The organism is Isoptericola haloaureus, assembly GCF_036689775.1.
In the GTDB taxonomy this organism is placed as follows: Bacteria; Actinomycetota; Actinomycetes; order Actinomycetales; family Cellulomonadaceae; genus Isoptericola; species Isoptericola haloaureus.
Genome location: NZ_JBAGLP010000118.1, coordinates 740,490 through 854,073, shown reverse-complemented (window position 1 = coordinate 854,073; position 113,584 = coordinate 740,490). Strand labels below are relative to the sequence as shown.

The window sequence follows — 113,584 nt, the reverse complement described above, 5'->3', positions numbered from 1 at the left end:
AGGTCAACCGGTGGCGCCGGTGCGCCTATTCCGGATGCGCGAACGGGATCGTGCGGCGACCATCACTGCGGGACGAGAGGGAGGGACGATGGTCGACGAACGTGGCCTGAGGGTCGCCCGTGCCCTGTACAGCGCGTGGCTGAGATATCCGCGGCTGTCGATGGCGGTCCGCGGCGGCATCGCGGCCGGGCTGGCATGGCTCGTGGGGATCTACGTGCCCCATCCGCTGGGGGACTTCCCCTACTACGCCCCGCTCGGGGCGGTCATCGCGACGACGAGCACCGTCGTGCGGTCCGTCCAGGACTCGGTCCGCGTCACCGTCGCGGTGCTGCTCGGCGCGGGGATCGCGCGGCTGGCCGACTGGCTCCTGCCGGTCGGTCCGGTCTCGATCGCGCTCGTCGTCGCCGTCGCGCTGCTGTGCTCGAGCTGGCGGCTCTTCCGCGAGATGGGCAGCTGGGTGGCGACGTCCGCGCTGTTCGTCCTCATCCTCGGCAACGCCGACGCGTTGTCGTTCGTCGGTTCCTTCGCGGGGCTGGTCGCCATCGGTGCCCTCGTAGGGATCGGCGTGAACTTCGCGCTGCCGCCGCTGCAGCTCACCCCCGCGGAGAACGCCCTCGACGGCCTGAGCACGCTGCTCGCCCGCGAGGCCGAGGACCTGGCCGACGCGCTGGAGGAGTCCGGCGAGATCCCCGCCGAGGACTGGGAGAGCCGCCGTGCCGCGCTGCAGCCGGTGCTGGAGAGGACGCGGGAGTCGGTGCGCCACAGCCGCGAGGCCGCCCGCGTGAACCCGCGGGTCCGACGCTACCGCCGGTGGACCCGGGGGCAGGACGCGCGTGCGCGGGAGCTGGAGACCGTCGCCGCGTCCATCGACGTCGTCGTCACGCTGCTGGTCGACACCGGTGAGCCGGTGCGCCTGCCCGACGGCCTGCGCGATCCGCTCGCCGGGTCGTTGCGGTCGTTGTCCGAGGCGCTGCACGCCGACGCCTGGGGCGAGGACCGGGACGAGCTCGTCGACTCGCTGCAGGGTCAGGTCCGCGCGTTCCGGGCTCGGCTGCTGGAGCTGGACACCCCGCCCGGTGAGGGGCTGGTGGCGGGATCGGTCGCCGTCGCGCTCCGCCGCGCGTCCGACGCCTTCACGCGGGTGCGTCCGGACGATGCCGACGAGGAGGTCGTCCAGGGGGACCCGCAGTAACCGTCAGGTCGCGGCCGTCGTCGTCGCCGCGCCGGAGGCCAGTGCGGTCAGGGCCGACCCGTCGACGCGGTGCGTGGTCCACTCGTCCTGCGGGGTGGACCCGAGCGACCGGTAGAAGGCGATCGCCGGCTCGTTCCAGTTCAGGACGCACCACTCGAGCCGGCGCCAGCCGCGCTCGACGCAGATCTCGGCCAGGCGGGTCAGCAGGGCCCGTCCGGCGCCGGCACCCCGGTGGGCGGGGTCGACGAACAGGTCCTCGAGCCAGATCCCGCTCTTGCCGGTCCAGGTCGAGAACGTGGTGAACCAGATCGCGATGCCGACGACCTCGCCGTCGACCTCGGCGACGAGCCCGTGCGTGGTCGGGGTGCCCGACGTCGGGAACAGTGCCGCCGAGAAGTCGTCCTCGGTGGCCTCGACGGCGTCGGGTTCGCGCTCGTAGGTGGCAAGCGCATGGACCAGTCGCAGGATCGCGGGGACGTCGTCAGGGGTGGCGGTGCGGATCGTCAGGCTCACGGCCGGGAGTCTACGGCGCGGCGCGCTCAGGCCCGCAGCGCCTGGGAGACGTCCTCGACGATGTCCAGCGGGTCCTCGAGGCCGACCGACAGGCGCACCGTCGTGGGGGTGATCCCGACGGCGGCTCGCCCCGCGGCGCCGAGCTTGCGGTGCGTCGTGGTGGCCGGGTGGGTCATGATCGACTTGGCGTCGCCCAGGTTGTTGGACAGGTCGACGATCCGCAGCGCGTCCAGGAACCGGAACGTGCGTCGCTTGGCCTCGTCCGGGTCCGCACCGTCGCCGGTCGCCAGCTCGAAGGTGACCACGGTGCCGCCGCCGGTCTGCTGCTCCAGCGCGAGGGCGTGCTGGGGGTGGGACGACAGGAACGGGTAGAGCACCCGGCTGATGCCGTCGAGACCTTCGAGCGCCGTGGCGACCTGCAGGGCGGCCGCGTTCTGCGCCCGCACGCGGACGTCGAGGGTCTCCAGACCCTTGAGCAGCACCCAGGCGTTGAACGGGCTCAGGGACGGCCCGGTGTGGCGCAGGAAGGTCTGGACCGGCCCGGACAGGAACTCCTCCGGGCCGAGGATCGCCCCGCCGAGCACCCGGCCCTGGCCGTCGATGTGCTTGGTCGCGGAGTACACCACGACGTCGGCGCCGAGCTCGAGCGGCTTCTGCAGGATCGGGGTGGCGAACACGTTGTCGACGACGACGGTCGCGCCCGCGGCGTGGGCGAGCTGGCACACGCGGCGCACGTCGACGAGGTCCTGCATGGGGTTCGACGGCGTCTCGAAGAACACGACGTCGGCGGGCGTGGCCAGCGCCTCGGCCCACTGGTCGATCTCGTGGCCGTCGACCAGGTCGACCTGCACCCCCCACTTGGCGAGGATCTCGTCGTAGATGACGTTGGTGGAGCCGAACAGCGCGCGCGCCGAGACGATGCGGGACCCGGCGGACACCAGGGCCGCCAGGGTGGTGAACACGGCGGACATGCCGGTCGCGGTGGCGTAGCAGGCCTCGGCGCCCTCGACGAGGCGCAGCCGCTCCTCGAAGGTGTGCACGGTCGGGTTGCCGTAGCGCGAGTACATGAACCGCGAGGTCTCGCCGGCGAACGCGGCCTCCGCGTCGGCGGCGGAGCCGTAGGTGTACCCCTGGGTGAGGAAGAGCCCCTCGGACATCTCCTCGAAGTCGCTGCGCCGGTGCCCGCCACGGACGGCGAGCGTGGCCGGGCGGACGCCGTCGGGCAGGGGGCCGCGGCCCGAGCCGCCGTGGGCGACCGGGTTGGCACCGGGGCCGGTGGGGATCTCGGTGCGGCTCACCGGCTCTGCCCCGTGAAGGTGGTGTGCGGCAGCTCGCGGACCTTCCAGCCGGCCTGGTCGCGGGCGCCGAGCGGGCCGACGGGCCCCTCGAAGCCCTCCAGCACGTTGTAGGCGGGGCCGTACCCGGCCGACGTCACCAGGCGGGCCGCGCCGATCGAGCGCTGGCCGGAGCGGCACAGGAACATCACGGCCCGGTCGGTCGTCACGCCGGCGGTCTCGAGCTCGGCCAGGAAGGCGGGGTTGGGCCGGCCGTCGCCGGTGACCCACTGGCTGAACACGACCTGCTTGTCCAGGGAGCCGACGTCGGGCACGCCGATCAGGCGCCACTCGCCCTCGGTGCGCACGTCCACCAGGACGGCGCCGGGGTCGTCGGCGAGCAGGTCCCACGCCTGCTGCGGGGTCAGGTCCCCGGCGTAGCCCTCGGCGGGTCGGGGTTCGATCGGTGCGTTCATGGCACTCCTCCCATCGGTCGTGGCGGTAGCACCGTGTCCGGGGGCTGCGCGCCCCCGCGGGTTGCTGCGGCGTCGACGTGCCACGTCACTCGGCCGCTCGGGATGGTCACCGCGATCGTACGACACGACGTCCAGCCGTCGGGACGGGCGTCTCGTCACGTGGTCATGTTCGTTCCGGGGCCATCTCCTGGGTGCCGAGAACTCTCAGCAGGTCGAGGCGTTCGGCGGCCTCGCTCCCCGGTGCGGCCGTGCACGCGACCAGACGCAGGTCGCTCCCGGGGGCGGCGAGCACGTCGTAGTCCAGCTCCAGCAGGCCGACGACGGGGTGGTGGACCGCCTTGGTGTGCGACGCGTGGACGCCGACGACGCCGCTGTCCCAGAGGTGCGCGAACCGGCGGCGGTCGCGGCGCAGGTCGTCGACCATCGAACGCAGGGCGCCGTCGGCGGGGTAGCGGACCATGGCGGCGCGCAGGTCGGAGACCAGTGCCGCGGCCGTCGCGTCGTCCTGTTCCGGGTGTCGCCGGACCCGTGACGGCAGCCCGACGAAGTGCCTCCAGGCGAGGTTGCGCTCGCGGCCCGGCCCTCCGACGGCCTCCCCGAGGAGCGCGGCCCACAACGGGTTCCACAGCACCAGGTTCCAGGCGGCGTCGTACACGCTCAGCGGTGCCGCGTGCAGCTGGTCGACCAGTCGGCGCACGCCCGGCGGGACCTGGTCCGACACGTGGCCCGGACCAGGTGGCTGATGGCCCGCCAGAAGGTAGAGGTGGTCGCGTTCGGCGGTCGTCAGGCGCAGCGCCCGGGCCAGCGCCGACAGCACCCGGGTCGAGGGGGACGTGGCCCGACCCTGCTCGAGCCGGACCACGTAGTCCACGGACAGGCCGGCAAGCCGGGCCAGCTCCTCACGGCGCAGCCCTGGCGCCCGACGCACACCGACGGCGGGCACACCCGCGGCGGCAGGATCCGTCCGGTCCCGCCAGGCGTGCAGCGAACGCCCCAGCTCCGTCTGCCGGCTCACCGCTCCAGTATGCGCACCCTGGCGTCCCGCAGCCTGGTACCCGCTGTCCACCGGCTCGGCGAGGTACTGCCTGTGCGGCCTCGCCGGCCGGAGGCTGGACCCGACGGCACGACCTCACCACGACCATCGGGAGCCACCATGTCCATCGCCCTCGTCACCGGAGCCAACAAGGGTCTCGGGCTCGAGACCACCCGCAGCCTCCTCCGCGACGGCCACACCGTCTACCTCGCCGCCCGGGACGTCGGGCGCGGGACGGACGCCGCGCACGAGACCGGTGCGCGTTTCGTCCGGCTCGACGTCACCGACGACGACTCCGTCCGGGCCGCCGCCGAGCACGTCCGTGCGGAGGAGGGGCGCCTCGACGTCCTGGTGAACAACGCCGGGGTGCGCGGCGCCGCCAAGCTCGGCCGCATCGACGAGGTGACCGGCGACGACATGCTGCACACGTTCGACACGAACGTGTTCGGCCCCGTGCGTGTCACCGGAGCCTTCCTGCCGCTGCTGCGGTGCAGCGAGGCCCCGGTGGTCGTCAACGTGAGCAGCGGCATGGGCTCGCTGGCGGCGACGCGGGACCCCGGACGTCCGGAGTCCGCGTTCCCGCTCCTGGACTACAACGCCTCGAAGACCGCGCTCGTCATGGTCACGTCGCAGTACGCGGCGGCGTTCCCCGACATCCGGTTCAACGCCGTCGACCCCGGGGCGACGCCCACCGACCTCACCGAGCACCGCGGGGAGCAGACCGTCGAGGAGGGTGCGGAGGTGATCGTGCGCCTCGCGTCCATCGGCGCCGACGGGCCGACCGGCGGGTTCTTCGACCGCGAGGGTCCGGCCGTCTGGTAGGCCCCGGCGGACCCCCGCGTCCCAGATCCTGAGAAGGCTCGCCCATTGGTTGACACGGAATCCCCGATCGGTGAACCTGACGGCAGGTCAAGAGCGCCAGCGCCAAGCCCCGGCTCGCTGGCCGGCAACCCTCCCCTCGCGGCGGGGTGCCCCGGGTGACGACCAGGCACGACGCCGACCGGCGTCGGGCAAGCGCGGGGAGGCAGCTCCCCGGAACGCAGAGGGAGGACGCCATGACCGCGATCGCCGAGACCCCCGCCTGTCCGGGGACCCCCACCGTGGGCGACCTGGCCCCGGTGCTGCCCGTCGTCGGGCACGACACCCCCGCACCGCTGGTGGACGGCCGCCGGGTGCCCTACGCCAACCTCGACGTCGCCGCGTCCGCCCCGGCGCTGCAGGACGTCGCCGACCGCATCACGCAGACGCTGCCGCTCTACGCCTCCGTGCACCGCGGTGCCGGATACCTCTCCCAGGTGTCCACCACCCTGTACGAGCAGTCCCGGCGCGTGATCGGCGAGTTCGTCGGCGCGCGGGACGACGACGTCACGCTGCTCGTGCGCAACACGACCGACGCGCTCAACCTGCTCGCCGGGTGCGTGCCCGCGTCCGACGACGGCACGCCCGGCCGGGTGCTCGTCCTCGACGTCGAGCACCATGCGAACTTCCTGCCCTGGCAGCGCTCTGCCGACGCCACCGTCGTCACCGGGCGGGACACCGTCGCCGAGACCGTGGCGGCGATCCGCGACGAGCTCGCCGCCGGCCTCGCCGCGGGCCGCGGGTACGCCCTGCTCGCGGTCACCGGTGCCTCCAACGTGACCGGGGAGACGCTGCCCGTGGCCGACGTCGTCGCCACCGCCCACGCGGCCGGCGCGCGGGTGCTGCTCGACGGCGCCCAGCTCGTGCCGCACCGCCGCTTCTCCCTGGCCGAGACCGGTGTCGACTACCTCGCCTTCTCCGGGCACAAGACCTACGCACCGTTCGGCGCCGGCGTGCTCGTCGGCCGCCGCGACTGGCTCGACACCGGCACGCCCTACCTCGCCGGCGGCGGGGCCGTGCGCAGCGTGCGGGTGGAGCGGACCGACTGGCACGACGGGCCCGCCCGCCACGAGGCCGGGTCGCCCAACGTGCTGGGCGCGGTGGCGCTCGCCGCCGCGTGCGAGTCGCTGGCCGCCCTCGACGCCGACGCGCTGCGCGCCCACGAGAACGCGCTGCGGGCCCGGCTCGTCGACGGGCTGGAGAGCATCGCCGGGGTCGAGGTCGTGCGGCTGTGGTCCGACGCCCCTGACACCGTCGGTGTCGTGACCTTCACGGTCGCCGGGTACGAGCCCGGCCAGGTCGCCGCCTACCTCTCGGCCGAGCACGGCATCGGCGTGCGCGACGGCCGGTTCTGCGCCCACCCGCTGCTGTCCCGCCTCGGCTACGGCGCGGGAGCGGTGCGCTCCTCGGTCGGCGTCGGCACCGCCGGCGAGGAGGTGGAGCGGCTCGTCGCCGCCGTCGCCGCCCTCGTGGCCGACGGCCCGCAGGCCCGCTACGACGTCGTCGACGGCCTGTGGATCGTCGTCGACGACCCGCGTCCCGTCCCCGAGGGGTCGGGGCTGGCCGGCCTGCTCGCCACCGCGGGTCCCGGCGGCGACGAGGCGTTCGGCTGCCTGCCCGAGGACGCCTGACCCGACCTCCTCACCTCTCGACCGCCGAGATCGACTCACCCGGACCGAGATCGACGCACGGTACGTCGATCTCGGTCCGGGTGAGTCGATCTCGGCGGTCGCGTGCCGGTCACCAGACCGGCGGGTGCCTCTCCGGCCAGCGCAGCACGTCCTCGAGCTGACCGGCCAGCGCCAGCAGCGTCAGCTCCCCACCCGGGCGTCCGATGATCTGCACGCCCATGGGCAGCCCGTCGTCGGTCCAGTGCGTCGGCACGGTGATCGCCGGCAGCCCCGCCACGTTCAACCACGACGTGAACGGCGTGTACTGGCACTGCTGGACGAAGTTGCGGTCCGCGTCCTCGGGGTCGAACCAGCCGACGGGCCGCGGCGTCATGGCCAGGGCCGGGGTGATCACGGCGTCCAGCTCGCCCAGGCCCGCGATGAGTCGACGCTCGAACTGCGTCAGCGTCGCCAGCGCCTCGGCGAGCTCGCGGGCACCCACCTGCCGTCCACGGCGGACGAGCCACGACGTCAGCGGTTCGAGCCGGTCCAGCACGGCGTCGTCGTCGATCGGCACCGCCGACGCGCCGCCCATCCACAGGCTGCGGAAGGCGTCGCCGAACTCGGGCACCGGCTCCCAGGTGTGCTCCTCGACGCCGTGACCCAGACCCGCCAGCGCGTCGACCCCGGCGTCCAGCGCGGCGCGCGCCTCCGGGTCGACGGTGACGTCGTAGTAGTACTGCCAGGCGTTCCAGGTGGTGACGCCGACGCGGAACCGGCTGCCGTGGCCGCCGACCACCCCGCCGTGCTCACGCGCCACCCCCGTGCGTGCCGCCTCCAGGTACGCCCCGGCGTGCGCCGCCGGGGTGCGCAGCGTGAACCGGTGGTCGACGTGCCCGTCCGGCGTGCGGCGCAGCATCCCCTCCAGCAGCAGCGCCGCGTCCGCCGTCGTGCGGGCGATCGGCCCGTTGACCACGAGCCCGCCGAGCCCCTCGATGCCGGAACCCGCCGGCAGCAGGCCGCGCGAGGGCTTGAGGCCGACCACCCCGCAGGCCGCGGCCGGGATGCGGACGGACCCTCCGCCGTCGGACCCGGGGGCGAACGGCAGCAGCCCGGCGGCCACGGCGACGGCCGCCCCGCCGCTGGAGCCGCCGGCGCCCCGCGTCAGGTCCCACGGGTTGCGCGCCACGGGGCCGGCCACCGGTTCGGTGTACGCCGGGAAGCCGAGCTCGGGGGTGGCGGTCTTGCCCAGGCTGACGATCCCGGCGGCGTCGAGGTCGCGCACGACGTCGTCGGACTCCTCGGGGACGAAGCCGGCCATCGCGCGCGACCCGAACCCGCTCGGGACCCCCGCCCGGTTCCACAGGTCCTTGTCGCCCGTGGGCAGGCCCCACAGGGTGCCCGACGGCGGCGCCGCGTCGGACGCGAGCTCCTCCGCACGCTCGCGGGCGGCGTCCGGGGTGACGTGGGCGAACGCACCGAGCTCGGCGTTGCGTGCCGCGATGCGCTCCAGGAAGTGGTCGGTCACCTCGCCCGGGGTGAGGTCACCGGCGCGCAGCCGGTCACGGAGCTCCAGGGCGGTCTGCTCGTGCAGGGCGTCCATGCGCCCGACCCTACGCCGGTGATTCACCGGACGCCCGACCGGTGCTGGTTGTCCGGTATGTTCCGCGCATGAGACCGCTGCTGCTCGTGCTCTGGGGCCTGCTCGTCGTCGCCGTGGACCTGAAGATCGAGGGGTTCGACCTCGTGGTGGACCTGGTCGGCTGGGCGCTGGTCGCCCGTGGCCTGGGGACACTGGCTCCCCGCGGCACCGGGTTCGCCGTCGGAGCGTGGGCAGGGGTGCTCGGTGGCCTCGCCTCGGTCGCCGAACTGGTCCCCGGAGCGGTGCCCGACACCACGACCCAGGTGCTGGGCGGGCTGGTACTGGTGGCGCAGACCGTCGTCGTGGTCGCCACCTGCACCGGGATCGCCCGGGTGCTGGAGCACGACGCGCCGGTGGCCCGGCGGGCCCGCCGGGTGCGGACGGCGGAGATCGTGGTCACCGTGGCCGTGAGCGGTGTGGCGGCCGTGGCCGCCCTGGCATCGGTGGGGTCGGCGCTGCTGGCACCGGCGGACCTGGCTTCGTGGGGCCTGCTCGGGGGCGGTGTGCTCGTGGCCGTGGGCCTGGTGGCGACGTTCGCGGTCCTGATCTGGTTCCTGGTGCTGCTGTGGTCGGTCCGTGACCGGCCGGAGCTCCAGCCCGCCACGCCCGGGCTGTCCGTGTCGGTTCCGCCTGACCGGACCGACCCGCCTACAGCCGGGTGACCCCGCCGGAGAGGTGCCGCAGTCCCTTGCGGGCGTTCCAGCCCACGTACGAGTACCCGGACCCGTCCTTCTCGCCGGGTGTGATCGCCACGTCCACCGTGCCGGGCAGCAGCACGGGCTTGCCGAACTCCACCGTCCACCGGTAGGCGTCCCCGCGTCCGGGGCCGACGTCGGCCAGCGCCCGCGCCGCGGTGTACATCCCGTGCGCGATGGCCCGCGGGAACCCGAAGGCCTTGGCCGAGAGCGCCGACATGTGGATGGGGTTGCGGTCCCCGGACAGGGCCGCGTACGCACGGCCCGTCTCCGGCCCCAGCGTCCACCGGCCGGTGGGCAGCGGCGGGGTCCACTCGTCGGACGACCCGGAGCCGGACGACGCCGAACCGGACGACCCGGGCGGGCCCTCCGCGGGCAGCTCGAACCCCTTGGCGAGGTAGGTCGACACCCCGCGCCACACCGGCGGGGTCGAGGCGTCCGCGCCGTCGTGGCGCACCTCCGCCACCAGGTCGAGCTGCACCCCGCGGCGGTGCGGACGCAGGTTCTCCGCCCAGGCCCGCACGTCCAGGACGTCGCCCAGGACGACCGGCCCCCGCACGTCGACCCGGTTGGCCACGTGGACCATGCCGAGCAGCGGCAGCGGGAAGTCGCCGCGCACCATGACCGCGGTGCCCAGCGGGAAGGCGAGCACGTGCAGGTACCCGGCGGGCAGCGTGCTGCTCACCGGCTCGTGCAGCAGCCGCTGGTAGTCGTGCAGGTGCCGCTCCAGGTCGTCGGTGCCCACCCCGGAGACCCGGTAGGCGACGTCGGGCAGCGACAGGTCGGACCCGGCGGTCCCCGGCTGCCCGTCCGGGGAGCGGCCCTCGCCGACGACCGGCAGGGACGGCAGCGCGCGGCCCGCGGCGATCCGGCCCGACGCCGCCGCGCCGCGCGCGTAGAGACCGCCCAGCCCGGGCAGCCCGGGCTGGGTCTCCACGCGCAGCTCGCGGCCGTCGGCCGTGCGCGGCGGCGCCGCCGTCACTGGCCCACCATGTGCTGACCGCAGACCCGCAGCACCTGGCCGTTGACGCCGGCCGCGGCCGGCGAGGCGAGGAACGCGATGGCCTCGGCGACGTCGACCGGCTCGCCGCCCTGGGAGAGGGTCGGCAGCAGCCGTGCCACCGACCGGGTGGCGAACGGGATCGACGCCGTCATGTCCGTCTCGATGAACCCCGGGGCGACCGCGTTGGCGGTCCCGCCGCGGGCGCCGAGCAGCGGGGCCGTGGCCCGCGTGTGCCCGATGACGCCCGCCTTGGAGAAGGCGTAGTTGGTCTGCCCCTTGTTCCCGGCGATGCCGGAGGTCGAGGCCAGCGAGACCACGTGCAGCCCGTCCAGGCCGGCGTCGAGGAGTGCCTCGTTGATCCGCAGCTGGGCGGCGAGGTTCACCGCGATCACGGCGTCCCACTGGGCGGGCTTCATGTTGGCGAGCAGCTTGTCGCGCAGGATGCCCGCGTTGTGCACGACGACGTCGAGGCCCCCGTGGCGCTCGCGGGCGTGCTGCAGGATCCGCTGCCCGGCGTCCTCGGCCGTGACGTCGAGCTGCAGGGCCGTCCCGCCGACCGCGTTGGCGGTCCGGGCCAGTCCCTCCCCGGCGGCGGGGACGTCGACGCAGACCACGGTGGCGCCGTCGCGGGCCAGCGTGCGGGCGATGGCCGCGCCGATGCCACGGGCCGCGCCGGTGACGACGGCGACCTTCCCCTCGAGCGGGCGGTCCCACGACGTCGGGGCCTCGGCGTCGGCCGGGCCGACCGGCAGGAGCTGTCCGTCGACGTAGGCGCTCTTCGCGGACAGGAAGAACCGCAGCGTGGCCCGCACGGAGGTCTGGTCGACGGCCGCGCCGCCGGTCAGGACGATCCCGTTGCCGGTGGCACCGCCGCGCAGCTCCTTGGCGAGCGAGCGCAGGAACCCGTCGACGGCGTTCCGTGCCGCGGCGAGCTCCGGGGCGTCGCCGTCGGCGGGAGCGCGCGAGACGGTGACGACGCGGCCGTTGCCCGCCAGCCGTCGCAGCACGGACCCGACGGACAGCACCGCCTCGGAGGCGTCGGCGGGCCGGGCGGTCTCGGTCAGCACGAGGACGACGGCACCCCAGCGGACGTCGTCGGTCGGGTCGCGGCGCACGTCGAGGTCCCAGCCGAGCAGCGTCTGGGCGACGGCGTCGGCGTCGGCCTTGGAGGCGCCGTCGGACACCACCAGGACGGGGCCCACGGTCAGCGGGTCGCCGGCGCGGTAGCGGCGCAGGATCGCGGGGCGGGGCAGGCCGAGCCTCTTCGCGAGGGTCTTCGTGAACCCGGAGTTGACGGCCTTCGTGTAGCGGTCGGTCATGGGTGCTCCTTCCGGGCTCAGACGGACTCGAGGACGGCGGTGGCACCGAGGCCGCCGGCGGCGCACACGGAGACCAGCGCGCGGGCCGGCTTGCCGGTCTCGGCGGCCTTCGTCGCCACCAGTTTCGCGGCGGTGGCGACGATTCGCCCGCCGGTCGCGGCGAAGGGGTGCCCGGCGGCGAGCGAGGAGCCGTGGACGTTGATCCTGCTGCGGTCCAGGGAGCCGAACGCGCCGGGCAGGCCGAGCTCGTTCTTGCCGTAGTCGGCGTCCTCCCAGGCGGCCAGCGTCGTGAGGACGGTGGAGGCGAACGCCTCGTGGATCTCGAAGAAGTCGAAGTCCTCCAGGCTCAGGCCGTTGCGGGCCAGCAGTCGCGGCACGGCGTGCACCGGGGCCATGAGCAGGCCCTCGCGGCCGTGCACGAAGTCCACGGCGGCCGTCTCGGCGTCGACGAAGCGGGCCAGCACGGGCAGGTCGTGGGCCTCGGCCCACTCGCGCGACCCGAGCAGCACCGTGGAGGCACCGTCGGTCAGCGGCGTGGAGTTGCCGGCGGTCATGGTCGCCGGCGTCTCGAGCGACCGGCCGAAGACCGGCTTGAGGCCGGCGAGCTTCTCGGCCGAGGTGTCGGGGCGCATGTTGTCGTCCCGCGTCAGGCCCCGGAACGGGGTGACGAGGTCGTCGAAGAAGCCCGACTCCCAGGCCTCGGCGAGGTGCTGGTGGCTGGCGAGGGCGATCTCGTCCTGCGCCTCGCGGGTGATGCCCCACCGGGCGGTGGTGACGGCCTGGTGCTCGCCCATCGACAGGCCGGTGCGCGGCTCGTCGGTGGCGGGGCTGAGCGGCTTGAGGTCCGCGGGGCGGATCCGGGCGAGCGCCTTGGCGCGGTCCTGCCAGGTCTTGGCGTGACCGGCGTCCAGCAGCGCGCGGCGCATGCCCTCGCTGACGGCGATCGGCGCGTCGGAGACGGTGTCGGTGCCGCCGGAGACGCCGGACTCGATCTGGCCGAGGCGGATCTTGTTGGCGATGGTGATGGTGGCCTCGAGGCCGGTGGCGCAGGCCTGCTGGAGGTCGAACGCGGGGGTCTGCGGCGACAGCGACGAGCCCAGCACGGACTCGCGCACGAGGTTGAAGTCGCGCGAGTGCTTCAGCACGGCACCGCCGACGACCTCGCCGAGGCGCTCGCCCTGCAGCCCGTACCGGGCGACGAGTCCCTCGAGGGCGGCGGTGAACATCTCCTGGTTGGAGGCGTCGGCGTACCTCTTCCCGGCGCGGGCGAAGGGGATGCGGTTGCCGCCGACGACGACGGCGTCGCGCGGGCCCTGTGCCGCGCCGGCGGTCTGGGCACGGGAGGTCTGGCGAGTGGCCACGGGTGCTTCCTCACACTCATCGGGTACAGGTAGTACTCACAGTACCTGATACTCTCAGTCTCGTGAGACGAGTCACAGGGGGTGACCGATGACGGTCGCAGCACACGGGACGAACCGGGCCGCCCGCACGCGGCCCGACGGACGCTCGACCCGGTGGGACGACCACCGTGCCCAGCGGCGTGCCTCGCTCGTGCGCGACGCCCGGCGGGCGATCCACGAGATCGGCCCGGGGGCGTCCATGGACGAGATCGCCGCCATGGCCGGGACGTCGAAGTCGATCTACTACCGCTACTTCGACGACAAGGCCGGACTGCGTCTGGCCGTGGCCGAGTCCGTGGTCCGCGGCATGCACCGCCGGCTGGCGGAGGCCGCCGAGGAGGCGCCGACGCCGCACTCCGCCCTGCGCGCCATGGTCCGCACGTACCTGCAGACCATCGAGAGCTCGCCCCCGGTCTACTGGTTCGTCACCCGCACGGCGCTCGGCGGCAACGAGCCGGACGACGGCACCAGCCGCGTCGAGGCGCTCGGCGCCTACCTGGACTCGGTCATCACCCTGGTCGCCGAGCCGTTCGCCCGCGCCGTCCACGTCCCGCCGACGACGGCGGCCGCCTGGGCCGCCGGTGCCGTCGGCTTCGTCCGCGGCGCGGGGGAGTGGTGGCTCGGCCACACCCGCGCCGAGGGCCTGACCCGCGACGACCTCACCGACCAGGTGACCACCTGGCTCTGGAACGGTCCCGTCGGTGTGCTCCACCACGACGCACCGGACGGGTCCGCGCCGTCCCGCCCCACCGAGAAGCAGGAGTGACCATGACGACGACGTCCGCACCGCACACGGCCACCACCACCGACCGCGACAGCGCCGCCTCGGCGCCTCGCGACGAGGACGTGCGCCTCGACGTCGAGTCGGTGTCCGAGCTGCTCCTGGGACGCTGGCCCGAGTACCGCCGTGCGGCCCGCGAGCGCGCCGGCGACACCCGGTTCCACAAGGACGAGTCCCTCACCCCGGCCGAGCACCGCGAGCGCGTGCTGGAGCAGATGCGCCTGATGGTGGGCGACGGCACGAAGCTGTCCTGGCTCGCGTTCCCCGAGCGGATGGGCGGCCTGGACGAGCCCGGCGCGAACCTGGCCTGCTTCTCCGAGCTCGTGGCCGCCGACCCGTCCCTGCAGATCAAGTCGGGTGTGCAGTGGGGCCTCTTCTCCGCCGCCATCCTGCACCTGGGCACCCCCGAGCAGCAGGACCGGCTGCTGCCGGCCGCGATGGACCTGTCCGTGCCCGGGGCCTTCGCGATGACCGAGACCGGCCACGGCTCGGACGTCGCCGCCATCGGCACGACGGCCACGTACGACCCGGAGACCGAGGAGTTCGTCCTGGACACCCCGTTCCGCGGGGCGTGGAAGGACTACCTCGGCAACGCCGCCCTGCACGCCACGGCGGCGACGGTGTTCGCCCAGCTCATCACGAACGGCGTCAACCACGGCGTGCACTGCTTCTACGTCCCGATCCGGGACGCGGAGACGATGGAGTTCCTGCCCGGTGTCGGCGGCGAGGACGACGGCCTCAAGGGCGGGCTGCGCGGCATCGACAACGGCCGCCTGCACTTCACCGGTGTCCGGGTGCCGCGGACGGACCTGCTCGCCCGCTACGGCACGGTCGCCGCCGACGGCACCTACAGCTCGCCGATCGAGAGCCCGGGCCGCCGCTTCTTCACCATGCTGGGCTCGCTGGTCCAGGGTCGTGTCTCGCTGGACGGCTCGGCGGTGAACGCCGCCAAGATCGGCCTGGCCATCGCCGTGCGGTACGCCGCCGAGCGGCGCCAGTTCGCCGGCGGGGGCACCGAGGAGACCGTGCTGCTGGACTACGCGACGCACCGGCGTCGGCTCTTCCCGGCGATCGCCGAGGCGTACGCGGGCCACTTCGCCAACGAGCGGCTGCTGGACCTGTTCGACGACGTCTTCTCCGGCGAGCACGACACCCCGGAGCGGCGCGAGGACCTCGAGACGACGGCGGCCGCCCTGAAGTCCACCTCCACGCGGTTCGCGCTCGACACGCTCCAGGAGTGCCGCGAGGCCTGCGGCGGCGCCGGGTTCCTCACCGAGAACCGCATCACGTCGTTGCACGCGGACCTCGACGTCTACGCGACCTTCGAGGGCGACAACACCGTGCTGCAGCAGCTCGTCGCCCGTCGGCTGGTGGCCGACTACGGCCGCGAGGTCAAGGGCGCGACGAAGACCCCCGCCGGCATGGCACGGTTCGTCGTCGAGCGGGCCACCAGCGCGGCCCTGGACCGTACCGGGCTGCGGCGTGTCTCCCAGGCCATCGCCGACGTCGGCGACCCGCGCCGGGCCGCCGGGCACCTGCGCGACCCGGAGACCCAGCGCGAGCTGCTCGCGGACCGCGTGGCCACGATGGTCGAGGACGTGGCCATGGCGCTGCGGCCCGCCCAGAAGGCGGAGCCCGCCGAGGCGGCCCGGATCGTCGACGAGAACCAGACGGCGCTCGTCGAGGCGGCGAAGGCGCACGCCGACCTGCTGCGCTGGGAGGCCTTCACCGCGGCGCTGCCGACGTTCGAGGACCCGGGCACCCGCCGGATCATGACCTGGGTGCGTGACGTCTACGGTCTGACCGTCATCGAGCGCCACCTGACCTGGTACCTGCTCAACGGGCGGCTGTCGGACCAGCGGGCGCGCACCGTGACCGGGTACGTCGACCGCCTGCTGCGGCGGCTGCGTCCGCACGCGGTCGACCTGGTCGACGGGTTCGGCTACGGCCAGGAGCACCTGCGGGCCGCGATCTCCTCGGGCGCCGAGGCGGAGCGCCAGGCGGAGGCCCGTGCCTACTACGCCGCGCTGCGGGCGAGCGGCGAGGCCCCCGTCAGCGAGAAGGCATTGCGCAAGTCCTCGCGCTGAGGTCCCCCGCACGCGACGGCGCCCCCGGTCACCAGGTGACCGGGGGCGCCGTCGTGCGGGCTCAGGCCGCGACCGGGGCCGCGTCGCCGACGTGCGGCTCGGCCGTCCCGTCGTCCTGCTCGATCGTCGGTACGGGTTCGTCGGCGCTCTCCGCGGCGGTTTCGCGCAGCGGGAGGCCGAGGGTGACGGTCGCCGCGCGGGCAGGAGCCCGCGGCGCCGGGGTCGCCACCGCGACCATCGTGGCGCCGGCGACGCCGACACCCACGAGGAGGATCGCCGCCACGGTCCAGCCGAGCGCGATCGTCGTGCCGAGCAGCAGCCCGTCGCCCAGGGCGACGGCTCCGCCCGTGAGGAGCACCTTCTTCATCAGTTTCCGACCCTTCTCCACGGTCCGCCTCATCCGTGTTGCTTCCAGCACACGTCATCGGGGCGGATGACGCATCCGCTAGAGGGGAGGGATCGGGTCACAAGTCGATACCGACTGGGGCGAACCTCAGGGACGGCTCAAGGTCGTCCCCCAGTCGGCGTGGGCGCCGAGGCTGTGGCCGAGCAGCAGCGGCGACGGCTCCGGGGCGGCCCGACGGCGGACCTGTCGGTGCACCTCGCCGCACATGCGCAGGGCCAGCTCGAGGCGCACGGGCACGGCGCACTCGGCGCTCAGCCGCCCGCCGAGGGCGGGGTGCGGCATGAACGTCAGGACCTCGTCGGCCTCGGGCACGACGCCGCGCTGCGCCGCCTCCATCACGAGGTCCTCCAGCAGGAGGTCCTGGCGACCCTCCGGGGAGTCGAGCTCGGCGGAGAGCTCGACCGCCGTCGGCCAGCGCAGCTCGAGGGTGCCCTCGACGGTGTCGAGGAACCACCAGCCCTCGAGCGACTCCAGCAGCACGTCGCCGAACACGGTGGCGAACCGCGGGTTCTTGCCGGGCAGGTCAAGCCACGACCACGCCGCCAAGCCGTACTCGAAGGCTCCTGGGGCAAAAGGTCGAAGGTGTTCCACGAGCGCATCAAAACATGGTGTGCGCCGACGGAAAAGGCGTCCACGATGTGAACAACCTGTGACCCGGTTCACGCCGGTGGGTCACCTGTGCCACAGCTTGTTCAAGGACCCGTGCGCGGTGGTCGGGCGGGAACGTCACGGCGTCGGCCGACGTTCTCCCAGCACGACCGCACCGCCGCCCCCGGAGGACCGATGCCGACCGACCGCCGCCGCACCCGACCCGACCTCGGGGCCGTCGCCGTCAGCGGACTGGCGACGTGCGCCTGGTACGCGGTGCCCGACGTCGTGCCCGGCCGCGGCCGGCGGGCCCTCGTCAAGACCGCCGTGCTGCTGACGGGGATCACGCTCGGGGTGGCCGTGACCCGCGAGGGCCGGCAGGCGCGCTCGGGCCTGCGGGCGGCGCAGCGGGACGACCCGGCGTCCCGGCACGACGCCGACGCACCGGCCGGCGTGCCCGACGAGGCGACGGACGTGCCGGCCGACGACGCCACGGCGGTCCCGCCGTCGGTCGCGGTGGCCGTCCTGGGCACCGGGCTCGTGCTCACCGGCGTGCTGACCGTGGCGGGGGAGCGGTGGCTCTACCGCCGGGCCGAGGCGATGCGCGCCCGCGGCGTGCGCGCCCCGCACACCCGGGTGGGGCTCGTCATGGGTGGCGTCGCCGCCGCGCTGGCCGCCCTCGACCCGCCGCTCGCGCAGAGCCCGGCCGCGCCGGCGCGCTGACCCCGCCTGCGGCGTCGGGCGCGACCGTCAGGCCGTCGACGGGAGCGCCTCCAGCGGCGCCGGCAGCGGTCGGGCCGAGGTGTCGCCACGGAGGCGCTTGACCACCAGCTCGGCGCTGATCAGGCACATCGGCAGGCCGATGCCGGGGATCGTCGTCCCCCCGGCGTGCAGCAGACCCGTCACCCGGCGCGACTGGTTGCCCGGTCGCAGCATGGCGCTCTGGGACAGCGTGTGCGCCGGGCCGAGCATGCTGCCCGACCAGGAGGCGAGGTCCGCCGCGAAGTCGCCGGGACCGACGGTGCGGCGCACCGCGATGCGGTCCCGCAGGTCCGGGATCCCGGCCCAGTCGGCGATCCGGTCGATCGCGGCGTCAGCGATCGCCTCGACCTGCGGATCGCCGGCGCCGTCCTCGCCGCCGCGTCCGATCGCCGGATCGGCGGGCACGGGCACGAGGAGGAACAGGTTCTCGTCGCCGGCCGGGGAGACCGTGTCGTCGGTGCGCGAGGGCGTGCACACGTACAGCGAGGCCGGGTCGGGGACCCGACCCTGCGCGATCGCGCCGAAGTTCTCGTGCCAGTCCGCCGTGAAGAACAGCGAGTGGTGCTCCAGCTCGGGGATCCGGCCGCGCACGCCGAGCATGACCAGCACGCCGCCCGGTCCCGGGTCACCCTTCTCCCACCGGCGGGCGGGCTGGGAGCGCAGCCGGGCGGGCAGCAGCTCGTGCTCGACGTGGTGCAGGTCCGCGGCCGTCACGACGACGTCCGCGGCGCTGTGGTGCTCCAGCCCGGCGCCGTCGCGCCAGCGCACCCCCGTGACGTGGGCGCGGGGGCGACGCGGGCCGGGCACGGGCGGCTGCTCCTCGCCCGCGTCGGGCCGGCCGCCGATGCCCGTGGTGATCGCCGTCGCGCGGGCCCCGGTGCGCACGGTCACGCCGGCGCGGCGGGACAGGTCGGCGATCGCCTCGATCAGCCGGGTGAACCCGCCGGCCGGGTAGCGGACGCCGCCGTCCAGGTCCAGGGCGCTCATCAGGTGGTACAGCGCCGGGGTGCGGTCCGGGGCCGAGCCCAGGAACACCGCCGGGTAGCCGAGGACCTGCCGCAGGCGCACGTCGTCGAAGCGGCGACCCACGTGCGACTCCAGCGACCGGGTCAGCAGCGGCAGCAGCCGGTGCGCCCGGGCCAGGACCCGGCGGTCGCCCAGCGAGCGCCACGACTCGAACGTCGTGTACAGGAAGTGGTCCAGCGCCATGTCGTAGGCCTCGTGGGCCTCGTCCAGGTAACGGTCCAGCCGCGCGCCGGCACCCGGCTCGACGGCGTCGAACGCGGCGACGTTGGCCGCGCGGTCGCGCCGCACGTCCAGGGGGTCGTCGTGCCCCTCGAAGAACACCCGGTAGGCGGGCTCCAGCGACCGCAGGTCGAGCTCGGCGTCGGTGGAGGACCCCATGAGCTCGAACCAGTGGTCGAACACCTCGGGCATCAGGTACCAGGACGGCCCGGTGTCGAACCGGAACCCGTCGCGGGCCCACGACCCGGCCCGGCCGCCGAGCGTGTCGTGCTGCTCGAGCAGCTCGACCACGTGCCCGTCGCGGGCGAGCAGCCCGGCGGTGGCGAGCCCGGCGATCCCGCCCCCGACGACGACGACCCTCACGCGGCGGCCGCCTTCCGGCGCTCGCGGACCATGGCGGCGAGCACCAGACGACCCTTGACGGCGTCGGGGACCCGGACGCGACGGGTGCGCAGCTCCTCCGCGGGGGTCGCCCGCAGGCGGCTGGAGAGCTCGGCGAAGAGGTCGTGGGCCACGCGCACGGCGACCCGGCTGGACCGCGGCAGCTCGGCGATCGCCGCCGACGCCGTGGCGAGGTCGGCGTCGATGTCGTCGAGCAGCCGGTCGCGGACCGCGTCGTCGAAGTCGTCGTCGTAGCCGGGGAAGTACGCCCGCCCCCGGTCGTCGAGGTCGTCGGCGAGGTCGCGCAGGAAGTTCACCTTCTGGAACGCCGCGCCGAGCCGGGCGGCGCCGGGGGCCAGGCGCGCGTAGGCGGCGTCGTCGCCCCCGGTGAAGACGCGCAGGCACATCAGCCCCACCACCTCCGCCGAGCCGTGCACGTACCGCGCGAAGCTGTCCGGGTCGTGCTCGGTCACGGTGAGGTCGGTGCGCATCGAGGCGAAGAAGGGGGCGGTCAGGTCCGCGCCGATCCCGTAGCGCCGCGCGGTGACCGCGAAGGCGTGCACCACCAGGTTCGTGCTGCGCCCGCGACGCACGGCGGCGTCGACCTCGCGCTCCAGGTCGTCGAGCAGGGCGGCCCGCTCGTCGACGGTCAGCGGGGCGGCCATGTCGTCGACGATCTCGTCCGCGACCCGTACCAGGGCGTACACGGCGCGCACGTGCTCGCGCACGTCCGGACCCAGGAGCCGGCAGGCCCAGCCGAAGGAGGTGGAGTAGCGCTCGATGACCACGCCCGCGCTGCGGTAGGCGACGTCGTCGTAGGCGGAGTCCACCGGGGCAGGCGGTGGGGAGGTGGTGGCGTCGTCGGCGTCCTCGGCGACGTCCGCCCGGTGCTCGGTCATCTCATGGCCTGGCATAAAACTAGCCTAGCAAGAATCTTTCTTTCCGAACTAGGTAGAGTGGAACGCGTGACCCGCCCACCCGAGCCCAGCTCCTCCACGTACTGGTACGGCGGCGACGACGACGCGGCGCGCGAGCTCCTGGAGGCCGTCCGGGTCTTCCGCCGCTCCGACGAGGTGATGCGCCAGCGGGCCAGCCGCGAGATGGACATGAACGTCACCGACCTGCGCGCCCTGCGCTACGTCATCGCGGCCCGGCTGCGGGGCGAGCCGGTCACCCCCCGCGACCTGACCGACTACCTCGAGATCTCCACGGCGTCCACGACCAAGCTGCTCGACCGGCTCGAGGCGACGGGACGACTGCACCGGCGGCCGCACCCGCACGACCGTCGGTCCGTGGTGGTCGAGGCCACCGACGAGGCGCACCGCGAGGTCCGCGACCGGCTCACGCGGGTGCACCACGAGATGTTCGAGGTCGCCCGGCGCGTGCCGGAGCACTGTCGCGGCGCGGTCCGCGACTTCCTCCTCGGGCTCGCGGCGCAGGTCGACGAGCCGGACGGCAGCGCCGCCGCCGTGGCGACCGGCGAGGCCCGCTCGCTCGACGAGGACGGGGCCGGAGGGCCGCCGGTGCGCCGGTAGACTGGCGGACGCTCGGCCCGAGCATCCCGTGCGACCCGAGGGAAGTTGATGACCGCCGCTGCCCAGGCTGCCGCCCCCCGTCCGACGCTCGACACCGTCGACAACGCTGCCGCCACCCCCGACGAGTCCTTGCCGTTCGGCGAGCTCGGCCTCAAGCCCGACGAGTACCAGCGCATCCGCGACATCCTCGGGCGCCGCCCGACGGCCGCGGAGCTGGCCATGTACTCGGTGATGTGGTCCGAGCACTGCTCGTACAAGTCGTCCAAGGTGCACCTGAAGAAGTTCGGCGACCGCGTCACCGAGGAGATGAAGCAGCACCTGCTCGTCGGCATCGGCGAGAACGCGGGCGTCGTCGACATCGGCGACGGCTGGGCCGTGACCTTCAAGGTCGAGTCGCACAACCACCCCTCGTTCGTCGAGCCCTACCAGGGCGCGGCCACGGGCGTGGGCGGCATCGTCCGCGACATCATCTCGATGGGCGCCCGCCCGGTCGCGGTGATGGACCAGCTCCGGTTCGGCGCGGTCGACCACCCCGACACGGCGCGCGTCGTGCACGGCGTCGTCTCCGGCGTCGGCGGCTACGGCAACTCCCTCGGCCTGCCGAACATCGGCGGCGAGCTCGTCTTCGACTCGTCCTACCAGGGCAACCCGCTGGTCAACGCCCTGTGCCTCGGGGTGCTGCGGCACGAGGACATCCACCTGGCCAACGCCTCCGGCGCGGGCAACAAGGTGATCCTCTTCGGTGCGCGCACCGGCGGCGACGGCATCGGCGGGGCCTCCATCCTGGCCTCGGAGACGTTCGAGGACGGTGTCCCGGCCAAGCGGCCCAGCGTCCAGGTCGGCGACCCCTTCATGGAGAAGGTGCTCATCGAGTGCTGCCTCGACCTGTACGCGGCGCACGTCGTCGAGGGCATCCAGGACCTCGGTGCCGCGGGTATCTCCTGCGCCACCTCCGAGCTCGCGTCCAACGGTGACGGCGGCATGCACGTCGACCTGGACGACGTGCTGCTGCGCGACCCCACGCTGAACGCCGGCGAGATCCTCATGTCGGAGTCGCAGGAGCGGATGATGGCCGTCGTGCGGCCGGAGAAGCTCGAGGAGTTCCTCGCGATCACCGACCGCTGGGACGTGGAGACCTCCGTCATCGGCGAGGTCAACGACTCCGGCCGGCTGACGATCGACCACCACGGTCAGCGCATCGTCGACGTCGACCCGACCACCGTCGCGCACGAGGGCCCCGTCTACGAGCGCCCCTACGCCCGGCCGGCCTGGCAGGACGACCTGCAGGCGGCCTCCGTCGCCGGTCTCGGCCTGGAGCGGCCGTCGACGGGGACCGAGCTGCGCGCCTCGGCGCTGCGGCTCCTGGCCTCGCCGAACCTCGCCTCGCCGGCGTGGGTGACGGACCAGTACGACCGGTTCGTGCAGGGCAACACCGCGCTCGCCCAGCCCGACGACGGCGGTGTCGTCCGCGTGGACGAGGGCACCGGGCTGGGGGTCGCCCTGGCCACGGACGCCAACGGCCGGTACGGCAAGCTCGACCCGCGCACCGGTGCGCAGCTCGCCCTGGCCGAGGCGTACCGCAACGTCGCGACCACGGGCGCGACGCCGCTCGCGGTCACCGACTGCCTGAACTTCGGCTCCCCGGAGCACCCGGACTCCATGTGGCAGCTCGTCGAGGCGATCGAGGGGCTGGCCGACGCCTGCCAGGAGCTGGGCGTGCCCGTGACCGGCGGCAACGTGTCGCTGTACAACGGCACCGGTGAGCCCGGCCAGATCGACTCCGCGATCCACCCGACCCCCGTCGTCGGTGTGCTCGGTGTCCTGGACGACGTGCGCTCGGCGCTGCCTTCGGGATGGCGGGAGGTCGGCCAGTCGGTGCTGCTGCTCGGCGCCACCGCGGACGAGCTGGACGGCTCCGCGTGGGCCGAGGTGGAGCACCAGCACCTCGGCGGCCTGCCGCCGCGGGTGGACCTGGCCGCCGAGCGTTCCCTCGCCGAGGTCCTGGTGGCCGCCCGGCGCACCGGCGCCGCGGCCGCGGCCCACGACCTGTCCGAGGGCGGTCTGGTCCAGTCCCTGCTCGAGGCGTCGCTGCGCTACGGCGTGGGCGTCTCGGTCTCGCTCGACGAGCTCGGTGCGCGGGACGGCGTGACGCCCTTCGAGGCACTGTTCAGCGAGTCCACCGCCCGGGCGCTCGTCGCGGTCGCCCCGGATCGCGAGGCCGAGGTGCTCGCCCTGGCCGAGGAGGCCGGCGTGCCGGTGCTCCGTCTCGGCCGCACCGGGGGTGACGGCGTCGCCGTCACGTTCGGCGAGGACTCCTTCGCGATCGCGCTGGACGAGGCCCGCGAGGCCCACGAGGGGGCGCTCCCGCGCCTCTTCGGCTGACCCGCGCCGCCCACCGCTCGGTGTCGCCCACCTCCGTTGTGGGCATGAAAAATGCAGGTCCCCGAATCGGGGACCTGCATTTTTCATGCCCACAACGGGGCAGCGGACGGTGCGGGGGAGTCAGACCTCGTGGTTCTCCGAGGACATCATCCAGGCCTGCTTCTCCAGGTCGTGGATGATCTCGTGCAGCAGGTCGGCCGACGTCGGGTCGGCGGCGTCGACGTCGTCGTGCACCTCGCGCACGACCTCGGCGACCTGCGCGACGCGCTCGACGACCGCGTCGACGGTGTCCGTCACCGACACCAGGCCGGCGGGGTAGGGCGAGAGGTCGGTCGACGTGGCCACCGTCTCGGTGCGCCCGTCCGGCACGGCCTGCAGGGCCCGCAGCCGCTCGGCGACCGTGTCGCTGTGCTCGCGGGCGACGTCGACGAGCTCGTCGAGCTGCAGGTGCAGGTCGCGGAAGCCGCGTCCCGTGACGTTCCAGTGCGCCTGCTTGCCCTGGACGTGCAGGTCGACGAGGGCCACGAGCACGCGCTGCAGGTGCTTGGTCAGGGTCTCGGAGGCCTCGGCGCGGTCCGTGGTGCGATGGATGGCGGGCGTGGTCATGGTGCTCCTCGCTCTCTCGGGGGTCTCCCGGTCGCGGTGGCCGCCGGCGATCGCCGGGGCGCTTTCCTGGAACAGTTCCAGAATAGGCCTGTGGACGAGGTCTCGCCAGCGGGGCGGGCCGCACCGTGCTCCGCGCCGGTCGGCGTCGGAGCGGTCGCCCGGGCGTGATCCAGGTCACTAGAATGGGTGCCCTGGAGGCGCACGATGACGTGGCTCGCGATGGCCCTGGTGGCGACCGGCGTGCTGGTCGCCGGACTCGCCGTGCGGTCGTGGCTGGGCTCGGACGCCCACCGCGACGGCGTGCTGCGACGTCGTCGTCGCCGGTCGGGTCCCGACCCGATGGTCACGCTGACGATCCAGGTGCGGCTCGGCGAGCTCGCCGCCGAGTTGCGGACCGTCAGCGAGGACCCCGGTCTCTACGCACGGGCCCACCACTACCGGGCCGTCCAGGACGCCTACGACGCCATGCTGCGCGACGCCTGCCGGATCGCGGGCCTCGCCGTCGTCGACGTGCCGCTGCGACCCCACGAGCGGCTCACCGAGGACGAGCGGCTGCGCGAGGAGCTGGAGCTCAGCTCCCGCGGCTGGTCCTGGTGACCCGCGAGGTAGGCAAATTTCTGCCGAGGTAGGCAACTTCTCCCCGAGGTAGGCGGGTTCTCCCCGAGGTAGGCAACATTCGGCCGAGGTAGGCAAACCCGCGTGGAGACGAGTGACGCCCCGGCGCGGAGGAGCGGAACCGCTCCACCGCACCAGGGCGTCGCCTGCCTCGGCAGGATGTTGCCTACCTCGCCGGGGTGTTGCCTATCTCGCCGGGGTGATGCCTACCTCGGCGGGGTGCTGCCTACCTCGGGGGCCTGCCGTGCTCGCGGGGCGATCAGAACGTGTCGATGGCCTCGTTGAGCGTCTTCGACGGGCGCATGACCTTCGCGGCCTTGTCGCCGTCCGGCCAGTAGTAGCCGCCGACGTCGGCCGGGTTGCCCTGGACCGCCAGCATCTCGTCGACGATCGTGGCCTCGGCCGCGGTGAGCCGCTCGGCGAGCGGCCCGAAGACCTCGGCCAGCTCGGCGTCCTCCGTCTGCTTCGCCAGCTCCTGGGCCCAGTACAGGCCGAGGTAGAAGTGCGAGCCGCGGTTGTCGATCCCGCCGATGCGGCGCGTCGGGCCCTTGTCCTCGTTGAGGAACGTCTCGGTGGCGCGGTCCAGGGTGTCGGCCAGCACGCGGGCGCGGGCGTTGTCGTCGACCTTGGCCAGGTGCTCGAACGAGGCGGCCAGCGCGAAGAACTCGCCCAGGGAGTCCCAGCGCAGGTAGTTCTCGGCCAGGAGCTGCTGGACGTGCTTGGGGGCCGAGCCGCCGGCGCCGGTCTCGAACAGGCCGCCACCGTTCATCAGCGGCACGATCGAGAGCATCTTCGCCGAGGTGCCGACCTCGAGGATCGGGAAGAGGTCCGTGTTGTAGTCGCGCAGCACGTTGCCGGTCACGGAGATCGTGTCCAGGCCCTCGCGCATGCGGTCCAGCGAGTACCGCGTGGCCTCGGCCGGGTTCATCACGAGGATCTCGAGGCCGTCGGTGTCGTGCTCCGGCAGGTACTGCTCGAGCTTGGCGATGAGGTTGGTGTCGTGCGCCCGGGTCTCGTCCAGCCAGAACACGGCCGGGACGCCGGACTCGCGGGCGCGGCGCACCGCCAGCCCCACCCAGTCGCGGATCGGGGCGTCCTTGGTCTGGCACGCACGCCAGATGTCCCCGGCCGCGACGTCGTGCGACGTCAGTACCTCGCCGGCGCTGTTCACGATCTCGACGGTGCCGTCGGCGGGGATCTCGAACGTCTTGTCGTGCGAGCCGTACTCCTCGGCCTTCTTCGCCATGAGGCCGACGTTCGGCACGGAACCCATGGTGGCGGGGTCCAGCGCCCCCTTGGCCTTGCAGTCGTCGATGACGGCCTGGTAGACGCCGGCGTAGGAGGAGTCGGGGATGACGGCGAGCGTGTCGTGCTCGGCGCCGTCGGGGCCCCACATGTGGCCGCCGATGCGGATCATGGCCGGCATGGAGGCGTCGATGATGACGTCGGAGGGCACGTGCAGGTTGGAGATGCCGCGGTCGGAGTCGACCATGGCCAGCGCGGGCCCGTCGGCGAGCCCCTTCTCGATGGCGGCCTTGACGTCGGCGCCGTGCTCCAGGGAGTCCAGGCCGGTGAGGATGCCGCCGAGGCCGTCGCGCGAGGACAGGCCCGCGGCCTTGAGCTCGGCGCCGTACTGCTCGAACACCTCGGGCAGGAACGCCTCGACGATGTGGCCGAAGATGATCGGGTCCGAGACCTTCATCATCGTGGCCTTGAGGTGCGCCGAGAAGAGCACGCCGGTGTCCTTGGCGCGCTGGATCTGCTCGGCGAGGAAGGCGTGCAGCGCCTCGACGGACAGGAACGTCGAGTCCACGACCTCGCCGGCCTCGACCGCGAGGCCGTCCTTGAGGACCTGGGTGCCGTCGGCGGTGCGCAGACGGATGGTCAGGGAGTCGGCCTCGGGGATGACGACGGACTGCTCGTTGGAGCGGAAGTCGTGGGCGCCCATCGTGGCGACCTCGGTCTTCGAGTCCGCGCTCCACTCGCCCATGCGGTGCGGGTGCGCCTTGGCGTAGTTCTTGACGGCCGAGGGTGCGCGGCGGTCGGAGTTGCCCTCGCGCAGCACCGGGTTCACGGCCGAGCCCTTGACCTTGTCGTACGCGGCGCGGGCCGTGCGCTCGGCGTCGGTGGTCGGCTCCTCGGGGTAGTCCGGGATGGCGTAGCCGGCGGCCTGCAGCTCGGCGATGGCGGCCTTGAGCTGGGGGACGGAGGCCGAGATGTTCGGCAGCTTGATGATGTTCGCCTCGGGCGTGGTGGCCATCTGGCCCAGCTCGGCCAGGGCGTCCTCGACCCGCTGGTCCTCGCCGAGCGTCTCGGGGAACTGGGCGAGGATGCGCCCGGCCAGGGAGATGTCGCGGGTCTCGACCGCGACGCCGGCCTTGGCGGCGTACGCCTGCACGATCGGCAGGAACGAGTAGGTGGCCAGCAGGGGCGCCTCGTCGGTGAAGGTGTAGATGATGGTGCCGGCCGCCGGCCGGGACTCGGTGTTCATGCGCAGGTGCTCCTGACGACGACGAGATGGTTTGATATCAAGATACTTGGCCGCCCACGGCCGTGTCGAAACCACGCGGCGCGTGCGCGGGCGACGGTGCCCGTGACGTCCCATGGTGTCCGACGGCGGAGCGCCTGTCTCCCCGCGCGCCGGGGCGCGGGCGCCACTACCGTCGTGACGTGCCCATCCGACAGCTGCGGATCGCCTCCGCCACCCCCGAGGACGTCGGCGGCGCGCTGGCGTCGCTGCGTGCGGAGGTCGGGCTGCCCGCGCTGTACCCGGCCGAGGCCCGGGCGGAGGCGGAGGTCGCCGCGCAGGGCGACCTGAAGGACTTCCGCCAGGACCGCCGGGACATCGACTTCGTGACGATCGACCCCGCCGGTGCGAAGGACCTCGACCAGGCGGTCCACGTGGCGAGCTCCGGGCACGGCTACATCGTGCGGTACGCGGTCGCCGACACGGCGGCGTTCGTGTCGCCGGGCGGTGCCCTCGACACCGAGGTGCACCGGCGCGGGGTGACGTACTACGGCCCGGACACCCGCTCCCTGCTCTACCCGGCCGTGCTCTCCGAGGGCGCCGCGAGCCTGCTGCCGGACCAGGACCGCCCGGCGGTGCTGTGGACCATCTCCCTGGACTCCCGCGGCGAGATCGGCAGCGTCGCCGTGACACGGGCCGTGGTCCGCTCGCGGGCCCGCCTGACCTACGGCGAGGCGCAGACCGCGCTCGACTCCGGCACGGCGCCGGAGCCGCTGGTCCACCTCGCCGACGTCGGGCGGCTGCGCCAGCAGCGCGAGCGCGAGCGGGGCGCCGTCTCCCTGCCGGTGCCCGAGCAGGAGGTCGTGCAGCGTCCGGACGGGTCGTTCGACCTGGAGCTGCGCCGGACGCTGCCGGTGGAGTCGTGGAACGCGCAGATCTCGTTGCTGACGGGCATCTCGGCCGCCCGGCTCATGCGTGACGCCGGCGTGGGGCTGCTGCGCACGCTGCCCCCGGCGCGGGTCGAGGACGTCATGCGGCTGCGCCGGACCGCCGCCGCGCTGGGCATCGACTGGCCCGACGAGGTGCCGTACGGCGAGCTGCTGTCGCGCGTCGAGTCCCGCCGGGCCGCCCATGCGGCCTTCCTGACCGAGGCGACGACCCTGTTCCGCGGTGCCGGCTACCTGGCGTTCGGGGTGCCCGGTCCGCAGGGTGGCGCCCGGGTGGGGCTGCCGGACGACGCGCGGCACGCCGCCGTCGGCGCCGAGTACGCCCACGTGACCGCACCGCTGCGGCGGGTGGCCGACCGGTACGCGACCGAGATCTGCCTGGCCCAGTCGGCCGGCCGCGACGTGCCCGGCTGGGTGCTCGAGGCGCTGCCGCGGCTGCCTGCCACGATGGCGGCGGCCACGGCGCGCGAGGCGGCCTTCGAGCGCTCGTGCATCGACATCGTCGAGGCGGCGCTGCTCGCGGCACGGGTCGGCCGCCGCTTCGAGGCCGTGGTCGTCGACGACGGCGACACGCCCGACGACGACGGCCTGCGCCACGGTGAGGTCATGCTGCGCGAACCGCCCGTGCGTGCCCGGGTCCGCGGCACGTCGCTGCCGCTGGGCGAGCGGATCAAGGTGACGCTCGCCGAGGCGTCCGTGGCGGACCGCCGGGTGCTCTTCACCGCACCCTGACCACCCGGCCGCCGGGCCTACAGTGTGGCCATGCCTGCACGACGACGGACCGACCCGGTGGTGGGTCGTGCGGCGGTGGCCGCGTGGCTCGCCGGGGACGCCGACCGCCGCACCACGACGACGGCCGTGCGGTTCACGCTCGAGGAGCTGGCCGCCGTCGCTCCCGGGAACGCCGTGGAGGTCCGGGTGCCGCCGGCCGGGGCCGTGCAGGCCGTCCCCGGTCCCCGGCACACCCGCGGCACACCGCCGAACGTCGTGGAGACCGACGTCGAGACCTGGCTGGGACTGGCCACCGGCCGGCGCACCTGGGCCGAGGTGTCCGACGAGGGGAGGGTCCGCGCCTCGGGGGAACGGGCCGACCTCAGCGCGTGGCTGCCGCTGCAGGCGGCGCGACTGCGGTGACCGCCCCGTCGCCGACATGCACGATCCACCCCCGTCTCCGACGATGGAGCGATGCTGTGGTTCGGGGGAGCGCTGGTCGTCGGTGGTGTGCTGCTCGCGGCGAGGGCGACGTGGGCGGCGCGGCGGGGTTGCGTCACCGGGACGCACGGCCTGCTGATCGCGGTCGGGGCGGGGAGCGCCGTGTGGGGCGCGGTGCTCCTGGGCGTCGCCGCGGGCTCCTCCTAGGTGACGCACGAGCGGCACGTCGCCGTGCGCTCGTCGGCACCTCCCGCTAGCGTCGCGCGCACCCGTCCCCTGTCGGCAGTGCGCCGGTGACCTGCGGTTCAAACGCAGTTCACACGGTCCTGCTTGGCTGTGGACACCTGTCATCACTGCTCCCAGGAGGGCCAGCGTGACCCGTAACCCCAGCCCACGGCACCGCCGTCGCACCGCGTACAGCGCGGTGCTGGCGACCGCTCTCGCCGTCCCGTCCGTCGCTGCGGTCGTCGTCCCGGCCGCCGCCGAGCCGTCGCTCGACGCCCCCGTCCTCATCGACGAGGTCTACGGCGGCGGCGGCAACAACGGCGGCGTCTACGACCGCGACTTCGTCGAGCTGTACAACCCCGGCGACGAGCCCGTCTCGCTCGACGGCTGGTCCGTCCAGTACGGCTCGGCCGGCGGGACCACGTGGTCCTCGCAGACCGACCTCACCGGGGAGATCCCGGCCGGCGCGTCGTTCCTCGTCGCGCAGGCGGCCGGCAACGACGACTCCCAGCCCGACCTGCCCACCCCCGACGTCGAGGGCGGCATCTACATGTCCGGCTCCGGTGCCGAGGTCGCGCTGGTCTCCTCGACCGACCGCCTGGACTGTTCCGGCGCCGCCTGCGCCGAGGTCGCGGACCTCGTCGACCTCGTCGGCTGGGGCTCGGCGAACACCTACCTCGGGTCGGCCCCCGCCCCGGGCACGAGCAACTCCGTCTCGGTGGCGCGCGTCGACCACGCGCACACCGTGGACAACGCGGCCGACTTCGTCACCGGGACCCCGACGCCGGAGAACAGCGGGTCGACCGGGGAGCCGACGCCGACGCCCTCGCCGTCGCAGGACCCCGCTCCCGAGCTCGTGACCATCGCCGAGATCCAGGGCACCGGCGACGCCTCGCCGCTCGACGGTCAGGACGTCACCACCCGGGGTGTCGTGACCGCGGCCTACCCGACCGGCGGGTTCAACGGCTTCACGCTGCAGACGGCCGGCACCGGCGGCGACCCGGCGGACGACGAGACGCCGGGCGCCTCGGACGCCGTCTTCGTCTACTCCTGGGCGGCCGCCCAGGAGGTCGAGGTCGGCGACCACGTCGAGGTCACCGGGGAGGCCACCGAGTACTACGACCTGACCCAGGTCGCCGCGGAGACGTGGACGGTGCTGGACGAGCCCGCCGAGCCCGTCGAGCCGACCGTCACCGGCTGGCCCGCCACCGAGGCCGAGCGCGAGGCGCTGGAGAACATGCTGCTCGCGCCGTCCGGCGAGTTCACCGTCACGGACAACTACTCGACGAACTACTACGGCACCGTCGGCCTGGCCGCCGGCGACGGCCCGCTCGTGCAGCCGACGACGGCGGGTCGCCCGGGGTCGGACGAGGCCGCCGCGCAGGTGGCCGAGAACGCCGCCCTGGCCGTGCAGCTCGACGACGGGTCGTCGTGGAACTACTCCAGCGCCTCGCGCGCCGACACCCCGCTGCCCTGGCTGAACGGTACCGACCCGGTGCGCGTCGGTGCCGCGGTGACGTTCACGGGCCCCGTCGTGCTCGACTACCGCTACAGCGCCTGGTCCTTCCAGCCGCAGCAGCAGCTCACCGGGGACAGCCCCGACGACGTGCAGCCCGCGACGTTCGAGAACACCCGGGAGTCCTCGCCGCAGGACGTGGGTGGTGACGTCCGGGTCGCGACGTTCAACGTGCTGAACTACTTCACCACCACCGGGGACCAGCTCGAGGGCTGCTCCTACTACACCGACCGCGCCGGCGACCCGATCAGCGTGCGTGGTGGGTGCCTGGCCCGCGGCGCGGCCGACGCCGAGAACCTGCAGCGGCAGCAGACCAAGATCGTCGCGGCGATCAGCGACCTGGGGGCCGACGTCGTCGCCCTCGAGGAGATCGAGAACTCGGCCGCGTTCGGGAAGGACCGCGACCAGGCGCTGTCCGACCTCGTCGACGCGCTCAACGCGGCCGACGGCGCCGGCACCTGGGCGTTCGTGCCCTCGCCGGCCGAGGTGCCCGCGGACGAGGACGTCATCCGCAACGCCTTCGTCTACCGGACGGCCGGTGCCGAGCCGGTCGGGGAGTCGCGGATCCTCACCGACGCCCCGGAGGCGTTCCAGAACGCCCGCGAGCCGCTGGCCCAGGTCTTCCAGCCCGCGGGCGGCAAGACCGCCGCGCCGGTGGACGACGTCGTGGTCATCACCAACCACTTCAAGTCCAAGGGGTCGCTCGGGCCGTGGCCCGGCGACGTCGACGCCGGTGACGGGCAGGGCCGGAACAACGAGTCCCGCGTCCGGCAGGCGACGGCGCTGGTGGAGTTCGCCGACGAGGTGGCCTCCGACGCGCGCACCGACCGCGTGCTGCTGGTGGGCGACTTCAACGCCTACGAGCAGGAGGACCCGATCGTCGTGCTCGCCGAGGCCGGCTACACCGACCTCGGGCCGACCACGGGCGAGTACACGTACAGCTACGACGGCCAGGTCGGGTCGCTGGACCACGTGCTCGCCTCCGAGGGGGCGATGGACGACGTGACCGGCGCGGACATCTGGAACATCAACGCCTACGAGCCCGTCGCGAACGAGTACAGCCGGTACAACTACAACGCGACGATCCTGTACGACACCTCGCCGTTCCGGTCCTCGGACCACGACCCGCTGCTGGTCGGGCTCGACCTGGCACCGGGCGCCCCGTCCTGGGCGAACGGCCACGGGCCGGGCGGGAACCCGAAGCACGACGACTGACCCTGCCCGACGGCTCCGGCCGACCGCTCCAGCTCCCGGGGGCCCGGCCGGACGCGTGCCCGACGCGTCCGGCCGGGCCTCCGGCGTCCTGTCGGGGCGATAGGCTCGGCGGGTGAGCAGCACCCCTCCCGAGCAGCCCGCCGAGACCCCCGACGCCGTCGAGGAGACGCCGTCGGAACCTGTCGATGAACCGGCGAGCACGGCGGCCGACGACGAGCACCTGCTCGTGGACCCGGCACGCGTGCGGCGTGCCCCGCGCTACCGGGCCTTCTTCACCGTCGGCGCCGTCGTCGGCCTGGTGGTCGGGCTCGTCGTCGGGACCTGGCTGACCGGGATCGCGGCGGACGACGAGGTCCTCCTGCTCAAGCCGGGCGTCTTCGTCTCGGTCGTCACGCTGGCCACGACGACCTTCTTCGTGCTGCTCGCCGGGGGCCTCGCGATCCTCGCCGACCGGCGCAGCCTGAGACGTCGCTGAGAGCCTTCCGCACGAGGCCGGCCGCGACGGCGCCGGACCGTCCCGCGGCGGGTCTGTGGGATACTCGACACATGCCCTTGCGCCCCGACGGCCGCCTGAACCACGACCTCATGCCCGGCGAGAAGGGCCCCCAGGACGCCTGCGGCGTCTTCGGAGTCTGGGCGCCCGGCGAGGAGGTCGCGAAGCTCACGTACTTCGGCCTGTACGCCCTGCAGCACCGCGGACAGGAGTCCGCCGGGATCGCCACCAGCAACGGTGAGCAGATCCTCGTCTACAAGGACATGGGACTGGTCTCCCAGGTCTTCGACGAGACCGCGCTGAACGCCCTGACCGGCCACATCGCCGTCGGGCACTGCCGCTACTCGACGACCGGCGGCGTCACCTGGGAGAACGCCCAGCCCACGCTCGGCGCGACGTCCTCCGGCACCGTGGCCCTCGGGCACAACGGCAACCTGACGAACTCCGCCGAGCTGGTCGACCTCGTGGCCGAGCGGTACGGCGCCCAGCGCCGCGGCGAGCTCGCCCGCGGCAACACGACCGACACCGCGCTGATCACCGCGCTCTTCGCGGGCGACGAGGACCACACCCTGGAGCAGACGGCCCTCGAGGTCCTGCCCCGCCTGCGCGGCGCCTTCTCGCTGGTCTTCATGGACGAGCACGCGCTGTACGCGGCCCGCGACCCGCAGGGCGTGCGCCCGCTCGTCCTGGGCCGCACCCAGCGCGGCTGGGTGGTCGCCTCGGAGACCCCGGCGCTGGACATCGTCGGTGCCTCCTACGTGCGCGAGGTCGAGCCCGGCGAGCTCATCTGCATCGACGACGACGGCCTGCGGTCCACCCGGTTCGCCCCCGTGGACCGGGCCGGCTGCGTGTTCGAGTACGTCTACCTGGCCCGCCCCGACACCAGCATCCAGGGCCGCCCGGTGCACGCCGCCCGGGTGGAGATGGGCCGCGTGCTGGCCCGCGAGCACCCCGTGGACGCCGACCTGGTCATGCCCGTGCCGGAGTCCGGCACGCCGGCGGCGACCGGGTACGCCGCCGAGTCCGGGATCCCGTTCGGGCAGGGCCTGATGAAGAACGCCTACGTCGGCCGGACGTTCATCCAGCCGTCGGACACGCTGCGCCAGCTCGGCATCCGGCTGAAGCTCAACCCGCTGCGCGAGGTCATCCGCGGCAAGCGGCTGGTCGTCGTGGACGACTCCATCGTGCGGGGCAACACCCAGCGCGCCCTGATCCGGATGCTGCGCGAGGCCGGTGCCGCCGAGGTGCACGTGCGGATCTCGTCCCCGCCGGTGAAGTGGCCGTGCTACTACGGCATCGACTTCGCGTCCCGCGCCGAGCTCATCGCCAACGGCCTGACGCCGCACGAGATCGGCCAGTCGCTCGGCGCCGACTCGCTGGGCTACATCTCCACCGAGGGGATGATCGCCGCGACCGAGCAGCCCGCGTCGCGCCTGTGCGCCGCCTGCTTCACCGGCGAGTACCCCATCGAGCTGCCCGAGGAGGAGCGGCTCGGCAAGCACCTGCTCGAGCAGCCCGCGCTGCCGCTCGGCGCGCCGGAGGACGGGCTGTCGCAGCTCTCCGTCGGCGTCGGCGGGCAGTCCGCGCTCGAGCACCCGTGACCCGGCCCTCCGCCCCCGTCCGACCAGGAGTTCCCACCCCGTGACCGAACGTCTCACCTATGCCGCCGCCGGCGTCGACACCGACGCCGGGGACCGCGCCGTCGAGCTGATGAAGGACGCGGTGCGCCGCACGCAGGGGCCCGAGGTCCTCGGTGGTGTCGGCGGGTTCGCCGGCCTCTACGACGCCTCGGCGCTGACGCGGTACCGCGCGCCGCTGCTGGCCACCTCGACCGACGGCGTCGGCACGAAGGTCGCGATCGCCCAGGCGATGGACGTCCACGACACCATCGGCTTCGACCTGGTGGGCATGGTCGTCGACGACATCGTCGTCGTCGGTGCCGAGCCGCTGTTCATGACCGACTACATCGCCACGGGCAAGGTCGTCCCGGAGCGGGTGGCGGACATCGTGCGGGGGATCGCCCAGGCCTGCGAGGTCGCGGGGACGGCGCTCGTCGGCGGCGAGACGGCGGAGCACCCGGGTCTGCTGGCCCCCGACGAGTACGACGTCGCGGGCGCGGCCACCGGTGTCGTCGAGGCCGACGGCGTGCTCGGGCCCGAGCGGGTGCGGGCCGGCGACGTGCTGATCGGCATGGCGTCCAGCGGTATCCACTCCAACGGCTACTCGCTGGTGCGCGCGGTGATCAAGCACGCCGGCTGGTCGCTGGACCGGCACGTCGAGGAGTTCGGCCGGACGCTGGGGGAGGAGCTGCTCGAGCCGACGCGCGTCTACGCCGCCGACTGCCTGGCGCTCGCCCGCGAGGAGTCCGCGCAGGTGCACGCTTTCACGCACGTCACCGGCGGCGGGCTGGCGGCGAACCTGGCCCGCGTGCTGCCGGCCGGGACGGTCGCGACCGTCGATCGCGCGAGCTGGGAGGTGCCGGCGGTCTTCCGCACGGTGCGCGACCTCGGCGACGTCCCGCGCGGCGACCTGGAGAACACGCTCAACCTGGGTGTCGGCATGGTCGCGATCGTGGGGGCCGAGGGCGCCGACGCGGCGCTCGCGACGCTGCGGGACCGCGGCGTGCCGGCCTGGACGCTGGGCACGGTCGCCGATCTGACGCCCTCGGACGCCGACGAGGACCTCGTCGCGGGCACGAAGGGCGTGCAGGCGGGCGCCGTCCGGCTCGTGGGCGATTACCGCTGAGGGCGCGCCGCCGGCCGAGTGCAGACGAGGGGCCGGACGGTGGTCACCGTCCGGCCCCTCGGGGGTCCTGCAGCGTGCTGCGGGCGCCGTGGAGCCTCAGTAGCGCCGGTCGTCCCAGTCCGCGTCGTTGTCGTACGCGGAGTCCGCGGCACTTCCCCAGCGGTCCTCGGTGACGACGTCGGTCTGGGACTCCTTCAGCTCTTGCTCCAGAGCGTGATAGTTCGTCTCAGGGCTGTAGTACTTCAGCGCGCGAGCGACCTTGGTCTGCTTAGCCTTCTGACGGCCGCGGCCCATGGCTCCGACCCCCTCAACGTAGGAGCGGGGCGGCGACGTCCCAGACGCGCGGCCCCGAGAGAAGATTTCGTCTGTTCAGGTTCCAACGGTACATGGTGCTGACGCATTCCCTCCACTCGGTGCGACATTCCGGTGTTGTCGTGTCCTGGGACGACGTGTCACGACCCGTGGCGGTGACGCATGTCACGTCGTCGGCGCCGACGGGGCGTTCGGTGCGTGCCCGACGTCGGGGACAGCCCGGACCAGCGGTGCGAGGCGGCCGGGACGGTTCAAGTCGCCTCAATCCCACTTTCTGCCCACAATGGCAAGAGACGGCCGTCGAGCTGTCCGGGCGCCGTCCGGACCGGTCGCATGCCAGGAGGTGCAGGGGATGTCGTTCCACGGTGACTCCGAGGTCCTGTTGACGCCCGCCGAGGTAGCGAGCCTCTTCCGCGTCGACCCGAAGACCGTGACGCGGTGGGCCAAGGCGGGCAAGCTCTCGTCGATCCGGACCTTGGGCGGGCACCGCCGCTACAAGGAGTCCGAGGTCCGTGCGCTGCTCGGCGCCGCGTCGGACGCGGCGGAGGCCGAGGCCGCGGCGAACGCGGGCGGGACGCCCGACAGCGCGGCGGACCACAGCAAGTAGCCGGTTCCCGGTCGTCCGGCCGCCCGACGAGGGGCCCGGACGGCCGGCCCGACGCGCGTTCGGGCGCACCGGGCCGGCGGCCCGCTCAGCGTCGAGCGACGGCCTTGACCACGAGTGCGGCCAGCGCGGCCGCACCGACGGCGGCGGCGCCCAGGAGGATCTTGACGTTGCGTGATCGCGGCGCGTCCTCGGGCAGGCCGGCGCCGGTGAACAGTCCCTTGGCGTCGTCGGCGGCCTGGCGGGTGCCGCGGGCCAGCTGGGAAGCCTGGTAGGCGGGCGAGAGCCGCGTGGTGAGCTGGTCGAGCGCGTCACCGAGCTCGCGACGGGCCTCCTGGACCTCGGACTCGAGCTCCTTGCGGGTCGGGGCGGGTGCCCCGTTCGGCAGGGCCGGGTCGGTGGTGGACTGCTGGCTCACCGCTTCATCCCCTCCTTGACGGTGGTGACGTCCTCCTTGACCCGGTCGATCGTCTCGGGCCGGCGGCTCGCCTGCTTGAGCTGGGCGACGGCGATCCCCGCGAACGCCCCGGCGAGCAACATCAGGGCCAGGCCGACCAGGAGGGCGGAGAGCCACGGATTGTCCAACGCCTCGTTGAGGCCGAGGATCGCGGTCGTGACGAAGACACCCAGCGCGTAGAGCACGACGACCAGGGCGCCGATGATCAGGCCGACGCCGATGCCCGACCGCTTCGCCTTCTCGGCCGCCTCCGCCTTCGCCAGCGCGATCTCGGCGCGCACCAGCCGTGTGGCCTGCTCCGAGATCTGTTCCACGAGCCGGCCCACGCTGGGGGGCCGCTCGGCGGGCGGTGCCTGCCCGTCGTCCCAGTCCGTCATCGACAGTTCCCCTCCTCGACGCGTTCGTGGGTACCACTCAACCGGTCCTGACCGGTCCAGGCAATTCCTGCGCCCCGGCGCGTCGCCCGGCGTGACCTCGTCGGGGACACGACAGGACCCCCCGGGACCCGAGGTCCGAGGGGTCGCGGGCGAGGTGTCTCCGACCGGCGTCGGGCCGGTGACCTCTCGACCGTCGGCCTCAGTCGGTGGCGCGCCCGGCGTCGGTGGCGGCGTCGACCTCGATCAGTCGGCCGGTGCGGACGTCGTAGAGGAACCCGTGGACGGGGATGCGGCCCGGCACGAGCGGGCTGTTCCTGATGCGCACGACGTCGTCGACGACGGCCTGGGTCCGGTCGGAGATCGTGAGCCAGTCCACGTCTGCGCCGGCGCTCGAGCCGGGACCCTCCCCGACGTCGCGGAACCCGTCGGGCCCGAGCTCGGCGGTCTCGAGGCTCTGCGCCAGCAGCCCGCTCATCACCTCGTCGGTGAAGAACTCCATGCCGCAGTCGGTGTGATGGATCACGAAGAACTCGCGCGTGCCGAGGAGCTTGTACGAGATCACCAGGGAGCGGATGGCGTCGTCGGACGCCCGCCCGCCGGCGTTGCGGATGACGTGTGCGTCGCCCTCGGCGAGGCCCGCGTACTTCGCCGGGTCGAGCCGGGCGTCCATACAGGTGAGGATCGTGAAGCCGCGTGCGGGCGGCAGCGCCAGCTCCGACCGGGCGCCGAACTCGGCGGCGTAGGCCCGGTTCGCGTCGAGGATCTCGTCGAGCACAGACATGTCGTCCTCCGGTGCGGCGCCGGGTCGGGAGCGGGACGGCGCTCGCTCCGCCCAGGCTACGTCGTGGCGGGGGACCGGCACGACGACGCGACGACAAGACCCCCCGGACCTGAGGTCCGGGGGGTCTTGTGCGAGGTGGCTCCGACCGGCGTCGATCCGGTGACCTTTCGATTTTCAGTCGAACGCTCTACCAACTGAGCTACAGAGCCATGACACGAAAGCCCGGGGCGCCGTGACCGACGAACCGGGCGCTCATGCGCGACCCTGACGGGACTTGAACCCGCGACCTCCGCCGTGACAGGGCGGCGCGCTAACCAACTGCGCTACAGGGCCATGATCGAGATGATCTCCCGATCGAGGTGCTCGTTTCGAGCCGAGAAGAAGCGTACCCCATGCTGACCCGGATCCGGAAATCGGATCCTGACCAGGCAAAACGCTCCTGATGCCGGTGCCGAAGGTGGCGCAGGCCACTCCGTCAGCCGACCCGTGCCGACGCCGGGGCGCCTGCTGAGTACCCCCAACGGGATTCGAACCCGTGCTACCGCCGTGAAAGGGCGGGGTCCTAGGCCGCTAGACGATGGGGGCCGGCCGGGTCAGCATACCGGTCACGCGCCGTCGTGGCCGCATCCGCGGGTGCGGGAGGATGGGCGCGTGGTGGAGATGTCGCGCGAGGAGTTCGAGGCCGCCGTCTCGGACGGACTCGACCAGGTGCCGGAGCAGCTGACCCGGTTGATGGACAACGTCGTGGTGCTCGTCGAGGACGACGCGCCGCCCGAGGACCCCGAGCTCCTCGGGCTGTACGAGGGGGTGCCGCTCACGGAACGCGACCAGGCGTGGGCCGCCGGGTCGCTGCCCGACCGCATCACGATCTACCGGCACCCGACCCTGTCCATCTGCTCCTCCCCGGACGAGGTCGCCGAGGAGGTCGCCGTCACGGTGGTGCACGAGATCGCCCACCACTTCGGCATCGACGACGACCGGCTGCACGAGCTCGGCTGGGGCTGAGCGGGCGCCGCTCAGCCGATGGGGGCGTACTCCCAGTGCCAGGCCTCCGGCTTGCGGCCGTCGGCCCGGGCCCAGGCCGGGTTGTCCCAGCCGAACTCGGGGGCGTGCTCGCGCATCCACTCGTACTCGGGGGTGCCGAAGGACTCGACCCCGTCCCCGAGGTCGACGGCCACGCCCCACCCGTGGTTCGAGTATCCCGGCACCGCGGCCATGTAGCCCTTGCTGGCGCGGGTGGCCACCTGGGACTCGTACGAGCGGTAGGAGTCGGTGACCGACAGGTGCTTGCCGAACCGGGCGTGGTAGGCGACGTCGAGCCGTTCGAGCTGGGCCGCGGCGTCGGCCCGCAGCGTCTCGCCCTTCGCGAAGGAGAGCTTCTTCATCTTGCCGGCGGGGACCCGGCCGTTGGCGAAGTCGTCCAGGGAGTCGGCGTGGCGGGCGATCTTCTTCGCCGCCTTCTTCGCCCGGTCGGCCTGCACGTCGGCGACCTCGGCGGGCGTCGGCGGGGCGGCCTGGACCTCGATCGCCGTGGACTCGGCGTCGTCCAGCAGCTTCGTGAGCTTCGTCGTCGCCTCGGCCAGCGTCGCGCTGTCGGCGAGGGCCTCCCGCCCACCGGACTCCGGCAGCGGGGCGCGCTCGGAGGCGCGCGAGGCGCCTGTCTGCCCACGGCTCTCCAGGAGCTCGGCGAGGCGTTCCGCGCGGGCCTCGATCCGGCGCTCCTGCTTGCGGGGCAGGGACGCCGTCTGCTGGGTGACGGTCTCGGCACGCTGCAGCGCCGCGGTCGCGGTGACGGTCGCGCTGTCGGAGGACGTGACGACGGACGCGGACGGGCCGGGGGACGGTGCGGTGCTCGCGGCGCCGGTCGGCGTGGCGGTCGTCGCCGTCTCGGCGCCGGCCGTGCCGGGGACCACGGCGGTCGCGACGGCGGCGGTCAGCGCGAGCCCGGCCATGGCGCCGCCGACGGCGGTGCGGGGCGTGCCGGTGGCGCCGGAGCGACGGCGGGTCTCGCCGTGCCGGCCGGTGCGGCGCCGGGGCAGGGGGAAGCGGGGTGCGGTCACAGGGTTTTCCTCGCAAGACGATCAGGCCGCCGGGGTTTCGGGGCCGCAGACCATCGTGGACGCTCGTTGTGAGTGCGCTCTGGGCGTCAGGAGACGATCGGCCGACAATCTCGGGGGAGAAGTGCGCCGTCACCGTGAAGAGGGGACGAATGCCGCACCTCGCACCCCCTCGGGACGGGTCCGCATGCTGAACGGGGCCGTCCCGGCACGCTGTCCCCGCGTGTGTGGCGGCGCCCGAGCCCCAACACTGCTCGCATGACGCCCACACCCGTGACCGTGTCGATCCACCGTATCGTCAGTCCCGAGAAGGTGCCCGAGGTCACGGCCTGGGTGCAGTCCGGGGTCCGGCTCGCCAACCGGTGGCCCGGCTTCCTCGGCTCCGGGTGGATCCGTGCCGCCGAGGGGTCCACGGACTGGGTGATGCTCTACCGCTTCGCCGACGCCGACCGGCTGCAGGCCTGGGAGACGTCCGACGAGCGTCGTGAGTGGCTCGCCCGGGGCGAGGGCCTCGTGACGGAGCAGGCGGTCACCCGGCGGACCGGCATCGAGGGCTGGTTCGACCCGCCGGTGCGCCAGGACGAGCCGTCCGGCCCCCCGCTGCTGCCGGCGCCGCCGCGGTGGAAGCAGTCGATCGCGATCTGGCTCGGCTTCTTCCCGGTCAACCTGGCGTTCACCGCGCTGGTGGCGTGGCTGCTGCCCGCCTTCGACGGGCTGCCGCTCGTGCTCCGGGTGCTGATCACCACGCTGATCCTCACGCCCGTCATGTCGTTCTGGGTCCTGCCCTGGGTGACCGGGCGGCTGCGCGTCTGGCTGCACCGGCCGCCCCGGAGGCGGCGGTCCGTCCCGCGCCGCTGACGCCGCTGAGCAGGTCCTGAGCCGGGCCCGAGCGGGCGCCGGCAGCCTCCGGAGCGGAGCGGGCGCACGATCCGGTCCACGTCTCTAGGCTGTGACGCATGCTCTGGGACGTTGACGGCGGCGGTATCGACGAACAGACGGTGGACGACACGGTCGAGGCGACCGTCTCCCTGACCGTGACGCTGATCTGGGCCGGGGCCGCCATCGTGGTGGCCTACGTCCTGGTGACCGTGGTGTCCGCGCTCATCCGGCGCCTCGCCCGACGCCGCCCGCTCCTGCGGGACATGGCGACCCGGCTCCGCAAGCCGCTGCGCGCGCTGCTGATGACGATCGCCGTCTGGGTCGCGGTCACGCTGTCCGCGCACCAGGACCAGGCCTGGTACGGGTTCGTCCAGCACTCGCTGCTCATCGCCACCATCCTCGCCGGGTCGTGGCTCCTGGGGGCGATGGCGTTCGTCGTCGAGGACCGCACCCTCGCCCGGATCGCCGGCAGCCACGACGACCGGCACAAGCGCCGGGTGGAGACCCAGATCTCCGTCATCCGACGGTTCACGGTCGCGGTCGTCGTCGTCCTGGCGATCGCCGCCGTCCTGCTCACCTTCCCGCAGATGCGTGCGGCCGGTGCCTCCATCCTGGCCTCGGCCGGCCTGCTCTCCCTGGTCGCCGGTCTCGCCGCGCAGTCGAGCCTCGCCAACACCTTCGCCGGCATGCAGATCGCCTTCACCGACGCGATCCGCGTCGACGACGTCGTGGTCCTGGAGGGGGAGTTCGGCCGGATCGAGGAGATCACCCTGACCTACGTCGTCGTCCACGTCTGGGACGACCGGCGGATCATCCTGCCCAGCACCTACTTCACGACCACGCCGTTCGAGAACTGGACCCGCCGCGCGGCCGACCTGCTCGGCACCGTCGAGCTGGACGTCGACTTCCGCGCCCCGCTGCCGGCGATGCGTGCCGAGCTCGACCGGATCCTGCACGCGTCGTCGCTGTGGGACCGACGGCTCGGGATCCTCGAGGTCACGTCGGCCACCGAGGGGTACGTCCGGGTCCGCGCACTGGTCAGCGCGCAGGACTCGCCGACCCTGTGGGACCTGCGGTGCACGGTCCGGGAGGGACTGGTGGCCTGGCTGCAGCGGGAGGCCCCCTACGCCATCCCGCGCTCGCGGTTCGAGGAGGCCGACAGCGTGCTGCCGCCGGCCGACGCGGCGGAGCCTGACAGGGCGACCACGGACGAGCCGGAGCCCGCGCCGCGGACCGACGCCGACGCCGACGCCGAGCAGTCCAGCACCGACGAGCCCGCGGCTCAGGACGAGGGCGTCATCGTCGTCGAGGGACGGTCCGCGGCCGCCGGGCCGCGTCGGTCCTCCGTCCGTGACCGCGGGTTGCTGCGACGGATCCGGCGGCACCACGGTGACAGCGGCACCGTGCCCGCCGCGCCGGTCCCGGAGCACGCCGAGCAGACCGTCGTCCTCGAGAGCGTCGACCGTCCCGGCCTGTACAGCGGCAGCGAGTCGGCCGAGGAGCGGTCGCGGACGTTCAACGGTCCCGGTCAGGACGTCATCGAGGAGCGCGAGGAGAACGCGGAGCGGCGTCTGACCGGTGAGATCCCGATCGACGAGCCCGGCGCCGCGACCCCGGACGACCCGGACGCACCGCTGGACGACCGGGCCCGGGAGCGGCACGCCGGGCAGGATCCCGAGCACCCGGAGGACGACGACCCGCACCGCCGGATGCGCCGGACCGGCCTCTCCCGGGACTCCGGGGAGGGCGGGCCCGTCGACGGCGGGGACGGGGGCTAACCGCTCCCGGCCTCCGCCGCGCGGCGGGTGGCCCGTCCGGCGAGCCACCCTCGCAGCTCACCCGGGCGGTCGGTGACGATCCCGTCGACCTCGGCCCGGAGCAGGAGGTCCCACTCCGCGGGCGCGTTCGCCGTCCACGGCATGACCCGGCGGCCCGCGGAGTGGGCGCGTCGGACGATCGCGGGGTCGGCCAGGACCGAGGCCACCGCCGGGTTGACGGTCACGACGTCGAGGTCGGCGGCGGCGTCCAGCAGGTCGGGCGGGACCTCCTCGCACAGCAGCCCGCGCGGCAGGTGCGGTGCCGCCCCCCGCAGCGCCGCGACCGTCTCCCGGCGGAAGCCCTGGACGATGCAGCGACCTGCCAGCCCGGCGGCGTCGATCGCCGCGGTGGTCGGCGCGACCTGGTCGGCGGTCCAGACGCCCTTGTACTCGCAGAGCAGGTCCATCCCCGGGCGGGCGGCGAGGAACGCCAGCACGGCGTCGAAGCGAGGGATGCGCTGGCCGGCGAAGGCGGGGGAGAAGCGTGCCCCCGCGTCGAGCCGCCCGACGGCGTCCGCGTCGAGCTCGGCGACGGCACCCGTGCCGTCGGTCACCTGGTCCACGACCGGGTCGTGGATGACGACGGGCACACCGTCGGCGGTGAGGCGCACGTCGAGCTCGAGCGCGGGAGCGCCGGAGCGCCACGCCGCCTCGAACGCGGCGAACGTGTTCTGGGGTGCCACCGCCGAGCAGCCGCGGTGCGCGACGACGACGGGACGGTCGGGGTCCGGACGGTCGGGCAGGAGTGTGGTCACCCGGCCCATCCTGACGCGCGACGGACGACGGGGCCAGGGACTCCCGGGTGTGGGGAGCGATCGACAGCGAGGGGTGAAAGGCGTCGCCTGACAGGCGTTCCCGTGGTCCGCCGCCTAGCGTGGCAACGAAGGCGGGCACACTGGGTGCTCGCTCCGAGTCCCCCAGGAGTGGGTACGCATGGCAAGTGTCCGTCCCGCCGTCCGACCGGGCAGCGTCACCGTCGTCGTCGTCCTGACGTGGATCGTCGCCCTCTTCTCCGTCCTCGCCGGCGTCATCATGCTCCTCGCCTCGGACGAGGTCCTGGCAGAGGCCGGCATCAGCGCGAGCAACGCCGCCGTCTACTCGTGGACGGAGATCGTCTTCGGCGTCATCACTGCGTTGGTCGCTATCGGTCTGAGCAACGGCAACCGGTTCTCCCGCTTCCTCGTCACCGTGCTCATGGCGGTCCGTGCGGCGCTCACGCTCTGGACGGTCATCTCGTGGTGGGGCATCGCCGGCTCGTGGTCGGCGCTGGTCTCGGGGTTGTTCGCGATCCTGGTGATCTCGATGCTGTGGAACGCCCGGGCCGACGCGTTCTTCCGCGCCACCTGAGGCCCCGTCGCCGGCGGTCCGCGACCTCCCCGCTCACCCTGCGGCGGTGCCGGGGCGCTCGCCACCCCTCCAGGGGTGAGGTGGCCGGCGCCCCGGCACCGTCCGGTCAGCCCACCTGCAGGACCCGCATCATCTCGTGGTCCTCGTGGGACAGGATGTGGCAGTGCCACACGTACCGGCCGGACTTGGTGAAGTCGGCCTTGAGACGCACCATCTGCCCCGTCGGCGGAGCCCCGTCCGGGTCCCCGGGCAGCGCGGTGACCATGTCCTTCGGGGCGTCCTCGAAGTACTCGCTCCCCACCGCCGTCGGCGCGAGGTTGCGGATGTTCGAGATCTCCGGCGCCAGCCCCGTGGTTCCGTTGTGCTGGGTCGTCGTCTGGTTCCCGGTGACGTCGTACTCGAAGTCCTGCCGGTCGAGGATCTCGAAGTTGACCAGGTGCAGGTGGATCGGGTGGGCGTCGGCCGTGAAGTTGTACACCTCCCAGATCTCCGTAGCGCCCGCGGACGGGGTCTCCGTCGGCGGCTGGAACCAGGTGGAGGCCGTCGCGACGTTCGTCCCGCTGACGTCGTCGGCCACGGTCCCCAGCAACGGCTGGAGGCGGCCGAACTCGTCGGTCCCCTCGAACAGGGCGACCCGTCGTGTGGTGGCCTCGTCCGTCGGGCCCTGGTAGCCGGGCAGGTTGTTCGCGTCGAAGGTGTCGGGCACGCCGGACAGGGGCACCACGACGTCGAAGGCCATGATCCGGTCGGTCTGCCGGTCCGGGAAGAGGTCGTCCGGGTCGAGACCGCCGCCGAACGCGCCACCGAAGGGTGCGTCCCCACCCAGGTTCTTCATGATGACCCGGCTGTTCGCCGGCACCTGGGAGAAGTCGACGACGACGTCGTAGCGGCCGCCCGGTTCGATGACCAGGGTGTCGGTCTGCGCCGGCGTACCCAGCCCCTGGTCGGAGCCGATGACCCAGAACGGCAGGGGCGTGCCCGCGCTGGGGTCGGTCGGGTCGGTGACCCCGGGGTCGACGGCGACGAACTGGGTGACCAGGAAGCGCGAGTCGCACCCGTTGAGCAGGTGCATCCGGTAGTTCCGGGGCTCGACGTCCGCCTTGGGCCAGATCGTGCCGTTGACGACCATGTGGTCCCCGAAGAACTCGGCGAGCGCGGTGGGACCGCCCCCCGGGAACAGGTCGGGAGGCAGGACGGCGCCCCCGGACGTGATGAAGTCGTCGTAGAAAGGATCGCCGGGGAAGGCCGGGTAGAACAGCGCTCCGCGGTCGGAGAACATCCGGTCCTGGATGGCGTAGGCGAGCTCGTAGGGGAAGGCGGGCAGGCCCGCGGCGTTGCCTGCGATACCCGTGTCGACGTCGTCACGCACGAAGTAGAAGCCCGCCAGGCCCGCGTACACGTTGAGCCGCGTCAGGCCCAGCGTGTGGTCGTGGTACCAGAGGTTCCCGGCCGGGACGTCGTTGTCGTAGCGGAAGGTGGTGGTGAACCCGTCCGGCGTGAAGTCCCACTGCGGCCCCTTGACCTCGCCGTCCGGGGAGTAGAAGAACTCCGGGTTCCCGTCGAACTGGAAGTCCGTCTTCCCCCCGTGCAGGTGGGTGATGATCGGGACGCCGTTCCTCCGGATGCTGTACTGGCGGTAGTCGACGCCGTTCGCCGAGCCGGCGCCGTGCAGCGAGTAGGCCCAGTGCAGGTTCTCGTCCACCGGCAGCAGGTGCTTGTTGCCGAGCCGGTTCTCCCAGCGCACCAGGGTCTCGTCGGTCCCGCCGGAGGACGCGTTCATCACCTGGATGGTCTGCCCGGGCCACGACACCGTGTCCGCGCCGTACCCCCAGACCGGCGTGCGGAGCCGGCGTCCGTTCTTCAGGTCGACCAGACCGGTCTGCTGCACCGTCTCGGCCACGTTGAGGGAGAAGTTGGGCCGGTGGGCCGGCCCGCCGAACTCGTTGAGGTCCTTGAACAGGAACCCCGGGTCGAGGGCGTTGGGCGCCAGCTCGACGAACTTCGGTTGCAGTGCCGGGTCGCTCAGCCCGGCAGCCAGCGGCGCTGCGAACGCCGCGAATCGGGAGGGTGCCGCGGTCGGGAGCAGCGGCACGCTGCTCAGGGCGACCGCACCGGCGCCGGCGCCGGTGATCCTCAGGAAATCTCGTCTGCTCAGCTCCATGATCGTGCCTCGTGGCAGGGTTCGAGGCGTAGGGGCCGACGTGCGCTTCGAACGGTGATCGGATGACCCCGCGACGCGGACGGTGTCGCGGCAGTGCGGACCCTCCTCCCTGAGAGACCAGCGTTGCCAGTTTCGATCATTCGCCGCCGCGCAGGAGGCGTCAACGAGCGCAGGGGATGAAACAGGGGATGAAAACCGAGGCACCGAAGAGCCTCTGTCGTGCGGACGCGCCCCGGTCGCCGGAACTGCTCCGTGCGGGCGGGTCGTCGGGTGGGCCCCCAGGGGATCGAACCCTGAACCCACGGATTAAAAGTCCGTTGCTCTGCCGATTGAGCTAGAGGCCCGCCGTCGACGGTCGGTCGAGGGCACTGGTCAGCCTACTGGCGTGCTCCGGTGCGGCACGTCTCGCGGCGACGCGGTGCGACCAGCGTCACATCTGGGCCCGGAGGGCAACCTATGCCGCTCCCGCGGCGCTGTCACCTGGAGTCTCACGAGGCGGGAAGATCGGGCCCGATCCTGGCGAACCGTTGCGTTCGGACCATCGTCCTGATTCGGTGGACGAGTCGCGTACCCGACGAGAGGAGCCTGACGTGCTCACCGTGACGGACAACGCCCGCACTGCCGTCGACTCGCTGGCCGAGCAGGCCGGTGTACCTGCCGAGGGTGGTCTGCGCATCGCGCAGTCCGCCGAGCAGCCCGGCAATTTCGAGCTCGCGCTCGTCCCCGCGCCTCAGCCCGAGGACCAGGTGGTCGACGAATCCGGACAGACCAACGTCTACGTCGACGCCAGCGCGGCGACCGCGCTCGCCTCGCTGCAGCTCGACGCCGAACCTTCCACCGAGGGCCCGGGGTTCGTGCTCACTCCCCAGGGCTGACCGGCCCTTTCCCGCTCGACGGCGGGCCACCCTCACCGCGAGGGTGGCCCGCCGTCGAGCGTTCCCGTGGCGCGGACCGCACTTGTGCGTCAGGGTGAGCGGCACGCCGCGAACGTCGCGGCGGCCAGGAGGTGTCCACGTGTCGTCCACGTCCCATCGCGCCGAAGGCGCTGCTCGCCAGGCCCGCAACAGCTCGGCCGTCCGATTCCTCGCCCGTGCGGGGTTCGCCGCCTCGGGCCTGGTGCACCTGATCCTCGGCTGGCTGGCCGTGCAGCTGGCGCTGGGGTCGTCCTCCGGGTCGGCGAACCAGTCCGGCGCGCTGCGTCAGGTCCAGCAGGCTCCGGGCGGCGACGTCGTGCTGTGGGCGGTGACGGTCGGGTTCGCGGCGCTCGCCCTGTGGCAGCTCCTCGAGGCGCTGCTCGGCGTGCCCGGCGTGTCGGACGCGAAGGAGGTCGGCGCGCGGGTCAAGGCGGCGGCCAAGGGTGTGCTCTACGGGGTGCTGGCCGTCACGGCGGCCCGCTACGCGACCGGCTCGGGCTCCGGCGGCGGGAACCAGGAGGAGAGCTACACCGCGATGGTGATGCAGGCGCCGGCCGGCGTCTGGCTGGTGGGTGCCGCGGGCCTCGTCGTGGTCGGCGTGGGCGTGTACCACGTGGTCAAGGGCGTGCGGAAGAAGTTCCTCGAGGACCTGCGCGGGACGGGTGGGGGTGCGGTCGGCGCCGCGGTCGTGCGCCTCGGCCAGATCGGCTACGTCGCCAAGGGCGTCGCTCTCGGCGTGCTCGGCGGCCTCTTCGTCGCGGCGGCCGTGACCCACGACGCCGACCAGGCCGGCGGGCTCGACGAGGCGCTGCAGACCATCCGGCAACAGCCGTTCGGGACCGTGCTGCTGATCGTCATCGGGATCGGGATCGCGGCCTACGGCGTCTACTCGTTCGCCCGGGCGCGCTACGCGAAGCTCTGAGCGGACGGGTCAGGACGGCGTGACCGGGCCGACGATCCACGACCCGCCGAGCACCAGCGCGCCGACGGTGACGGCGCCGAAGACGAGGACCCACACGATCCCGGGCACGCCGGTGAGCCGGCCGAGCTGATCCGCGTCCGACGTCCTGGCCCGGCCTCGGGCCCGCTGCGACTGCAGCTCGACCACCGGCCGCACCGCGCCCAGCAGCAGGAACCAGGTCACGGCGTACGCGACGGCCGACTGCACGGCGGGCTCGAGCCACCAGGACACGCCGACGAGCAGCGCGCCGCTGACGAGCACCGACCACAGGCCGAACCAGTTGCGGATCTTCAGCAGCAGCAGGGCCAGCAGGAGGACGAGCAGCCACAGCAGGCCGACGGCGTACCCGGCACGCAGCAGCCACGCCGCGCCGAGTCCGACGAGGCCCGGGCCGACGTAGCCGGCGAACGCGGTGAGGATCATGCCGAGACCGCGGGGCCGTCCCGCCGTCACCGTCAGCCCCGAGGTGTCCGAGTGCAGGCGGATGCCGTCGAGCCGTCGGCCGGTGACCATCGCCACCACGGCGTGCGCGCCCTCGTGCGCGATGGTGATGACGTGGCGTGCGACGCGCCACACCGGGGACACCAGCACGACGGCGAGCGCGGCCAGTCCCGCGGCGATCACCACCGTGCGGTCGGGGGGCGCCACGGCGGTCGTGGCGGCGGTCCAGATCTGCGCGAGCACGTCGCCGGCGGTCGTGAGGAAGTCGTCCACGGCCGCCATTCCACCACGCCCGGTGGTCCGACCGACCGGGCCGCCGGGGGGAGGCGTGCGACAATGTCTACCGAGGGCGCCAGCGACCACCGCGCGCCCCGCGTCGTGGAGATCCCCCCGGATTGCGTGCGGCGGACCCCGACCGTGGACGTCGTCGACGTCCGGAGAGGCTTCTCGTTGACTTCATTCGCCGACTTCGGCCTGCCCACGCCTGTGGTGCAGCACCTGACCGACGCGGGCATCACCAGCCCGTTCCCCATCCAGGCGGCCTCGCTGCCGGACACCCTCGCCGGGGCGGACGTCCTCGGCCGCGGGCGGACCGGCTCGGGCAAGACCCTGGCGTTCTCGCTGCCGGTCGTGACCCGGCTCGCGCACCGCGCCGCGGCCGAGCGTGCCGCGGGTCGGCCCCGCCGCGTGGTGAACCGCCCCACGGCGCTCGTGCTGTGCCCCACCCGCGAGCTCGCGAACCAGATCGACGCCACGATGAAGCCGTTGGCCGAGGCGCTCGGGCTGCGCACGACCACGATCTTCGGCGGCGTGGCCCAGTCCCGCCAGGTCACCGCGCTGGGCCAGGGCGTCGACGTCGTCATCGCCTGCCCGGGCCGCCTCGAGGACCTGCTGAACCAGAAGGCGCTGACGCTGGACGACGTCGCGATCACCGTGCTGGACGAGGCCGACCACATGGCCGACCTCGGGTTCCTGCCCGGGGTGAAGCGGATCATGGACCGCACCCCGCGCTCGGGCCAGCGCCTGCTCTTCTCCGCCACGCTGGACAACGGCGTGGACGTGCTGGTCAAGCGCTACCTGAAGAACCCGGTCACGCACTCGGTCGACGAGGCCGCGGCCCCGCCGCCGAAGATGACGCACCACATCCTCGCCGTGGCGGACAAGGAGTCCAAGAAGCAGGTCGTGCACCAGCTCGCCGGCGGCACGGGCCGCCGGGTGCTCTTCACGCGCACCAAGCACCAGGCGAAGAAGCTCGCGCGCCAGCTCACGGCCGCGGGCGTCCCCGCGGTGGACCTGCACGGCAACCTGGGCCAGGGGGCGCGGGAGCGGAACCTCGCGGCGTTCTCCACCGGGGACGTCAAGGTGATGGTCGCCACGGACATCGCGGCTCGCGGGATCCACGTCGACGAGATCGAGCTCGTCGTGCACGTCGACCCCCCGGCCGAGCACAAGGCGTACCTGCACCGGTCCGGCCGCACGGCGCGCGCCGGGTCGGGCGGCGACGTCGTCACGCTCATGCTCCCCGAGGAGCGGGGGGACGTGCGCGACCTCACCCGCAAGGCGCGGATCACGGCGCGGCCCCAGCCGGCCGAGCCCGGGGACGCCACGCTGACGGCGCTCGTGGGCGAGGTCGCCCCGTACGTCGCCCCGCCGGCTCCTCAGCAGCAGGGGTCCTCCCCGAAGTCGGGGCAGCGGGGCGCCGGGTCGCAGCCGACGGGCGGCGCGGGCTCCGCACGCTCGGGCGGGGGACGTCGCCGCCGCCGCGGACGGGGCGGTCAGGGCGCGAGCCAGGGCGGAGGCCAGGGCGGCGGCGCGTCGCAGCGCCAGGGCGGTCAGCAGAACCGGCGGCAGCGGGGCGCCCAGGGTGCGGAGCGACAGGGCCAGCGGCGGCGCTGAGCCGGGAACACGCTCCGGACCTCGGGTGTTGGTGCGGACATGACCTACGACGTGACCAAGAACGACGACCAGTGGCGTGCCGAGCTGTCACCGCAGGAGTTCTCGGTGCTGCGACAGGCCGGGACCGAGCGGCCGTGGAGCGGTGAGCTGCTGGACGAGCAGCGCGAGGGCGTGTACCGGTGCCGAGGGTGCGCGGGCGAGCTCTTCCGCAGCGACCACAAGTTCGACTCCCACTGCGGGTGGCCGTCCTTCTACACCCCGCTGGCCGGCGACCGGGTCGAGCTCGTCGAGGACCGTTCGCTCGGCATGGTGCGCATCGAGGTGCGCTGCTCCCGGTGCGGCTCGCACCTGGGCCACGTGTTCGACGACGCGCCCCAGACGCCGACCGGCGACCGGTACTGCATGAACTCGGTCAGCCTGACCTTCGAGCCCGCCGAGGGCTGAGGCCCCCGGCGCGGGCCGCTACCGTCGAGCCATGAGCACCGAGACCGGGACGGTCCCGGACCGCCTCGTGAACCTGCGCGACGTCGCGACGTCGTCCGACGCCGTGCGCCCCGGCGTGCTGCTGCGGGCCGACGCCCCGCGCGCCGGCGACGTGCCGCCGTCGGACGTGGTCTGGCCGCCCCGCACCGTCCTCGACCTGCGCGACCCCGGCGAGCAGCGCGAACCGCACCCGCTGGCGGACGTCGCCGGCGTGCTCTCCTTGCCGGTGCTCGACGGCGCGACGCGCGTCGCACCCGCCGAGCACCCCGGTCCGTTCGATCTCGGACGCCTCTATCTCGAGATGCTCGACGGCGTGGGCGGCCGGCACCTGGCGGCCGGCGTGGCCGCCCTCGCCACGAGCGACGCGCCGGTGCTGGTGCACTGCACCGCCGGCAAGGACCGCACCGGGGTGTTCGTCGCGGCGGTGCTCGCCCTGCTCGGGGTGGAGCGGTCCGCGATCGTGGCCGACTACGTGCGCACCGGGCCCAACATGCCGCGGGTCCTCGCCCGCGCCCGGCACACCTCCCGGGCGCCGGACCGGCGGAGCCACGTCGTCGCCGCGCTCCCGCCGGAGCTCCTCACGGCTCCCGCGCACGCGATCTCGACGGTGCTCGACGCCCTGGCGGCGCGGGACGGCGGTCCTGGCGGCTGGTTCGCCGCCCAGGGAGGGGCGGCGTCGACGGTCAGCTCGCTGCGGGCGAGGATGCTGCGTCCGTCGGCACCGGCTCCTGGCGCGACTCCAGCCAGCTGACGACGTCGGCCGAGTAGCGGCGCAGCAGCCGGGCGAGCTGGGAGATGTCGTCCTTCTCCCAGTCCGTCAGCGCCGCCTCGAGCATGACGACCCGCGAGTCGCGGGCGTGCTCGAACCGGGCGGCCCCGTCGTCCGTGAGGGTGATGCACTGCCCGCGCGTGTCCTCCGGGTCGGTCTCGCGGTGCACGAGGCCGAGCTCGACCATCCGGCTGAGCTGGCGCGAGACGGTCGCGCGCCCCACGCCGAAGTGCGCCGCGAGGTCGGACCCGCGGCTGTTCGGGTACTGGGCGATGTGCGCCAGCAGAGGGTACGCCGAGGCGTCGAGCTCGGGGTGGATGATCCGGGCCATCTGGGCGGCCGTGGACTGCGCACGCCGGATCAGCACCCGGAGCTCGCGTTCCAGGGCTCCGAACGGGTCCGTCTCCGGGTCCGGCGGGGTCGTGGGCGTGGCGCTGTCCTGCATGTGCCCCATCATGGCGCTCCCTCGACGGTTCCGGGAGGTTCCGAAGGTCACGATTTGAACTACGGACCCCCAGGAGCGGGTGAAGTTCTGGCCGTAGGGTGTCAGCGATGAGTCTCCGTGCCGCGCACCGTGTCCCCGCACCCGTCGACGTCCCGGCACCGGGCGGTCCCGGATGGATGCGTCCGCTGCCCGGCACGGACCTGACCGTCAGCGCGGTCTGCGCGGGCGGTTCGCCGCTGGGGTCGATGCCCGTGGTCTTCGGCTACGACGTCGCCGCGGACCAGGCGGCGGACACCGTGCGCGCCGTGCTGGACTCCCCGATCCGCATGCTCGACACCGCGAACGGCTACTCCGACGGCGAGAGCGAACGCCGGATGGGTGCCGGCCTCGCCGCCTACCGCGCCGACCACGGCGCCCTGCCCCCCGGACTCGTGGTGGCCACGAAGGTGGACCCCCGCGACGGGGACTACTCCGGGGACCGGGTGCGTCGCTCGGTCGAGGAGTCCCGCGAGCGGCTCGGGCTCGACCACCTGCCGCTGGTGCACCTGCACGACCCGGAGAACTTCGCCTTCGAGGACCTCACGGCGCCCGGCGGCGCGGTCGACACGCTGGTCGAGCTGCGCGAGGCGGGCGAGATCGGGGCCGTCGGGCTCGCCGGCGGCCCCGTGCCGGTGATGCGGCGCTACCTGGACCTCGGGGTGTTCGACGTCCTGCTCGTGCACAACCGTTGGACCCTGGTGGACCGGTCGGCCGGCCGTCTCGTGGCCGCGGCCGCCGAGCGCGGGACGGGCGTGATCGACGCCGCGGTCTACGGCGGCGGGATCCTGGCTCAGCAGACGCCGTCGGAGCGCCGCAGCGCGACCCGCTACGGGTACCGTCCCGCACCGCCGGAGACCCTGGCCGCGGTCGACGCGCTGCGCGCGCTGTGCGCCCGCCACGGCACGACGCTGCCGGTCGCGGCGCTGCAGTTCTCGCTGCGCGACCCCCGGATCGCCGCCACCGTCGTGGGCGTCTCGCGGCCCGAGCGTGTCGCCGCGACGCTCGCGGCCTGCGGGACGCCGCTGCCGGCCGACTTCTGGGCGGAGGCCGAGGAGCTCCTGCCCGGGCCGGACGCCTGGCTCGACGGCGCCTGAGCGCCGCCGTCAGTCGCGGGCGGCCACCGGCGTGGTCGCCGCAGTGGTCGACGGCGCGGCGACCGTGGCCGGGCCGTCGGTGCGGTCGGTGACGTCGGTGCCGTGCTCGGCCGGCTCGTCGGCATCCTGCTGGGCCGCGAGGTCGCGCGTCTGCTCGATGCCGGACCGCTCGCCGAGCGGGATCTCGACGATGAAGCAGATGGCCACCAGGGCGACGACGGCCAGGGGGACCGCCACGAGGAAGATCCCGGTGATCCCCTCGGTGTAGGCGGAGGCGACGACGTCGGCCACCGGTCCCGGCAGCGCGGACATGTCCGGCACCGCGCCGGTGGATCCGCCGATCGCCGAGGTGGGGACGCCGAGCTCGGCCAGCCCCCGGGCCAGCTCGTCCCGGACGTCGCTCGCCAGCACGGCACCGAGCGCCGAGACCCCGATCGCGCCCCCGAGGGACCGGAAGAACGCCACCGTGGCGGTCCCGGCACCCATGTCCCGCAGGTCCAGCGTGTTCTGCGTGGCGAGCACGAGGTTCTGCATGAGGGCACCGACCGACAGGCCGAGGCCGAACAGGAAGACCGAGAGCACGACGAGGCTGGTGCCGGTCCCGATCGTGGACATCCCGAACAGCGAAGCGGTCAGGACGACGGCGCCGCCGATCATGATCGCCTTGTACCGGCCGGTGCGCGAGATGATCCGGCCGAGCACGATGCCGCCGAGCATGGTGCCGACGACCATGGGGATGGTCTGCAGGCCGGACTGGGTGGGCGTCATGCCGCGGGCGAGCTGCAGGTACTGGGCGAGGAACACCGCGGTGCCGAACATCGCGACGCCCACGGCCGCCGACGCGACGATCGAGAGCACGAACGTGCGGTTGCGGAACAGGTGCAGCGGGATGATCGGTTCCGGGGCGCGGCGCTCGGCGAGGACGGCGCCGAGCAGGGCGACGGCGGCGGCGCCGACCATCGCGGCGGTCTGCCAGGACGCCCAGGCGAACTGGTCGCCGGCGAAGGTGACCCACAGCAGCAGCAGGGCGACGCCGACGGCGATGAGGCCGGCTCCGACGTAGTCGATGCGGACCGCCCGCGGGGGGCGGGCCGGCAGGTGCAGGGTCTTCTGGAGCACGACCAGGGCGACGACGGCGAACGGGACGCCGACGAAGAACGTGTAGCGCCAGCCGACGGAGTCGGTGATGAGGCCGCCGAGCAGCGGGCCGCCGATCTGGGCCACGGCCATCACGCCGCCCATCAGGCCCATGTACTTGCCGCGTTCGCGGGGGCTGATGATGTCCGACATCAGGACGGTCGCCAGCGACATCAGACCGCCGGCGCCGATGCCCTGCAGGGCGCGCGAGGTGATGAGCATCTCCATGTTCTGCGCGAACCCGGCCGAGGCGGCGGACACGACCGTGATCACCAGGGCGATCTGGATGAGGGTCTTGCGGTTCGTCAGGTCGGCGAGCTTGCCCCACAGCGGGGTCGAGATCGTCATCGTCAGCAGCATCGCGGTGACGACCCAGGTGTAGGCGTGCTGGGAGCCGTCGAGGTCCGCGACGATGCGCGGCAGGGCCGTCGAGACGATGGTCGTCGCGAGCAGGGAGACGAAGACCCCGAGCAGGATGCCCGAGAGGGCCTCCAGCGTCTCGCGACGGGTCATGGCCGGGGTGCGGCCGGCGGTGGTGTCGGTCATCTGAGGGGTGCCTCCTGGCTGACGGAGCTGATGGCGGCCGCGACGCTGCGGATGTGGTCGACGGCGACGGAGAGGTCGTGCGGGGTCCAGTCGGTGAACGCCTCGCCGACGAACGCCTCGAACTGTTCGTCGCTGTCGTCGGCCAGCCGCCGGCCGGCCTCGGTGAGCTCGAGCGTGCGGGCCCTCCGGTCGCTCTCGTCGACCGTGCGCCGGACGTACCCGTTCTCGACGAGCGCGCCCACCTGGCGGCTGGCGACCGAGGAGTCCACGCGGAGGGCCTCGGCGACCTCGCAGAGCTGGACCGGGCCGCGGGCCCGCAGCAGGCGCACGACGCCGAGGGCGGCCCGCGGTCGGCCCAGCTCGCGGGCGATGCGGGCGGCGGCCTCGCGCTGGGCGCGGCCGAGCTGCTCGAGCGCGGTGACCAGCGCGGTGGTGGCCTCGTCGGGCACGACGACTCCTTCCGTTGCTCCGAGAAACAATAAGACAGATGCTTGCAGCATGCAAACATCCTGGTGGCGGGCCCCGGACGCACGACGGCGGCCCGCCTCCCCCGGGGGAGACGGGCCGCCGTCGTGCGTGGACCGGTCGTGCGGGCCGACCGTGGCCGGCCGGTGCGCAGGTCAGGTGCGGCGCCGGGCGCGCACCTCCTCGCTCATGTCCTCCAGCTCCTTGCCCTTGGTCTCGGAGACCTTGAACCAGATGAAGACGAACGACAGCGCCGCGAAGAACCCGTACATGCCGTAGGGGATCGCCGGGCCGAACGTCGCCAGCAGCGGCGGGAAGGTCAGGGTGATGGCGAAGTTGGCGATCCAGTTGGCCGCCGCGCCGACCCCGAGCGCCGCCGCGCGGATCCGGTTCGGGAACATCTCGCCCAGCATCACCCACATCAGCGGGCCCCAGGTCGCGCCGAAGAAGACGACGAACGCGTTCGCCGCCACCAGGGCCACGGTCGCCCACGCGCCGGTCAGCGACAGCGTCGAGTCGCCCGTGGCCTCGTCGACGACGGCGGTGCCCTGGGTGAAGGCGGCCGCCATCAGCAGCAGGGAGACGGCCATGCCCGCCGAGCCCACCAGCAGCATGGGCCGGCGGCCCACCTTGTCGATCAGCGCGATCGCGACGAACGTCACCGCGATGTTCGTCACCGAGGTGATGGTGGAGACCAGGAACGCCTGCGACTCGTCGAACCCGACGGCCTGCCACAGCGTCGTCGAGTAGTAGAAGATCACGTTGATCCCGACGAACTGCTGGAAGACGGCCAGCAGGATGCCGACCCACACGATCGGCTTGAGCCCCAGGAAGCCCGACCCGCGCAGCGACCCGCGCTCGGCGTTCTCCTCGTCGACCGCGATCGACCGCTCGATCTCGCCGATCCGCTCGTCGACGCCCTCGTCCGGACCGAGCACCGACTCCAGCACCTGCCGGGCGTCGTCGCGCCGGCCCCGGGCCACCAGGAAGCGGGGCGACTCCGGCATCCGCAGCGCGAGCAGCCCGTAGACCGCGGCCGGCACCGCCTCGACGAGGAACATCCAGCGCCAGGCCTCCCAGCCGAACCAGAGCTGCTCGGCGGCCCCGCCGGCGGTCTCCGCCAGGATCTGGTCGCTCAGCAGGGCTCCGAAGATGCCGACCGTGATCGCCAGCTGCTGCAGGGACCCGAGGCTGCCGCGGATCCGTGCCGGGGCGATCTCGGCGATGTAGGCCGGTGCGATCACCGAGGCGATCCCGATGCCGATGCCCCCGACGAACCGCCACAGCGACAGGTCCAGGGCCGAGAAGGCCGCGGCCGAGAGCACCGCGGAGACGAGGAAGAGCCCCGCGCCGAGCAGCATGACGCGCACGCGTCCCCAGCGGTCGGCGAGCCGGCCGGCACCCCAGGCACCGAGGGCGCACCCCAGGAGCGCCACCGCGACCACGAGCCCCGTCACCGTCGAGCTGAGGGCGAACTCGCCCTCGATCGCGGAGACGGCACCGTTGATCACCGACGAGTCGAAGCCGAACAGGAAGCCGCCGACGGCCGCGGCGAACGACAGCGCGATCGCCTTGCGGTGCGTGCTGCGCACGCTCGGGCGGGCAGGGGTCGACATACGTGGTCCCTTCGACGTGTGTGTGCGGCAACGGCCGCCTCGGGCGACTCTAGGGGCGTGACGGCGGATCGGCATGGTGGGCGGAGCGGCTGCCAGACTGGTGGGGTGAGTGACCGCCCACGCTTCCGCCGTCCCGCCATGCTCGACCCGCTCGAGGCCGAGAACCTGCCCGGCGAGCTGGACCCCGCGCTGCGCGACGAGGTCGCGCACACGACCGCCCGCGCCGTCGTGCACACCGCCCGGGCCACCGAGGACCCGGAGGTCGTGGCGCGCCTCGTCCGCCTGGTCGAGCGCGAGGGGCTCGACGTCGTGGCCGAGCTGTGGTCCGACGCCGCCCCGGCGACCCTGCCCGGAGCCCTGTGGCGGCTGTACGCCCTGCGCGAGTGGGTCCGCCGCGACCCCCGCACGATCGGGCTGCGCTACCGGCTCGGCGTCGACGTCGCGCCCGTCCACGAGGTCGTCGCCGGGGTGCCCCGGCCGCCGACCCCGGAGGACCTGCGGGTGCTGGCCGACACCGTGCTCTCCGGGGTCTACGCCGGCGACCTCGCCGTCGCGCTCGAGCGGGCCGCCGCCTTCGGCCGCATCCTCGCCACCGGTGCCGCCTACGACGCCGACGCCCGGGAGGCCGCCGACCCGGAGTCCGCGACCCGCATGACCCGCGGGGCCGCCGACCTGACCCGCACGGCGGAGGAGCTGGAACACGCCGCAGTGCTGTGGCGTGCGGGTTCGCTGGACTGAGTCCCCGCCCCTAGAATGGTGGCGCGGCGTCGGGCCGCGGTAGCCCCGGGCTCCATCTTCAGCCGCTTCGAGCGGCCACGCGCCGAGAGGCGCTCCCGGTCCGGCGTCGCACTCTTCCCACCGTCACGGAGCGGTGCCACTCCGTGACCGGAGCACGCGCTGCCGCGGGGCGGGCCCTACCCTGTGACTGACCGAGCGTTTCTCCGACCGGGGGTCCCTGTGCGCCTGCGCCTCACACCGCGCGACTCGACCTACTACGACCTGCTGGCTGCGCTGGCGCGGCACACCGTCACCGGTGCGTCCCTCCTGGCGGAGCTGCTGGGGGCGTCGCGGCCGGAGCGCGAGCGCATCGTGGCCGAGCTCGCCGAGGCCGAGCACCAGGCCGACGACGTCACCCACTCGATCAAGCGGCGGCTCAACCAGACCTTCGTCACCCCCTTCGACCGGGACGACCTCTACCACCTGGCGTCGGCACTGGACGACTGCATGGACGCCATGGACGAGGCCGGCCACCTCATCGTGCTGTACAAGGTCGCCGAGCTGCCGATGGCGGTCTCGGAGCAGGTGCAGGTGCTGCAGCGCTGCGCCGAGCTGACCGCCGACGCGATGCCCCGGCTGCGCAAGCTCGACCAGCTGCCCGAGTACTGCGTCGAGATCAACCGCCTGGAGAACCAGGGCGACACGCTCCACAGGTCCCTGCTGGGCGATCTGTTCGACAAGGTCACCGACCCGATCCTGCTCATCAAGCTCAAGGAGATCGTCGACAACCTCGAGGAGGCCACCGACGCCTTCGAGCGCGTGGCCCACCTCGTCGAGTCCATCAGCGTCAAGGAGTCCTGAGGGTGGAGCTGGCGCTCGTCGTCGTCATCGTCGCCGTCGCGCTCGGGTTCGCGTACACCAACGGGTTCCTCGACGCGGCGAACGCCGTCGCGACCTCGGTGTCGACGCGGGCGCTGACCCCGCGCATCGCGGTGACCATGGCGGCGGGCATGAACTTCGTCGGCGCGTTGCTGGGGACGTCGGTGGCCGAGACCATCGCCACCTCGATCGTCGAGCTCGACGACGGCACCGCCGTGCAGTCCCTCGTCGTCGTGCTCAGCGCACTGCTCGGGGCGATCGCCTGGAACCTCTTCGCCTGGTGGTACGGGATGCCGACGTCGTCGACGCACTCCCTCATCGGCGGTCTGCTGGGAGCCGGCATCGCCGGCGGGATGACGGTGTACGGCGCCGAGGTGGTCGACAAGGTCGTGCTGCCGACGCTCTTCTCCCCGCTGATCGGCTTCGTCGGTGCCTACGTGCTCATGGTCGCCCTGATGTGGATGCTGCGGAACGTCGCCCCGGCACGGGTGAACCGCCGCTTCCGGGTGGCGCAGACCGCCTCGGCCGCCGCGATGGCGCTCGGCCACGGCCTGCAGTCCGCGCAGAAGACGATGGGTGTCATCTGGCTCGCCCTGCTCACCGTCGGCTCCACCGCCGCGCGCGAGGGCATCCCCCTGTGGGTCAAGATCGCCGCGGCCACCGCGATGGCGGTCGGCACCTACGCGGGCGGGTGGCGCATCATGCGCACCCTGGGCCGCCGCATCATCGAGCTCGACCCCGCGCGAGGCTTCGTCGCGGAGTCGGTCTCGGCCGTCGTGCTCTACGCCAACGCCATCGTGCTGCACGCACCGGTGTCGACGACGCACACCATCACCTCGGCCATCATGGGCGCGGGCGCGACCCGCCGGTGGACCGCGGTGCGCTGGGGCGTGGTCCGCACCATCGCGATCTACTGGGTGCTCACGGCACCCGTGGCCGGGCTCCTGGCCGCGGGGGCGACGCTCGCGCTGCTGCCCCTGGCCGGCGGTTGATCCTCACCGCTGCCGGGCGCCCAGCCGTGCGCTGATCGCGGCGGCCGCCCGGGACACCTGCTGGGCCAGCCGCTCGCGGTCCTCGGGGCCGCGGTCGGCGGAGCGGAACGTCAGGGCGAGCCCGGCCACCGGCCGGTCGAGGTGGTCGACGACGACGTCCGCCACCGAGGCGAAGCCGTCGGTCACCTCGCCGTCCTCGACCGCGTACCCCCGCCGACGGACCTCGCGCAGCACCGTCCGCAGCTCGCTGAGCGTGCGCGGCCCCCGGCCCGTGCGGTCGCTGAACGCCCCGGCGGTCGGGTAGGCGGCCCGGACCTGGGCCGCGGGCAGGTGGGCGAGGACGGACCGCCCCGACGCCGTGAGGTGGGCGGGCAGGCGGACGTCGACGTCGGACACGAGCGGCGGGCGGCCCGGTGCCCGCTGCTCGACGAGGTAGAGCACCTCGCGTCCGTTGAGGAGCGCGAGGTGGCCGTTCTCACCCGTGGACTCCACGAGCCGGGAGACCACGGGCCGGGCCAGCCGGGTCACGGGTGCCTGACGCGTGTAGGCGGTGCCGAGCCCGAGGGTGGCGACCCCGAGGCCGTAGCGGCGCTCCTCCGGGTAGTGGGTCACGAACCCCTCGTCGGCCAGGACGGACAGCAGGTGGTAGACGGACGACCGGGGCAGGTCGAGGCTCGCGGCCACGGACGACGCGGGGACCGGGCCGGGCTGGGCGGCCAGGTGCGCGAGCAGGCGCGCCGTCGCACGCGCCGCGGGCACGTCGCTGCTGCCTGCCACGCCGCACCACCTCCCGTGCCGGACCGATCCACGCTGTCTGGTATCCCAGACACTATCGCGGTCCCGCGGCACCTCGGGGACCGGCGGCTGGTGTGCGATGAGGACATGAGCACGACGCACCCCTCGCCGCCGTCCCCCGTCACCGACGGCCGGGCGACCACACCGGTCCTGCTGGACGGGTCCCCCCTGCGGATCGACCAGGTCGTCGCCGTCGCCCGCCACGGCGCCCCGGTCTCCGTGGGAGCCCCGGCCCAGGACGCGATGGCGCGCTCCCGGTCCGTGATCGACGCGCTGGCGGACGACGTCGTCCCCCACTACGGCGTGTCCACCGGATTCGGGGCCCTCGCCCGCCGGCACATCCCCGCCGGGTCGCGGGCCCAGCTCCAGCTCTCCCTGGTGCGCTCCCACGCCGCGGGCTCCGGACCGGAGGTGGAGACCGAGGTGGTGCGCGCCCTGCAGCTGCTGCGCCTGGCCACGCTGTGCACCGGCCGGACCGGGGTGCGTCCCGTGGTCGCCGAGACCTACGCGGCGATGCTGAACGCGGGGCTCACCCCCGTCGTCCACGAGTACGGCTCCCTCGGCTGCTCCGGCGACCTCGCACCGCTGGCCCACGTCGCGCTCGCCGCGCTGGGCGAGGGCGAGGTCCGCGACGTGGCGGGCACCCGTCGCCCGGCCGGGGAGGCGCTGGCGGGGGCAGGGATCGCCCCGCTCGCCCTGCAGGAGAAGGAGGGGCTCGCCCTCATCAACGGCACCGACGGGATGCTCGGTCAGCTCTGCCTCGCCCTGGACGACCTGCAGGGTCTGCTCGCCACCGCCGACGTCGCGGCCGCGCAGAGCGTCGAGGCGCTGCTCGGCTCCGACGCCCCGTACGCGGCCGGCCTCGTGGCGATGCGCCCCCACCCGGGCCAGGCGGCGTCGGCGGCGAACCTGCGGGCGCTGCTGGCGGGATCGCCCCTCATGGCGAGCCACCGCGAGCTCGAGCCCGACGGGACGCCGTCCTGCACCCGTGTCCAGGACGCCTACTCGTTGCGCTGCGCACCCCAGGTGCACGGTGCGGCGCGCGACACCCTCGACCACGCGCGGCTCGTCGCCGACCGCGAGCTCGCCGCGGCCGTCGACAACCCCGTGGTGACGGTGGACGGCCGGGTGGAGTCCAACGGCAACTTCCACGGCGCCCCGGTGGCCTACGCCCTGGACTTCGTCGCGATCGCCGTGGCCGACGTCGCGAGCATCAGCGAGCGCCGCACCGACCGGTTCCTCGACGTCGCGCGCAACGAGGGCCTGCCGCCGTTCCTGGCGGACGATCCCGGGGTGGACTCGGGGCTGATGATCGCCCAGTACACGGCCGCGGGGATCGTCTCCGAGCTCAAGCGTCTCGCGGCGCCGGCGAGCGTGGACTCGATCCCGTCCTCGGCGATGCAGGAGGACCACGTCTCGATGGGGTGGGCCGGTGCCCGCAAGCTGCGCCGCGCCGTCGACGGCCTGGCCCGCGTGCTGGCCATCGAGCTGCTGACCGGCGCCCGCGCCCTGGACCTGCGCGCCGCCGCGGAACCCGCCCACGGGCCCGCCGTCGGGACCGGTGCCGTGCGCGACCTGCTGCGCACCCGGGTCGAGGGCCCGGGTCCCGACCGGTACCTGACGCCCGAGGTCGACGCCGTCGTCGACCTCGTGGTCGACGGGGCCGTGCTGGAGGCCGCGACCGCCGCCGTCGGCGAGCTCGCCTGACCGACCCGACCGACCCGAGGAGTCACCGATGACGACCTACGACCGCGGCACCCCGGTGCCGGTCCGTGCCCCGCGCGGCACCACCCTGACCGCCCGGAGCTGGCAGACCGAGGCGCCGCTGCGCATGCTGCAGAACAACCTCGACCCGGAGGTCGCCGAGCGTCCGGACGACCTGGTCGTCTACGGCGGGACGGGCCGGGCAGCCCGGGACTGGCCGAACTTCCACGCGATGGTCCGCACGCTGACGGACCTGCGCGCGGACGAGACGATGCTCGTGCAGTCCGGCAAGCCGGTGGGCGTGCTGCGCACGCACGAGTGGGCGCCGCGGGTGCTCATCGCCAACTCGAACCTCGTGGGCGACTGGGCGACCTGGCCGGAGTTCCGGCGGCTCGAGCAGCTCGGGCTGACGATGTACGGCCAGATGACCGCCGGGTCGTGGATCTACATCGGTGCGCAGGGGATCCTGCAGGGCACGTACGAGACGCTCGCCGCGGTGGCCGCCAAGCGCTTCGGGGGCACGCTCGCCGGGACGCTGACCGTGACCGGCGGCTGCGGCGGGATGGGCGGCGCGCAGCCGCTCGCCGTCACACTCAACGGGGGCGTCTGCCTCGTCGTCGACGTCGACCGGGCGCGTCTCGACCGGCGCGTGCGCGAGCGCTACCTCGACGTCGTCGCCGACTCCCTCGACGACGCCGTGCGGCAGACGCAGGAGGCGAGGGCGGCGTCGCGGCCGCTGTCGGTCGGCCTGACCGGCAACAGCGCGGAGGTCCTGCCCGAGCTGCTGCGCCGCGGCGTCGACGTGGACGTGGTCACCGACCAGACCTCCGCGCACGATCCGCTGTCCTACCTGCCCCTCGGCGTCGACGTCGCCGACTGGGCCGAGTACGCCGCCGCCAAGCCCGAGGAGTTCACCGACCGGGCGCGGGAGTCGATGGCCCGCCACGTCGAGGCGATGGTCGGGTTCGCCGACGCCGGTGCCGAGGTCTTCGACTACGGCAACTCGATCCGTGACGAGGCCCGCCGTGGCGGCTACGACCGGGCGTTCGACTTCCCCGGGTTCGTGCCCGCCTACATCCGCCCGCTGTTCGCCCAGGGCAAGGGACCGTTCCGGTGGGCGGCGCTGTCCGGGGACCCGCGCGACATCGCCGCCACCGACCGTGCCGTGCTCGACCTCTTCGGAGAGGACGACCACCTGCACCGGTGGATCCGCGCGGCCCAGGACAAGGTCGCCTACCAGGGCCTGCCCGCGCGCATCTGCTGGCTCGGGCACGGCGAGCGCGACCGCGCCGGCCTGCGGTTCAACGAGCTGGTCCAGTCCGGGGAGATCAGCGCGCCGATCGTCATCGGGCGCGACCACCTCGACTCCGGCTCGGTCGCCTCGCCCTACCGCGAGACCGAGGCGATGGCGGACGGCTCCGACGCGATCGCGGACTGGCCGCTGCTCAACGCGATGGTCAACACCGCCTCCGGCGCCACCTGGGTGTCCCTGCACCACGGCGGCGGCGTCGGCATGGGCCGGTCGATCCACGCCGGCCAGGTGACGGTCGCCGACGGCACCGACCTCGCCGCGCAGAAGCTCGAGCGGGTGCTGTCCAACGACCCGGCCACGGGGGTGCTGCGGCACGCAGACGCCGGGTACGACGACGCCGTCGCCGCGGCCGAGCGCGGCGGCGTCGTGCTGCCGATGCGGGGTGACGCGTGAGCGGTGTCGCGGGACTCCTGCGGGACCTCGCCGACGTCGGACGGGCCCCGACCGGAGGGTACGCCCGCTTCGCCTGGACGACGGCGGACCTCGCCCTGCGCGAGTGGTTCGCCGCCGAGGCCGCGGGCCGCGGCCTCGACGTCACCGTGGACCGCGCCGGGAACCAGTGGGCGTGGTGGGGCGACCCGGACGCCGACGGTCCCGGCGTCGTCACGGGCAGCCATCTCGACTCGGTGCCCGGGGGCGGCGCGTTCGACGGCCCGCTGGGCGTCGCGAGCGCCTTCGCGGCCGTCGACGTGCTGCGGGCCCGCGGCGTGCGCCCCGCCCGGCCCCTCGGCGTCGTGAACTTCTCCGACGAGGAGGGCGCCCGGTTCGGTCTGGCCTGCCTCGGGTCGCGGGCCGTGACGGGCACGGTCGGCGCCGACCGCCTGCTCGGGCTGCGCGACGACGCCGGGGACAGCCTCGCCGACGTGCTCACCGGCGCGGGACTCGACCCGACCGCGTACGGGCGCGACGACGAGGCGCTGGCCCGCGTCGGCACCTTCGTCGAGCTGCACGTGGAGCAGGGCCGGTACCTCGCCGACCTGCACGGCGACGACGCGGCGCCCGTCGCGGTGGCGTCGGCGATCTGGCCGCACGGCCGCTGGCGGGTCGACCTGCACGGCGAGGCCAACCACGCCGGCACCACGCCGCTGGCCCACCGGCACGACCCGATGCTGGGCCTGGCCGGTCTGATCCAGGACGTCCGGGCCGCCGCCGGATCGGCCGACGCGCTCGCCACGGTCGCGAAGGTCTCCGTCGAGCCGAACGGCGTCAACGCGATCCCGTCGCGGGTCCGGGCCTGGATCGACTCCCGGGCACCCCGGGAGGACGCCGTGCACCGGGTCCTCGCCGACCTGTCGGGCTATGGCCCCGTCGAGGAGTCCTGGTCCCCGGCCACCGTGCTCGACCCGGCCCTGGCCGCCCGCCTGGCCGACGTCGTCGGACGCCCCGCCGGCACGGCGCCCGCGCCGGTGATCGGGACCGGCGCCGGGCACGACGCCGGCATCCTGGCCGCCACCGGCGTACCGACCGCGATGCTGTTCGTCCGCAACCCCACGGGGGCCTCCCACACGCCCACCGAGCACGCCGAGGAGGCGGACTGCGAGGCCGGGGTCACGGCGCTCGCGGACGTCCTGACCGACCTGCTGGAGGAGGCCGCGTGACCTTCTGGTGCGAGCACGCGTGGCTGCCCGACGGCCTCGCCGCCGGGGTGCGCGTCGAGACCGATGCCGGCCGGGTGACCGCCGTCGAACCCGGGACGGCACCCGTCGCCGCCGACACGGTGCTGCCCGGCGTCGTCCTGCCCGGTCTCGCCGACGCGCACTCGCACGCCTTCCACCGGGCGCTGCGCGGACGCACCCACGACGACGGCGGATCCTTCTGGACCTGGCGCGAGCGCATGTACGCCGTCGCCGACGTCCTGACCCCCGCGGAGTACGAGGAGCTCGCCACCGCCACCTACGCGGAGCTCGCGCTCGCGGGCGTGACGGCCGTCGGGGAGTTCCACTACGTGCACCACGGGCCCGACGGCGGCCGGTACGACGACCCGCACGCCATGGCCGGGGCGCTGCGACGGGCCGCCTCCCGGGCCGGGGTGCGCCTGACGCTGCTCGACACCTGCTACCTGCACGGCGGGCTCGACGCCGGCGCGTACCAGCCGCTCGCGCCGTCGCAGCGGCGCTTCGGCGACGGGGACGCCGACGCCTGGCGGACCCGCGTGGAGGCGCTGCGGTCGGCCTGGGCGGGAGCGGACGACGTCCGCGTCGGCGCGGCCGTGCACTCGGTGCGGGCCCTCGCGCCGGACGAGATCGCCGTCGTCGCGTCCTGGGCGCGCGAGCACGGTGCCCCGCTGCACGCGCACCTGTCCGAGCAGCCCGGCGAGAACCGGGCGGCACGGTCGGTCCACGGGACGAGCCCCACGGGGGTGCTCGACGCCGCCGGCGCGCTCGGTCCGCGCACCACCGTGGTGCACGGCGTCCACCTGGACGCCGACGACGTCGCCCGGCTGGCCGCGTCCGGCACCGCGGTGTGCGTGTGCCCGACGACCGAGCGCGACCTGGCCGACGGGCTCGCGCCCGTCGACCGTCTGGCCGCCACCGGGGTGCCGCTGTGCGTCGGCTCCGACCAGCACGTGGCCGCCGACCTGCTCGCCGAGGCGCGCGGGCTCGAGGAGCACGCCCGGCTGCGCAGCGGCCGACGGGGCGTGCTCGCACCCGCCGCCGTGGTCGAGGCGGCCACCGCGGCCGGCCATCGTGCCCTCGGCTGGGACGACGCCGGCCGGATCGAGGTCGGGGCGCGGGCCGACCTCGTCGCCGTCGCCCTCGACACGCCGGCCGTGGCGGGAGCCGACCCCGCCCAGGCCCCGTTGGTCGCCGGGGCCCGCGACGTGCGGACCGTGGTCCGCGACGGACGCACCGTGGTCCGCGACGGGCGGCACGTCGACCTGGACGTGGCCGCCGCCCTGCGGACGTCGATCGCGAGGATCTGGGACCTCGTGGAGGAGGGACGATGACGGAACCCACCGAGGACCGCACGCTGCTCGTCACGGGCATCGGCGAGCTCGTCACGCACGACCCGGCGCACGGCGCGTCCGGGGTCCTGACCGACGCCGCGCTGGTCGTCTCCGGCGGGCGGGTCGTCTGGACCGGCCCCGCCGCGCAGGCCCCGGCCGCGGACGACCGGCTCGACGTCGAGGGACGCTGCGTGATCCCCGGGTTCGTGGACTCGCACTCGCACGTCGTCTTCGCCGGGGACCGGTCCGCGGAGTTCGCCGCCCGGATGGCCGGCGAGCCCTACACCGGTGGCGGCATCGCCACCACGGTGGCGGCCACCCGGGCCGCCTCCGACGACGTCCTGCGCGACGGCGCCCGACACCTCGTGGCGGAGATGCTCGCCCAGGGGACCACGACCGTCGAGATCAAGAGCGGGTACGGCCAGGACGTCGCCACCGAGGAACGCATGCTGCGCCTGGCGCGCGAGCTCACCGACGAGACGACGTTCCTCGGCGCCCACACCGTGCCGGCCGAGCTCGCGCACGACCGTCGTGCCTACCTCGACCTCGTCACCGGGCCGATGCTCGCCGCCTGCGCACCGCACGCCCGGTGGGTCGACGTGTTCTGCGAGCCCGCCGCACCCGCCGCGTTCGACGCGGACGAGTCCCGCGAGGTCCTGGACGCCGGGATCCGCGCCGGGCTGCTGCCCCGCGTGCACGGCAACCAGCTCGGGCCCGGTCCCGGCGTCCGGCTCGCCGTCGAGGTCGGCGCCGCCAGCGTCGACCACTGCACCTACCTCACCGGGGACGACGTCGCGGCGCTGGCCGGGTCGAGCACGGTGGCGACGCTGCTGCCCGCCGTGGAGTTCTCCACCCGCTCGCCCTACCCGGACGCGCGGGCCCTGCTCGACGCGGGCGTCGCCGTCGCCCTGGCCACGGACTGCAACCCCGGCAGCTGCTACTCCTCGTCGATGCCGTTCGTCGTGGCGCTCGCGGTGCGGGAGATGGGCCTGACACCGCTGGAGGCCGTGCGCGCCGCCACCGCCGGCGGAGCCGCGGCCCTGCGGCGCGACGACGTCGGGACGCTCCGGTCCGGGGCGCGGGCCGACCTCGTGGTGCTCGACGCGCCCTCGCACGTGCACCTGGCCTACCGCCCGGGCGTGCCGGTCGTGCGCACGGTCCTGCGGGGCGGGCGCCCCGTCGTCTGACCGGTCGAGCGGTCGCGGCTCAGAAGACCTGCGGAGCCACCCGCTCGGCCGCGACCACCCGGGGGCCCTTCGGCGTGCGCGCCACGTGCGCGACCAGCGCCTCGCCGGGCTCCAGGTACGGGTCGCGCCGGGGGAGCGTCGCCGCCACCGCCCGGCTCGAGTGCTGACCCAGCACGTCCAGCACGGTCGGCAGCACCGGCCGGTGGGTGCACAGCACCGAGGCACGGTCCGCCTCGAGCAGGTCGCGCACGGCCGCGGCCACGCGCGCCGGGGACCGTTCGTGCTGGGCCTCGCCGAGGTTGTCGCTGTACTCCGGGCGCAGGTTCGCCGCGCGCACGTACGGGTCGATCGTCGTCGCGCACCGCTCCCAGCGGCTCGAGATCACCGCGTCCACGCCGTAGGAGGCCAGCACCGGCACGAGCGCGGCGGCCTGGCCGTGCCCCAGCGGGGTCAGCGGACGGTCTTGCTCGACGCCGTACCAGTTCGCCCGCGGCAGGGCCCGGCCGTGCCGGACGATGACGACGGCGTGCGTGGCCAGGTGCCGGTCGCGGAACGCCTCGACCACCGCGTCCAGCGGCGCGCGGTCCGTGGGGCGGGTGAGGCGCTCGGCGGCGTCCTCGGCGTCGAGCCACTCCGCCTTGTCGATCTCCCGCTTGGACGCCGGGGCGATCGGGGTCCGCGCCGCCAGGGCGCGCGAGTCGCTCTTGGCCGAGGCGCGGCGCGCGGCCCAGTAGTGCACCCGCTTCACCCGGCCCTCCGGGGTCAGGTACTGCAGGCCGGGCAGCGGCAGACCCAGCACGACGGGCTTGCCGGTCTCCTCGGTGACCTCGCGGACCGCGGTGGTCGCCAGGGACTCGCCCTCCTCGTGCTTGCCCTTGGGCCACGACCAGTCGTCGTACCGCGGCCGGTGCACGAGCTGGACCTGCAGGCGGTCGTGGCGGACCCGCCACACCACCGCGCCGGCGGTCTGGATCACCGGGGCGTGCTGGACCGACGTCGCCCCCAGGGGGTCGACGAAGGGGGTCGCCGTGCGCAGCGTACGAGCGGATTGCGACGCAGTGCTCATCGGGCGGGACTCACCGCGAGCTCGGCGGACGACGGCGGTGCCGGTCGACGAGCACGGACTGCAGGTCCACCGTGGGCTGGCCGTCCTCGTCCGCGACCTGACGACGCCAGGTGCCGTCCGGCAGCAGGTGCCACGCGGCGGTGCCGGACGACATGGAGTCGTTCATGAGCTCCAGCAGCTCGAGGATCTGGCCCTGGTCCGACACCCGGATGAGGGCCTCGACGCGGCGGTCCAGGTTGCGGTGCATGAGGTCGGCCGAGCCGATGAAGACCTCCGGGCCGCTGTCCGGTCCCTCGCCGATCGCGGGGCCGGCCGAGTTCGCGAACGCGAAGATCCGCGAGTGCTCCAGGAAGCGACCGAGGATCGACCGGACGCGGATGTTCTCGCTCAGGCCGGGGACGCCGGGGCGCAGGGCGCAGATGCCCCGCACCACCAGGTCCACCTTCACCCCGGCCTGCGAGGCGCGGTACAGGGCGTCGATCGTGGCCTCGTCGACGGCGGAGTTCACCTTGATCTTGACCCAGGCCTCGTGTCCCGCCCGGGCCGCCTCGGCCTCGCGGTCGATCCGCTCGATCAGCCCGCTGCGCACCGTGCGCGGGGCCACGAGCAGACGGTGGAACTTCGAGTGCGGTGCGTAGCCCGAGAGCTGGTTGAACAGCCGGGTCAGGTCCTGGCCCACGTCGGAGTCGCAGGTGAGCACGCCGTGGTCGGTGTACAGCCGGGCCGTCTTGGGGTGGTAGTTGCCGGTGCCGACGTGGCAGTAGCGGCGCAGCCCGTCGGACTCCTGGCGGACCACCAGGGACAGCTTGCAGTGGGTCTTGAGGCCCACGATGCCGTAGACGACGTGGACGCCGGCCTCCTCGAGCTTGCGCGCCCAGGAGATGTTGGCCTGCTCGTCGAACCGGGCCTTGATCTCCACCAGGGCCAGCACCTGCTTGCCGGCCTCGGCGGCGTCGATGAGGGCGTCCACGATGGGGGAATCGCCCGAGGTGCGGTACAGCGTCTGCTTGATCGCCAGCACCTTCGGGTCGGCCGCGGCCTGCTCGAGGAAGGTCTGCACCGACGTCGAGAACGAGTCGTAGGGGTGGTGCAGCAGCACGTCCCGCTCACGGATCGCGGCGAACACGTTGCCGGGCATGGCCGACTCCACCTCGGCGAGCTGGCGGTGCGTGGTGGGGACGAACGGCGGGTAGTGCAGCTCCGCACGGTCGATGTCGGCCAGCACGTTCAGGCCGGTCAGGTCGAGCGGCCCGGGCAGCTCGTAGACCTCCTCCTCGACCACGCCGAGCTCGCGCACCAGCAGCTCGCGGATCCGCGGGGAGATCTCCTCGTGCAGCTCGAGGCGCACCGGCGGACCGAACCGGCGCCGCAGCAGCTCCTTCTCCATCGCCTGCAGGAGGTTCTCGGCGTCGTCCTCCTCGACCTCCACGTCCTCGTTGCGGGTGACCCGGAAGGTGTGGTGCTCCCGGATCTCCATCCCGGGGAACAGGTAGTCGAGGTGCTGGGCGATGACCTCCTCCAGCGGGACGAACGACTTCTGCGTGCCGCCCTTCTGGGTCGGCGTCGGCGCGCTCGGGCGGCCACGGTCGTCCACGGCGATGAACCGCGGCAGCAGCGGCGGCACCTTGACCCGCGCGAAGTGCTCCTTGCCGGTCAGCGGGTTCGCGACCACGACGGCGAGGTTCAGCGACAGCCCGGAGATGTAGGGGAACGGGTGCGCCGGGTCCACCGCGAGCGGGGTCAGCACCGGGAAGATGTGCTTGCGGAAGAACTTGTTGAGCCGGTGCTGCTCCTTCTCGAGCAGCTCGTCCCAGTGCACCAGCGTGATGCCCTCGTCGTGCAGCGCCGGCGCCACGTCGTCACGAAAGACGCGGGCGTGCCGGTCCATCAGCTCGTGGGCCCGCAGCCCGATGCCCTCGAGCACCTCGCGCGGGCTGAGGCCCGAGGCGGCCGTCACCGCGATGCCGGTGGCGATGCGGCGCTTGAGGCCGGCCACCCGGACCATGAAGAACTCGTCCAGGTTGGAGGCGAAGATCGCCAGGAACCGCACCCGCTCCAGCAGCGGCAGCGACTCGTCCTCGGCCAGCTCCAGCACCCGTTCGTTGAAGGCGAGCCAGCTGAGCTCGCGGTCCGCGAACCGGTCCTCGGGCAGCTCCTGCTGCGAGAGCGACTCCTCCACGACCTGGTCGCGGTCGGGCTCCTCGGCGATGTGCTCCGCGATGTGGGCGGCGAGCTCGGGATCCATCCGTCGGGGGCCTGCCTTCGCGGTCGTGCGGGTCTCGGACGAGGTCGTGGTGGCGGCAGCGACGAACCGGCCGCGGGCGTCCCGCGGACGCGCCGAGGACATGGTGGATCCTGTCATAGGCCCCATCGTGGCACTGATTGGTGAACGGTGGGTGACGGGCCGCGCTGCATGTCAGGGCCGGGCGTACTGCACGTCGACGGCGGCCCGGGTGAACCCGGCCCGCTCGTAGGTGCGCAGCGCGGGAGTGTTGTCCCCCTCGACGTACAGCACGGCCCGGGTGCAGCCCACCGCGGCGAGGTGGTGCAGGCCCGCCTGCGTCAGGAGCCGCCCCAGCCCGTGGCCCTGCGCCGCCGGGTCGATCCCGAGGGCGTAGATCTCGCCGTCGGCCTGCCCCGCGGGCTGATCGGTGGGCACCTTCGTCCACACGAACCCGGCCAGATCCCCGTCCGGGCGGTCCAGCAGACGGAAGCCCTCGGCGTCGAACCACGGCTCGGCCGTGCGGGCGTGCAGGTCGTCCAGCCCCAGTCGTCCCTGCTCGGGGTGGTCGGCGAACGCGAGCGCGTTGAGCGAGACCCAGGCGCCGTCGTCCTCCCCGGCCCGGAAGGGGCGCAGCGTGTAGCCGTCGGGCACCTCGGGAGCGTCGCCCGTCCCGTCGAGGGGCCGGGCCAGGAACAACAGCTCGCGCACGACGTCGTACCCGCGGGCCTCGGCGAAGGCGCGGGCGGCCGGGACGTCGCCGTGCGCCCACACCTGCAGCGGCTTGCCGCGCTGGTCCGGGGTGCCGGAGCGCTCCGGGAGCCGTGCGTCGCGCTCGGCGGTCCGCAGCAGCAGGGTGCCCACCCCGCCGCGGCGGTGCTCGGGGTGGACGACCAGCTCCGCGCTGGCCACGTCACCGCCCCGGTCGACCTGCAGGTAGCCGACGGTGCCGCCGGACCGCGCGTGCACGACGGCGTGGGTCAGGTCGGGGCCGTCGTCACCCAGGCGCAGCAGCGGCTGCTCGGACAGCGGGGCGACGCCGTCGTGGGCGGCGGCCTGCGCGGCCAGGGCGCGCACGGCGTCCTGCTCGGACGGGGACAGGGGGCCGATCTCGATCGGGACGGGGAGTCGCACCCGTCCATTGTGGACCGACGGCGGTGTCCGGGGGAGCCCGGCTGCTGCGCCGACCGGTGGTGCCGACCGGTGGTGCCGACCGGTGGTAGCGTCCGGCGCCATGGCGATCGGCGCACCCGTGGAGCTGTGGCCGGAGGCGCGCCGGCTCGTGGAGGCGTTGTCCCCCGAGCTCGTCGACCTGCTCGACGAGATGACCGGCACCATGTTCTGCGCGAAGGACGTCACCGGCCGCTACGTCCTGGTCGACCGGACCTTCGTGGACCGGGCGAACCGGCGTTCGCCGCGCGACGTCGTCGGGCGCACCCCGGCCGAGCTGTTCGCACCCGAGCTCGCCGCGCGGTACGAGGAGCAGGACGACCGGGTGCTGCGCGAGGTCTGGCCGCTGCGCAACGAGCTGGAGCTCATCCGCCGGCCCGGCGGGGTACCGGGGTGGTACCTGACGACGAAGCTGCCGGTGCAGCGCGACGGCGTCGTGCTCGGGCTCGTGTCGACCTCGCGCGACCTGGGCACCCGCGACGTGCACGACCAGGTGATCGGGTCGATGGCGCGCGTCGTGGAGGTGGTCGAGGAGCGCCTCGGGGTGGGGGTGACCCAGGCCGAGCTCGCGCAGGTCGCCGGATGCACGCCCGGGGCGCTGGAGCGGCGGATGCGCCGCGTGTTCGGGCTGACGCCGAAGCAGTTCGTGCTGCGGGCGCGGGTCGACCACGCCACCACGCTGCTCACCCGGACCGACCTGGCCCTCGCGGACGTCGCGGTGCGCGCCGGCTTCTACGACCAGCCGTCGTTCACCCGGACGTTCGTGCGGCTGACGGGGGAGACGCCGTCGGTGTACCGCCGCACGAGCCGGGCGCTCGCCGCGGAGTAGACGCGGAGCACGCAGGGGCACCGGGCGCCCGCCTTGCCACCCGCCCGGTCCCGCGAGATCGACCCACCCGTACCGAGATCGACTCATGGTGGGTCGATCTCGGTACGGATGGGTCGATCTCGGCGTGGGGCGTGCTCGCTCCGGGTCAGTCCTCCGAGGGCTTGGCGAGGCCGGCCTGGATGAGGTTCATGACCGACGAGTCCGCCAGCGTCGTGGCGTCGCCGACCTCGCGGTTCTCGGCGACGTCGCGCAGCAGACGCCGCATGATCTTGCCGGACCGCGTCTTGGGCAGCTCGGGCACGACGAGGATCTTGCGCGGCTTGGCGATCGGTCCGATCTCCTTGGCGACGTGGTCGCGCAGGGTCTTCTCGATGCGGGCCGAGCCCTCGTCCGTCGACGCCTCGTCCGCGTGCTCGCCGCGCAGGATGACGAACGCGACCACGGCCTGCCCGGAGAGCTCGTCGGACGCCCCGACCACGGCGGCCTCGGCGACCAGGTCGTTGGAGACCAGGGCCGACTCGATCTCGGTGGTGGACAGCCGGTGGCCCGAGACGTTCATGACGTCGTCGACACGGCCGAGCAGCCAGATGTCGCCGTCCTCGTCCTTCTTGGCGCCGTCACCCGCGAAGTACAGGCCGGGGAACCGCGACCAGTAGGTGTCCTTGAAGCGTTGCAGGTCGCCCCAGATGCCGCGCAGCATCGAGGGCCACGGCTCCGACAGCACGAGGTAGCCGCCCCCGCCGTCGGGCACGGGCCGGGCCTCGTCGTCGACGACGTCGGCGCTGATGCCGGGCAGCGGCACCTGCGCCGAGCCGGGCTTGGCCGCGGTCACGCCGGGCAGCGGGCTGATCATGATGGCGCCGGTCTCGGTCTGCCACCAGGTGTCGACGATCGGGGCGGTGTCGCCGCCGATGACGCGGCGGTACCACATCCATGCCTCGGGGTTGATCGGCTCGCCGACCGAGCCGAGCAGGCGCAGGGAGGACAGGTCGAACTCCGCGGGGATCTCCTCGCCCCACTTCATGCAGGCGCGGATCGCCGTCGGGGCCGTGTAGAACAGCGACACCTTGTACTTCTCGACGATCTCCCACCAGCGACCCTTGTGCGGGGTGTCCGGCGTGCCCTCGTAGAGCACCTGGGTGGCACCGTTGAGCATCGGCCCGTAGACGATGTAGGTGTGCCCGGTGACCCAGCCGATGTCGGCCGAGCACCAGTAGACGTCGCTCTCGGCCTTGAGGTCGAAGACGTTCCGGTGCGTGTAGGCGGCCTGGGTGAGGTAGCCGCCGGTGGTGTGCAGGATGCCCTTGGGCTTCCCGGTGGTGCCGGAGGTGTACAGGATGAAGAGCGGGTGCTCGGCCTCGACCCACACCGGCTCGTGGTACGTGTCGGCGGCCTCGACGGCGTCGTGCCACCAGACGTCGCGGCCCTCGGTCCACTCGACGTCCTGCTCGGTCCGGCGCACGACGAGCACGTGCTGGACGCTCTCGGCGCCCTCGCCGGTCAGCGCCTCGTCGACGGCGGGCTTGAGCGAGCTCGGCGCACCGCGCCGGTACCCGCCGTCGGCGGTGATGACGACCTTGGCCTCGGCGTCGGCGATGCGGCTGCGCAGCGCGTCGGCGCTGAACCCGCCGAAGACGACGGAGTGCGCGGCGCCGATCCGGGCGCAGGCGAGCATCGCCACGACGGACTCGACCAGCATCGGCATGTAGATGACGACCCGGTCGCCGGACTCGACCCCGAGGGCCGCGAGCGCGTTCGCGGCCCGGGAGACCTCGCGCTGCAGGTCGGCGTAGGTGACGGTGCGGGTGTCGCCGGGCTCGCCCTCGAAGTGGATCGCGACCCGGTCGCCGTTCCCGGCCTCGACGTGCCGGTCGACCGCGTTGTACGCGGCGTTGAGGGTGCCGTCGGCGAACCATCGGGCCACCGGCGCGCCGGACCAGTCGAGGGTCTCGGTGAACGGCGTCCTCCAGGAGACGAGCTCGCGGGCCTGCCGGGCCCAGAACTCGAGGCGGTCGGCCGCGGCGTCCTCGTAGAGGGAGGGCTGGGCGTTGGCCTGGACGGCGAACTCCGGACTCGGCGGGAAGGTGCGGGTCTCGTGGAGCAGGTTCTCCAGGCTCGGGCTGCTGGACTGGGTGTCGGTCACTGGGTTCCTCCGCGTCGTCGCGTTCCGTCCGTCAGGCGTGCCTCTCCGGGCCGCACACCGGCGAGTCTAGACCCGGAAGGTGAGCGGGATCACGCCGGAGCAGCATATAGTGAGGAAACCTCATTAATTGTCGTCCGGGCGCCGTCCCGCGAGCGGTCGACCCGGTGCGCCGAGCGGTCGGATCGCCCCGCGGACGGTTTCCGGCCGGTCCGGGACAGCCGGCCCCGCAGGGCACCGGGACGGGCCGGCAGGGCCCCGACGACGGGAACGGCGTCCGCCCCGTGGGACGAACGCCGCTCTCGCCGGACGAGCCACGGGTAACAGGCGCCTGCTCCTCGATCGTCGTACCGGGTCCAGCCCGCTCGACGAGTCCTCGACGTGGACTTCCAGAGCGTGGGTCCCGCGGTCCGTCCTGGTGTCTCCATGGAACGCCCGGACGGGTGCCACCGCAAGTGGCGCCGTCAGGTCGTCGCGCGGCCGTCGCGGCGGCGACGCCACCACCAGGCCAGACCCGCGGCACCCAGCAGCCCGACCACCGCGAGGACCGGGCCGAGGCGCACCCGCGGTCGCAGCGCGACGGGCCGGGTGAAGGTCAGCATCCCCCACCCGTTCTCCGCGGCGAGACGGCGCAGGACCCGGTCGGGGTTGACCGCGTGCCCGTGGCCGACGGCCGACAGCATCGGCGCGTCGGTGATCGAGTCGGAGTAGGCGTAGCAGCGCTCCAGGTCGTAGCCGCGCTTGGCCGCCAGGTCACGGATCGCCGTCGCCTTGTTCTCCCCGTAGGCATAGAAGTCGATCTCCCCGGTGAAGCGGCCGTCCGCGACGGCGAGCCGCGTGGCGATGACGTGGTCCGCACCGAGCATCGCCGCGATCGGCTCGACCAGCTCCGTGCCCGACGCCGAGACCACCACGACGTCGTGCCCGGCCTCGTGGTGCTCGGCCATCAGCTCGACGGCCTCGGCGTACACGTACGGGTCGATGTGCTCGTGCACGGTCTCGGCCACGATCTGCGTCACCTTGGCCACCTCCCACCCGGTCGCGAGCTCGGACAGGTGCTGGCGCATCCGCTCGGTCTGGTCGGCGTCGGCGCTGCCGACCAGGAACAGGAAGTGCGCGTACGCGCTGCGCAGCACGTCCCCGCGCGTCAGCAGGCCGCCGGCGAGGAACGACGTGGAGAAGGCCGCGGTGGAGCTGGTGGCGATGATCGTCTTGTCCAGATCGAAGAACGCCGCGACCCGTCGACCGGCCGACGCCCTGCCCCCGTGCTGCCGTGGATCCAGCGGCGAGGTGCTCATGGGGGCGAGCCTAGCGCCGTCGGCCACCGGGTCGGCAGGACGGCGACGCGCCCGCGGCGGGTCACCCCCGGCTCGCCGTCGTCCCCAGAGCGACCCCGCACCCCGGGTCCTGCGCGCCGGGGTGCCGTGCCCGCCCGGCAGGGTGGCCGCCATGGAGACAGCCACCGCCCCCGTCGCCGCCGGCGAGCCGTCGGGCCACGTTCCCGGACGGACGTCGGCCGGACCGCCGTCGCACGGGCGGCTGATCGGCGTCGTCGGAGCCTGCGGGGGCGCCGGGACCAGCGTGCTCGCCGCCGCGATGGCCCGCACCCTGCGTCGCCGGGTCGGGGCGACCGCCCTCGTCGACCTCGACGTCCCCGGCCCCGGACTGGACGTGCTCCTGGGCGTCGACGCCGCGCCGGGCGCCCGCTGGGCCGATCTCGCCGATGCCCGCGGCACCGTCGACGGCGGCTCACTCGTCGCGGCGCTGCCACGCTGGGGAGCCGTCCCCGTGCTCTCCGGCGCGCACCGTGACCCCGCGGCCCCGGCCGACGCGGTCGTGCTGGACACGACCACGGCGCTGCTGCGCACCGGGCACCGCGTGGTCCTCGACCTGCCGCGTCCCGTGGGCCGCACAGCGGCCGCCCTGTCGCTGGCCGGTGCGGCCGACGTCGTCGTGCTCGTGACCCCGCTGCGCACCGCCGGTGCGGCCGGGGCCCTGGCGACGGCACGCCAGCTCGCCGACGCCGGGACCGCGCGCGTGGTGCCCGTCGCGTGCCGACCCGCCCCCGGACGGGTCGACGAGCGCGAGCTCGGCCGGCTCCTCGGGCTCGCCGTCGCCGCCACCGTCGGGTGGGACCCCCGGCTGGCCGCACAGGTCGAACGCGGCCACGGACCGCGCACCGGGCGCCGCACGCCGCTGGGCCGCGCGGCGGACCGCCTCGTCGAGCTCCTGCCGCAGCCGTCGGACCACCAGGGTGCGGCATGACGACGCTCGACGGCCGCCTCCTGCACGACGTCCGCGCCCACCTCGGCGACGCCGACCGCACGGCGCCACCCGGCGAGGCCGACGTCGCCGCCGCGCTGCGCTCCACCGGACGCGTCCTCGGGTCCGACGCGCTGACCGACCTCGCCCGCGCGGCCCGTGCCGAGCTCGTCGGCGCCGGACCGCTGCAGCCGCTGCTCGACGGCCCGGGTGTCACCGACGTCCTCGTCAACGGACCCGAGGAGGTCTGGGTCGACCGCGGCGACGGACTCGAACGGGCCGACCTGGCGTTCCCCTCGCCCGACGCCGTCCGCGAGCTGGCGGTCCGGATGGCCGCCGTCGCGGGCCAGCGGCTCGACGACGCCAGCCCCGTCGTCGACGCCCGACTGCCCGACGGCACCCGGCTGCACGCCGCGGTCGCCCCCGTGGCACCGGCCGGCGCGGCCATCGCCCTGCGCGTGCTGCGGCAGGCCACGTTCGACCTCGAGACCCTGGCCGCGCACGGCACCGTCCCGGACCCCTGGCTGCCCGTGCTGCACGGCCTCGTCCGGCGCCGGGCCAACCTGCTCGTCACCGGTGGCACCGGGACGGGCAAGACGACGCTGCTCGCTGCGTTGCTCGGGCTGGTCCCGCACGACGAACGCCTGCTCACCGTCGAGGAGGCGCGCGAGCTCGCCCCCGTCCACCCCCACGTGCTGGCGCTCGCGGCACGCCGGCCCAACGTCGAGGGGGTCGGCGAGATCACCCTCGCCGACCTCGTGCGCGGTGCCCTGCGCATGCGGCCGGACCGGATCGTGCTCGGCGAGTGCCGCGGGGCCGAGGTGCGCGAGCTGCTCCTGGCCCTGAACACCGGGCACGACGGCGGCATGGCCACCGTGCACGCCAACGCCGCCGAGCACGTGCCCGCACGGCTCGAGGCGCTCGCCGCGCTGGCCGGCATGACGCGCGCCGCGGTCGCCGCGCAGTCCGCCGCCGCGCTCGACGTGGTGCTGCACCTGCGGCGGCACCGCGGCCGGCGCCACCTCGCCCAGATCGCCACCGTGGGCCGTACCGAGCACGGTGACCTGCAGGTGGCGCCCGTGGCGTCCTGGCACGGTCCCGGCGCCGAGACCCCCGGGACCGGCACCGGGTGGGGCGCGCTGCGGGAGCGGTGGGCGTCGTGACCGGGCTTCTCGCGGGACTGTGCGTGACGTGCGCGGTGTGGTGCGTCGCGGCTCCCGGTGGTCGCCGTGCCACCGACCTCCTCGGCCCGTCGCGCCGCGCGGGCGGACGACGGTGGTGGCCGCGCCGGGTCGGGACGGACTCCCGGGCGCCGGACCGCGTCCGCGTGGCGCTGGCCCGGGTGGTCGCGCTCCTGCGGGCCGGCGCCTCGCCGACCACGGCCTGGACTCGCGGACTGGGCGTCCCCACGGGCGCCGACGGGGTGCCGGACGCGGGACGTCTCGCCGAGGTGCTCACCGAGCCGCGCCGGACGGCCGCCGTGCTGGCCGGCGCCCGGCTGTCCCGGGACGTCGGGGCGCCGCTCGGGCAGGTGCTGGAGGCGGTGGCGGACGCCCTGGTGGCCGAGGACGAGGCCGCGGACGAGCGTGACGCCGCCCTGGCGGGCCCGCAGACCACGGCACGGGTCCTGGCCTGGCTGCCCGTGCTGGGGGTGCTGCTCGGCGCGGTGCTCGGCGCCGACCCGGTCGGCACCGCCACCGACGGCGGGTTCGGGACCGCCGCCGTCGTCGCCGGGACGGTGTCGCTGGCCGTCGGCCGGTGGTGGACCGCGCGCCTGGTGGGCGAGGCCCGGCGGGCCGGGGCGGAACCGTGATCGCGGTGGTGGTCGGGGCGCTCGTGCTCGCCGGGCTGGCGCCCTGGTGGTGGACGGCCGCCGCCGCGCGCCGTCGCCGACGGCAGGTCGTCGCCCGGACGGCCGCGGTGCCCACCCGGCCGTCGGAGGTGCAGCACGACGACCGGTCGCCCGAGCGCGACGTCGGGCCCCGGCCGGGCCCGGTCGACGTCGCCGTGCTGCTCGAGCTGGTGGCCACGGCCGTGCGTGCCGGGGTCGGGGTGCCCCGTGCGCTGCAGGTGGTGGGCGCCGCCGTCGGAGGTGCCGACGGCCGGACCCTGCGCACCGTCGCGGTGGCCCTGCGCCTCGGCGGCGACTGGCAGGGCGCCTGGGACACCGCGCACGCGACCGCGCGGGCCGCGCCGGCGGCGGGTGGCGGGCGTCCCCGCTCCCTCGACCCGCTCCGTGACGCCCTGCGCGGTGCCTGGACCGACGGCGTCGCGCCGGGGGACGCGCTGCGGGCGGCCGCGGGCGAGCTGCGGCAGCGGCGACGGGCCGCGGCGCGCTCCGCGGCAGGCCGTCTGGCGGTGCGTCTCGTGCTGCCCCTGGGCCTGTGCTTCCTGCCCGCCTTCGTCCTGCTCGGGCTGGTGCCCGTGCTGTTCTCGCTCGGTGCGGACCTCGTGTCCGGCTGAGCGCCGCACCCGTCGTGGACGGGTGCCCGGTCCCGGCCGTCCGGCCGGGGCCCCGTGACGGGCGACCGGACCGACCCGGTCGCCCACGACCCGGAGGAGAACCCATGACCGTCGACACCACCCCGCACGACCCGTCGGAGACCCCGGAGACCCGAGAGAATCGGGCGCCCGACCTCGACCCGGAGGCCGGGCTGGCCACCGCCGAGTACGCCATCGCCACCATCGCGGCGGCCGGCTTCGCGGGGCTGCTGATCCTGGTGCTGCAGAGCGAGACCGTGCGCGGGATGCTCGAGTCGATCATCAGCTCGGCCCTGACCGTATGAGGTCGCGCGACCGGTCCGAGCGCGGCGCGGTGACGGCCGAGCTGGCGGTCGGTCTTCCCGTCGTCGTGCTGCTGCTGGTCGCGGTGCTCACGCTCGTGGCCGCGTCCGCCGCACAGCTGCGTGCGGCGGACGCGGCCCGGGCGGGCGCCCGCATGGTCGCGGTCGGGGAGGACGAGACGCGGGTCCGGGCGGCCGTGTCCCGCGTCGGCGGCCCCGACGCCGCGGCGACCGTCGTGCCCGAGGGCGACTGGGTGCGAGTGGTCGTCACCTGCCCGGTCGGCGCAGGCGTCCTCGCCGGGCTCCCGCTGGAGGCCACGGGCCAGGCGCTGGCCTGGGTCGAGCCGTGAGCACCCGGCACGACGGCGAACGGGGCGCGGGCACGGTCCTCGTCCTGGGACTCGTCGCCGTCGTGCTGGTCTGCCTCAGCGGACTGGCCGCGCTGGCCGCGGCGCAGCAGGCCCGGACCGGCGCGCAGGCTGCCGCCGACCTCGGGGCGCTCGCGGGAGCCGCCGCCCGACGGTGGGGCCACGACGCCTGCGCCGTGGCCGACCGGACCGTCGAGCAGCACGGTGCGCGGCTCGTCGGGTGTGCGCTCGGTGCCGGCGGAGCCGTCGAGGTCGTGGTGCGGCGGGACGTCGACGCGCTCGGAGCGCGGGACCTGCTCGGGCCCGCCGAGGCACGGGCCCGCGCCGGCCCGGCGTCAGCTCGGGTCGATGCCGAACAGTCGCGAGCGCTCGGCGATGAGGCGGGCGCGGGCGAGACGCGGCTTGTCCGAGCCGTCGCGGATCACGGACCCCGCGCCCTCGAACTCCGTGAGGAAGTCCAGGGCCCAGGCCACGTCCGCCGGGGCGGGCGAGAGGGTCTCGTTGATGACCGCGGGCTGCTCGAGGTCCAGGCAGATGCGTCCCGTCATGCCCATCGCGACGGCGTCGCCGGACTGCTCGCGCAGCAGCGGGTGGCTGGATCCCACCGTCGGGCCGTCGATCGGCCCGGGCAGCTCACCGATCCGCGACGCCGTCACGAGGCGGGAGCGCGGGTAGGCCATCGCGAGCGGCTCGTTCGCGGCGCCGGTGTCTCGGCGGTAGTCCCCGGAGCCGAAGGCGAGCCGGAAGGCCCCGGGGGCGCGCGCGATCCCGACGGCGTCCTCGATCCCGAGCGCCGACTCCACCAGCGGGATTACCGGCACGTCGCCGCCGAGGCGCTGCACGGTGTCGACGACCTGGTCGGGGCTCTCGCACTTGGCGAGCATGACGCCGCGCAGCCCGTCGGCGTCGCGGAAGGCGCTCATGTCGTCCGCCCACGAGTCCGCGCCCCGCTCGTTGACCCGCACCCACGCGCGGCCGCCGGTGCGGAACCAGTCCAGGACGCGGTCGCGCGCCTCGTCCTTGCGCGAGTCGTCCACCGCGTCCTCGCAGTCCAGCACGAGCTGGTCGGCCCGCGAGAGCTCGGCGGCGTCGAAGTCGTCGGACCGCAGCGCGGACAGCAGCAGCCACGAGCGGGAGTTGCTCGGGTCGACACGGGTGGTCTCGCGCCTCTCGCGGCGCGCGGTGAGATCGTCCTCGTCAGTCACGCCTCGATCGTAGGGGTGTCACGACGACGGCGCGTGGGAGAGCACGGCGTCGAGGAGCCGCACGGCGGCCGCCTTGTCGAGCGGGGAGTTCTCGTTGCCGCACTTGGGGGACTGCACGCAGGCCGGGCAACCGTCGGCGCACGGGCAGGCGTCGACGGCGTCGCGCACGGCACGCAGCCACCGCGCCCCGAGCTCGTAGCCCCGTTCGGCGAAGCCGGCGCCGCCCGGGTAGGCGTCGTAGACGAACACGGTGGCCTCCCCGGTGTCGGGGTGCTGCGCGGTGGAGACCCCGCCGAGGTCCCAGCGGTCGCACGTGGCCAGCAGGGGCAGCAGGCCGATCGCCGCGTGCTCGGCCGCGTGCAGGGCGCCCGGTGCGACGTCGTCGTCCACCCCCGCCGCCCGGAGCACGAAGTCCGGCACCGACCACCACACGGCGGTGGTCCCGAGCGTGCGCTGCGGCAGGTCGAGGGCCTCGGTGTCCAGGACCTGCATGTCCGGGACGCGGCGGCGCTGGAAGCTGACGACCTGGCTGGTGACCTCGACGGGCCCGAGGCCCCAGGCCACCGGGCCCCACTCGCGGCGTCGTGCCGGCGGCGCGCCCTCCGGTGCCGGGTGCTCGGCGTCGCCGGGCTCGGCGATGCTGATCTCCATCAGCTCGCGCGACCAGGTCGCGTGGTCGACGTCCCGCCGCACCACGAGCGCGACGTGGTCGGCCAGGTCGAGGTGGTCCACCACGAACGTGACGCCCTGGTGGGTGTAGACGGCGCCGTCGTGCACCTGTCCGTCGGCCGAGCCGGCGTCGACCGTGCCGAGCAGCCGTCCCGTGGCGGCCTCCACGACCCGGACCGGACGGCCACCGCTGCCGCGCAGGTCGGCCAGGTCGGCGGCGGGCTGGGCGTGCGTCCAGTACCAGCCCGACGGCCGCCGGCGCAGCGCGCCGCGGGCCACCAGCACGTCGAGGATCTCGCGGACCTGGCCGGGGTCGCCGAACCGGGCCAGCCCGTCCGCGCGCAGGGGCAGCTCCTGCGCGGCGGCGCACAGCTGCGGGGCGAGCACGTAGGGGTTGGCGGGGTCGAACACGCAGGCCTCCAGCGGGGCGTCGAACACCGCCTCGGGGTGCGTGACGAGGTAGGTGTCCAGCGGGTCCTCCCGCGCCACGAACGCCACCAGCCCGTCGGCGCCGGCGCGCCCGGCCCGGCCGGCCTGCTGCCACAGCGACATGCGGGTGCCGGGCCAGCCGGCCACCAGGACCGCGTCCAGCCCGGAGATGTCCACGCCGAGCTCCAGCGCGTTCGTCGTCGCGAGACCGAGCAGGGCGCCGGAGCGCAGCGCCTCCTCCAGCTCGCGGCGCTCCTCGGGCAGGTAGCCCCCGCGGTAGGCGGCGACCCGGCCGGCCAGGTCCGGCGAGACCGGTCGCAGGTGGTCGCGGGTCTGCTGCGCCACGGACTCGGCGCCGCGCCGGGAGCGGGTGAAGGCCAGCGTCCGGGCCCCGTGGGCGGCGAGGTCCGCCAGCAGGTCGGCGACCTCGGCGGTGGCGGAGCGCCGCGGGTGGTCGGCCTCCCCCGTGCTGGTCAGCACGGTGTCGGTCTCGTGCGCCTGCGGGTCCAGGGGGTCGGGCAGCGCCCAGGCGTCCGCCCCGGGGTCCAGGTCCGACGCGCCGGCCCGCTCGACGCCGAATCCGGCGATCTCGGGCGGCCGCCACAGGGCGACGGTGCGACGCCCCGCGGGCGAGGAGTCCGCGGTGACGGCGGTGACCTCCTCGGGCGGGACGCCGATGAGGCGGGCGGCGCTGACGGCCGGGTCCGCCGTCGTCGCGCTCGCCACGACGACCGTCGGCGCCCGGCCGCCCAGGTGCTCCACCAAGCGGGCCAGCCGCCGCAGCACCAGCGCGACGTGCGCGCCGAAGACCCCGCGGTAGGTGTGTCCCTCGTCCACCACGACGTAGCGCAGCCCGCGCAGCAGCCGGGTCCACCGGCGGTGCTGGGGCAGCAGGGCGAAGTGCAGGAAGTCGGGGTTGGTCAGCACGACGTCGGCGTGGTCGACGACCCAGCGTCGCTCCTCGCGCGGGGTGTCGCCGTCGCAGGTGGCGGTGCGCACGTCCCGGATCCCGGCGGCGTCGAGCAGGCCGGTCAGACCGGTCAGCTGGTCCGCGGCGAGTGCCTTGGTGGGGGACAGGTAGAGCACGGTCGCGCCGCGGGTCCGGGCCTCGATCCGGCCGGCGTCCGCCGCCGTGGTGTGCCGCGCGGCGCGCACGGCGGTCAGGGCGGGCAGCCAGAACGCGAGGGACTTGCCCGACCCGGTCGACGTGGCCAGCGCCACGTGCTGACCGCGCCACGTCGCCTCGGCCGCGGTCACCTGGTGGGTCCAGGGCCGCTCGACGCCCTGGGCGCGGCAGCCGGCGACCAGGGCGGGATCGGCCCATCCGGGCCAGTCGGCGTGCTCACCGTCGCGGGCCGGGAGCGTGCGCAGGTGCGTCAGGCGGTCGGACCGGGCCCCGTGCGCGGTCAGCACGTCCACCAGGGGGTGGTTGTCCCCGGGCGGGGCGGCGGGTTCGCGGGACGGCACGTCGACAGTGTGGCACCCGGGGTGCGGGCGGTCTGTCCGGCGGCGTCCGGTTCGCCGGACGTCGAGTGCGGGGCGACGGCGAGGGTTGTGTGAAGGATCGCCCCCGGGTGTCGTTATCAGATCGTGATCATCGTTTCCTGGACGGCATGACCTCACCTCTCCGGCGGCTCGGTGCGACCGTGGCCGCGGCGACCGCCGTCGCCCTCGTCCCCGTCGCCGGGCTCCCGGCGACGGCCGCACCGGCCGCCGCGGCGCCGTCGACCGTCGCCGCCGCGGGCACCGCCGCCGTCGGCCCCCTGCCGGCCGCCACCACGAGCACCGTCCGCTGGGTCAAGGCCGACCGCGCCCGCACGACGGCGAAGCGCAGCCCGAGCAGCCGGACGATCGCCCGTCCCGACGACGGCACACGGCTCGTCGTGCTCGACCGGGCCCCGAAGCGGCTGAAGGTCCGGCTCCCCGACGGCAGGGTCGGCTGGCTCGGCAAGAAGCGGGTCACGACCGTCCCGCTGCGGGACATCACCGGGGTGCGCTACACCGCCAAGCGGCTGCGCGTGACGAAGCAGATCCGTGCGACGTCCCGGACGATCGGCTACGCCGACCTCGGGACCAAGGTCGTCAAGCGCGCCCGCACGACGCAGCGCGACGTGGACCGCACCAAGGTGCGGCTCCCCGGCGGACGGACCGGCTGGGTGCGCGAGGGGCGGTTCACCCGGCGCGACGTGTGGGGCGAGCTCGCGCAGTGCGAGTCCGGCGGCCGGGTGCGCATCAACACCGGCAACGGGTACTACGGGATGTACCAGTTCACGGCCAGCACGTGGCGTGCCGTCGGAGGCTCCGGGCTGCCGCACTACCACGGTGCGAGGGAGCAGACGAAGCGGGCGCAGATCCTCCAGCGGCGCGCCGGCTGGGGCCAGTGGCCGCACTGCACGAGCAAGCTCGGGCTGCGCTGAGCCGCCCGCACGGGCGTCCGTCCCACGACGGCCGTCCCGCGACGGCGGTCAGCGCACCAGCACCGCGCCCATCGCCCGCGCCAGGTACCAGGGGTCGACGACGGCGGTGAGCTCGCGGGCGGAGTGCATCGACAGGATCGGCACACCGACGTCCACGACCCGGATCCCCAGCCGTGTCGCCGTGATCGGGCCGATGGTCGAGCCGCACGGGATGGTGTTGTTGGAGACGAACTCCTGGCTGGGCACCCCGGCCGCCGCGCAGGCGGACTGCCACAGCGCGGCCCCGTGGGCGTCGGTCGTGTACCGCTGGTTGGCGTTGATCTTGAGGATCGGCCCGCCGCCCGCGACCGGGTGGTTCGACGGGTCGTGGCGCTCGGGGTAGTTCGGGTGCACGGCGTGGCCGACGTCGGAGGACACGCACCACGAGGCGGCCAGCGCCCGCAGGCGGTCCTCGCCACCCGCGCCCAGGGCGCGGGAGACGCGGCCCAGCACGTCGGCGAGGAACGGGCCGGCCGCGCCGGAACGGGACTCCGACCCGATCTCCTCGTGGTCGAAGGCTGCGACCACGGCGACGCCCGTGAGGTCCTCCGGGTCCGCCCCGAGCAGTGCGGTGAGCGCGGCGTGCGTCGAGAGCAGGTTGTCCAGGCGGCCCGAGGCCCACAGGTCGCCGCGGGCGCCGAACGCGCGCGGCTCCTGGGAGTCGGTGGCCACGACGTCGTAGCCGAGGACGTCGGCCGGGTCGACCGCCCCGCCGTCGACCCGGGCGGCGAGCTCGCCGAGCACGTCGTGCTCGCTGACCTCGCCGAGCCCGAGCACGGGCTGGGTGTGACGCTGCTTGTCGAGCGCGAGGCCGTCGTTGACGCTGCGGTCCAGGTGGATCGCGAGCTGCGGGATGCGGGCGAACGGACCGGTGCGCACCAGGTGCTCGGCGCCGTCGCGGGTCACGACGCGGCCGGCCAGCTCGAGCTCGCGGTCCAGCCAGGAGTTGAGCAGCGGCCCGCCGTACACCTCGACGCCGGCCTGCACCCACCCGCTGCGGCCCGTCGTCGGGCGCGGCTTGAGCTTGAAGCCCGGGGAGTCGGTGTGGGTGCCGAGGATGCTGAACGGCGTGGTCGGGCCGGCCGACGGCGGGACCGTGAACGCGATCGCCGACCCGTCGCGCACGACGACGTAGCGCCCGCCGGGGCCCACCTCCCAGGCGTCCGTCTCGGTCAGCCGGGTGAACCCGGCGTCCTCGGCGCGGCGGGCCAGCTCGGCGGCGGCGTGGTACGAGGACGGGGACGCGGTCACGAACCGGCCGAGGTCTTCGGCATGCTCGCGGGCGGCGTCGGGCACGGAGGTGTCGTTCGGAGCCATGGCCACATCCTGCCACCGGCCGGTTCGTGACAGCCGTCACACATGAGTAGACTCGCGCGCATCCCGTCGTCAACGGCGACGGCGGGTCTCTCACGGTTTGCCCGCCCGGTCACCGGCGACCCGGCGGAGCGTGGCAGTACGTCGAGGAGGACGGATGCTCACACTCGGGTCCGACAGTCTGACGATCGTCGCCGTCATCGCGGTGATCGCCCTGGCCGCCCTGGTCTGCGCGGGGACCCTGCGTCGCCAGGTCCTCGCCGCCGACGAGGGGTCCAGCGCGATGCAGGACATCGCCCAGGGGGTCCAGGAGGGGGCCTCGGCCTACCTCAACCGGCAGTTCCGCACCCTGGCGATCTTCGCCGTCGTCGTGTTCGGGCTGCTGTTCCTCCTGCCGGGCGACGGCGGGGTCCGGATCGGCCGGTCGGTCGCCTTCCTCGTCGGGGCAGGGTTCTCCGCCGCGATCGGCTACCTCGGGATGTGGCTGGCGGTCCGGGCCAACGTCCGCGTCGCCGCGGCCGCGACCGTGGCCGGCGGCCGCGCGCTCGGGGCCCGGATCGCGTTCCGCACCGGCGGCGTGGTCGGCATGTCCGTCGTCGGTCTCGGTCTGCTCGGCGCGGCCGGCGTGGTGCTGGTCTACCGCGGGGACGCGCCCGCCGTGCTCGAGGGCTTCGGGTTCGGCGCCGCGCTGCTCGCGATGTTCATGCGGGTCGGGGGCGGCATCTTCACCAAGGCGGCCGACGTCGGCGCGGACCTGGTCGGCAAGGTCGAGCAGCACATCCCCGAGGACGACCCGCGCAACGCCGCCACCATCGCCGACAACGTCGGGGACAACGTGGGCGACTGCGCCGGGATGGCCGCCGACCTGTTCGAGTCCTACGCCGTGACCCTCGTGGCCGCGCTCATCCTCGGCAAGGCCGTCATGGGCGAGCAGGGTCTCGTGTTCCCGCTGATCGTCACCGCCGTCGGGGCCTTCGTCGCCCTGCTGGGCGTCCTCATCACCCGCGTGCGGGGCAGCGAGTCGGGGCTGACCGCGATCAACCGCGGCTTCTACGTCTCGGCCGTCGTCGGCGCCGCGCTGGCCGCCGTGGCGGCGTTCGTCTACCTGCCGAGCAGCTTCGAGAGCATGGGCGGCACCGCCGACCTCGCGGGCGTCACGTCCGACCCGCGCGTGGTGGCCTCCCTGGCGGTGCTGATCGGCATCGTCCTGGCCGGTGTCATCCTGTGGATCACCGGGTACTTCACCGGCACCGAGTCCAAGCCCACCAAGCACGTCGCGGCCACCTCGCGCACCGGGGCCGCGACGGTGATCCTGTCGGGGATCGGCGTCGGCTTCGAGTCGGCCGTGTACACCGCGGGCATCATCGCCGCCGCCATCTGCGGCGTGTTCCTGCTGGCCGGGGGATCGATCTGGCTGTCGCTCTTCCTCGTGGCGCTCGCGGGCTGCGGCCTGCTGACCACGGTCGGCGTCATCGTCGCGATGGACACCTTCGGGCCGGTGAGCGACAACGCCCAGGGGATCGCCGAGATGTCCGGCGACGTCGACGAGGAGGGCGCGCAGACGCTCACCGACCTCGACGCCGTGGGCAACACCACCAAGGCCATCACCAAGGGCATCGCCATCGCGACGGCGGTCCTGGCCGCCACGGCCCTGTTCGGCTCCTACGCCGACGCGGTCGAGACGGCGCTGGGTGACGTCGCCGTGGCGACGGACGGGCTGGTCGCCTCGATGCTCAGCTACGAGATCATCTCCCCGGTGACGCTCGTGGGCGTGATCCTCGGGGCCGCGACGGTGTTCCTGTTCTCCGGTCTGGCCATCGACGCCGTGACGCGGGCCGCCGGGGCGATCGTGTACGAGGTGCGGCGCCAGTTCCGCGAGCACCCGGGGATCATGACCTACGAGGAGCGCCCCGAGTACGGCCGGGTCGTGGACATCTGCACCAAGGACTCCCTGCGCGAGCTCGCGACGCCGGGTCTGCTCGCCGCGTTCGCGCCCATCGCCGTCGGGTTCGGCCTCGGGGTGGGGCCGCTGGCCGGCTTCCTCGCCGGGACGATCGGGGCCGGCGTGCTGATGGCGATCTTCCTGGCCAACTCGGGCGGCGCGTGGGACAACGCGAAGAAGATCGTCGAGGACGGCGCCTACGGCGGCAAGGGGTCGGAGGCGCACGAGGCGACGATCATCGGCGACACGGTCGGCGACCCGTTCAAGGACACCGCCGGCCCGGCGATCAACCCGCTGATCAAGGTCATGAACCTGGTGTCGCTGCTCATCGCACCGGCGGTGGTCATGCTGTCCGTCGGCGGGGACGCCAACCACGTGGTCCGCATCGCCATCGCGTGCGTGGCCGCCGTGATCGCGCTCGGTGCCGTGGTGCTGTCCCGCCTCCGGGCGGCGCGCGTCGACGGCGAGACCGCGGCGGTCGAGGACCAGCCGGCACCGGTCTCGTCGCGCTGACCGGCGATCGGTCGGCGGGCTCGCGACCGGCGTCGCCGCACCGCGGGGTGCGTCCACGGGGACGCACCCCGCGGTGCGTTCAGCCGCTGTCGATTTCCCACGATGGTGTGCTGCGGATCACATGCCCGAAACAATCGAGATGCATGATCTTCGCGGGACTCCGGACAGTGCTGACCGGTTCCTCCCGCTCCGAACGCACCTCGACCGAAGGGGACCCATGTCTCTGCAGCGCACCATCGCCGGGCTCAGCGGCGCCGCCGTCGCCCTGTCCGTGCTCGCCGTCCCGGCGGCCGTCGCGGACGAGCCCGACGCCTCGCCGGCGGACGGCGGCCGCGGCCCGGAGGGGACCCCGGCCACCACGGGGAAGTCCTTCGCCGAGCTCGTCCAGGCCGCCAAGACCGGCCCCGCGGCCAAGGCGACCGACAGCTCCCTGGAGATGCCGACGTCGTACCCGTACCAGCCCGAGCTGACGGTCTACGACCCGGTCGAGGGTGACGTCACCGAGCGCAACGAGACGATCGCCTACTCGGACATCGCGCCCCGCCTGGCCGAGCTGATGGCCGCCAGCGACCGGGTGTCCACGCAGGTGGTCGGGCAGTCGACCGGCGGCCGCGACCTCTACCTCGTCACCGTCACGGCGCCCGAGACGCGTGGCGAGACCAACCAGCAGACCCGGTGGCGCGAGGAGATCCGGCAGGACCCGGAGAAGGCCGCCACGGACGAGCAGCTGGCCGAGGGCTACAAGACCCCGCTGTGGATCAGCGCCAACATCCACGGCAACGAGTGGGAGGGCACAGACGCGGCGATGCAGGTCATCGCCGACCTCGCGACCGCCGAGGACCCGGCCACGGCCGAGCTGCTCGAGAGCCACCGGCTCTACTTCTCGGTGTCGCTCAACCCCGACGGCCGCACGATCGGGACCCGGGCCACCGAGCTCGGGTTCGACGCCAACCGCGACATGGTCACCGGCGCCACGCCCGAGGCGCGCTCGTTCGTGGCGACCGCCCAGACGCTCCAGCCGCTCTACGCCGCCGACTTCCACGGCTACACCGGCGTGCTCCAGGTCGAGCCCTGCGGGCCGCCGCACGGCGACAACTACGAGTACGACCTGTTCATCCCGCACGGCTACGCGCTGGCCCAGCAGGTCGAGGCCGACGTCGTGGACGCCGACATCGAGGGCAACACCTACTTCGACACCGAGACGGGTCGGTCGACCGACGAGAAGACCGGCCACATCAAGATCCCGTACCGCGACACCCCGAGCGGGTGGGACGACTACCCGCCGATCTTCACCGCGCAGTACGCGGCCTACCACGGCGCCGTGACCAGCACCGTCGAGCTGCCGCACGGCCGCTCCTGGTCGCTCGGTACGACCACCCCCGAGGACGCCGCGATCAACACCGAGGTCGCCCGCGTCACGATGGTCTCGATGCTGGACTACGTCGCCGCGCACAGCGACGAGATGCTCGCCAACCAGATCGAGACGTTCCGCCGCGGGGTCGAGGGCGCGCCCAAGGAGTCGCTGACCACCGAGACGATCGCCGACGTCGAGGGCCCCGACGCCTGGAAGGAGCTGTGGGACGTCACCGACGACCAGGAGCCGGTGGACCTGCCGCGCGCCTACGTCATCCCGGTCGGCGACGGCCAGCGCTCGTCGTCCGACGCCGAGGCCCTGGTCGACGCCCTGCTCTACCACGGGGTCGAGGTCGGGACGCTGCAGCGGTCCACCGAGGTCGGCGGCGAGACGTTCCCCGCCGGTTCCCTCGTGGTCGACATGCACCAGCCGCGCCGCGGTCTGGCGAACACGCTCCTCGCCACCGGTTCGGACATCTCCGAGAAGCTGCCCACGATGTACGACATCTCGGCGTGGAGCCTCGCCGACCTGTGGGGCGCCACCGTCGTCGCGGTCGGCGACACGACCGACGTCGCGCTCGGCGGCACGACGCCGCTGCACCGCGTCCCGCAGGACGGGGTGCTGCCGAAGAAGGCCGACCACGTCGTCTTCGACCTCGCCGGCATCGAGGACTTCCGGGCCCTCAACGCGATCCTCTCCGAGGACGCCCCGGCGTGGCTGCTCGACGACGGTCGTGCCGTCGTCGGACCCGAGGGCCTGCCGGCCGCCGCCGACGCCGTGGTCACGTTCGACATCCCGTTCGAGGCCGCCACGGCCGCGGAGGTCGCGTCCCTGGACGAGGCTGCCGTGCTCGAGGACCTCACGGTCGCGTACACCGGCGGGTCCGACGACGTCGTGGCGCTGACGGACCTCGGGTTCGACGACCTCGTCCCGGTCTCCTCCTCCGGCGTCTCGGCCGGTGCGGCCGACGGCACGACGGGGCTCGAGGACGCCGACGTGCTGTGGGTCGGGTCGTCCTTCGACCCCGACGCGGCGGGCGACGCGGCCGTGCAGGAGTGGCTCGACGCCGGCGGCGCGATCGTCGGCGAGTCCACGTCCGGGTTCGAGGCGGCCGAGGCCTACGGGCTCGTGGAGGGCGACGCGGTGCGCGGGAACAGGCGCGGCAACGGGATCGTGGCGGTGGACACGCCGAGCGGGTCGATCTTCGCCTCGCACCCGCAGGACACCTCGTTCATCTACCCGGCGGTCTGGTTCACGGGCCTCGGGGAGAGCACGACGGTCGAGCTGGCCTACGACGCCGGGTCGCCGTTCCTGGCCGGGCACTGGAACGGCCTGTACGGGCCGGGCCAGGACGCGGCCGCCGGCCAGGCGGCCGTCGTGTCCGGCGAGTCGGCCACCGGTGCCCGCGCGGTCGTGTTCGGCACGACGCCGTTCTTCCGCACCCACCCCAAGGGCGGGATGAGCCAGGTCGCCACGGCGATCTTCTGGGCCGCCTCGGGCGACTGAGCCCGAGCCGGCGCGGCCGCTGAGGCCACGCCCTCCCTTCGTTATGGGCATGAAATATGCAGGTCTTCCCCGGGAAGACCTGCATATTTCATGCCCACAACGCTCAGGCGGTCGGCAGGACCGTGTAGACCGCGACGACGACGGCGACGCTGACGACGAGCAGCAGCGTGTCGCCCACGCGCCAGCGCAGGTACGCCAGCCGCAGCCGGCGTCCGGCCGGTGACGGCCCGGCGCTGGTGAACCCGCGGGTCTCCATCGCCTCGACCGTGGTCCGCGTGCGCTGCGCGGTGTTGAGGAACAGCGGGTAGAAGGCCTGCACGGCGATGCGGCCGATCCGCGCGATCGTCCGCCACCCGAGGAACCCGTGCCCCTGGTGCGGGGCCCCGCGCAGCCGGTGGCCGTCGACGATGTCGTGGAACTCGTCGATGAGCAGCGGCACCATGCGGTAGCCGTAGCTGATGGCGAAGCCGAGCACGGCGGGCGCCCGCATCGCCTGCAGCCCGTCGGACAGCTTCTCCGGGTCGAGCGACACGAACGCCGCCATGCTGGCCAGCGACACCGCCCCGAGCTTCAGGGAGATCTGCAGCAGCCCGTCGAGCGCCGTCGTGTCGCCGCCGAGGACGAGCACGAGCACCAGGACGTAGGCGGCCTGCCCCACGAGCCCGAGCGTGAACAGGCCCAGCAGCAGCGGGCCGATCCGTGCCGCCAGGGCGCAGCCGAGCGAGAGGACGAAGAGGACGACCAGGATCGGCGTGGAGTAGGTGAACCAGGGGGCCAGCGCGCACAGCGCGTACCAGCCCAGGACGGCCCGCGGGTCGCGACGGGCGAGGAACCCGCCGCGCGTGGCGTAGGCGACGCGCATCAGCTCGAGCTTGACCCACTCGACCGACACCCGGTCGAGACCGGACCGGTGCCGGGTCCCGGTCGGGCCCGGCGCGGCCTCGGGGGAGGTGCCGTGCGGTGCGGCGACGTCGGCGATGGTCATACGAGCTCCTCGGTGGGCAGCGGGGCGAGTCTCCGGGTCGTCTCGGCGACGGACAGCGGCAGCGGGTCCATCCCGAGGGCGTGGCCGACCTGGGTCACCTGCGGTGGCACGAGCCGGGCCCGGCGCAGCACGTCGGGGGAGGCGAACAACGTCGCGGGGTCGGTGTCGGCGACCACGCGGCCCTGGTCGAGCACCACGACGCGGTCCGCCCACTCGGCGACGAGGTGCATGTCGTGCGTCGCCACGACCGTGCAGCGGATGTGCTCGGCGAGGGCGGAGAGCATGTCGATCACGTCGTCGCGGGAGCGCAGGTCCAGGCTCGACGTCGGCTCGTCCAGCAGGAGCAGCCGCGGCCGCATCGCCAGCCCGACGGCGAGGGTCGCCCGCCGCTGCTGCCCTCCGGACAGCAGGCGGCCGTCCCGGTCGGCGAGGTCCGTCAGCCGCGTCCGGTCCAGGACCTGCTCGACCAGCTCCCGGGCGTCCGGGGCCCGCCGCCCGGTGGGGTGCATCGCGACGTCGGCCCGGACGGAGTCGGTCAGGAACATCTCCTCCGGACGCTGCAGCAGGTAGCAGACCTGGGAGGAGAGCTGCGCGGCGGAGACGCTGCGGGTGTCGCGGCCAGCCACCTCGACGGTGCCCGCCTCGGGCACGGCGAGCCCCGACAGCAGGGACAGCAGCGTGGACTTGCCGGCTCCGTTCGAGCCGACCAGGGCGATGCGCTCCTCGGCCCGCAGCGTGAGGTCGAAGCCGTCCAGCACGGTGTGCTTGCCGCCCGAGATCGTGCGGTAGCCGTACCGCACGCCGTCCAGGCGGGCGACGACGTCGGACCCCGCGGGAGGACCGGGGGCCGACCCGGGTGCGGGGGAGCCGTCGGTCCCGGGGTGGTCCGGAGGACGCAGCAGCGCTGCACCCGGTTGCTCGGACCGCCCCGCGTCCCGCAGCATCTCGGCGCACTCCTCGATCGTCAGCGGCGGTCGTCGCCGGCCGGCGGCCACGTCGGGCACGAGCTCCTGCGCCAGCGCGACGACCTGCGGCGCCGGGATGTGCGCCTCGGCGAGGTCGGCCGTGCGGGCCAGGGCCTCGTCGACCGGGAGGTGCCAGCGCACCCGTCCGGCGTCCATGAGCACGACGCTGCGCGCGTAGCGGGCGATGAGCTCGGCGTGGTGCTCGATGACGACCACCGTGACGCCCTGCTCGTTGAGGCGGGTGAGGTGCTCGTAGACCTGGGCGGCCCGTCGCGGGTCGACCTCCGCCGCGGGTTCGTCCACGACGAGGATCGACGGTGCCAGGGCGAGCGCACCGGCCAGCGCCGTCAGGTGCTGCTGACCGCCGGAGAGCTGCCAGGTGTGGGTGCCGGCGACGTCGTCGATCTCCAGGGCGCGCAGCGCCTCGTCCGTCCGCGCCTCCCAGTCCGCCAGCCCGAAGTTCAGCGGGCCGAAGGCGACGTCGTCGCGCACGGTGGGCCGCACGAGCTGGTTGCCGAAGTCCTGGAAGACGTAGCCGACGTCGTGGGCGATCTCGCCGACGGTGCGTCGTGCCGTGCTGCGACCCGCCACCTTGACCCGGCCGGAGATGTCGCCGTTCCAGAAGTGCGGGACGAGTCCGTTGAACGTCTTGCACAGCGTCGTCTTGCCGGACCCGTTGCCGCCGACGACCGCGACGAAGTCACCGGCCTCGATCGTCAGGTCCACCCCGTGCAGGGAGTCCTGCGCGGCTCCGGGGTACCGGAACGTCAGGTCGCGGACCTCCACGGCCGGTGCTGCGTCGCGGTCGCCGGTCATCAGAAGGACGCCTCGTCGTCGTCGGAGCGGCGGACGTCGGCGGTGTCGGCCGAGCGGCGGCGCCGCAGCGCGGCGACCAGGACGAAGAGGACGAGGCCGACGACGAGCGCGACGCCGGCGGCGATCCAGAGCCACACGTCGCCGTACTGGTCGACGTAGTCCGGCTCGAAGGCGCCGATGGTGGAGATGCCGCCCTCCCGGCCGACGAACTCCTCCCACTGGGCCAGCAGGGCGAGGGCCCCGGCGGCGACCAGTGCCAGCACGGCGACGGGCCAGAACCGCGTGCCGCGCGGGCCGGACAGGTGCGGCGGGTGCTCGGGGTCGCGGGGCCGCAGCCCCATGATCGGCTCGAGCTTCCCGTACAGGCGCGGGGTGAGCCACAGGGCGGGCAGCGCGCCGAAGAGGATGCCGGAGAACACCACGGTGACGACGATGTCCAGCCCTTCGGCGAGGAGGAACGCGCCGACGAGGCCGTCGGCCTCCTCGAGGGTCTCGGGGTCGATGCCGACGAGGACCTTGGCGATGTCGACGACGCCACCGGAGATCTTGTCGACCAGCACCATGACGACCGGTGCCAGGGCGACCTGGACGCGGTTGAGCGGGTTGCGCACCAGGCAGCCGGCGACGTAGATCGCCAGGGCGGTCTGCAGGAAGCCTTCCAGCTCGCCGAACCCGGAGAAGTCCCCGAGCAGCATGTCGGAGAACACGAGCTCGCCGAGCGGGGCGCCGACGGCGACCCAGAACGGCGACAGCAGGGCCGCGAGCACGACGGCGATGAACGAGAAGTAGGAGACGCCGAGCTCGAGCGGCCCGACCTGGAGCTCGGGCACGACGCTGGCGACGATGTCGCCGACGCCGTACAGGGTCATGGACAGCACGAGGATCATGAGCTTCTGGGAACCGGACAGCGTGCGGGGATCGGCGAGCCGGGCGCGGGACGTGCCCGCCGCGGTGACGTCGCTGGACATGAGGACCTTCCTGAGGGTTCGTCTCGGTACTGCTCGGGCTACCGGCGGATGCCGGCGTCGGTGTCCCGGTCGCCTCGGACGGCGCGGCCCAGCAGGGCGTCGACGTCCTCCATCGAGGCGACCAGGTGGTCGGGGGTGCGCGGGTCGCCGGGCGGCAGGGCGTCCAGCGCGGCGTCGTCGGTGGTGCCGCCGCGCACGATCACCGTCGTGCCGACGCCGGCGGCGCGGGCGGCGACGACGTCGCGGTGCGGCTTGTCCCCGACGAAGACGGCGTGTGCCGGGTCGGCGTCCAGCGCCGTCAGGGCCGTCCGCACGGTGGTCGGGTCGGGTTTGCGCACCCCCAGCTCGTCGGAGTAGACGTGCGCACCGACGAGGTCGTCCAGCCCCGCCGCGACCAGCTCCTCGCGCACGGCGCGGCCGCAGACGGTGTTGGAGACGACGGCGACGGGCACCCCGGCGGCACGGGCGGTGCCGAGCAGCTCGCGCACACCCGGCCGCAGGGTGGGCACCGACTTGGTGCGGGCGTAGCCGACCATGAGGGCGTGCGCCTCGGCGCGCAGCCAGTGCCGCACCCCGGGGCCGTGTCGGTCGAGGCCTGGGCCGACGAGGTCGACCCAGAACGTCGGGGCGTCGATCTCGGCCGTGTCGAGCCCGGACGGGTCGCCCGGCGTGGGGCGGGCCGCCTCGTGGTCGCTCTTCCACGCCTTGTGCGCGGCGCGGGCCTCGTCGAGGGCGCCCGCCGCCTCGTCCGTCGTCGTCGGGTACCCGGCGCGGCACAGGCGCTCCGCGAGGTCGGCGGCGAACCCGCGACGGGTCCTCTCGTCACGGTGCGACGTGGAGATGACGCCGCCGTGGTCGAGCAGGAGCGCGCTGACCCCGGCTCCCCGCCCCGGCGTCTCGGCCAAGGTGCCGAGGCCGGCGCGGTCCGTGCCGTGCGCCGTTCGCGAGGCGTCGGAGGGGCCGGTGGGCTCGGCGGCGCGCAGCAGGTCGGCCAGCCCGACCGGGTCGGGCAGCTCGACGTCGGGCCGGTCGGCGACGGCGAACGGGGGGTGGGCGGTGTGGTGGTCGCGGGTGAGCAGCACGGCCCCGACGCCGGCGCGCCGTCCGGCGACGACGTCGCGGTCGTAGGTGTCCCCGACGTACCAGCACGCCTCCGCCGAGGTGCCGAGAGCCGCTGCGGCGAGCTCGATCATGCCCGGGTGGGGTTTCCGGATGCCGACCTCGTCGGAGTAGACCTGCACGGCGAACGCCTCGGCGAGCCCCTGCTCGGCGAGGATCGCCCGGTGCGCCCGGCCGGAGTGCGCGTTGGAGACGATGCCCACCGGGACCCGCAGCTCCTGGGCCGTGGTGAGCAGCTCGCGCACGCCGGGCCGGACGGTGTGGTCGGTCAGCGTCCGGGTCAGGCGTTCCTGGAGAAGTCCGGCCGACCCGGCCAGCACGTCGCGCTCCGCGGCGGTCAGCGGGGAGCCGTAGAACTCGCGCCAGATCGTGCGGTGGTCGAGCTCGGTGGGAGCCAGGCGGCGCGAGGAGGCGTTCTTCCAGTCCTTCAGCGCCGTCCGGCCGCCGCGCAGCAGCTCGACCAGCTCGGCGTGGCTGCGGTGGTGACCTGCCCGGGCGAGGACCTCCTTCAGGTGGCGGGCCATCTCCTCGGTGCCGCCGGGCCGCTTGCGGGTCGTCAGCACGACCCCGCCGAAGTCGAGCAGCAGCGCGGCGGGTCGCGTGCGCAGGGCGGCGGCGCGGGTGTCGAGGGACGTGGTCTCGGGGCTGGGGGCGATGGTCACGAGCAAGGACGCTAGGGACGGGCGGCGACGGGCCCGCGTCGTCCGGGTGGCGGGACGGTGAACGACGCCCGAACATCTGGAACGTTCCAGTCCCCTTCGCGCACGGACCGCGCGTCACCGTCGCGCGGCGGCGCGCCGGGGTGCAGGATGTCGGGGTGCCCGCCGCCTCGCCCCGCCCCCGACCGACGCTGCGCGACGTCGCCGCGACCGCCGGGGTGTCGAAGTCGCTGGTGTCACTGGCGCTGCGCGGCGACCCGGGCGTCTCCGAGAGCACCCGCGACCGTATCCTCGCCGTCGCCGAGCAGGTCGGCTATCGCCCCTCGCTCAGCGCCCGCACCCTCAAGCAGGGCCGGTCGATGCTGCTCGGCGTGGTCATCTCCAGCCTCGAGAACCCGTACCACACCGAGATCGTCGCCTCCGTCGAGGACGCCGCCGAGCAGGTGGGGCTGTCCGTCGTCCTCGCCCACGGCTCGCGCGACCGCGGACGGCTCGCCGACCGGGTGCAGCAGCTCGGCGACCTCGGCGTCGACGGGCTCGTGGTGGTGTCGTCCTGGGTCCCCGACGAGGTGCTGACCGCGGCCGCGCGCCGCCTGCCGGTGGTCATGGTCGGGCGCACGGCGGACCCGGTGGCCGGCGTCGACTCCGTGACCAACGACGACGAGCAGGGTGCCGCCCTGGTGGTCGACCACCTCGTCGGCCGGGGGTACGAGCGGATCGCCCACGTGACGTCGTCGACCCGCCCCGCGGGCCTGGCCCGCCGTCGCGGGTACGAGGATGCGATGCGCCGTGCGGGGCTGGGCGGCCACGTGCGGGTCGCGGCGCCGGACGCCGTCGACGGCCTGCTCGACGACGGCTACCGGGCGGTCTTCGCCCGCAACGACGTCGAGGCCTGCGACGTGCTCGACCGGGCGCTGGACCGGGGGTTGCGCGTCCCGGACGACGTCGCCGTCGTCGGGTACGACGACACCCTGCTCGCGCGCCGGGTACGGCCCGCCCTCACCACGGTCCAGCAGCAGCGCGAGGTGATGGGTGCACGGGCCGTCGCGCTGCTCACCGGACGGCTCGGCGGGCGGTCCGACGACGTGCACGAGGTGCTCGAGCCCCGGCTGGTGGTCCGCGCCTCGGGCTGACCGCCGCACGCGTTGATCACCGCACGCGCTGTGGGCATGAAATCTGCAGGTCCTCCGCGCCGAGGACCTGCAGATTTCATGCCCACAACGGTGGGGCGGGCGGCGACAGGTCGGGTCAGAGCCCCACGCGACCGTCGATGCACTCGCGCAGCAGGTCCGCGTGGCCCATGTGGCGGGCGTACTCCTCGACCATGTGGATGACGACGTCGCGCACCTCGACGGTCGCGTCGTCGAACGGGACCTCCCGGTCGAGGCTCTCGTCGACCATGAGCTCGTCGGCGGCGTCGACCGCCCGGTGCCAGGCCTCCCAGGCCTCGGCCACGGCCTCGGGGGTGCCGACGGCCTCGTCGAACTCGACGTCCTCGACCCCGGGGCGCTCGAAGGGTCCGTCGGCCGTGGACCCGCCCAGGACGCGGGAGAACCAGTGGTGCTCGCCGTTGGCGAGGTGGCGCACGAGGCCGAGCAGGGACAGGGACGACGGGTACACGCTGCGGCGCGCCAGCTGGTCGGCGTCCAGACCCTCGCACTTCATCACGAGGGTCATCCGGTAGCGGCAGAGGTACTCCCAGAGGGTCTCCTTCTCGCCGACCGGGTCGATCCCGGTGGTGCGCGGATCCTTCTCGGGTGCTACCCACATGCCCGTCGTCGTCGATGTCACTCGCACAATCTGGCGGTCAACCGGGTCCCAGGTCAAGGTCACCAAGGCAACGATCCGGACAACTCGGCCCGGGTGCTCAGCCGCACCCGGTACTGTTCGCGGACATGAGGCCGAGCGACGTGCACGACGACGTCCCCGCCCCGGACGGTGTCGACGCAGGTCAGCCCGGTGCGGTGGGGCCGCCCGCCGACCTGCCGTGGGCGCCCACGGCGGTGGCCACCGACGTGCCGCCGCTCGACGACGTGCTGACCGGTGCGGCTGCGCCCTCGGCGGCCGCGAGTCCTGGCGACGGCGCGAGCCGCCGTCGTCGCAGCCGGTCGGCCGGCGTGACGGGCCGCGCCGCCGGTGCCGGTCGTGACGCCGCCGGTCGTGTGGCGCACGGCGCCGCGGGGCTGCGGCGACGCGGCGTCGCGTTCGCCCGGACCCGTCCCTCCGGCCGGTTCGCCCGCCGCAGCTCCCTGCTCGTCGCGACGGCCCTCGCGCTCGTCGCGGGCGTGGGTGCCGGTGCCGGGCTCGACGTCGTCGGCGGGGCGGGCGACAGCGCGCCCGCACCCACCGCCGCCCTGCTGACCACGGAGCCGGAGACCTGCGCGACCGCGCAGGTGGCGTGGTCGCGCGCGGCGGCCGCCCAGGTGCAGATGGACCTGGAGTCGCCGAGGTCGCTGCGCACGGGGTTCGTCACCGCGCGCGACGCGCTGACCGGGCTGACGCCGCCGGCCGAGGTGGCGGCGGACTGGTCCACCGTGGCCACCTACGTGACCGTCGTGGCCGACGCCGCCGAGGAGGCGAAGAACTCCGAGGTCGAGGCCGCGGTGGCCGAGGCGATGTCGGGTCTGGACACCGCGGCCATGACGACGGCCTCCGAGCGGGTCACGACGCACCTCGCCGCCGACTGCGCCACGCCGGCGCAGTGAGCGACGAGGGCAAAGCACGGCTCTGCGGCGCCCCCGGTCTGCTCCAGCCCGGCTTGCGACGTTCGTCCGGAAGGTTCCGCCGCCGGCGCCCGCGGGCGGCGTGCCGGATTTCCCCACCGCGCGCGGCGTGGGCCACCATGGAACGGTGCTGACCTCTCGTCGACGCTCGCGCCGAGCCGCCGTCGCCCTCGCGGCGACGCTGGCGACCGTGCTGACCGTCGGCGCCTGCAGCAGCGGGGACCCGAGCTCCGACGGCGCCGGGGCGGCGGCGTCCGCCGAACCGATGCCGGCCATCTCGATCGGGTCCGACCTGACGATGAGCGGCGGCGGTGACGGGGGCGGCTCCGCCCCCTCGCCCTCCGTGAGCGAGGAGTGCCTCGAGCTGCAGCAGGTCTGGGCCGACACCAACCGCGCCCTGGCCGGCATCGACGAGGAGCATCCGCGAGCACTCGTGTCCGGTTTCCGCGAGGCGCACCGTGCGATCACCTCGATCGACGCCCCCGACGTCGAGGGCTGGTCCGGGATGACCGGGTATCTCGACAGCGCCGTGAGCGCCCTGGCCGACGTCGACACCGACGACGCCGACGAGGTCGCCTCGGTCATGACCCTGACCTTCTCCGAGGCCGACACCGCCCGTGCCGCGACCGCGCACGGCCAGGTCACCGAGTACCTCGGCGGCGGGTGCCGCGAGTGACCCTCCCGGCGCCGTCCGGCGACGTGACCGCGCTGCGGTCCGCGCTGGCCGCGGCGGAGTACACGGTCGACGGCGTCGAGGACCTGCTGGGTCCGCTGGCCTCCGCCGCGCTGCACCGCGAGCAGACCGTCCCCGCCGAGCGGGTGCTGGCCCGCCGGGCCGACGACCCCCGGGCGACCCTGGCGCGACTCTTCCTGCTCGGGCAGGAGACCACCCGCGGCGCGCTCGACGCCGCGTTGCCCGACGTCGGCGCCGCCGGTGCGCAGCGGCTCGGCCTGGTGCAGACCGCCGGGGCGGGTTCCGCGGACGCCGTCCGGGCGACCTGCGACCTGCGCCCGTACGCCGCGACCGACGCGGGCGGCCCCGTGCAGTGGTGGCTGGCCAGCGATCTCGGCGAGCTCGCCACGGGACGCCGACTCGCCGCCGACCACGTCCTCGGCGCCGGTGGTGCCTCGACGACGCTCGCGCAGGTCACGGTGCGCACCCCGGTCTCCCGGGTGCTCGACCTGGGCACCGGCTGCGGCATCCAGGCGCTGCACGCCGCGCGGCACGCGGAGACGGTCGTCGCCACCGACGTCTCGACGCGCGCGCTGGACTACGCGCGCTTCAACGCCGCGCTGAACGCGGCCGACGCCGCCCTCGACCTCCGTGCCGGCTCGATGCTCGACCCCGTGCGCGACGACCGGTTCGACCTCGTCGTGTCCAACCCGCCGTTCGTCATCACCCCGCGGTCGGGCGCCGCCGGTGCCGCCGTGGACGCGGCCATCGGCGCGTTCGAGTACCGCGACGGCGGGCGGTCCGCCGACGACCTCGTGCGCGACCTCGTCACCGGCGTCGGCGCCGTGCTGGCCCCGGGCGGGGTGGCCCAGATGCTCGTCAACTGGGAGCACCGGCGCGGCGAGCCGTGGACCGAGCGGGTCGGCGCCTGGCTGGACGCCTCCGGTCTGGACGGCTGGGTGATCGAGCGCGAGCTGCTCGACCCGGCCGAGTATGCCGAGACCTGGATCCGCGACGGCGGCACGACCCCCGACCGCGAACCCGAGGCCTGGGCCGCCGCCTACGGCGCCTGGCTGGACGACTTCGCCGCGCGGGACGTCGAGGCCGTCGGCTTCGGCCTCGTCACGCTGCGCCGGCCCGTTGCCGGCGAGCCGACCCTGCGTCGGCTCGAGGAGCACCACGGCACGCTGCGTCAGCCCCTGGGCGGGCACGTCGCGGCGTCGCTGGCCGCGCACGACTGGCTCGAGCAGCGCACGGACGCCGAGCTGGCCGCCGAGCGGCTCGTCGTCGCCGGCGACGTCACCGAGGAGCGCTACCTCACCCCGGGGGCGAGCGACCCGAACGTCGTCGTCGTGCGTCAGGGCGACGGGCTCGGACGCGGGATCCAGGCCTCCACGGGGCTCGCGGCGTTCGTGGGGGTCTGCGACGGCGAGCTGACCGTCGGCCAGATCGTCGGCGCGCTCGGCGCCCTGCTCGAGGTGTCCGCGGACGACCTCGCCGCGGAGCTGCTGCCCGCGGTGCGCGGCCTCGTGCGCGACGGGTTCCTCGCGCCGGCCGACGCGTCCTGAGGACGGGCCGGGGTCAGCCGATGACGACGGCGGACTCGGGCAGCCGGTAGAGCCGCCGGCGCTGGCGGAGCGCCAGCCCCGTCCCGAGCGTGATGGGGCCGAGCCGTCCCAGGAACATCAGGGCCGCCAGCAGGCACTGGTGCCAGGGCTCCAGGTCGGCCGTGATACCCGTGGACAGCCCGGTGGTGCTCAGGGCCGAGACGACCTCGAACAGGATCCGGTCGAGGGACACGGCGGACGCCGGGACCGACGTCGTGATGAGCAGGGTGACGACCGCGACGGCGGCGGCCGCCACCAGCGTGACGGTCACGGCCTGCCGCTGGACGACCTGCGCGACGCGCCGGTCGAACGCGGTCACGTCGGGGTCGCCGCGCAGCTCGGCCCACACCACGACCGCCAGCACCGCCATCGTGCCGACCTTGATCCCGCCGGCGGTGCCGCCGCTGCCACCGCCGACGAACATCAGCACGTCGGTGAAGAACCACGACCCGTGGTCCATGGCGGTGGTGTCGATGCTGTTGAACCCGGCGGTGCGTGCCATGACGGACTGCGTCGCGGCGGCCACGAACCTGCCCGGCACGTCCAGCGCCCCGAGCGTGCGCGGGTTGGCCCACTCGACGGCCAGGAAGAACGCCGTGCCCACCCCCAGCAGGCTCGCGGTCATGAGCAGGGTGAGCCGGGTGTGCACGCTCCACCGTCGGGGATGCAGCACCAGCGGTCGGGTCCGGTCCTCGATCCGGATGCGACGGGTCAGCTCCACCAGGACGGGGAAGCCGATCCCTCCGACGACGACGGCGGCGCTGATCGGCAGGCAGACCCACGGGTCGCTGACGAACCGCACCAGCGAGTCGGCGTACAGCGAGAAGCCGGCGTTGTTGAAGGCGGACACCGCGTGGAAGACGCCCGACCAGGCGGCGTGTCCCACCGGCTCGCCGTACCCGACCACCAGCCGCACGGCGAGGACGGCCGCCAGGGACGCCTCGGCGACGAGCGTGAGCCGCAGCGCCCCGAGCATCACCCGCCGGACCTCGCCGAGCCCGATCGTGTGCGTCGACTCCGCCGCCACGAGCCGGGTGCGCAGCCCCATCCGCCGCCACAGCAGCAGCCCCAGCAGGGTGGCGACGGTCATGACGCCGAAGCCGCCGACCTGGATCAGCGCGAGGATCACGACCTGACCGAACGGCGACCAGAAGGTCTCGGTGTCGACGACGACGAGCCCGGTCACGCAGGCGGCCGAGGTCGCGGTGAAGAACGCCTCGACCAACGTGGCCGTCCGCCCGGTCGTGGCCACGGGCAGGCTCAGCAGCAGCGTGCCGACGGCGATGGCGCCGAGGAACCCGGCCGCGACGACCTGGGCGGGCCGACGCCGCAGGCTCGCCGGTGACGTACCGGACGAGGGGCGGCGGCGTCCGACGAGACGCCGCAGGGTTCGTGACCGCACGAACGACCACTGTGGCACCGCCCGCGCCCGCCCGCACCGCTGACGTGCCGGGCGGCGGAGGCTGTGACCGGCGGCACGTCCCGCCGACGACCGGTCAGTCCTGCTGCAGGTACTGGTTTGCCCAGGCGCTGATGATCCGCGCCGCGCGCTGCGCCTGGCCGGGCCGGGTGAGCAGGTGGTCGGAGCCCTCCAGGGAGACGAAGCTGCGCGGGTGGCGGGCCGCGGCGAAGATCCGGCTGGCGTTCTCGATCCCGACGGTCTGGTCCGTGGGGGAGTGCATGATCATCAGCGGGGTGTCCAGCTCGGCGATCCGGTGCTCCAGGTCCGCCTCGCGCACGTCCTCGACCATGCCGCGCTTGAGGTTGAGCCGCTTGCCCCCCACCTGCCACACGGCGTTGCCCTCCTCGAGCACCTGGTCGACGAGGTCGTCGTAGTGGTTCTCGGCGTGGCTCGGGTCGAACGGCGCGCAGACCGTGGCCACCGCACGCACCGCGGGCAGCTCGGGGGCCGCGGCGATGGCGGCCGCACCGCCCCAGGAGTGGCCCACCAGCAGGTCGGCCGGCGTCCCGCGGGAGGCCATGAACTCGGCCGCCCTGACGACGTCGGCCACCTTGATGGTGAACGAGCCGTCACCCCAGTCGCCCTCGGAGTCGCCGAGGCCGAGGTTGTCGAAGCGGAGCATGCCGATGCCCTCGGCCGCGAGCTGCTTGGAGATGCGGGCCGCCGCGGGGGAGTCCTTGCCGAGCGTGAAGCCGTGGACGAACACGCCCCAGCCGCGGACCTCCCCCTCGGGCTCGTCGATGATGCCGGCCAGCGCCGGTCCGGTGCTGCTCGCGAACGTCACGCGTTCTGCCATGATGACTCCTTCTGCCGTCGTGCGGCACCATTGCTCCCAGGTGCAGTATGTCGTCCGTGTGTCCGTCCGCCTGGCGGACGTCGCCTGCCCGTCAGGTGCCCGCCATCCCCCCGACGCGATGATCCCGATACCATCCCGGTATGGAGATCGACCTCCGCCACCTGCGGCTGGTGACCGTCGTCGCGGAGCACGGCAGCGTGACCCGGGCGGCCGCCGCCCTGGGCATGGCGCAACCCGCGCTGACGGCGCAGCTCAACCGCATCGACGACGCCCTCGGCGGCTCGGTGTTCGTCCGCGACCGCCGGGGCGCTCGCCCGACCCCGCTCGGCGACCTCGTGCTGCGGCACGCCCGCGTCCTGCTGCCCGCGATGGACGCCTTCGGCGAGGACGTGCGCCGCCACGTCAGCGGCCGGACGGATGTCGTGACCTCGCTCCGGGTCGGCACCGTCGCGACGGTGCTCGGCGGCATCTTCCTCAACCGGCTGCGGGCCGACCTGACCGGGATCGCGCTGACGTCCTTCACGGCCTGGTCGGCGCAGGAGGCCAACCGGCGGCTGGCCGCCGGCGACCTCGACCTCGCGCTCGTCGGCGCCTGCGAGAACGAGGTGCTCCCCACCGAGGGCGACGTCGTGTGGACACGCCTGTTCACCGACCCCGTGTTCGTGCTGCTCTCCGACGAGCACCGGCTCGCCGGGAACACCGTCGTGCCGCTCGGTGAGCTGGCGAGCGAGTACTGGCTCTCCGCGCCGGGCGAGGGCTGCTTCGAGCGCTGCTTCGTCGCGGCGTGCGTGCGGTCCGGCTTCACCCCGCGGGAGGTCAGCGAGACCGAGCGGGCCTCGGCCATCGAGCAGGTCCGGGGCAACCACGCCGTCGGGCTCGTGCAGCCGCTGCTGCTCGACCAGCCCGGGGTGACGCCGGTGGCCCTGGAGGGCGAGCCGCTGGCCTGGACGCAGTACGTCGGCTGGCGCCGGGACGCCGCGTCCCGGTTCGACGTCGACGTCGTGCAGGCCGCTGCCCACGAGGCGCACCGGCAGGCCGTGGAGCGCACGCCGGCCTACGCGCGCTACCTCGCCGAGCGCGTCGCGGACTGACGGCCCCGGCCCTGGGCACCGGGCGCGCGTCTCGATAGCGTGCTGCGGTGACCAGTCCCCGGCGACCCCCGACCTGGTGGCGCCAGCTCGCTGCGCTGGCGGCGGCCTTCGCCGTCGGCGCCGGACTCCTGGCGCTGCTGGTGCTCGTGGTGCCCGACGGGCTGCGTCTGGCACCGCACCACGCCGCCTCCGGAGTCGCGTCGGCCGCGCGGACCGACGCCCCTGCCGGCGCGCCGGCACTGGGCACGGCGCTGTCCTCGGAACCCTCCCGGGTGGCGTCCACGCCGTCGGCCGCCACGGAGAGTCCGGAGCAGGGCATCGTCGTCGACGGCGAACGGTCGCGGACCGACGCCGACCGCGCGATCGAGGTGCAGCCGGCCGCGCCGTCGTCGTCGGCGCAGGACGAGGCGCCGCGGGACACCGGGCCGACCCCGGCCGACCGGCCCGACGACGGTTCCGGCGACGGGCCCGACGACGGAGCCGCCGGTGGCTCCGGTACCGGGTCCGCGGTCGCCGACCGGGTGCTGGAGCTCGTCAACGCCGAGCGGGCGGGGGCCGGCTGCAGCGCCCTCGTCGCGGACCCCGCGCTGGACGGCCTCGCCGCCGCGCACTCGGAGGACATGCGGTCGCGCGACTACTTCGACCACACCGATCCCGACGGCCGCACGCCGTGGGACCGCGCGGACGCCGCCGGGGTGAGCGGTCTGGCGGCCGAGAACATCGCGCGCGGGCAGCCGGACGCCGCGGCCGTCGTCGAGGCGTGGATGGACAGCCCCGGGCACCGCGCCAACATCCTCGAGTGCTCGCACACCCGGCACGGGCTCGGTACGGTCGCCGGTGCGGGCGGCCCCTGGTGGACCCAGCTCTTCGGCCGGTAGCGGGAGACTGGACCATGACCATCCTGAGATCTGTCGTCCTGTTCGCGGCCGCTGCGCTGTTCGAGATCGGCGGTGCCTGGTTGGTGTGGCAGGGCGTCCGCGAGCACCGTGGCTGGCTGTGGATCGGCCTCGGCGTCATCGCGCTGGGGCTGTACGGGTTCTTCGCCACCCTGCAGCCGGACGCGCACTTCGGGCGGATCCTCGCGGCCTACGGCGGCGTCTTCGTCGCGGGCTCCCTGGTGTGGGGGATGGTGGTCGACGGCTTCCGGCCGGACCGGTGGGACGTGATCGGCGCGGTCGTGTGCCTCGTCGGCGTCGCCGTCATCATGTACGCGCCGCGGCCGACCTGAGCCCGCGGTCGCGTCCGCCGGGCTTCCCGTCCGGAGATCCCACCGGCCGTCCACGGGACCCTCACACGAACTGGTTACGCTGACCTGCATGAACGGCGACTCCCGGCACGCTCCGGCCGCGGTGCCTCCAGCGGGGGGTGGTGCGGCCCCGCCGGCACCTGCCCCGGGCTCGTGGCCGGTCGCGCGGCTCGCCGCGCCGCCGCGTCCCGCAGTGCGTCCGGCCGCGCACGTCGCGGCGGCCGCCGTCGCGCTCGTCGCCGTCCTCGCGGTCTGGCTGACCTACCGGGTGTTCGTCACGACGCTCCCCGGCCAGCAGCTGGACGACCTCGCCCGCGACGGGGCGCTGTACGGGCAGGACAGCCTGTGGCGTGTCGCCGAACCCGTGCTCGACGTCGTCTCGGTGGCCTTCGTGGTGGCGGGGATCGGTGCGGCGATGCTCGTCGCCGTCGTCCGCCGCCGCTGGATCCTGGCGCTGCAGGTCGCCGTCCTGGTGGGTGGCGCCAACCTGACCACCCAGGTCCTCAAGCACTCGGTGCTGACCCGCCCCGACCTGCTGCCGGGCTGGTACAGCGGCAACACGCTGCCCAGCGGGCACACCACGGTGGCGGCCTCCGTCTCCGTCGCGCTGCTGCTCGCCACGCCGCGCGCCTGGCGGCCGGTCGTGGCGCTGCTGGGCGCCGCGTACACCGCGGCCACCGGTGTCTCGACGCTCGTGGGGCAGTGGCACCGGCCGTCCGACGTCGTCGCCGCCCTGTTCGTCGTGCTCGCCTGGGGCGCCCTCGTCTGCGCCCTGACGCCGGCGTCCTCCCTCGACGTCGCACCGCGTCGACGTCGTCTGCCCTCCGGGGATCCGGAGCCGCACGCCTTCTCGTCCCCCGGGTCCTCCGCCGTCGCGGGGCTGATGCTGCTCGGCGCCCTGGTGACCGGGATCCTCGCCTTCGCCGGGGGAGTCCGGCTCGTCGACGCCGCGAGCGTGCCGATCGGCGAGGACGTCACCGCCTACGCGGTCGGCGTGCTGGGGGTGCTGGCCGCGACCGCGGCGACGTTCGCGCTGCTGCTGCTCGTGCGGCAGGCCACGGCGCGTCCGCAGGACTGAGCCGTCCGACCACGCACGATGCGCAAGAGGGGTGGCGAGCGGCGCTGTGGACGGCCCCGCGCCGACGCCGGAGCATCTCGGTAGAGTTCCGCCGTCGTCGCCCGTGTCGTACCGTGACAGGACGCGACGCCCCCTCGGCGTCACCGCACGCCCCTCACCGTCGGAAAGCAGGAACGGATGCCTCAGGCCCGCAAGCTCGTGATCGTCGAGTCCCCGACCAAGGCTCGCAAGATCCAGGGCTACCTCGGCGACGACTACGTCGTGGAGGCCAGCGTCGGCCACATCCGTGACCTCCCGCAGCCCTCGGAGCTGCCCGCGGAGATGAAGAAGGGGCCGTACAAGAAGTTCGCCGTGGACGTCGACAACGGCTTCGACCCGTACTACGTGGTGCACGCCGACAAGAAGTCCAAGGTGCGCGAGCTGAAGGCGGAGCTGAAGAACGCCGACGAGCTGTTCCTCGCCACCGACGAGGACCGCGAGGGCGAGGCCATCGCCTGGCATCTCATCGAAGAGCTCAAGCCCAAGGTGCCGGTGAAGCGGATGGTCTTCCACGAGATCACCCGCGAGGCCATCACCCGGGCGCTGGAGAACACCCGCGACCTCGACCAGGATCTCGTCGACGCCCAGGAGACCCGCCGCATCCTGGACCGCCTCTACGGGTACGAGGTCTCCCCGGTGCTGTGGCGCAAGGTCCGCCAAGGGCTGTCCGCGGGCCGGGTGCAGTCCGTCGCGACGCGCCTGGTCGTGGAGCGCGAGCGCGACCGCATGGCGTTCGTGACCGCGGACTACTGGGACGTGACGGGCTCGTTCGCCCCCGAGGCCGGGGACGACGCCGGTCAGCTCTTCCGCGCCCGCCTCACGGGTCTGGACGGCGATCGCGTGGCCGCGGGCCGCGACTTCGACGACCTGGGTCGTCTCAAGGTGCGCACGGGCGTCGCACACCTCGACGAGGCGGCGGCGAACGCCGTCGTGGCCGGGCTCGAGGACGCGGCGTTCGCCGTCCGCTCCCTGGAGACCAAGCCGTACTCGCGCAAGCCGGCCGCGCCGTTCACCACCTCGACGCTGCAGCAGGAGGCCTCGCGCAAGCTGCGCATGGCCTCCCGGCAGACGATGCGCACCGCGCAGGCGCTGTACGAGAACGGCTACATCACCTACATGCGGACCGACTCGCCCGCGCTGTCCGCCGAGGCGACCGACGCCGCCCGGCGGCAGGCCGCCGAGCTGTACGGGGCCGAGTACGTGCCCGGCGCGCCGCGGCTGTACGCCTCGAAGAACAAGGGCGCCCAGGAGGCGCACGAGGCGATCCGTCCCGCCGGCGACTCGTTCCGGACGCCGGCCCAGGTGGCCGGCGAGATCTCCGGCGACCAGTTCAAGCTCTACGAGCTCATCTGGAAGCGCACCGTGGCCTCGCAGATGGCCGACGCCAAGGGGTCGACGGCGTCCGTGCGGCTGGCCGCGACGCTCGGCTCCGGGGCGGGCGACCGTGCCGGGTCGGACGCCGTGTTCTCGGCCTCCGGCACGGTGATCACGTTCCGTGGGTTCCTCGCGGCCTACGAGGAGTCCAAGGACGTCGAGACCCCCGAGGGTGGCGGCGCCGCGCCGTCGGGGCCGAAGGAGACGCGCCTGCCGCGGATGGCCGAGGGCGACGCGCTCGCGGGCACCGAGCTCGTCGCCGAGGGGCACTCCACGAGCCCGCCCGCGCGGTACACCGAGGCCTCCCTGGTCAAGGCGCTGGAAGAGCTGGGCATCGGGCGTCCGTCCACCTACGCGGCGACGATCTCGACGATCCAGGACCGCGGCTACGTGCGCACCAAGGGCCAGGCCATGGTGCCCACCTGGCTGGCGTTCGCCGTCGTGCGCCTGCTCGAGGAGCACTTCGCCCGGCTGATCGACTACGACTTCACCGCCGAGATGGAGGCCGACCTCGACCAGATCGCGGCCGGCGACCGTGAGCGCCTGGCCTGGCTGACCCGGTTCTACTTCGGCGAGGGCTCCGACGACGGTCGGGGCGGTCTGCGCGACCTCGTCGAGAACCTCGGCGAGATCGACCCCGTGGCGATCAACTCGGTGCAGATCGGCGAGGGCATCCGGGTGCGCGTGGGCCGGTACGGCCCGTACCTGGAGGACCTGGAGGCCGAGCCGGGCAAGGACGGCAAGGCGCCGCGGGCTTCGGTGCCCGACGACGTCGCCCCGGACGAGCTGACGGTGGCCAAGGCGCGCGAGCTGCTCAAGGCGGGGGCCGACGACGGCCGGGTGCTCGGGGTCGACCCGGACTCGGGGAACGAGATCGTGGCGAAGAACGGCCGTTTCGGCCCGTTCGTCACCGAGAAGCTCGACCTGCCCGAGATCGACCCGAACCTGTCCCAGGCGGCCCAGAAGAAGGCGAAGGCGGCCCAGCCGAAGCCGCGCACGGGGTCGCTGCTGAAGTCGATGTCTCTCGACACGGTGACGCTCGAGGACGCCCTGAAGGTCCTGTCGCTGCCGCGCGTGGTCGGGACCGACCCGGAGTCCGGCGAGGAGATCACCGCCCAGAACGGCCGGTATGGGCCCTACCTGAAGAAGGACAAGGACTCCCGGTCCATCGAGTCCGAGGAGCAGCTCTTCACGATCACCCTGGACGAGGCGCTGACGATCTTCGCCCAGCCGAAGCGTCGCGGACGGGCGGCGGCCGCGCCGCCGCTGAAGGAGCTCGGCGACGACCCGACCTCGGGCAAGCCCATCGTGGTCAAGGACGGCCGGTTCGGTCCGTACGTGACCGACGGCGAGACGAACCGGACGCTGCCGCGGGACGCGACCCCGGAGTCGATCACCGCCGAGCGGGCGATCGAGCTGCTCGCGGAGAAGCGGGCTCAGGGGCCGAAGAAGCGCAGCACGTCGGCCAAGAAGGCGCCGGCGAAGAAGGCACCCGCGAAGAAGTCGTCGACGGCGAAGAAGTAGGCGCCTCGGGCGCCGGAGCCTCTAGCGCGATGTCTGTGATGTCTGTCTTGACGGGCATGCACGGTTACCGTATTTTGTCTGCTATCGCGCGTTGAGGCGTGGTCCCCTCGGGCAGGGCTTGAGGTGAAAGGGCGTCAGGTGAAAGGGCGTCAGGTGAAAGGGCTTCAGGTAGGGAAGCGCGGGACGTTTCTGGTCGCGCTGGTGGGATCGATCGTGTGTGCGCTCGGCATCGGCATGGTGGCCACCCCGGCACAAGCGGCGCCCGGCCCTTGTCCGACTGGCTATGCATGCGTGTACAACGGTGAGGACTATCAGATCCTCAGTTCGAAGTGGGTGCTCTTCGAGTACGGGATCAGCGATTTCGGGCAGTTCGGGATGAACAACCAGTCTCGGTCCGCGTACAACAACGGCACGAAGTGCTGGGCGGTGTTCTACAACGGAACCGGCTACTCCGGTGCGAGTTTCACGCTGACCCTGAACAACCGGGGTATTCCCGATCTTTCTCTCCTTCGACTCGGTACGGGGACCTGGAACAACAAGATCTCGTCGGGGCGATTCACATACTGCCCGTGAGCGCGGGAGCGTGGGAGGCGTCACGTCCAGCGATGATGGAGGAAGCCGTGATAAGACGAATACTTGTGCCGCTGGTGGTGCTTACCTCGCTGGTGACCGGGTGCAGTGGTGATGACGCGCCGGGTGTGGCGGGCCAGGCCGATCTCGCGGTCGACGCGGACGTCGGCTCCACAGGCGCGACCGTCGCAACGGGTTCCTATGTCAACGAGGCGACGGCTCGGTACGCCGCCTGTCTCGGTGACCTGGGCATCGACGTGGCGCCGGAAGTCGGCGAGGTGGATGACCAGCTCGACGGGTACGCCAGCATCGTCGACGGAACTTTCGTCCCGGACCAGGACGGGCTGCTGACCGACGACGCGGAGAGCCAGCCGATCGGCGTGAAGGGCGAGAACCGTGACGAGGAGATCCGCGAGTGCTACGCGCGGAGTCCCGGGGCCAAGGACGTGCTGATCGACATGCACGACCGCACGCCCGCGGAGAACTCCTGGACGATGCCCGAGAGTCAGGTCGAGGCCGGTCGACAGTGGGCACAGTGTGCGCGTGATGCGGGGGTGGCCGCTGTCGAGGACCCCGCTGACGACGGCTACGTCTACATCACCGACGACGTCTCGATCGAACAGGCGGAGATCCTCGGTGAGGAGTGCACACGGCCGATCGCCGAGTCGGAGTACTGGCCGAACTTCCAGTTCTTGGTGGCGGACATGATCGCGTACTCGGAGGCGATCGACGGGCCGATCTTCGAGTCCGACCGGTGGGCGCAGAACTGCGAGGACGATCCTGACGACTGCTGACAGGCGGCCGGTCAGGCGCTGGATGCGCACCACTTCGGCCCTCCTTGCCCTGCTCGCCGCCGCGGCGTCGCTGGGGGGCTTCCTCTGGTACCACGAGTATCAGGAGGCTGCCGCTGACGCTTCGGTAGCGTCTCCCGGCGCCCGGACCGCTCTCGTGGAGCGAGCCTCTCTCGCAGCAGGTATGGCACTGAGTGGTTCGTTGTCCCATGACGTGTCCGAGGCGCTGACCTTTTCCGGCGACGGCATCATCACCTGGTTGCCGGAACCGGGCGATCTCGTCAGACCGGGTGAACCGCTGCTGGAGGTCAATGGACGACCCGTCTTCTTCTTGTCGGGTGACGTGCCGCTGTGGCGAGAGCTCAGCCTCGGCGACCGTGGCAAGGACGTGCTCAGCCTCAATGAGGCCTTGCACGATGCCGGTCATCTGAGCGCGGCCCGCGTCGACGAGGTCTTCGGCGAGGGTGCTTCGGGCGCCGTCGGGTCCCTTCACGCCGCGGCCGGCTATGTCGAGCCGTCTGGCAGCGAGGTCGGCCGGGAGCGGATCGCGACGGCCGAGGGCGTGCACGCCGACGCTGTCGCCGCGCTGCAGGAGGCCCGCGACGCGCTCGCTGCGCGGCAGGACACCGGCGGCGAGCAGGATGCTGCTGACGCTGCTACCAGCTCCGCCGGCGCACACCGGGAGGTCTCGCGTGCGCAGGAACAGGTGGACACGGCAGCGCGCGAGCTGGCTCGAGCCCGTGCGGAGTGGGTGGCGCCGTCCGACGTCGTGATCCTCGACGTCGACGAACTTCAGGTCGACGAGGTGGTGGCCAGGGTCGGCGATCCCGCCGGCGGCGAGGTGCTGCGCTGGACTGTTCCCGAGGTGCACGTCCTGACCGATGTCACGCCGTCGCAGCGCACGGCGCTCGCTGCCGGAGACGAGGTCGAGGTCGTCCTCCCCAGCGCCGCGACCATTCCCGGCGTCATCGGCCGGATCGGCGCTCGACGTGCTCCGGGGGGCGAGGAGAGCGCCATGAGTGCCGCGGCCGACTCGACGCCGGTCCGGGTAGACCTCGACGACCAGGATGTGGCGGCGGAGCTCGTCGGGTCCCCGGTGCGCGTCGAGGTCGTGACCGATGAGGTCGAGTCCGCGCTCGTCGTTCCCGTCACCGCGTTGGTCGCGTTGGCCGAGGGCGGCTACGCGGTCGAGAAGCTCGACGGCACGAGAGTGGCTCTGGTGCCCGTGGACGTCCAGCTCGTCGCTGAGGCCAGGGCCGCGATCAGCAGTGGACACCTGGTCGAGGGCGACGAGGTCGTCGTGCCGTGACAGCGCCGGAGGTCCCGCCCGTCGAACCGGTGGTCGCACTGCGTGGGGTGTCCAAGTCGTACGCTACCGGCGCCGGAGACCTGACGGTGCTGCGCGACGTCGACCTCACGATCCGTGACGGCGAGCGAGTGGCGATCGTCGGACCGTCCGGGTCGGGCAAGTCGACGATGCTCGGCATCATGGGCACCCTGGACGCTCCCAGTGCCGGGGACGTGGTGCTGCGCGGTCGCTCGACCGCCACGATGGGCGACGCCGAGCGGTCCGACCT

The 113,584-nt window shown here is 73.9% G+C and carries 101 protein-coding genes, 4 tRNA genes, 1 pseudogene and 1 riboswitch (1 of these 107 running past the window's edge); of the genes and pseudogenes, 60 read left to right on the top strand and 46 right to left on the bottom strand.

Annotated features, from left to right (window positions below; all coding sequences use genetic code 11):
- The first annotated feature begins 88 nt into the window (after nt 1–88).
- Nucleotides 89–1,192 carry an FUSC family protein gene (locus V5O49_RS14065; protein WP_332902744.1) on the top strand — a complete coding sequence of 368 codons (1,104 nt, stop codon included), beginning with the start codon at nt 89–91 and terminating at the stop codon, nt 1,190–1,192.
- Nucleotides 1,193–1,195: 3 nt separating this feature from the next.
- Here the strand turns inward: V5O49_RS14065 and V5O49_RS14060 are convergent, their stop codons facing one another.
- The 4 genes from V5O49_RS14060 to V5O49_RS14045 all read right to left on the bottom strand — a co-directional run bounded on the left by V5O49_RS14060 (nt 1,196) and on the right by V5O49_RS14045 (nt 4,470).
- Nucleotides 1,196–1,699: a GNAT family N-acetyltransferase gene (locus tag V5O49_RS14060; protein WP_332902964.1), complete on the bottom strand. Its 504-nt coding sequence runs from the start codon at nt 1,697–1,699 to the stop codon at nt 1,196–1,198.
- 32 nt (nt 1,700–1,731) lie between these two features.
- Nucleotides 1,732–3,003: an O-succinylhomoserine sulfhydrylase gene (locus tag V5O49_RS14055; RefSeq protein WP_405001184.1), complete on the bottom strand. Its 1,272-nt coding sequence runs from the start codon at nt 3,001–3,003 to the stop codon at nt 1,732–1,734.
- Nucleotides 3,000–3,455 (bottom strand): rhodanese-like domain-containing protein, encoded by a 456-nt coding sequence (locus tag V5O49_RS14050; RefSeq protein WP_332902743.1) that lies wholly within the window; start codon nt 3,453–3,455, stop codon nt 3,000–3,002. Before V5O49_RS14050 ends, V5O49_RS14055 begins: the two co-directional genes overlap by 4 nt.
- 163 nt (nt 3,456–3,618) lie before the next feature.
- Nucleotides 3,619–4,470, bottom strand: coding sequence for a helix-turn-helix domain-containing protein (locus V5O49_RS14045; protein ID WP_332902742.1), 852 nt, complete (start codon nt 4,468–4,470; stop codon nt 3,619–3,621).
- Between the two features lie 138 nt (nt 4,471–4,608).
- On the opposite strand from V5O49_RS14045, the gene V5O49_RS14040 reads away from it, so the two are divergent.
- Nucleotides 4,609–5,310: an SDR family NAD(P)-dependent oxidoreductase gene (locus V5O49_RS14040; RefSeq protein WP_332902741.1), complete on the top strand. Its 702-nt coding sequence runs from the start codon at nt 4,609–4,611 to the stop codon at nt 5,308–5,310.
- An 85-nt stretch (nt 5,311–5,395) separates the two neighbouring features.
- A riboswitch (SAM riboswitch) is annotated at nt 5,396–5,511 on the top strand.
- Nucleotides 5,512–5,543: 32 nt separating this feature from the next.
- Nucleotides 5,544–6,977 (top strand): aminotransferase class V-fold PLP-dependent enzyme, encoded by a 1,434-nt coding sequence (locus V5O49_RS14035; protein ID WP_332902740.1) that lies wholly within the window; start codon nt 5,544–5,546, stop codon nt 6,975–6,977.
- A gap of 109 nt (nt 6,978–7,086) precedes the next feature.
- On the opposite strand, the gene V5O49_RS14030 is transcribed toward V5O49_RS14035, so the two are convergent.
- A complete protein-coding gene (locus V5O49_RS14030; RefSeq protein ID WP_332902739.1) occupies nt 7,087–8,559 on the bottom strand; it encodes an amidase in 1,473 nt (490 codons plus the stop codon).
- Between the two features lie 68 nt (nt 8,560–8,627).
- Between V5O49_RS14030 and V5O49_RS14025 the strand changes: the two genes are divergently transcribed.
- Nucleotides 8,628–9,260, top strand: a complete 633-nt coding sequence (locus V5O49_RS14025) for a hypothetical protein (protein ID WP_332902738.1) — start codon at nt 8,628–8,630, stop codon at nt 9,258–9,260.
- On the opposite strand, the gene V5O49_RS14020 is transcribed toward V5O49_RS14025, so the two are convergent.
- From V5O49_RS14020 to V5O49_RS14010, 3 genes are read right to left on the bottom strand one after another with little or no spacing between them, the layout of a single operon-like run.
- A complete protein-coding gene (locus V5O49_RS14020; protein WP_332902737.1) occupies nt 9,247–10,275 on the bottom strand; it encodes a MaoC family dehydratase in 1,029 nt (342 codons plus the stop codon). The genes V5O49_RS14025 and V5O49_RS14020 overlap by 14 nt on opposite strands.
- Nucleotides 10,272–11,615: a 3-oxoacyl-ACP reductase gene (locus V5O49_RS14015; protein WP_332902736.1), complete on the bottom strand. Its 1,344-nt coding sequence runs from the start codon at nt 11,613–11,615 to the stop codon at nt 10,272–10,274. The genes V5O49_RS14020 and V5O49_RS14015 overlap by 4 nt, the downstream gene beginning before the upstream one ends.
- Nucleotides 11,616–11,632: 17 nt before the next feature.
- Nucleotides 11,633–12,976, bottom strand: coding sequence for an acetyl-CoA C-acetyltransferase (locus tag V5O49_RS14010; protein WP_332902735.1), 1,344 nt, complete (start codon nt 12,974–12,976; stop codon nt 11,633–11,635).
- Between the two features lie 88 nt (nt 12,977–13,064).
- On the opposite strand from V5O49_RS14010, the gene V5O49_RS14005 reads away from it, so the two are divergent.
- Nucleotides 13,065–13,781 carry a TetR/AcrR family transcriptional regulator gene (locus V5O49_RS14005; RefSeq protein WP_332902734.1) on the top strand — a complete coding sequence of 239 codons (717 nt, stop codon included), beginning with the start codon at nt 13,065–13,067 and terminating at the stop codon, nt 13,779–13,781.
- Nucleotides 13,782–13,783: 2 nt separating this feature from the next.
- On the top strand, nt 13,784–15,883 hold the full coding sequence (locus V5O49_RS14000) for an acyl-CoA dehydrogenase family protein (RefSeq protein WP_332902733.1): 2,100 nt from the start codon (nt 13,784–13,786) through the stop codon (nt 15,881–15,883).
- Between the two features lie 61 nt (nt 15,884–15,944).
- Here the strand turns inward: V5O49_RS14000 and V5O49_RS13995 are convergent, their stop codons facing one another.
- Entirely contained in the window at nt 15,945–16,283 is a 339-nt protein-coding gene (locus V5O49_RS13995) for a hypothetical protein (RefSeq protein WP_332902732.1), read from the bottom strand.
- A 93-nt stretch (nt 16,284–16,376) separates the two neighbouring features.
- A complete protein-coding gene (locus V5O49_RS13990) occupies nt 16,377–16,880 on the bottom strand; it encodes a T6SS immunity protein Tdi1 domain-containing protein (RefSeq protein WP_332902731.1) in 504 nt (167 codons plus the stop codon).
- Nucleotides 16,881–17,072: 192 nt separating this feature from the next.
- Here V5O49_RS13990 and V5O49_RS13985 point away from each other — a divergent pair, with 192 nt between their 5' ends.
- Nucleotides 17,073–17,600 (top strand): hypothetical protein, encoded by a 528-nt coding sequence (locus V5O49_RS13985; protein ID WP_332902730.1) that lies wholly within the window; start codon nt 17,073–17,075, stop codon nt 17,598–17,600.
- A 27-nt stretch (nt 17,601–17,627) separates the two neighbouring features.
- Here V5O49_RS13985 and crtI read toward each other — a convergent pair whose 3' ends face one another.
- On the bottom strand, nt 17,628–19,247 hold the full coding sequence (gene crtI / locus V5O49_RS13980) for a phytoene desaturase family protein (RefSeq protein ID WP_332902729.1): 1,620 nt from the start codon (nt 19,245–19,247) through the stop codon (nt 17,628–17,630).
- The gene (locus tag V5O49_RS13975; protein WP_332902728.1) at nt 19,244–20,179 is read right to left on the bottom strand and encodes a phytoene/squalene synthase family protein; all 936 of its coding nucleotides are present in this window, start codon (nt 20,177–20,179) and stop codon (nt 19,244–19,246) included. Before V5O49_RS13975 ends, crtI begins: the two co-directional genes overlap by 4 nt.
- Before the next feature lie 51 nt (nt 20,180–20,230).
- On the opposite strand from V5O49_RS13975, the gene V5O49_RS13970 reads away from it, so the two are divergent.
- Nucleotides 20,231–20,800, top strand: a complete 570-nt coding sequence (locus V5O49_RS13970) for a MarR family winged helix-turn-helix transcriptional regulator (protein ID WP_332902727.1) — start codon at nt 20,231–20,233, stop codon at nt 20,798–20,800.
- A 48-nt stretch (nt 20,801–20,848) separates the two neighbouring features.
- Nucleotides 20,849–23,182, top strand: a complete 2,334-nt coding sequence (gene purL, locus V5O49_RS13965; RefSeq protein WP_332902726.1) for a phosphoribosylformylglycinamidine synthase subunit PurL — start codon at nt 20,849–20,851, stop codon at nt 23,180–23,182.
- Nucleotides 23,183–23,302: 120 nt separating this feature from the next.
- On the opposite strand, the gene dps is transcribed toward purL, so the two are convergent.
- Nucleotides 23,303–23,788 (bottom strand): DNA starvation/stationary phase protection protein Dps, encoded by a 486-nt coding sequence (gene dps / locus V5O49_RS13960; RefSeq protein ID WP_332902725.1) that lies wholly within the window; start codon nt 23,786–23,788, stop codon nt 23,303–23,305.
- A gap of 204 nt (nt 23,789–23,992) precedes the next feature.
- Here dps and V5O49_RS13955 point away from each other — a divergent pair, with 204 nt between their 5' ends.
- On the top strand, nt 23,993–24,385 hold the full coding sequence (locus tag V5O49_RS13955; RefSeq protein ID WP_332902724.1) for a hypothetical protein: 393 nt from the start codon (nt 23,993–23,995) through the stop codon (nt 24,383–24,385).
- Between the two features lie 277 nt (nt 24,386–24,662).
- Here the strand turns inward: V5O49_RS13955 and V5O49_RS13950 are convergent, their stop codons facing one another.
- Complete coding sequence (locus V5O49_RS13950) at nt 24,663–26,894, bottom strand: NADP-dependent isocitrate dehydrogenase (protein WP_332902962.1); 2,232 nt, start codon at nt 26,892–26,894, stop codon at nt 24,663–24,665.
- A 179-nt stretch (nt 26,895–27,073) separates the two neighbouring features.
- Here V5O49_RS13950 and V5O49_RS13945 point away from each other — a divergent pair, with 179 nt between their 5' ends.
- From V5O49_RS13945 to purM, 7 genes are all read left to right on the top strand, one after another.
- Nucleotides 27,074–28,549 (top strand): RNB domain-containing ribonuclease, encoded by a 1,476-nt coding sequence (locus V5O49_RS13945; protein WP_332902723.1) that lies wholly within the window; start codon nt 27,074–27,076, stop codon nt 28,547–28,549.
- 30 nt (nt 28,550–28,579) lie between these two features.
- Nucleotides 28,580–28,951 carry a sterol carrier family protein gene (locus V5O49_RS13940; protein WP_332902722.1) on the top strand — a complete coding sequence of 124 codons (372 nt, stop codon included), beginning with the start codon at nt 28,580–28,582 and terminating at the stop codon, nt 28,949–28,951.
- A 51-nt stretch (nt 28,952–29,002) separates the two neighbouring features.
- A complete protein-coding gene (locus V5O49_RS13935) occupies nt 29,003–29,176 on the top strand; it encodes a hypothetical protein (RefSeq protein ID WP_332902721.1) in 174 nt (57 codons plus the stop codon).
- A 166-nt stretch (nt 29,177–29,342) separates the two neighbouring features.
- On the top strand, nt 29,343–31,925 hold the full coding sequence (locus V5O49_RS13930) for an ExeM/NucH family extracellular endonuclease (protein WP_332902720.1): 2,583 nt from the start codon (nt 29,343–29,345) through the stop codon (nt 31,923–31,925).
- A 112-nt stretch (nt 31,926–32,037) separates the two neighbouring features.
- Nucleotides 32,038–32,400 carry a histidine kinase gene (locus V5O49_RS13925; protein WP_332902719.1) on the top strand — a complete coding sequence of 121 codons (363 nt, stop codon included), beginning with the start codon at nt 32,038–32,040 and terminating at the stop codon, nt 32,398–32,400.
- Between the two features lie 71 nt (nt 32,401–32,471).
- Nucleotides 32,472–34,019: an amidophosphoribosyltransferase gene (gene purF, locus V5O49_RS13920; protein WP_332902718.1), complete on the top strand. Its 1,548-nt coding sequence runs from the start codon at nt 32,472–32,474 to the stop codon at nt 34,017–34,019.
- Between the two features lie 40 nt (nt 34,020–34,059).
- Nucleotides 34,060–35,163 (top strand): phosphoribosylformylglycinamidine cyclo-ligase, encoded by a 1,104-nt coding sequence (purM, locus tag V5O49_RS13915; protein ID WP_332902717.1) that lies wholly within the window; start codon nt 34,060–34,062, stop codon nt 35,161–35,163.
- Nucleotides 35,164–35,259: 96 nt separating this feature from the next.
- Here purM and V5O49_RS13910 read toward each other — a convergent pair whose 3' ends face one another.
- Complete coding sequence (locus V5O49_RS13910) at nt 35,260–35,457, bottom strand: DUF3073 domain-containing protein (RefSeq protein ID WP_332902716.1); 198 nt, start codon at nt 35,455–35,457, stop codon at nt 35,260–35,262.
- Nucleotides 35,458–35,827: 370 nt separating this feature from the next.
- On the opposite strand from V5O49_RS13910, the gene V5O49_RS13905 reads away from it, so the two are divergent.
- Nucleotides 35,828–36,082: a BldC family transcriptional regulator gene (locus V5O49_RS13905; RefSeq protein ID WP_278236275.1), complete on the top strand. Its 255-nt coding sequence runs from the start codon at nt 35,828–35,830 to the stop codon at nt 36,080–36,082.
- Between the two features lie 85 nt (nt 36,083–36,167).
- On the opposite strand, the gene V5O49_RS13900 is transcribed toward V5O49_RS13905, so the two are convergent.
- The 6 genes from V5O49_RS13900 to V5O49_RS13875 all read right to left on the bottom strand — a co-directional run bounded on the left by V5O49_RS13900 (nt 36,168) and on the right by V5O49_RS13875 (nt 38,279).
- Nucleotides 36,168–36,497 carry a DUF3618 domain-containing protein gene (locus V5O49_RS13900; RefSeq protein WP_278236276.1) on the bottom strand — a complete coding sequence of 110 codons (330 nt, stop codon included), beginning with the start codon at nt 36,495–36,497 and terminating at the stop codon, nt 36,168–36,170.
- A complete protein-coding gene (locus V5O49_RS13895) occupies nt 36,494–36,913 on the bottom strand; it encodes a phage holin family protein (RefSeq protein ID WP_332902715.1) in 420 nt (139 codons plus the stop codon). Before V5O49_RS13895 ends, V5O49_RS13900 begins: the two co-directional genes overlap by 4 nt.
- Before the next feature lie 199 nt (nt 36,914–37,112).
- Nucleotides 37,113–37,694, bottom strand: coding sequence for a beta-class carbonic anhydrase (locus V5O49_RS13890; protein WP_332902714.1), 582 nt, complete (start codon nt 37,692–37,694; stop codon nt 37,113–37,115).
- Nucleotides 37,695–37,830: 136 nt separating this feature from the next.
- Nucleotides 37,831–37,903 (bottom strand) — tRNA-Phe (locus V5O49_RS13885).
- Nucleotides 37,904–37,953: 50 nt separating this feature from the next.
- Nucleotides 37,954–38,027: transfer RNA gene (locus tag V5O49_RS13880), tRNA-Asp, on the bottom strand.
- 179 nt (nt 38,028–38,206) lie between these two features.
- Nucleotides 38,207–38,279: transfer RNA gene (locus tag V5O49_RS13875), tRNA-Glu, on the bottom strand.
- A 75-nt stretch (nt 38,280–38,354) separates the two neighbouring features.
- On the opposite strand from V5O49_RS13875, the gene V5O49_RS13870 reads away from it, so the two are divergent.
- The gene (locus V5O49_RS13870) at nt 38,355–38,699 is read left to right on the top strand and encodes a metallopeptidase family protein (protein WP_278237429.1); all 345 of its coding nucleotides are present in this window, start codon (nt 38,355–38,357) and stop codon (nt 38,697–38,699) included.
- Nucleotides 38,700–38,710: 11 nt separating this feature from the next.
- Here the strand turns inward: V5O49_RS13870 and V5O49_RS13865 are convergent, their stop codons facing one another.
- Nucleotides 38,711–39,754 carry a M15 family metallopeptidase gene (locus V5O49_RS13865; RefSeq protein ID WP_332902713.1) on the bottom strand — a complete coding sequence of 348 codons (1,044 nt, stop codon included), beginning with the start codon at nt 39,752–39,754 and terminating at the stop codon, nt 38,711–38,713.
- Between the two features lie 255 nt (nt 39,755–40,009).
- Between V5O49_RS13865 and V5O49_RS13860 the strand changes: the two genes are divergently transcribed.
- Nucleotides 40,010–40,609 carry an antibiotic biosynthesis monooxygenase gene (locus V5O49_RS13860; protein ID WP_332902712.1) on the top strand — a complete coding sequence of 200 codons (600 nt, stop codon included), beginning with the start codon at nt 40,010–40,012 and terminating at the stop codon, nt 40,607–40,609.
- Between the two features lie 98 nt (nt 40,610–40,707).
- Nucleotides 40,708–42,408: a mechanosensitive ion channel domain-containing protein gene (locus V5O49_RS13855; RefSeq protein WP_332902711.1), complete on the top strand. Its 1,701-nt coding sequence runs from the start codon at nt 40,708–40,710 to the stop codon at nt 42,406–42,408.
- On the opposite strand, the gene V5O49_RS13850 is transcribed toward V5O49_RS13855, so the two are convergent.
- The gene (locus V5O49_RS13850; RefSeq protein WP_332902710.1) at nt 42,405–43,202 is read right to left on the bottom strand and encodes a glycerophosphodiester phosphodiesterase; all 798 of its coding nucleotides are present in this window, start codon (nt 43,200–43,202) and stop codon (nt 42,405–42,407) included. The genes V5O49_RS13855 and V5O49_RS13850 overlap by 4 nt on opposite strands.
- Before the next feature lie 178 nt (nt 43,203–43,380).
- Here V5O49_RS13850 and V5O49_RS13845 point away from each other — a divergent pair, with 178 nt between their 5' ends.
- Nucleotides 43,381–43,794, top strand: a complete 414-nt coding sequence (locus V5O49_RS13845) for a hypothetical protein (RefSeq protein ID WP_332902709.1) — start codon at nt 43,381–43,383, stop codon at nt 43,792–43,794.
- 106 nt (nt 43,795–43,900) lie between these two features.
- Here V5O49_RS13845 and V5O49_RS13840 read toward each other — a convergent pair whose 3' ends face one another.
- Both V5O49_RS13840 and V5O49_RS13835 read right to left on the bottom strand, forming a co-directional pair.
- Nucleotides 43,901–45,955, bottom strand: a complete 2,055-nt coding sequence (locus V5O49_RS13840) for a multicopper oxidase domain-containing protein (RefSeq protein WP_332902708.1) — start codon at nt 45,953–45,955, stop codon at nt 43,901–43,903.
- Nucleotides 45,956–46,226: 271 nt separating this feature from the next.
- Nucleotides 46,227–46,299, bottom strand: a tRNA-Lys gene (locus V5O49_RS13835).
- Nucleotides 46,300–46,545: 246 nt separating this feature from the next.
- Here V5O49_RS13835 and V5O49_RS13830 point away from each other — a divergent pair.
- Nucleotides 46,546–46,830, top strand: a complete 285-nt coding sequence (locus V5O49_RS13830; RefSeq protein WP_278236284.1) for a Fe-S cluster assembly protein HesB — start codon at nt 46,546–46,548, stop codon at nt 46,828–46,830.
- Between the two features lie 139 nt (nt 46,831–46,969).
- Nucleotides 46,970–47,791: a DUF1206 domain-containing protein gene (locus V5O49_RS13825; protein ID WP_332902707.1), complete on the top strand. Its 822-nt coding sequence runs from the start codon at nt 46,970–46,972 to the stop codon at nt 47,789–47,791.
- A gap of 9 nt (nt 47,792–47,800) precedes the next feature.
- On the opposite strand, the gene V5O49_RS13820 is transcribed toward V5O49_RS13825, so the two are convergent.
- Nucleotides 47,801–48,553: a M50 family metallopeptidase gene (locus V5O49_RS13820; protein ID WP_278236286.1), complete on the bottom strand. Its 753-nt coding sequence runs from the start codon at nt 48,551–48,553 to the stop codon at nt 47,801–47,803.
- A gap of 168 nt (nt 48,554–48,721) precedes the next feature.
- On the opposite strand from V5O49_RS13820, the gene V5O49_RS13815 reads away from it, so the two are divergent.
- Genes V5O49_RS13815 through V5O49_RS13805 form a run of 3 tightly spaced genes read left to right on the top strand, consistent with a single transcriptional unit; the run spans nt 48,722 to nt 51,401 of the window.
- Entirely contained in the window at nt 48,722–50,167 is a 1,446-nt protein-coding gene (locus tag V5O49_RS13815) for a DEAD/DEAH box helicase (RefSeq protein WP_332902961.1), read from the top strand.
- Between the two features lie 39 nt (nt 50,168–50,206).
- Nucleotides 50,207–50,611 carry a peptide-methionine (R)-S-oxide reductase MsrB gene (gene msrB, locus V5O49_RS13810; protein ID WP_332902706.1) on the top strand — a complete coding sequence of 135 codons (405 nt, stop codon included), beginning with the start codon at nt 50,207–50,209 and terminating at the stop codon, nt 50,609–50,611.
- A 31-nt stretch (nt 50,612–50,642) separates the two neighbouring features.
- Nucleotides 50,643–51,401 (top strand): tyrosine-protein phosphatase, encoded by a 759-nt coding sequence (locus V5O49_RS13805; protein WP_332902705.1) that lies wholly within the window; start codon nt 50,643–50,645, stop codon nt 51,399–51,401.
- Here V5O49_RS13805 and V5O49_RS13800 read toward each other — a convergent pair.
- Complete coding sequence (locus V5O49_RS13800) at nt 51,334–51,864, bottom strand: MarR family winged helix-turn-helix transcriptional regulator (RefSeq protein ID WP_332902704.1); 531 nt, start codon at nt 51,862–51,864, stop codon at nt 51,334–51,336. The two genes, V5O49_RS13805 and V5O49_RS13800, sit on opposite strands and share 68 nt — an antisense overlap.
- Before the next feature lie 107 nt (nt 51,865–51,971).
- On the opposite strand from V5O49_RS13800, the gene V5O49_RS13795 reads away from it, so the two are divergent.
- Nucleotides 51,972–52,997, top strand: coding sequence for an aldo/keto reductase (locus V5O49_RS13795; RefSeq protein WP_332902703.1), 1,026 nt, complete (start codon nt 51,972–51,974; stop codon nt 52,995–52,997).
- Nucleotides 52,998–53,006: 9 nt separating this feature from the next.
- On the opposite strand, the gene V5O49_RS13790 is transcribed toward V5O49_RS13795, so the two are convergent.
- From V5O49_RS13790 to V5O49_RS13780, 3 genes are all read right to left on the bottom strand, one after another.
- Nucleotides 53,007–54,680: an MDR family MFS transporter gene (locus V5O49_RS13790; RefSeq protein ID WP_332902702.1), complete on the bottom strand. Its 1,674-nt coding sequence runs from the start codon at nt 54,678–54,680 to the stop codon at nt 53,007–53,009.
- On the bottom strand, nt 54,677–55,129 hold the full coding sequence (locus V5O49_RS13785; RefSeq protein WP_332902701.1) for a MarR family winged helix-turn-helix transcriptional regulator: 453 nt from the start codon (nt 55,127–55,129) through the stop codon (nt 54,677–54,679). The genes V5O49_RS13790 and V5O49_RS13785 overlap by 4 nt, the downstream gene beginning before the upstream one ends.
- A 171-nt stretch (nt 55,130–55,300) precedes the next feature.
- Nucleotides 55,301–56,761: a sugar porter family MFS transporter gene (locus V5O49_RS13780; protein ID WP_278236293.1), complete on the bottom strand. Its 1,461-nt coding sequence runs from the start codon at nt 56,759–56,761 to the stop codon at nt 55,301–55,303.
- A gap of 138 nt (nt 56,762–56,899) precedes the next feature.
- On the opposite strand from V5O49_RS13780, the gene V5O49_RS13775 reads away from it, so the two are divergent.
- The 3 genes from V5O49_RS13775 to V5O49_RS13765 all read left to right on the top strand — a co-directional run bounded on the left by V5O49_RS13775 (nt 56,900) and on the right by V5O49_RS13765 (nt 59,349).
- Nucleotides 56,900–57,499: a hypothetical protein gene (locus tag V5O49_RS13775; protein ID WP_332902960.1), complete on the top strand. Its 600-nt coding sequence runs from the start codon at nt 56,900–56,902 to the stop codon at nt 57,497–57,499.
- Nucleotides 57,500–57,718: 219 nt separating this feature from the next.
- On the top strand, nt 57,719–58,339 hold the full coding sequence (locus V5O49_RS13770) for a DUF47 domain-containing protein (protein ID WP_332902700.1): 621 nt from the start codon (nt 57,719–57,721) through the stop codon (nt 58,337–58,339).
- Between the two features lie 2 nt (nt 58,340–58,341).
- A complete protein-coding gene (locus V5O49_RS13765) occupies nt 58,342–59,349 on the top strand; it encodes an inorganic phosphate transporter (protein ID WP_278236295.1) in 1,008 nt (335 codons plus the stop codon).
- Between the two features lie 3 nt (nt 59,350–59,352).
- On the opposite strand, the gene V5O49_RS13760 is transcribed toward V5O49_RS13765, so the two are convergent.
- Nucleotides 59,353–60,126 (bottom strand): IclR family transcriptional regulator, encoded by a 774-nt coding sequence (locus V5O49_RS13760; RefSeq protein WP_332902699.1) that lies wholly within the window; start codon nt 60,124–60,126, stop codon nt 59,353–59,355.
- Between the two features lie 105 nt (nt 60,127–60,231).
- Here V5O49_RS13760 and hutH point away from each other — a divergent pair, with 105 nt between their 5' ends.
- The 5 genes from hutH to hutI are packed head-to-tail and all read left to right on the top strand — an operon-like array spanning nt 60,232 to nt 67,294.
- A complete protein-coding gene (hutH, locus tag V5O49_RS13755; protein WP_332902698.1) occupies nt 60,232–61,851 on the top strand; it encodes a histidine ammonia-lyase in 1,620 nt (539 codons plus the stop codon).
- Nucleotides 61,852–61,879: 28 nt separating this feature from the next.
- Entirely contained in the window at nt 61,880–63,553 is a 1,674-nt protein-coding gene (gene hutU / locus V5O49_RS13750; protein ID WP_332902697.1) for a urocanate hydratase, read from the top strand.
- Nucleotides 63,550–64,758, top strand: a complete 1,209-nt coding sequence (locus V5O49_RS13745; RefSeq protein WP_332902696.1) for an allantoate amidohydrolase — start codon at nt 63,550–63,552, stop codon at nt 64,756–64,758. Before hutU ends, V5O49_RS13745 begins: the two co-directional genes overlap by 4 nt.
- Nucleotides 64,755–66,107 carry a formimidoylglutamate deiminase gene (locus V5O49_RS13740; protein ID WP_332902695.1) on the top strand — a complete coding sequence of 451 codons (1,353 nt, stop codon included), beginning with the start codon at nt 64,755–64,757 and terminating at the stop codon, nt 66,105–66,107. Before V5O49_RS13745 ends, V5O49_RS13740 begins: the two co-directional genes overlap by 4 nt.
- A complete protein-coding gene (gene hutI, locus V5O49_RS13735; RefSeq protein WP_332902694.1) occupies nt 66,104–67,294 on the top strand; it encodes an imidazolonepropionase in 1,191 nt (396 codons plus the stop codon). Before V5O49_RS13740 ends, hutI begins: the two co-directional genes overlap by 4 nt.
- A gap of 19 nt (nt 67,295–67,313) precedes the next feature.
- Here the strand turns inward: hutI and V5O49_RS13730 are convergent, their stop codons facing one another.
- From V5O49_RS13730 to mshD, 3 genes are read right to left on the bottom strand one after another with little or no spacing between them, the layout of a single operon-like run.
- Nucleotides 67,314–68,360 carry an NUDIX hydrolase gene (locus V5O49_RS13730; RefSeq protein WP_332902693.1) on the bottom strand — a complete coding sequence of 349 codons (1,047 nt, stop codon included), beginning with the start codon at nt 68,358–68,360 and terminating at the stop codon, nt 67,314–67,316.
- A 10-nt stretch (nt 68,361–68,370) separates the two neighbouring features.
- Nucleotides 68,371–70,731, bottom strand: coding sequence for an RNA degradosome polyphosphate kinase (locus V5O49_RS13725; RefSeq protein WP_332902692.1), 2,361 nt, complete (start codon nt 70,729–70,731; stop codon nt 68,371–68,373).
- A 45-nt stretch (nt 70,732–70,776) separates the two neighbouring features.
- Complete coding sequence (gene mshD / locus V5O49_RS13720) at nt 70,777–71,715, bottom strand: mycothiol synthase (protein ID WP_332902691.1); 939 nt, start codon at nt 71,713–71,715, stop codon at nt 70,777–70,779.
- A 100-nt stretch (nt 71,716–71,815) separates the two neighbouring features.
- Here mshD and V5O49_RS13715 point away from each other — a divergent pair, with 100 nt between their 5' ends.
- Nucleotides 71,816–72,580 (top strand): helix-turn-helix domain-containing protein, encoded by a 765-nt coding sequence (locus tag V5O49_RS13715; protein WP_278236304.1) that lies wholly within the window; start codon nt 71,816–71,818, stop codon nt 72,578–72,580.
- Between the two features lie 145 nt (nt 72,581–72,725).
- Here V5O49_RS13715 and acs read toward each other — a convergent pair whose 3' ends face one another.
- The gene (acs, locus tag V5O49_RS13710) at nt 72,726–74,723 is read right to left on the bottom strand and encodes an acetate--CoA ligase (RefSeq protein ID WP_332902690.1); all 1,998 of its coding nucleotides are present in this window, start codon (nt 74,721–74,723) and stop codon (nt 72,726–72,728) included.
- Between the two features lie 461 nt (nt 74,724–75,184).
- Nucleotides 75,185–76,018: an HAD family hydrolase gene (locus V5O49_RS13705; protein WP_332902689.1), complete on the bottom strand. Its 834-nt coding sequence runs from the start codon at nt 76,016–76,018 to the stop codon at nt 75,185–75,187.
- 151 nt (nt 76,019–76,169) lie between these two features.
- Between V5O49_RS13705 and V5O49_RS13700 the strand changes: the two genes are divergently transcribed.
- The 7 genes and pseudogenes from V5O49_RS13700 to V5O49_RS13670 form a co-directional block, all read left to right on the top strand.
- Nucleotides 76,170–76,985: a CpaE-like family protein gene (locus V5O49_RS13700; RefSeq protein ID WP_332902688.1), complete on the top strand. Its 816-nt coding sequence runs from the start codon at nt 76,170–76,172 to the stop codon at nt 76,983–76,985.
- Complete coding sequence (locus V5O49_RS13695; RefSeq protein ID WP_332902687.1) at nt 76,982–78,145, top strand: TadA family conjugal transfer-associated ATPase; 1,164 nt, start codon at nt 76,982–76,984, stop codon at nt 78,143–78,145. The genes V5O49_RS13700 and V5O49_RS13695 overlap by 4 nt, the downstream gene beginning before the upstream one ends.
- The gene (locus V5O49_RS13690) at nt 78,142–78,795 is read left to right on the top strand and encodes a type II secretion system F family protein (RefSeq protein WP_332902686.1); all 654 of its coding nucleotides are present in this window, start codon (nt 78,142–78,144) and stop codon (nt 78,793–78,795) included. Before V5O49_RS13695 ends, V5O49_RS13690 begins: the two co-directional genes overlap by 4 nt.
- Nucleotides 78,792–79,445, top strand: coding sequence for a type II secretion system F family protein (locus V5O49_RS13685; protein WP_332902685.1), 654 nt, complete (start codon nt 78,792–78,794; stop codon nt 79,443–79,445). Before V5O49_RS13690 ends, V5O49_RS13685 begins: the two co-directional genes overlap by 4 nt.
- Nucleotides 79,446–79,549: 104 nt before the next feature.
- Nucleotides 79,550–79,768, top strand: coding sequence for a DUF4244 domain-containing protein (locus V5O49_RS13680; protein ID WP_332902684.1), 219 nt, complete (start codon nt 79,550–79,552; stop codon nt 79,766–79,768).
- A complete protein-coding gene (locus V5O49_RS13675; RefSeq protein WP_332902683.1) occupies nt 79,765–80,115 on the top strand; it encodes a TadE family type IV pilus minor pilin in 351 nt (116 codons plus the stop codon). The genes V5O49_RS13680 and V5O49_RS13675 overlap by 4 nt, the downstream gene beginning before the upstream one ends.
- Nucleotides 80,112–80,453 (top strand): annotated as a pseudogene (locus V5O49_RS13670) (Rv3654c family TadE-like protein); the annotation flags it as partial. The gene V5O49_RS13675 and the pseudogene V5O49_RS13670, both read left to right, overlap by 4 nt.
- 15 nt (nt 80,454–80,468) lie before the next feature.
- Here V5O49_RS13670 and V5O49_RS13665 read toward each other — a convergent pair.
- Together V5O49_RS13665 and V5O49_RS13660 are read right to left on the bottom strand one after the other, a co-directional pair.
- Nucleotides 80,469–81,338 (bottom strand): HpcH/HpaI aldolase/citrate lyase family protein, encoded by an 870-nt coding sequence (locus V5O49_RS13665; RefSeq protein ID WP_405001183.1) that lies wholly within the window; start codon nt 81,336–81,338, stop codon nt 80,469–80,471.
- 18 nt (nt 81,339–81,356) lie between these two features.
- Nucleotides 81,357–83,903 carry a DEAD/DEAH box helicase gene (locus V5O49_RS13660; RefSeq protein ID WP_332902682.1) on the bottom strand — a complete coding sequence of 849 codons (2,547 nt, stop codon included), beginning with the start codon at nt 83,901–83,903 and terminating at the stop codon, nt 81,357–81,359.
- Between the two features lie 146 nt (nt 83,904–84,049).
- Between V5O49_RS13660 and V5O49_RS13655 the strand changes: the two genes are divergently transcribed.
- Nucleotides 84,050–84,853, top strand: coding sequence for a transglycosylase family protein (locus tag V5O49_RS13655; protein WP_332902681.1), 804 nt, complete (start codon nt 84,050–84,052; stop codon nt 84,851–84,853).
- Between the two features lie 48 nt (nt 84,854–84,901).
- Here the strand turns inward: V5O49_RS13655 and V5O49_RS13650 are convergent, their stop codons facing one another.
- Nucleotides 84,902–86,209 (bottom strand): M18 family aminopeptidase, encoded by a 1,308-nt coding sequence (locus tag V5O49_RS13650; protein WP_332902680.1) that lies wholly within the window; start codon nt 86,207–86,209, stop codon nt 84,902–84,904.
- A gap of 154 nt (nt 86,210–86,363) precedes the next feature.
- Between V5O49_RS13650 and V5O49_RS13645 the strand changes: the two genes are divergently transcribed.
- Entirely contained in the window at nt 86,364–88,661 is a 2,298-nt protein-coding gene (locus V5O49_RS13645) for a sodium-translocating pyrophosphatase (RefSeq protein WP_332902679.1), read from the top strand.
- A gap of 217 nt (nt 88,662–88,878) precedes the next feature.
- The gene (locus V5O49_RS13640) at nt 88,879–91,521 is read left to right on the top strand and encodes a M14 family zinc carboxypeptidase (protein WP_332902678.1); all 2,643 of its coding nucleotides are present in this window, start codon (nt 88,879–88,881) and stop codon (nt 91,519–91,521) included.
- A gap of 103 nt (nt 91,522–91,624) precedes the next feature.
- On the opposite strand, the gene V5O49_RS13635 is transcribed toward V5O49_RS13640, so the two are convergent.
- From V5O49_RS13635 to V5O49_RS13620, 4 genes are read right to left on the bottom strand one after another with little or no spacing between them, the layout of a single operon-like run.
- Nucleotides 91,625–92,506, bottom strand: a complete 882-nt coding sequence (locus tag V5O49_RS13635) for an energy-coupling factor transporter transmembrane component T family protein (protein WP_332902677.1) — start codon at nt 92,504–92,506, stop codon at nt 91,625–91,627.
- The gene (locus V5O49_RS13630) at nt 92,503–94,287 is read right to left on the bottom strand and encodes an ABC transporter ATP-binding protein (RefSeq protein WP_332902676.1); all 1,785 of its coding nucleotides are present in this window, start codon (nt 94,285–94,287) and stop codon (nt 92,503–92,505) included. The genes V5O49_RS13635 and V5O49_RS13630 overlap by 4 nt, the downstream gene beginning before the upstream one ends.
- A complete protein-coding gene (locus tag V5O49_RS13625) occupies nt 94,287–95,255 on the bottom strand; it encodes a DUF8171 family membrane protein (RefSeq protein WP_332902675.1) in 969 nt (322 codons plus the stop codon). The genes V5O49_RS13630 and V5O49_RS13625 overlap by 1 nt, the downstream gene beginning before the upstream one ends.
- Nucleotides 95,256–95,293: 38 nt before the next feature.
- The gene (locus V5O49_RS13620) at nt 95,294–97,036 is read right to left on the bottom strand and encodes an HAD family hydrolase (protein ID WP_332902674.1); all 1,743 of its coding nucleotides are present in this window, start codon (nt 97,034–97,036) and stop codon (nt 95,294–95,296) included.
- Nucleotides 97,037–97,191: 155 nt separating this feature from the next.
- On the opposite strand from V5O49_RS13620, the gene V5O49_RS13615 reads away from it, so the two are divergent.
- Nucleotides 97,192–98,166, top strand: coding sequence for a LacI family DNA-binding transcriptional regulator (locus tag V5O49_RS13615; RefSeq protein WP_332902673.1), 975 nt, complete (start codon nt 97,192–97,194; stop codon nt 98,164–98,166).
- 115 nt (nt 98,167–98,281) lie between these two features.
- On the opposite strand, the gene V5O49_RS13610 is transcribed toward V5O49_RS13615, so the two are convergent.
- The gene (locus V5O49_RS13610) at nt 98,282–98,803 is read right to left on the bottom strand and encodes a DinB family protein (protein WP_278236323.1); all 522 of its coding nucleotides are present in this window, start codon (nt 98,801–98,803) and stop codon (nt 98,282–98,284) included.
- Nucleotides 98,804–98,928: 125 nt separating this feature from the next.
- On the opposite strand from V5O49_RS13610, the gene V5O49_RS13605 reads away from it, so the two are divergent.
- The 3 genes from V5O49_RS13605 (at nt 98,929) to V5O49_RS13595 (ending at nt 101,997) form a co-directional block, all read left to right on the top strand.
- On the top strand, nt 98,929–99,738 hold the full coding sequence (locus V5O49_RS13605; protein ID WP_278236324.1) for a hypothetical protein: 810 nt from the start codon (nt 98,929–98,931) through the stop codon (nt 99,736–99,738).
- Between the two features lie 145 nt (nt 99,739–99,883).
- Nucleotides 99,884–100,432, top strand: coding sequence for a hypothetical protein (locus V5O49_RS13600; protein ID WP_278236325.1), 549 nt, complete (start codon nt 99,884–99,886; stop codon nt 100,430–100,432).
- Nucleotides 100,429–101,997, top strand: coding sequence for a DUF7059 domain-containing protein (locus V5O49_RS13595; protein ID WP_332902672.1), 1,569 nt, complete (start codon nt 100,429–100,431; stop codon nt 101,995–101,997). The genes V5O49_RS13600 and V5O49_RS13595 overlap by 4 nt, the downstream gene beginning before the upstream one ends.
- Nucleotides 101,998–102,010: 13 nt before the next feature.
- Here the strand turns inward: V5O49_RS13595 and V5O49_RS13590 are convergent, their stop codons facing one another.
- Nucleotides 102,011–103,438: a TrkH family potassium uptake protein gene (locus V5O49_RS13590; RefSeq protein WP_332902671.1), complete on the bottom strand. Its 1,428-nt coding sequence runs from the start codon at nt 103,436–103,438 to the stop codon at nt 102,011–102,013.
- A 94-nt stretch (nt 103,439–103,532) separates the two neighbouring features.
- On the bottom strand, nt 103,533–104,294 hold the full coding sequence (locus tag V5O49_RS13585; RefSeq protein ID WP_332902670.1) for an alpha/beta hydrolase family protein: 762 nt from the start codon (nt 104,292–104,294) through the stop codon (nt 103,533–103,535).
- Between the two features lie 140 nt (nt 104,295–104,434).
- On the opposite strand from V5O49_RS13585, the gene V5O49_RS13580 reads away from it, so the two are divergent.
- The 9 genes from V5O49_RS13580 to V5O49_RS13540 all read left to right on the top strand — a co-directional run.
- Complete coding sequence (locus V5O49_RS13580) at nt 104,435–105,385, top strand: LysR family transcriptional regulator (protein WP_332902669.1); 951 nt, start codon at nt 104,435–104,437, stop codon at nt 105,383–105,385.
- 47 nt (nt 105,386–105,432) lie between these two features.
- Nucleotides 105,433–106,263: a CAP domain-containing protein gene (locus V5O49_RS13575; protein WP_332902668.1), complete on the top strand. Its 831-nt coding sequence runs from the start codon at nt 105,433–105,435 to the stop codon at nt 106,261–106,263.
- Between the two features lie 14 nt (nt 106,264–106,277).
- A complete protein-coding gene (locus tag V5O49_RS13570; RefSeq protein ID WP_278236330.1) occupies nt 106,278–106,613 on the top strand; it encodes a YnfA family protein in 336 nt (111 codons plus the stop codon).
- 88 nt (nt 106,614–106,701) lie between these two features.
- The gene (locus tag V5O49_RS13565) at nt 106,702–107,709 is read left to right on the top strand and encodes a phosphatase PAP2 family protein (RefSeq protein ID WP_332902667.1); all 1,008 of its coding nucleotides are present in this window, start codon (nt 106,702–106,704) and stop codon (nt 107,707–107,709) included.
- A gap of 177 nt (nt 107,710–107,886) precedes the next feature.
- Nucleotides 107,887–110,646 (top strand): type I DNA topoisomerase, encoded by a 2,760-nt coding sequence (gene topA / locus V5O49_RS13560; RefSeq protein WP_332902666.1) that lies wholly within the window; start codon nt 107,887–107,889, stop codon nt 110,644–110,646.
- 138 nt (nt 110,647–110,784) lie between these two features.
- Entirely contained in the window at nt 110,785–111,219 is a 435-nt protein-coding gene (locus V5O49_RS13555) for a peptidase inhibitor family I36 protein (protein WP_332902665.1), read from the top strand.
- Nucleotides 111,220–111,251: 32 nt separating this feature from the next.
- Nucleotides 111,252–112,010, top strand: coding sequence for a hypothetical protein (locus tag V5O49_RS13550; RefSeq protein ID WP_332902664.1), 759 nt, complete (start codon nt 111,252–111,254; stop codon nt 112,008–112,010).
- Between the two features lie 211 nt (nt 112,011–112,221).
- The gene (locus V5O49_RS13545) at nt 112,222–113,316 is read left to right on the top strand and encodes an efflux RND transporter periplasmic adaptor subunit (RefSeq protein WP_332902663.1); all 1,095 of its coding nucleotides are present in this window, start codon (nt 112,222–112,224) and stop codon (nt 113,314–113,316) included.
- Nucleotides 113,313–113,584, top strand: the 5' end (the start) of a protein-coding gene (locus V5O49_RS13540; protein WP_332902662.1) for an ABC transporter ATP-binding protein. The gene runs 457 nt beyond the window's last position; only the first 272 of its 729 coding nucleotides appear in the window; the start codon lies at nt 113,313–113,315; its stop codon lies off the right edge, out of view. Before V5O49_RS13545 ends, V5O49_RS13540 begins: the two co-directional genes overlap by 4 nt.

Bases quoted from the DNA above. Each gene is read 5' to 3' on its own strand.
- V5O49_RS13565 (WP_332902667.1), top strand. From the start codon at position 106,702: ATGAACGGCGACTCCCGGCACGCTCCGGCCGCGGTGCCTCCAGCGGGG.
- hutU (WP_332902697.1), top strand. From the start codon at position 61,880: ATGACGACCTACGACCGCGGCACCCCGGTGCCGGTCCGTGCCCCGCGC.
- V5O49_RS13940 (WP_332902722.1), top strand. From the start codon at position 28,580: ATGCCTGCACGACGACGGACCGACCCGGTGGTGGGTCGTGCGGCGGTG.
- V5O49_RS13695 (WP_332902687.1), top strand. From the start codon at position 76,982: ATGACGACGCTCGACGGCCGCCTCCTGCACGACGTCCGCGCCCACCTC.
- V5O49_RS13820 (WP_278236286.1), bottom strand. From the start codon at position 48,553: ATGGCGGCCGTGGACGACTTCCTCACGACCGCCGGCGACGTGCTCGCG.
- V5O49_RS14015 (WP_332902736.1), bottom strand. From the start codon at position 11,615: ATGACCGACCGCTACACGAAGGCCGTCAACTCCGGGTTCACGAAGACC.
- V5O49_RS14050 (WP_332902743.1), bottom strand. From the start codon at position 3,455: ATGAACGCACCGATCGAACCCCGACCCGCCGAGGGCTACGCCGGGGAC.
- V5O49_RS14025 (WP_332902738.1), top strand. From the start codon at position 8,628: ATGAGACCGCTGCTGCTCGTGCTCTGGGGCCTGCTCGTCGTCGCCGTG.
- V5O49_RS13705 (WP_332902689.1), bottom strand. From the start codon at position 76,018: ATGAGCACCTCGCCGCTGGATCCACGGCAGCACGGGGGCAGGGCGTCG.
- V5O49_RS13630 (WP_332902676.1), bottom strand. From the start codon at position 94,287: ATGACCGGCGACCGCGACGCAGCACCGGCCGTGGAGGTCCGCGACCTG.
- V5O49_RS13645 (WP_332902679.1), top strand. From the start codon at position 86,364: ATGCTCACACTCGGGTCCGACAGTCTGACGATCGTCGCCGTCATCGCG.
- V5O49_RS13805 (WP_332902705.1), top strand. From the start codon at position 50,643: ATGAGCACCGAGACCGGGACGGTCCCGGACCGCCTCGTGAACCTGCGC.
- V5O49_RS14040 (WP_332902741.1), top strand. From the start codon at position 4,609: ATGTCCATCGCCCTCGTCACCGGAGCCAACAAGGGTCTCGGGCTCGAG.
- V5O49_RS13650 (WP_332902680.1), bottom strand. From the start codon at position 86,209: ATGGCTCCGAACGACACCTCCGTGCCCGACGCCGCCCGCGAGCATGCC.
- V5O49_RS13680 (WP_332902684.1), top strand. From the start codon at position 79,550: ATGACCGTCGACACCACCCCGCACGACCCGTCGGAGACCCCGGAGACC.
- V5O49_RS14035 (WP_332902740.1), top strand. From the start codon at position 5,544: ATGACCGCGATCGCCGAGACCCCCGCCTGTCCGGGGACCCCCACCGTG.
- V5O49_RS13700 (WP_332902688.1), top strand. From the start codon at position 76,170: ATGGAGACAGCCACCGCCCCCGTCGCCGCCGGCGAGCCGTCGGGCCAC.
- V5O49_RS13860 (WP_332902712.1), top strand. From the start codon at position 40,010: ATGACGCCCACACCCGTGACCGTGTCGATCCACCGTATCGTCAGTCCC.
- purF (WP_332902718.1), top strand. From the start codon at position 32,472: ATGCCCTTGCGCCCCGACGGCCGCCTGAACCACGACCTCATGCCCGGC.
- topA (WP_332902666.1), top strand. From the start codon at position 107,887: ATGCCTCAGGCCCGCAAGCTCGTGATCGTCGAGTCCCCGACCAAGGCT.
- V5O49_RS13895 (WP_332902715.1), bottom strand. From the start codon at position 36,913: ATGACGGACTGGGACGACGGGCAGGCACCGCCCGCCGAGCGGCCCCCC.
- V5O49_RS13950 (WP_332902962.1), bottom strand. From the start codon at position 26,894: ATGAACACCGAGTCCCGGCCGGCGGCCGGCACCATCATCTACACCTTC.
- msrB (WP_332902706.1), top strand. From the start codon at position 50,207: ATGACCTACGACGTGACCAAGAACGACGACCAGTGGCGTGCCGAGCTG.
- V5O49_RS14005 (WP_332902734.1), top strand. From the start codon at position 13,065: ATGACGGTCGCAGCACACGGGACGAACCGGGCCGCCCGCACGCGGCCC.
- V5O49_RS13905 (WP_278236275.1), top strand. From the start codon at position 35,828: ATGTCGTTCCACGGTGACTCCGAGGTCCTGTTGACGCCCGCCGAGGTA.
- V5O49_RS13855 (WP_332902711.1), top strand. From the start codon at position 40,708: ATGCTCTGGGACGTTGACGGCGGCGGTATCGACGAACAGACGGTGGAC.
- V5O49_RS13800 (WP_332902704.1), bottom strand. From the start codon at position 51,864: ATGCAGGACAGCGCCACGCCCACGACCCCGCCGGACCCGGAGACGGAC.
- V5O49_RS13935 (WP_332902721.1), top strand. From the start codon at position 29,003: ATGCTGTGGTTCGGGGGAGCGCTGGTCGTCGGTGGTGTGCTGCTCGCG.
- V5O49_RS14000 (WP_332902733.1), top strand. From the start codon at position 13,784: ATGACGACGACGTCCGCACCGCACACGGCCACCACCACCGACCGCGAC.
- V5O49_RS13795 (WP_332902703.1), top strand. From the start codon at position 51,972: ATGAGTCTCCGTGCCGCGCACCGTGTCCCCGCACCCGTCGACGTCCCG.
- V5O49_RS13870 (WP_278237429.1), top strand. From the start codon at position 38,355: ATGTCGCGCGAGGAGTTCGAGGCCGCCGTCTCGGACGGACTCGACCAG.
- V5O49_RS13725 (WP_332902692.1), bottom strand. From the start codon at position 70,731: ATGGGGCCTATGACAGGATCCACCATGTCCTCGGCGCGTCCGCGGGAC.
- V5O49_RS13625 (WP_332902675.1), bottom strand. From the start codon at position 95,255: ATGTCCAGCGACGTCACCGCGGCGGGCACGTCCCGCGCCCGGCTCGCC.
- V5O49_RS13845 (WP_332902709.1), top strand. From the start codon at position 43,381: ATGGCAAGTGTCCGTCCCGCCGTCCGACCGGGCAGCGTCACCGTCGTC.
- V5O49_RS13610 (WP_278236323.1), bottom strand. From the start codon at position 98,803: ATGTGGGTAGCACCCGAGAAGGATCCGCGCACCACCGGGATCGACCCG.
- V5O49_RS13570 (WP_278236330.1), top strand. From the start codon at position 106,278: ATGACCATCCTGAGATCTGTCGTCCTGTTCGCGGCCGCTGCGCTGTTC.
- V5O49_RS13995 (WP_332902732.1), bottom strand. From the start codon at position 16,283: ATGAGGCGGACCGTGGAGAAGGGTCGGAAACTGATGAAGAAGGTGCTC.
- V5O49_RS13550 (WP_332902664.1), top strand. From the start codon at position 111,252: ATGATGGAGGAAGCCGTGATAAGACGAATACTTGTGCCGCTGGTGGTG.
- V5O49_RS14030 (WP_332902739.1), bottom strand. From the start codon at position 8,559: ATGGACGCCCTGCACGAGCAGACCGCCCTGGAGCTCCGTGACCGGCTG.
- V5O49_RS13775 (WP_332902960.1), top strand. From the start codon at position 56,900: ATGCTCGACCCGCTCGAGGCCGAGAACCTGCCCGGCGAGCTGGACCCC.
- purL (WP_332902726.1), top strand. From the start codon at position 20,849: ATGACCGCCGCTGCCCAGGCTGCCGCCCCCCGTCCGACGCTCGACACC.
- V5O49_RS13730 (WP_332902693.1), bottom strand. From the start codon at position 68,360: ATGAGCACTGCGTCGCAATCCGCTCGTACGCTGCGCACGGCGACCCCC.
- V5O49_RS13985 (WP_332902730.1), top strand. From the start codon at position 17,073: ATGCCGACCGACCGCCGCCGCACCCGACCCGACCTCGGGGCCGTCGCC.
- V5O49_RS14065 (WP_332902744.1), top strand. From the start codon at position 89: ATGGTCGACGAACGTGGCCTGAGGGTCGCCCGTGCCCTGTACAGCGCG.
- V5O49_RS13840 (WP_332902708.1), bottom strand. From the start codon at position 45,955: ATGGAGCTGAGCAGACGAGATTTCCTGAGGATCACCGGCGCCGGCGCC.
- V5O49_RS13655 (WP_332902681.1), top strand. From the start codon at position 84,050: ATGACCTCACCTCTCCGGCGGCTCGGTGCGACCGTGGCCGCGGCGACC.
- V5O49_RS13790 (WP_332902702.1), bottom strand. From the start codon at position 54,680: ATGACCGACACCACCGCCGGCCGCACCCCGGCCATGACCCGTCGCGAG.
- hutI (WP_332902694.1), top strand. From the start codon at position 66,104: ATGACGGAACCCACCGAGGACCGCACGCTGCTCGTCACGGGCATCGGC.
- dps (WP_332902725.1), bottom strand. From the start codon at position 23,788: ATGACCACGCCCGCCATCCATCGCACCACGGACCGCGCCGAGGCCTCC.
- V5O49_RS13580 (WP_332902669.1), top strand. From the start codon at position 104,435: ATGGAGATCGACCTCCGCCACCTGCGGCTGGTGACCGTCGTCGCGGAG.
- V5O49_RS13585 (WP_332902670.1), bottom strand. From the start codon at position 104,294: ATGGCAGAACGCGTGACGTTCGCGAGCAGCACCGGACCGGCGCTGGCC.
- V5O49_RS13675 (WP_332902683.1), top strand. From the start codon at position 79,765: ATGAGGTCGCGCGACCGGTCCGAGCGCGGCGCGGTGACGGCCGAGCTG.
- V5O49_RS13955 (WP_332902724.1), top strand. From the start codon at position 23,993: ATGACGTGGCTCGCGATGGCCCTGGTGGCGACCGGCGTGCTGGTCGCC.
- V5O49_RS13975 (WP_332902728.1), bottom strand. From the start codon at position 20,179: ATGCCAGGCCATGAGATGACCGAGCACCGGGCGGACGTCGCCGAGGAC.
- V5O49_RS13605 (WP_278236324.1), top strand. From the start codon at position 98,929: ATGAGGCCGAGCGACGTGCACGACGACGTCCCCGCCCCGGACGGTGTC.
- V5O49_RS13635 (WP_332902677.1), bottom strand. From the start codon at position 92,506: ATGACCATCGCCGACGTCGCCGCACCGCACGGCACCTCCCCCGAGGCC.
- V5O49_RS13715 (WP_278236304.1), top strand. From the start codon at position 71,816: ATGGCGATCGGCGCACCCGTGGAGCTGTGGCCGGAGGCGCGCCGGCTC.
- V5O49_RS13910 (WP_332902716.1), bottom strand. From the start codon at position 35,457: ATGGGCCGCGGCCGTCAGAAGGCTAAGCAGACCAAGGTCGCTCGCGCG.
- V5O49_RS13890 (WP_332902714.1), bottom strand. From the start codon at position 37,694: ATGTCTGTGCTCGACGAGATCCTCGACGCGAACCGGGCCTACGCCGCC.
- V5O49_RS13780 (WP_278236293.1), bottom strand. From the start codon at position 56,761: ATGTCGACCCCTGCCCGCCCGAGCGTGCGCAGCACGCACCGCAAGGCG.
- hutH (WP_332902698.1), top strand. From the start codon at position 60,232: ATGAGCACGACGCACCCCTCGCCGCCGTCCCCCGTCACCGACGGCCGG.
- V5O49_RS13640 (WP_332902678.1), top strand. From the start codon at position 88,879: ATGTCTCTGCAGCGCACCATCGCCGGGCTCAGCGGCGCCGCCGTCGCC.